The following is a 112,549-nucleotide window of genomic DNA, read 5'->3' on the forward strand; positions in this document are numbered from 1 at the left end:
CAGTCAGGGTAGTTTTACCGTGGTCAACGTGGCCGATAGTACCAACGTTAACGTGCGGTTTAGTACGTTCAAATTTTTCTTTAGACACGGCTATATTCCTTACTATTGTGCTCTCCCCTGAGGAGAGAGCACGGGACTTAGGTTTAAACCTGGGTTTTAATCCTGTGGATTACTTACCACGGGCTTCAATAACGGCCTGAGCAACGTTGTTTGGCGCATCATCATACTTCAGGAATTCCATAGTGTATGATGCACGACCTTTGGTCAGAGAACGCAGCTGAGTTGCATAGCCGAACATTTCAGACAATGGAACTTCAGCATGGATCTTAACGCCAGTTACGTCGGATTCCTGACCACGCAGCAAACCGCGACGACGGCTCAAGTCACCGATAACGTCACCGGTGTTCTCTTCCGGAGTTTCTACTTCAACCTTCATGATTGGTTCAAGCAGAACTGGGTTTGCTTTCTTAAAGCCTTCTTTAAAGGCAAGAGACGCAGCCAGTTTAAACGCCAGTTCAGAGGAGTCAACGTCGTGGTAAGAACCGAAGTGCAGACGAACACCCATGTCAACAACTGGATAGCCAGCCAGAGGGCCAGACTTCAGCTGTTCCTGGATGCCTTTATCAACGGCAGGGATGTATTCGCCAGGAATTACACCACCCTTGATGTCGTTGATGAACTCGTAACCTTTCGGGTTAGAGCCCGGCTCCAGTGGGTACATGTCGATCACAACGTGACCGTACTGACCGCGACCACCAGACTGCTTAGCGTGTTTACCTTCAACATCGGTAACTTTCGCACGAATCGCTTCGCGGTAAGCAACCTGAGGTTTACCCACGTTCGCTTCAACGTTGAATTCACGCTTCATACGGTCAACGATGATGTCCAGGTGCAATTCACCCATACCGGCGATGATAGTCTGGCCAGACTCTTCGTCAGTCCATACGCGGAAAGACGGGTCTTCTTTCGCCAGACGGCCCAGAGCCAGACCCATTTTTTCTTGGTCAGCTTTGGTTTTTGGTTCAACTGCGATGGAGATTACCGGCTCAGGGAATTCCATACGCTCCAGAATGATTGGGTGATCTGGGTCACACAGGGTGTCACCAGTGGTCACGTCTTTCAGACCGATAGCTGCAGCGATGTCGCCCGCACGAACTTCTTTGATCTCTTCACGCTTGTTAGCGTGCATCTGTACGATACGACCAAAACGCTCACGCGCTGACTTCACGGAGTTCAGGATGGTGTCACCGGAGTTAACCACACCAGAGTAAACGCGGAAGAAAGTCAGGTTACCCACGAATGGGTCGGTAGCGATTTTGAACGCCAGTGCAGCGAACGGCTCTTTGTCACTTGCGTGACGCTCAGCCGGAGTATCTTTACCGTCGTCCAGGATGCCGTTGATCGCAGGAACGTCAACTGGGGATGGCAGGTAGTCAACTACCGCATCCAGCATCGCCTGAACACCTTTGTTCTTGAACGCAGAACCACAGGTTACCAGGATGATTTCGTTGTTCAGAACGCGCTGACGCAGAGCATTTTTGATCTCTTCTTCAGTCAGTTCTTCACCACCCAGGTATTTCTCCATCAGCTCTTCAGAAGCTTCGGCAGCGGATTCGATCAGGTTCTGGTGCCATTCGTCAGCCAGATCCTGCATGTCAGCTGGGATCTCTTCGTATTCGAAGGTCACGCCTTGGTCTGCATCGTTCCAGTTGATGGCTTTCATTTTCACCAGGTCGATAACACCGGTGAAGCCTTCTTCAGCACCAATTGCCAGCTGCAGCGGAACAGGGTTCGCGCCCAGACGGGTTTTGATCTGACCAACAACTTTCAGGAAGTTAGCACCCATACGGTCCATTTTGTTAACGAACGCGATACGAGGTACTTTGTATTTGTTAGCCTGACGCCATACGGTCTCAGACTGTGGCTGAACGCCACCTACCGCACAGTAAACCATTACTGCACCGTCCAGTACACGCATAGAACGTTCTACTTCGATGGTGAAGTCAACGTGTCCTGGGGTGTCGATGATGTTTACGCGATGCGGTTCATACTGCTTAGCCATACCTGACCAGAATGCAGTAGTCGCAGCGGAGGTGATGGTAATACCACGCTCTTGTTCCTGTTCCATCCAGTCCATGGTGGCTGCGCCGTCATGAACTTCACCGATTTTGTGGTTTACACCGGTGTAGAACAGAATACGTTCGGTAGTAGTAGTTTTACCGGCGTCAATGTGAGCACTAATACCGATATTACGGTAGCGCTCGATAGGAGTAGTACGAGCCACGATGTCTTCCTCTATGAACTAAGGGCGTTCTTCTGTCGGAAAATAGGAAGTGCAGACTCCCAACAGAGTCTGCACTTTTCGGTATTACCAGCGATAGTGAGCGAACGCCTTGTTGGCTTCAGCCATGCGGTGAACGTCTTCACGTTTCTTAACTGCAGTACCTTTGTTGTCTGCAGCATCAGACAGTTCGTTCGCCAGACGCTGAGCCATGGATTTTTCACCGCGCTTACGAGCAGCTTCAACCAGCCAACGCATGCCCAGCGCGTTACGACGTACTGGACGTACTTCTACAGGCACCTGGTAAGTAGAACCACCTACACGGCGTGCTTTAACTTCTACTGCTGGACGAATGTTTTCCAGAGCAGTTTCGAAAGCTACCAGGTGATCTTTGCCAGAGCGCTGAGCCAGGATGTCCAGTGCAGTGTATACGATTGATTCAGCAGTAGACTTCTTACCGTCTACCATCACAACGTTGATGAATTTAGCCAACAGCTCAGATCCGAACTTTGGATCCGGCAGAATTTTACGTTGACCAATCACGCGACGACGTGGCATAGGAATTCTCCGTTTAAAACTTCAGGTTATCCAAAACTCAAAGAGTTTTTGATTTGTAAATGGGTGTTTGGCCTTACTTAACGGAGAACCATTAAGACTTAGGACGTTTTACACCGTACTTGGAACGAGATTGCTTACGGTCTTTAACGCCAGCGCAGTCCAGAGCGCCGCGAACGGTGTGATAACGCACACCTGGCAGGTCTTTAACACGACCACCGCGGATCAGAACTACGGAGTGCTCTTGCAGGTTGTGACCTTCACCGCCGATGTAGGAGGTAACTTCAAAACCGTTAGTCAGACGAACACGGCAAACTTTACGCAGAGCGGAGTTTGGTTTTTTTGGAGTGGTGGTATATACGCGAGTACATACGCCACGCTTTTGCGGACACGCTTGCAGCGCTGGAACGTTGCTCTTTTCAACGTTCTGGGTGCGCGGTTTGCGTACCAGCTGGTTAATAGTTGCCATTAAATATAGCTCCTGGTTTTACTTCGTAAACACGTGAAAAATCCTCCCCAGAGTATGGGGACGCAGCATTCTAGGATCGTGCCTTAAAGGTGTCAAGAAATATACAACATATGCATTTAAGGCAAGCTTCAAGTGTACTGCAGTTTGGCTATTCAGGGTACCGCAAACGCTGATTTTATCACCAACGCCGCTGGCAATTCAGTACGCCAGTTGTTGTGGATATTGCTCGGTGAGCGCAACCCAACCTGAATAATCAATAACTTGTATCTGCGACAATAGTCGTTCTGCGATACCACGCGCCTGCGCATCAGCCTGCAGAACATAGACTTTGACCGGACTGGCGGCCAGAGGTTCCGCAAACTCGCAGCCGGCAAGTGCGGCGAGGACGCCATCACTCCACAGTAACAGGGCGTCTTGCTCAGTGGCCAGACGCAGGATGTCAGTCAACGCTTGGCTAGCAAACGGTGAACTCGACAGGGTGTACAGCATAACGGCACTCCTTGAATCCGGATCAAGGTGGAGACAGAGATGGACACAATAACAGTCATGATGGGCGCCAGCACGGTGCCGGACCTCGCCGCCACCGTGGCGCGATGGCCATCAAAAGGTCAGTATGGTGTCAAAACCTTGCAGGGTCTGCAGCAACTCATCTTGCTCTAGCCGCTGTGGGTTGAGCAGCAGTGGGCATTGCGCGTCCAAGCCACGGCGACGCAGATCCGGCAGATTGACGTAACACAGGGTGATGTCATACAGCGGCAATAAACCGAAGGTAGCGATATAGTCGCGACTTAGGATCAGCTGCGGTTGCTGCTCGGGTAGCAGTTGCAGTACGCCGTCGCCGATAAAAAAGACGCCCAGATCTTCGCTAAACGCTGAGGTGGCCAGTAAGGCGTCCAGCCCTTCCCGTCCGGCAGCGCTGCCGTGTGGAGCATGGGTAAAGACAAATGCGATGCGCTTCATCGGTAAGCACTCTCTTGGGATCTTAAAACTGCACGACGCGATCACAGGTCAAGGCGGCCTGTGCCAGTTCCCCCAACCCAGCCAAGGTAAAAGCTGGGTGTAAGTTAGCCGCGCTCAGTTGCTCTTGTTCGGCTTGCGCGGCATCCACCACGCCACGGCGCAAAGCCGCCGCGACACAGACGTTCAACGCAATATCATGCGCGGCCGCAAGATCACGCCATGCGTTGACCAGATGAAATTCATCACTGGCCGGCGCGGTCAGGGCGTTGGCATTGAGTACCCCATCGCGGTAGAAAAAAACCTGACTGATGCGATGGCCGCGCGCGAGCAAGGCACCGGCAAATTGGTAAGCACTGAGCGCCGCTTGTTGGCCATACACCGGGCCGGTCACCAACAAGGCGTAATTGAGCGGTTGAGGATTAGTCGCTTCCACTACTGAGGTCATCATTTTTGAACTGACGGATATATAAGTATACGGTGTGTTTGGAAATATTGAGGCGATCGGCCACTTGGTTGATGGCATCTTTGATGTCAAAAATCCCTTTCTCATACAGCGCCAACACAATCTGACGGTTCTTCAGGTTGTTGGAGACACTGCGATCGTTGTTCACTTCCTCAATGGTAAATTCCAGCGTTTGTGCCACCAGTTCATCAACTGAGCTGGCGAAGTTAACGTTAGACGGCGTTTCCCGCGCTTCTTCAGGCATAAAGGCTTTCAGCACTTGCGAGAACGGCGCATCTAAGTTGATGTTGATACACAACAAACCAATCACCCGATTTTCACGGTTGCGGATCGCGATGGTGATGGATTTCATCAGCGCCCCCCCGCCTTTGGCGCGGGTGAAATAGGCGCGAGATACGCTGGCATCTTCCATGTCATGCAGCATACGCAAAGCCAAATCGGTGATGGGTGAGCCGATGGTGCGGCCGGTGATTTCGCCGTTGGCGATCCGTACCGCGGAGTGCTTTAAATCTTCGAGCGAATGCAAGACGATTTCGCAATGTGAGCCAATCAGCGCAGCCAGACCATCAACCACGGCATGGTAGGAGTTCAGGATCTCATGGTCCTGCTCACTGAAAGGCCGGTGATCGAGTAAATCGTGCTCTGACAGCACATCATTTAAGATAAGCTCATTCGACATTTCCATCTCGCATAGATTTCAGCAGGTTAACTTTTCATGGATTGTAACAGAAAGGTCAATTCTGGCGCGGAAAAATAAAAGCCGACACTCAGGCCGGCTTTTGTCTGCTCGTGAAAATGTGATGCGTGCGCTTATTTAGCCGCAGCTGGCGCTTCCACTTTCAGCAGTTCCACTTCGAACACCAGTGTGGAGTTAGGTGGAATGCCTGGGGTACCGTCAGCACCGTAAGCCAGCTCTGGCGGGATCACCAGCTTGATTTTACCGCCAGCTTTGATTTGCTGTAGACCTTCGGTCCAGCCTGGGATCACACGGTTCAGAGGGAACGTGACCGGCTCTTTACGATCGTAAGAGCTGTCGAATTTCTTACCGTCAATCAGGGTGCCGACGTAGTTAACCACTACGGTATCGGTCGCTTTCGGTGTTGCTCCGGTACCTTCTTTCTCTACCAGATACAGCAGACCGCTCTTGAGGCTCTTCACGCCTTTTTCTTTGGCGAATTTAGCGCGGAAAGCATCACCGGCTGCGGCGTTTGCTTTGGCTTGCTCTGCCATTTTGGCTTGGGCCAGCTTGCTGATCTTCATATCCAGCGCCTGCAGGGTTTGCTGGATTTCGGTATCGTTCATTTTGGATTTGCCGTTAAAGGCTTCTTGCATCCCTTTCAGAACTTCTTCGCGGCTCAGGTTCATGCCGATGTTTTTCTGCGCATCTAAGTTGGCAGAAACATAACGCGCCATGGAAGCCCCGATTGCGTAGGCTGCCTGCTGATCTTCATTCGCAAAACCGGCCACTTTTGGCGCAGTCACATTCGCTGGCTCTGCCGCCGGTGCTCCGGCTGCCATCACAGCGCCGCTGCCTAAAGACAGTGCGAGTGTCATCGCGATCAGCGATGATTTAAATGCTGGTTTCATTCTTCCTCCATGGGCGGGCAACGTGCCCGCACGATACCTTACGCGTAAAAGATGTGCGTAGTAATCAATATACTCGCGATTGGCGAAACTGCACAGGGCGTCCGAAAGCAATCTGTATAAATTCATTGCGACGACAATTATTTAGTGTAGATGATCTTTGTCTGTCAGCACTGTACCGGCAGATTTGACCGCACAGCGGTTGGATAATTCCCTCAAATAGGGTTTAATCGCGTTTTTGTGGCCGCCGGTGCCTAAGTACCGGCCATCAACGGGTGTGAGGCACGTGAATGAGCGAGTTAGCAGCATTACAGGCACGGCTGGATCATCTGGAAAGCCGTCAGGCATTTCAGGAAGTGACCATCGAAGAGCTGAATAAGGTCATTATCCAGCAACAAATTGAGCTGGAAAAATTGCGTACCCAAGTACGCTTTGCGGTCACCAAGTTACGGGAAGTGCAAGCCTCGCCAGTGGCTTCGCAGGCGGAAGAGACGCCTCCGCCGCATTACTGATCTCGGCATAATTTCGAGTAAATAGTCTCGGGAAAGTCGCGTGGAGTGAAAATCGCATTACGTGCAAGCCGCGCCATAAAAAAGGGCACCCTAGGGTGCCCTTTTGCTATCTTTTCGATGTTGCTCAGTGAGTGTGAGGATGCTCGCGCACCACCACTCGACCGGCTATCAGTGCTTGCACCCGCAACCACCGTGGTTACCACAACCACCTTCGTGGTCATGATCGTGGTCATGGTCATGACCGTGACCACCGCAGCAGCCTTCGCCTTCACCGTGGCCGTGACCGCCGCAGCAGCCGCCTTCGTGTGAGTGCGCGCCGTGCACGTGACCGTGCTCCAGCTCTTCGGCAGTCGCTTCACGTACTGCAACCACTTCCACCGCAAAGTGCAGTGCTTGGCCAGCCAGCATGTGGTTACCGTCAACAACAACGTAGTCGTCGCCCACTTCGGTTACTTCTACTGGTACTGGACCTTGATCGGTATCCGCCAGGAAGCGCATGCCAACTTCGATTTCGTCCACACCCAGGAACACGTCTTTTGGTACGCGCTGAACCAGGTTGTCGTCGTAGTTACCGTAAGCTTCTTCAGCTGGAATGGTAATTTCGAAGCTGGCGCCAGCTTCACGGCCTTCCAGGGCATTTTCCAGGCCGGTGATCAGGTTGCCGTTACCATGCAGGTAATCCAGCGGCGCGCTGACCGGAGATTCGTCCACCAGCACACCATCTTCTGTACGTACTTGGTAGGCCAGGCTGACCACCACGTCTTTAGCAATTTTCATGGCAACTCCTGCCGTCGGTAGAAAAAGGATTATCTTTCGCGCGCCGATTGTAGCGGAAATCGGCAGTGCGCGGAAACCTCACAATGTTAATCCGGGCGAAAAACCCCGATTATTTGCTCGTCTGGGCGTTTGTGCTGTTCGATATGCGCGGCGGCTTGCGTCTGGCGATGACCGCATTGCACGCACTCGACCACTTCGGTTTCCAGCTCCCGGTACAAAGCTAAGGTGTCCTGCTGCTGACAGTGTGGACACACGGCTCCGGCGATAAAACGCCGACGTTTATTCATCTTCAACATCCCATCCTTGATGACGCAGACTTTCATTTTGCATCTCGCGCTCGAAAATATCATCCAGTTCGCGCCGCGCTTCTTTAACCCGCGAGATCTCGGTCACGCCGGCTTGATGCTGTGGCATCAGGTCACGCAGCATCTGCATGTCTAAGCGTTTGAAATACTGCTGCGCGCGGTAGGCGCGGTGCGGATGCATGCCGGTGGTCACCAACGCTTTTTTCCCTAACTCTAAGGCGCTGGAGAAGGTTTCGCGGCTAAATAAGGTAACGCCAGCACTCAGCAGTGCGTGAGCCTCCACCCGCCCACGAGCACGGGCCAAAATCTGCAACTGTGGGAAGTGCTCTTGGCACAGGTGCACAATCTGCATGTTGGCTTCGTGATCGTCAGCGGCGATCACGATGGAATCGGCCTGCGCGGCACCGGCGGCGCGTAGCAGCTCCAATTGCGTGGCATCGCCGTAATACACTTTGTAGCCGTAGCGGCGCAAGAACGACACTTGGTTCGGGTCGCGCTCCAATACCGTGATGCGCACTTTGTTAGCACTCAACAGTCGGCCGACAATTTGGCCAAAGCGACCGAAACCGACGATGATTACCTGCGGCTCATCATCCTCCACATGCGGTTGCTCTTCGCTGACCGTTTGGGTGTTGAGGGCCTTGGCCAACCAGCGGTCGAGCAGCTTCATCAGCAGCGGCGTAGTCATCATCGACAAGCTCACGCTCACCAGCAGCAACGCCAGTTGCTGGGAGTCAATCACTCGGCTGGCGGCGGCGGCCGAGAACAGCACGAAAGCAAATTCCCCGCCCTGACTGAGCACCACCGACAACTGTAAGCGACTGGTCCGGCGCAAGCGGAACAAGATACTGACCAAAAACAGCACTGCCGCTTTCACGCTGACCAAGACCAGCACCATCAAGGCCACCCACAGTGGATCGGTGAGCAAAATACCTAAGTTGACCGCCATACCTACCGAGATGAAAAACAGCCCCAGCAGCAGCCCTTTAAACGGCTCGATGGCAATTTCCAGCTCGTGACGAAACTCGCTCTCGGCCAACAACACGCCGGCGAGGAAGGTACCCAACGCCATCGACAGGCCAATGGCCTGCATTAAGAAGGCGGTGCCCAGCACCACCAGCAGCGCCGCAGCGGTAAAGACTTCACGCACGCCGGTATTGGCAATCATGCGGAACAATGGGCGCAGCAGATAGCGGCCGCCCAGCAGCAACGCGGCCACGCCACCAACCCGGATCGCAATCATCGACCAGTCCGTGGTGTCACTGGCGCCCACCGCCAACATGGGGATCAAGGCCAATACCGGCACCACCGCCATGTCCTGAAACAGCAAAATGGCAAAGCCCGACTGCCCGCCATCGTTACGGGTCATGCCGTACTCGCGCATTAACTGCAAGCCCATGGCGGTGGAGGACATCGCCAGCCCCAAACCACTGATCAAGGCACTTTGCCAGCTAAAGCCAAGTAACAGCAGCAGCCCCATCAATAAGCCGGCGGTTAATAACACCTGCAACGCGCCAAGGCCGAAAATGGGTCGCCGCATCTGCCACAGTTTGCCGGGATTTAACTCCAAGCCGATGATAAACAGCAGCAACACCACCCCAAGTTCGGAGAAATGCAGTACCGCTTCCACATCATTAATCAGACGTAAGCCCCAAGGGCCAATGGCCATACCGGCCAGCAAATAGCCGAGAACCGCACCGATCCCCGCTTTACGTGCCAACGGCACGGCAATCACCGCCGCGCTCAAAAATAAAATTACATCATGCATGGAGCCGGTTTCAGACATCAGACTCGATCTCCAACTCAGATTCAGATTCGATCGCCAGCGGGGCGGTGAGCCACTGCTGGAAATTATGGACATGGGTTTGCATCACATGCGGTTGCAAGTGGCGCGCCCAATAGATCACTTGCGGGGCTATCCACTGCATTCGGCATAAGGCCGCCGTCAACTCAAACGGGCGCAGAATCTCTTCAATCGGATAGCGGTTATAGCCGGTACGGCTATAAGCACGCGCCGGCCCGCCAATGGTGATCACCGAGTGCCAGTGCTTGCCCATTAAGGCATCGCCCTGTTTACCGTGGGCAAAATCTTTGACCAGCACCCGATCCATCCACTCTTTGAGGAGCGCCGGACAGCTGTACAGATACAGCGGATGCAAAAACACAATCACATCGAAATCACGCAGCAGCGTCTGCTCACGCTGCACATCGATAAAGAAGTCCGGATACTGGGCGTACAAATCGTGTACGGTGACATTATCCAAGGCCGCCGCACCGTCCAGCAGTGCACGGTTCGCCACCGATTCTTGCAGATCCGGGTGGGCGACAATCAATAAAACGTTGGGTGGCGTCGGGGAAAGGCTCCGTTCGCGCATTCATTACTCCTGCTTTGCGTCACCTGAAGGTCGTCAGTGACCTGAATTTCCGTTACCATGCAGGCCTGTTTTTTTGGCATTTCTCGCATCAGCTCTCGCTCGCAAAGGCAACCTGCAATGATCGTATTTTCTAATATCCAGTTAATCCGCGGCAATCAGATGTTGCTGGATAACGCCAGCGCTACCATCAATCCCGGCCAGAAAGTCGGCCTGGTGGGAAAAAACGGCTGTGGTAAATCTACCCTGATTGCCTTGATTAAAGGCGAGCTTACTACCGATGCCGGTTCTATCTCCGTACCCGCCCACTGGGCGATGGCCTGGGTGAATCAAGAAACGCCGGCACTGGATATGCCTGCTATTGAGTATGTCATAGATGGCGACCGAGAGTACCGACAACTTGAACAGGCGTTAGACTGCGCCAACCACGACAATGACGGTCACAAGATTGCCGAACTGCACGGCAAACTCGATGCTATTGGCGCGTGGTCGATTCGCTCCCGCGCTGCCAGCTTACTGCATGGCTTAGGTTTTTCGTCTGAACAGCATGTGCAACCGGTGAAAAGTTTCTCCGGTGGTTGGCGGATGCGCCTGAACTTGGCGCAAGCCCTGCTGTGCCGCTCTGACTTATTGCTGCTGGATGAACCGACCAACCACTTGGATCTGGACGCCGTAATTTGGCTGGAAAAATGGCTCAACAGCTATCGCGGCACCTTAGTGCTGATTTCCCACGACCGCGATTTCCTCGATCCGATTGTCGATAAGATTTTGCACATCGAGCAGCAACGCATCGATGAGTACACCGGTAACTACAGCTCCTTTGAAGTGCAGCGGGTAACTAAACTGTCGCAGCAGCAATCGCTGTATGAAAGCCAGCAAGCCAAAGTAGCCCATCTGCAATCGTTTATCGATCGCTTTAAAGCCAAGGCGTCCAAGGCGAAACAAGCCCAAAGCCGAGTGAAAGCCTTGGAGCGTATGGAGTTGATTGCCCCTGCGCACGTGGATAACCCATTTCGCTTTAGCTTCCGTGCGCCGGAGAGTCTGCCGAATCCTATTTTGAGCATGGAAAAAGTCAGCGCGGGCTACGGCGAGAAGATTATCCTCAACTCCGTGAAGCTCAACTTGGTGCCCGGCTCGCGTATTGGTCTATTGGGGCGCAACGGCGCGGGTAAATCGACCCTGATTAAACTGCTGGCCGGAGAGCTGGCGCCGCTACACGGGGTGGTTGAGCTGTCGCGCGGCATCAAGCTCGGCTACTTTGCCCAGCATCAGCTGGAAACCCTGCATCCAGAAGAGAGCCCGCTGGTACATCTGGCACGTTTAGCACCGCGAGAAACCGAACAACAGCTGCGTGATTATCTCGGCGGCTTCGGTTTTCGCGGCGATAAGGTCACCGATCCGGTGGCTCCGTTCTCCGGTGGTGAGAAAGCCCGTCTGGTGCTGGCGCTGATCGTGTGGCAACGCCCGAACCTGCTGCTGCTGGATGAACCGACCAACCACTTGGATTTGGACATGCGCCAAGCGCTGACCGAAGCGCTTATCGACTTCGACGGCGCGATGGTGGTGGTTTCGCACGACCGTCACCTGCTGCGCTCGACCACCGACGATCTCTATCTGGTGCATGACGGTCAGGTCGTGCTGTTCCGCGGCGATCTGGATGATTACCAGCGTTGGCTGAGCGAAGAGCAAAAGCGTGAGCAACAAGACAGCCCTGCGACCAGCAACGCTGGCGACAAAGACAACACCAACAGCGCACAAGCCCGTAAAGAGCAAAAGCGCCGCGAAGCGGAATTTCGTCAGCAAACCCAGCCACTGCGCCGTCAGCTGACCAAACTGGAAAAAGAGTTAGAAACCTTAACCAGCAAGCTGCAAGAGGTGGAAACCCAGCTGGCAGATCCGGCGCTGTACGATGCCAGTCAGAAAGTGCGCATGACGGAGCTGTTGTCATTGCAAGTCAGCACCAAAAACGCGCTGGAAGAAACCGAGATGGCGTGGCTGGATGCCCAAAGTGAACTGGAAAACCTGCAGCAGGCTTTTGACGCGTTAAGTTAAGCTCGCGCAAGCGAGTTCACCAAGAAACCTAGTCCGTCACTGAATCGCCCCCTGCGATGCCGCACTGCCGGTATCGCAGGGGGTGCATCGTTTTTACCCCTTCCCCATAGCGCAGTGATAGATTTCAGGGATAAACGCGCCCCCATTTCCTTTTGCCGCAAAATCCGGTATCAACGTAGATTACGTTCTTATTGGATTGCTGATGTGACACCTATGTCTGCCAGGATCTGCGCGGCACATGAGCCGGCCGCCTTCATGCCTTTTCATCCCTTACGCGGTGCGCACAACCCGCACCTGCAAACGCTGTTGCCGCGCCTGCTGCGCCGCCAGCCACAATTTACCCCGATAACGCAAACACTGGAGACGCCGGACGGCGATTTTCTCGAGCTGGCGTGGACCGAAAGCCCGCTGACTGCCAAGCACAAACCTCGCGTGGTGCTGTTTCACGGTCTGGAGGGCAATTTCCACAGCCCGTATGCCCACGGACTGCTGCAAGCGATCCGCGATGCGGGCTGGTTGGGGCTTTTGATGCATTTTCGCGGTTGTGGCAGTGAGCCCAACCGTTTAGCGCGCGCCTATCACTCTGGCGATACCGCCGATGCCCGCTTCGTGTTGCAGTGGCTACCATTCAATTTTGGTGAGCAGAACACAGCGGCCATCGGTATTTCCCTCGGCGGCAATATGCTGGCGCGCTATCTGGCCGAATATGGCACGGACAGCCTGTTGCAAGCCGCGGTCACGGTTTCGGCGCCGTTTGCCCTCGAACCGTGCTCGCGTCGCCTCGAACAGGGCTTTTCGCGTATCTATCATCAGTACCTGCTGGGCAAAATGAAAAGCAACCTGCTGCGCAAAATGACGCTGCGGCGGGTGGATTTACCACTGAACCAAGCGGAGATCCGCCAACTGCGTCGCTTGCGCGATTTTGACCATCTGCTGACCGCCCCGCTACACGGCTTTGACAGCGCCGAAGATTACTACCAGCGCTGTAGCGCCCTGCCGGTACTGGCACACATCACCGTACCGACCTTGATGCTACATGCCAAAGACGATCCCTTTATGACCGAGGCGGTGATCCCGCCACGAGATAGTCTTCCGGCCAATATTGAGTATCAGCTGACCGAGCATGGTGGCCATGTCGGGTTTGTCGGTGGCACTTGGCAGCAGCCACAGATGTGGTTAGAGCAGCGTATTCCCCAATGGCTGCGCCCTCATTTAGAATAAGGCTAATCCTCTGCGCGACAGCCGATCTATCTTGGAGCCCATTGAACCGATGATCATTCCTTGGCAACAACTTGAACCGGAAACCCTGAACAATTTGCTGGAATCGTTTGTCCTGCGTGAAGGCACCGATTATGGCCAGCAAGAGATGAGTTTTGCCGAAAAGACCGAACAGCTACGCCGCCAGCTGCAAAGCGGTGAAGCGGTGCTGGTGTGGTCGGAATTGCATGAGAGCCTGAACATCATGCGTCGCGACGAATTTAACGGTTAAGCGCGGTTTTATGCCGCTGCGTACCTGAGCAAGGAGTGCTTATGTCTGCGTTACATCCGATTATTGCGGTCACCGGCTCCAGTGGTGCGGGGACGACCACCACCAGCCGCGTGTTCCGCAAGATGTTCAAAAAGATGCAGCTCAATGCCGCCTTCATCGAAGGGGACAGTTTTCACCGCTACACCCGCACCGAAATGGATACCGCGGTGCGCCGCGCCCGCGAGCAAGGACGGCATATCAGCTATTTTGGCCCGGAAGCCAACGATTTTGGCCGCTTAGAGGCCTGCCTAGCCCGCTATGCGCAATCCGGCGATGGCGAAGTGCGCAAATACTTACACACCTTCGACGAAGCCGTGCCTTACAACCAGCTACCTGGCACCTTTACCGATTGGCAGCCGTTGCCGGAAAACTCTGACCTGCTGTTTTATGAAGGCTTGCACGGTGCGGTAGTCACCGAGCAGCACAATGTGGCGCAGCATGTGGATTTGTTGATTGGCATGGTGCCGATCGTCAATCTGGAGTGGATCCAAAAACTGGTGCGCGATATTCATGAACGCGGCCACTCGCGCGAAGCGGTCATGCACTCAATCGTGCGCTCGATGGATGACTACATCAACTTCATCACCCCACAGTTTTCGCGTACCCACATCAACTTCCAACGCGTGCCGACGGTGGATACCTCAAACCCGTTCGCGGCCACCAGCATTCCCAGCATGGATGAGAGCTTTGTGGTGATCCACTTTCGCGAAGATTTTCAGGTCGATTTTCCCTACCTGCTGGCGATGATTCAGGGGGCATTTATTTCACGCATGAACACGCTGGTAGTACCGGGGGGCAAAATGGAATTGGCGATGGATCTGATTTTGACACCGGCTGTGGCCAAATTATTGCGAACACAATCTGTGCAATCGCAAAAATCGTGAAATAACCTGCACATTTGACAGACAATTTCGCCTAATTTGTCACAAGAGTTGGCTTTTTCGCGCTCAGCTAGTGGGATTTAATGATAAAAAACGTGCGGTGTGCCACAGGCTGGATCAAAATCAGAGCATCATTAAATTAGGCCGCTAGAATGCTACCCAATGAGAGGTAGCCTTGCAGCAGAACCCACGAGTCAATATGCTAAGGTCACAATACGTGTACAAAACGTAGAGATTGTCGGGCTGCGTTACACAGGGAAATATTGCTAGTCCTGTCGTATCAAGCGACTATGTAGAGGAAATATAAATGGTTCTTGGTAAACCGCAAACAGACCCTACCCTTGAGTGGTTTTTGTCTCATTGTCACATTCATAAATACCCATCCAAGAGCACGCTGATCCATGCAGGCGAAAAGGCAGAAACGCTGTACTACATCGTCAAAGGTTCCGTCGCTGTTCTGATTAAAGATGAAGAAGGTAAGGAGATGATCCTGTCCTATCTGAATCAGGGTGATTTTATTGGTGAACTGGGACTGTTCGAGGAAGGTCAGGAGCGTACTGCTTGGGTACGTGCCAAGAGTGCCTGCGAAGTGGCCGAGATCTCTTACAAGAAATTCCGTCAGCTGATCCAGGTTAACCCGGATATCCTGATGCGTCTTTCTGCCCAGATGGCTTCCCGTCTGCAGACCACCTCGCAGAAAGTGGGCAACTTGGCCTTCTTGGACGTAACTGGTCGTATCGCACAGACACTGCTGAATCTGGCCAAACAGCCAGACGCGATGACCCACCCAGACGGTATGCAAATCAAGATCACCCGTCAAGAGATCGGCCAGATTGTTGGCTGCTCCCGTGAAACGGTAGGTCGTATCCTGAAGATGCTGGAAGATCAGAACCTGATCTCCGCCCACGGTAAAACCATCGTGGTGTACGGCACGCGTTAATCTCCGGTTACTTTTCCGGTTTCAGGTAAAAGGCGCTTTTTAGCGCCTTTTGTGCTTTGATCTCAGAAACAGCCTGTTTTTTATGTCAGCCAAGAGCGGCTCATGAGATCGTTAAAACACCTGCTTCTGCATCCTGAATTCAACTTCGGCCTCCGACAGACCCTGATTGTCGCCATTCCGGTGCTTACCGCGCTGGCGCTCGGCAATGTCATGTATGGCCTGCTGCTATTTTTATCCGTCCCTTGTTGTACGGTCGCTGGTTTAGACGCACCGCAACAGCACTATCTGCGCCGCGTAGTCACCGTCGCCGCCATCTTTGCCTCCGCCAGTTTGTTTGTCGGTGGTTTGCTGCAATTGGGGCTACCGGAGCCGCTGATTTTACTGTTATTGGCGCTGGTGTATGGCGTTGTGCGGGAAATCAGCAGCCAAAATACCAAGCTGATGCCCGCGTGCTTAGCGGCCGGTATTTTGACCTTAGCACTGCTGAAAATCTTCCCCTTCTGGCAAGCCGCTGGGGTGTTTTTAATTGGCGTGGCTTGGTTTGGTCTGTTTACTTTTTGCTGGATTCATCTGTGGAAATTCGTGCCGCTACGCGACACGCTCAACAAGTCTTACCGCGCCTTGGCCGATTATCTGGACAGCAAATATCAGGTATTAGTGAATGCCACTGACCCAGAGCAAGCCAGCTTAGTGTTACTGCAAAAACAGCAAAACCTGATGGAGTTGCTGTCGCAAAGCAGCCAATTATTGAATCAGTTAGATGCGCAAAGCTGGCCTGGTGGCCAGAAAATGCTACGTCTGTACCAAACTGCGCTGGATCTGCAAGAGCACATTACCAGCAGCCTGAATCAACCGCAGCGGGTACACGATGAGATTTGTGCCTGTCAGGCACAAGCGGTGATCTTGGGTAACGTCAGCATGATGGTGCAGCGCCTGCGCGCCATTGCCGACAGCATCCTATACGCAGACCGACTCGCCGACTTTGATATGCAGGCGGGCCTGAATGACTTACAGCGGTTACAAACACAGCACCCTGACAGCGAAGTCCTGCACTTTTGTGCCTATCACTTCGGCCAAGTGGCGCGCTTGCTGCAAACCCTGCGTCCGACCTACGAGCGCGAGCTGTGCCCACGCATCCCCGATCCGCCGCTGCTGACTGCACTCAAAAATTACTTAAATTGGAATGCCTCTTCGCTGCGCATGGCGGCACGCAGTGGCGTGACCTTAGCCATTGGCGCGCAAATCGGTGCCTTGCTCTCGCTACCGCGCTCGTATTGGGTCTTGCTGACCATCGTGCTGGTGATGCAAAGCGGCTATAACGCAACCAAGGTGCGCATTCAGCACCGGGCGTACGGTACATTACTGGGCTTGGTGCTCGGCACTGGCGTGCTGCTACTAAACCTGCCGCAAGCATGGCTGCTCGGGTTTATGTTTATCGGCACCTTGATTGGTTTTTCGCTGGTGCACAATCACTATGGTTGGGCAGTAGTGCTACTCACCGTGATGGTGGTCTGCCTGCTGCAATTGCTGACGCACAACAGCGCGGCATTTTTGGTGGCGCGGATGGAAGATACCCTGCTCGGCTGCGTACTGGCGTTTCTCAGTACCACCTTGCTGTGGCCACAGTGGCAAAGTACCCGTCTGCTGCAGTATGCCAATGCGCTGTTAGACAGCGTCGGCGAACACATGCGCCGCTTAATCCATATGCTGGAGCGCCAAAGCATCAGTGCTGCTGAATTAAGTTTGTCGCGCATCAAGGTCAACCAAGCACAGATGGATTTACACAACTCTTACGCACAAGCGCTGCAAGAGCCAGGCTATAACAGTTTGTACCTTAAAGAGATCCTGCTGTGGCAAGCACATAGCCAGCAGCTCATCGAGCATATCAACAGCATGACGGTGGAGATTCGTGAGGGCGCAACCGAAGCCGAGGGCAATCTGCAGGCCTACCGTGAAGCGTTAGAGTTTGCGATCCAAGCTTGCCAGCAGCAGCTGGCTAACCGCACACCGCTGGCGGATAACAGCCTACAAAGCTTGCCACTGCCGAGTTTACCGCCCGAAGACAGCGCGCTCGATCATCACTTCTATCGCATCTTATCGCACTTAAGTGAGATGTATGCCTTGTCGGGGATGGCGGTCGCATCGCGTCATCTGTGACCTCTCACGCTCTCACGCTCTCACGCGAGCCTGCCGATGATGGCATCGCGTGAGAGCGTGCTAGTGTGGTAGCGAGTGTTATTGCTGGCGGGTATCGGTACTGCTAAAGATGCTGATTGCCGAACTTTCGACAAAGCCTTGGAACAAGGTGCCATCTTCTTGCGGATAACGCAGGGCAAATTCATAAAAGCAGCCCGGAATGGCGCAGGGTTGGTCACTAAAATGCACCAGTACCGGATCGGCGAGCGTGGCGGACTGCTCCAGCTTCTGCGCTGGTGAGCCTTTGATCACCCCGCCTTGCTGATTCAGCGCAATCGCATGCTGCTCCAGTAAGGTATTAAACTGCGGCAAGGTATGAAAATCTTGCAGGTCATTGACCGATAAGGTGAAGTGATTAGCACGAAAACCGAATGCCGCCAGCCACGCGGCATACTCGCTCTCCGCCAGCAGCAACTGATAATCCGCCAGCGACAATTGCCAGAGCCGACCGGCCGCCAAGCCAAGGGGGCTATCGAACATATTCTCCGGTAATTGCGCCACCAGCGCCGCAATCAACTGCTGCGCCAACGGTGAGAGTTGGTCAACTTCCAACTGGGAGATGAAAATCTTCGGTTGACGCGGATCGAGGTGTTCCAGATGCACAGCGGTGAGCTTGCGTTCGACAAACTGATAGTGCCCTTCCACGCTGTAACCGAGCGCATCGAGCAACGGCAATAACCGTGATAAACCGGTCGCCGGTAGATTGAAGGTGCGCAGCGCCAGATGGTCATTAATCAGCGCCGCATCCTCGCCCAATAAGCGATTGATCTCACTCACCACCGGTGTGATGGCTATATAGTCTTGCCACCAGCGCTGTAACAAGCCATCTAGGTCACTGCCCGCGGTGCTGGGGTTATCCAGAATGAAGTTTCCCATGCTAATCCTCCTCTGTCTGTCAGAGTGTTAACCCGGGGCTAAGTTGAGCCGGCAAGGTGGCATGCTCCAATTCCAACGAGGCAACCGGATAGGCGCAGTAATCGGCGGCATACAGTGCCGAGGGCCGATAGTTACCGGACGCACCACAGCCACCAAAAGGCGCAGCACTCGACGCACCGGTCAGTGGACGATTCCAGTTGACGATCCCGGCGCGGATCTGAGTACGAAACTGCTGATACAGCGCCGGATCATCACTGAACAAGCCCGCCGCTAGCCCGTAACGGGTCTGATTAGCCCACTCTAGCGCTTGCGCAAAGCTCTGATAACGCTGCACTTGTAACAAAGGCCCAAAATACTCTTCATCCGGTAACGCGCTCACTGCGCTAACATCCAAAATCCCTGGTCGTAAAAAAGCTGGCCCTAATGCAAGCGGCTGCAGCGGTAACAGTGCCTTAGCACCCAATGCCAGTAGCTGCTCTTGCGCCTGTAACATCTGCGCGGCCGCGGCATTGCTGATCAGCGGCCCACAAAATGGCTCCGGGCGTTGCTCTGGCGCGCCGATCAGTAACTGCTGAGTGGCCTGCACTAAGCGCTGTAGTAGCGCATCGCCCTCATCACCTACCGGTAAAAGCAAGCGGCGAGCACAGGTACAGCGCTGGCCGGCGGTCAGAAAGGCCGATAGCAGGATGTCGTGCACCACTGCTTTATGATCGCTCACCTGCTGCACGATCAGCGGGTTATTCCCCCCAAGCTCCATCGCCACAATGCGCTGCGGGAACGCCAGCGATTGCTGCGCCAACAGCCGTCCGGTACGTGCGCTGCCGGTAAACAGCAGACCATCAAGCTCCGGCGATGCCGCCAGCGCAGCGCCAACCGACACGCCACCTTGCACCAGATTCACTACGCCATCCGGTAGACCGCTTTGTTGCCACAGCAATGCCAGCGCCTCGCCAGTCGCCGGCGTCAGCTCGGAGGGCTTAAACACCACCGTATTTCCGGCCAGCAGCGCTGGCATGATATGCCCATTAGGCAGATGGCCGGGGAAATTGTACGGGCCAAACACCGCCATCACCCCGTGCGCGCGGTGGCGCACATGTGACACCCCCTGCGCCATCGGCTGCTGCCACTCACCACTTCGACTTTGGTAAGCACGCCAAGAGATCTCGGCTTTGCCCAACATGGCGGCCAGCTCATTACGACTTTCCCACAGCGGTTTACCGGTTTCGGCGCAGATCAAGCCGGCTAACCAGCTTTCTTGCTGGCGCACCTGCTCATTAAAATTCTGTAGATAGACAAAACGCTCATCAGGGCTAAGTTGCTGCCACGCCGGCCATGCGGCGCGTGCCGCCTTGAGCGCGGCCTGCACTTGCGCCTCAGTGGCGGCAGCACCTTGCCACAGCAACGCACCACTGGCCGGATTGTACGAATGCAGGACGCCCCCTTCCCCCGGTAACCAGCGGCCATCAATCAATAAACCGGACATGACGCCTCCTTGAATGCGCTGTGGTGCGCGTTATAACGGCAAAATCCGCACGCGGTCGCCGTCACTGATCTGCAAAAGCTGCGCGCTTTCGTGGCTGATATGCGCCTCGTGCAGCTCTTCATCCACCGAAACCATCCCCAAACAGGCGCGAAAACGCTGGAAACGGGTCGAACTGATTAAGTGCAAACTGCCGCGGGTGGTATCTTCCATCACGCACGCTTTCATGCGCCGACTGTGCCGTACAGCGCGGATGTCATTGCGCGCACACTCCACGGTCGGGCCGGCATCGAAGATGTCGACATAGCCACGATGGTGAAAGCCCTCTTCCAGCAGTAACTGCAGCGCCGGTCGAGTTTGTGGATGCACTTGCCCAATCACCGCCTGCGCTTCAGGGCTGAGCAAGTTGATATAAATCGGGTGGCGCGGCATCAGTTCGGCGATAAAGCGCTTGTTACCCGTGCCGGTGAGTCGATCGGCAGTACTGAAATCGATGTCAAAAAAGTGGGTGCGTAACCACTGGAAAAACGGCGAATCGCCGTGTTCATCCGAAATCCCACGCATCTCGGCAATCACGGTTTCGGCAAAACAGGCGGCAAACTCGGCGATAAACAACAAACGGCATTTCGACAGCAATTTGCCATGCTGACCGTGGCGATAAGCCGGCAGCAAAAACAGCGTGCACAGCTCAGTGACGCCGGTGTAATCGTTACACAGGGTTAAGGTTTCTACGGTTTTGTAGACATTCAGCTCGCGCGAGACATGCACCGCCTTGGCGCGGTGATAGCTGTAAAAGGGGTGCGCCAAACCGACGCAAGACTCAATCGCCGTAGTACCCACTACTTGGCCGGTTTCAGTATCTTGGGAGACAAACAGAAAATCATACTCCCCCGGCGCAGTGGGGTGAGCCGCAAATGCCAACTCGGCCTGTGTAATACGCTCGAGCAGGCGCGCCTCATCAGCCGGCAATGAGGTAAAGCCAAAGCCAGAGGCCTGTGCACACTGCATCAACGCCGCCAAATCGGCGCGGGTAACCGGACGGACGACCAGCATAGCGCCTCCTCACCCAGCACTGAGGCCAGATTGGCTACTCGCGGATGGAGGCATACAAACGCGGCGAATCGCCGCCCGCAAGCGTGCCATCCCCAACGCAATATCCTGCTCCTCAATCACCAATGACGGCGCAAAGCGCAGGACATCGGGTCCGGCCATCAGCAGCATCAGCCCTTCTTCGGCGGCCGCATTTAAAAAGGCCTTCGCTTGCCCGATATAGGGCGCTTGTAGCTCGGCGCCAATCAGCAGCCCTAAACCGCGGATCTCGCGAAACAGACCGAACTCCTGATTGATGGCCTGCAGCTGCTGATGAAACTGTCGCGCCCGTAGCAACACGCCCTCTTGCACACTCGGCGTATTGACGGTGCGCAGCACGGTATGCGCCACCGCACAGGCTAACGGATTACCGCCATAGGTCGAACCATGGGTGCCGACCGTCAAACTGGAGGCAAACTCACTGGTGGTCAGCATAGCGCCGATCGGAAAGCCGCCGCCTAATGCTTTGGCGGTGGTGAGAATATCCGGCGTCACCCCGTATTGCATGTAGGCATACAAACTGCCGGAGCGGCCAACGCCGGTCTGCACTTCATCGAAAATCAGTAAGGCGTCATGCTGATCGCACAGCTCACGCAGCCCACTTAAAAACGATTCCGTGGCCGGAATGACTCCGCCTTCCCCTTGCACCGGCTCAACAATCACCGCACAGGTGTGATCGCCGATCACGGCACGCACCGCAGCCAGATCGTTATAGGGCACATGGATGATGTCCGCCGGTTTGGGGCCAAAACCATCGGAATATTTCGGCTGCCCGCCGGTACTGACGGTAAAAAAGGTGCGGCCATGAAAGGCCTGCCGAAAGGCGATAATCTGGGTTTTATACGGCGAGTGATGGTCGATGGCGTAACGACGCGCCAGTTTGAGCGCCGCCTCATTGGCTTCTGCGCCCGAATTGGCCAAAAAGACTTTACCGGCAAAAGTGTGCGTTACCAGATACTGCGCCAGCTGCAGTGCTGGCTCGTTGGTGTAGACATTGCTCAGGTGCCACAGGGTTTGCCCTTGCTGCAACAAGGTTTCCACCAACGCCGGATGGCAATGTCCGAGCGCATTCACGGCAATGCCACCGGTAAAATCGATGTACTCTTTGCCCTGCTGATCCCACACCCGTGAGCCTTGGCCACGTACCGGAATAAAGGCCGCGGGCGCATAACACGGCACCATCAGCTGATCAAAACAGGCGCGCTTAACAGCACTCGCGCGGGGCGATAATGCTGTTAGAGGGGATAACAACGGGGAATCTGAAACTGCCGGGTCTTCACGCATACGCCGCTCCTCGCCAGACTGTCCGGCGCCGACGCGCCTCGCATTAACATTAAGTTAACACGAGTTTTTCGCTTTTGCCTATGTGCCGGCTCGCATTTCCTCTCTACCGCAACGAACCACCGCTGACCGATGCCCACGCGTCATCCAGACACGGAAAATCGAGGCAAAGCACAACAGAACGGCCGATAAAATGCGGCTAACGTCAGTAAAAATGAGAGGAAAAGAGGGAAAACGCTGGACAATTAGCCAGCGATAAAATTGGCCAGCAAGCTATGCCCTTGCTCGCTCAAGATGCTCTCAGGATGGAACTGCACCCCTTGCAGCGGTAAATGACGGTGTCGGATCCCCATGATTTCATCAAAGCGACCATCACGCTCACTCCAAGCCGTAATATCAAAGCAATCTGGCAGTGAGTCAGCCTCCACCACCAGTGAGTGATAACGCGTGACCGACAGCGGATCGGGCAAGCCCTCAAAGACACCCAAACCGGTATGCCGGATGGCCGAGACTTTGCCGTGCATCACCTGCCGTGCCCGTACCACCTTGCCGCCAAACACCTGCGCCAGCGCCTGATGACCTAGGCAAACACCGAGGATCGGCAAACGCTCCGCAAAATGGCGGATAGCCGCCAGCGACACCCCAGCCTGATCGGGTGTGCAAGGCCCAGGGGAAATCACCAAATGCGATGGCGCAAGCTGCTCGATATCAGCCAGCGTTAGGCTATCGTTGCGGCGTACCATGACCTCACAGCCCAGCTCGCAAAAGTACTGGTACAAGTTATAGGTAAAAGAGTCATAGTTATCGATAAGCAGCAGCATAAAACACCTAAACAATTGATTTATAAAGGCATCAAAAGTGACAAATCAGAATGATACCCGCAACGATACCCGCTTTTTTCATTGATACCCGAGAGCTTTTGTATCAATGGGATAACCATCAAAAGCAGGCGCTTATGATAACTGCCGTTTACCTATTTCTCGATACCCACAACGCATACCTAAGATAGACCGAAAACCTGCCTCACAAATGCTCTACCGCCGCGCTCATCTTCGTGCCTAAAACCAGTCCGGCTTAGCAACATGATCACCGTATCATTTCCGACGTGATCACTACGCTTTTTCTATCATGTGATCATGATTCAGTGGTAAAACGCCCGTGCTACAAAGTCTCAGCCGCTGAACGAGCTTACACCAACGAGAACACAACAAACCCAAAACGCTCTAGGCGTACTCCTTGCGCCGCTTCAGACTCAAAAGCAAAAAGTGAAAAAGCAGAAAGCGGTGATCATCACGGGTAAAAACTCGCATTTTTCGGTGTCGATGACATCGAATCACGGCACTCTCACCAACAACCAGACGTTGACTCCACGTAACGCAAAATAAAATTAGCGCCTATTATGTTTATCCCTCTGCAAGAAATTGAACGCTGGCATCATGAGCTTGAACTCACACTCATGCATGAGCATTTTGAACAAAAATGGCATTTAGCGAATATGACTCCTCCGCCAAATGAACTCGATGCCGTGTTAAGCAATCCACTACTTTGTGGATCTGGTTTGCTTGAGCTACTACAAAGACGAACGCAAATCTTGGGGGAAAAATTACTTTCTCGGCATTTTCCCGATAAGGACAAGCAATACCTTAATGATATGCGGATCGAGAACCTCCTGACGGTCAATCAAAGCGCACGAAAAGCCTATCTCCTCATGGGAGAGGTAAAGGCCGAGATTGATCAGATAGAGCTATCGCTCTTGCATAACACATTAGGTGGAGAGGCGGCATTAGAAGAAAAAGCAGCCCACTTTGCTCAATCAAGGCTGCAATTACAGGCATTACTCAATCAAATCATCGCTTATGTTTTTGAGGCCGCGTCCCATGCTACGGCTTACGATTTCAACATCCAGAATTCATTTCATGTTGAACAAAGCTTCAATGTTCACGCCACTCGCCCCAAAAAAGCGGGAGAAGCAAAATCTCAGAAATACCAACCAGTACGCACAATTGTACAAAGCATGGGCCTGCATCTTATCACGCACTTTTCACATGGAACGCTGAAGAAAAAAGACATTGAAGAGGCCATTGCTAAGCACCTCGAAGTCTATGTAAAAAAACATTCAGATCGTAAAGATCCCGCATTTATTTACTTTGCAGCACGTTGCCCATCCCTTAAAACCATCAAAAACTGGCTAGTGGAGATTAAAACTCCGACCGCCACAGATGACGCGCCGGAGATCAATATTCAGCAACTACTCCAACAACTGAAGACCGCCTACCCCGCGAAAGCGATTCGCGAACAACTAAAATAACACTTTATAATCAAACGCTTAACCTAATAACCTTAGGCCCTCATCACATGATGCGGGCTTTTTTTTCGATATCGGATACGCACAATAGCTCTCGAACCAAGGGGAACAACCCTGACATATCAATCAGATAAAACATGGGAGTTATATATGCAAGAAAACACAGCTAGCTACACTGATGGGTTCATCCGCGAAAAAGAACGTCGTGAAATCACGCAAATTTCTCGCACCACCGCATGGGATTTAGAGCGTAAAGGTCAGTTTCCTAAACGTCGTAAGCTGACACCGCATGGTAAAAGCGTCGCTTGGTTGCGATCCGAAGTGTTGGCATGGGTTGCCAGCCGTCAAGTGGTCGGAGGCCAGTAAGCTCATGATGTCAGCACATACACCAATCTATGACGATAACGAATCTATGTACCGTAAAGGTCTTCTTCGTACTCGTGACGTTGCCGAGTTACTCGATATCAGCGTGAGCTACCTGCGCAAATTGATCAAACAAGGGAAAGTGCCAGCACCGGATTTCTCTGATGGGCGCGTGTACCGCTGGCAGCGTTATACGATTCTGAACTTTTTAGGCACCCCTTACCCGCCATGCCAACCTTAAAGCAAGATTGATTAGTCTCAATCATCGTATGAAAGAGCACTCAGGCACACTCCTCTTTAGGGGTTTTCGGCAACGGTAATACCTTGCTAACCCTTGCAGAGCAAGGGCTGGCTTCATCTTTCTTCCTGTAATGAGGGCGGTTACTTAAAGAATATAACCGCCCTTCTTTTCTGTTCGCTTATACGCAGATCTTTGGCATGGCATTTAGAGTCGAAGAGCAAAACTCCCGCCCCTATGCAGGTTACGGACAACATATCTGGCCTATCGTGAACGAGCCCATCGATAAGCTCATGCTAAATAGCTTTATACGGCAGCTGGAAAAGATCCTGTCACACTACAGCAAGGTACTGCTCGTCAGAATTGATTTACACCCACTGATCTACAGCCCTGATAACCGCTCAGTACAGCACGTGTTACGCGAGTTTAGCAAAATGGTACGCAATAGCCCTTACAGCAAACAGCTGGGCATTATTTGTGTGCGAGAAAAAGTGAACTCACACAAAGAACACTACCATCTCGTACTCATGCTCAACGGCAACAAGATACAAAAGCCAGATTACGTTCTGCACATACTAAAAGAGCTGTGGCAGCGCCGCGTTAACGGTAGCGTTCATCTTGTGGAAAACAGCTATTACCGCATTGAGCGCGGCCAGTCACAAACCATTTTTGAGGCCATTTACCGCTTAAGCTATCTGGCCAAACAGCGCAGTAAAGAGCGCGATAACCCGAAAGCCAGCAAACCTTACCTCAACACACTGCCATGGAAAGGCAATAGCAAACCCAAAGATGATCGCTTGCTGGTGGCACTAAGGTCGCGATGAGATCAATGGCGTGCGCTGCATCGGCTTTGATGAATACAAACGAGCGAAATTTAAAAACGCTGACCGCACTCTACCCTATGATGATCACTTTCCTTGCAGGTGCGGTAAACAGGGTGTTCATTAGGTTCTACCCTGTTTTAATCTGCGTCATTGGCTCATGATTTTTCACGCAACCGAGCTTAAGCGCACAAGCAGTGATCGGTCATTTTGAAATCACGAAATGCTGTAATACACATGATCACACCGGTGCGGTCATCGGTGTACAGGTTAACCTCCCAAATATGCCTGCATGCTCTCAAGAGCTCACGAGTTTTACGGTACAATCCCTGCCACTACGCGTAACTTTCGCTAAATCGACTATAAAAACGAATATGACTAACAATAATTTTTCTCAAATTGCTGCCTTTATCTGGTCTGTTGCCGATCTGCTGCGCGGTGATTTCAAACAATCACAATACGGTCGGGTGATTTTGCCATTTACCTTGCTACGCCGCCTTGAGTGTGTGCTTGCCCCAAGTAAAGACGCGGTTGTTGCCGAGTACCATCGCATCACGCCGATGAACCTGCAGGAAGAAGTACAAGAAAAATTCCTGCTGCGAGCCACCCGAACAGAAGCCAATCCAGAAGGGCTCGCATTCTTCAATATCTCACCCATGGATTTAAGCACCATGGGGCAAAAAGACATCAAAGCCAACTTAGCAAAGTATGTGCAGTCATTCTCCAATGATGCGCGTGAAATCTTCGAGCATTTTAATTTTGATGAGTTTGTCGGGCTGCTGGCTGACGCCGATTTGCTGTACAAAGTGGTGAAAATGTTCTCCACCACTGACCTGAGCCCGAAAAGTATCTCTAACTATGAAATGGGCTTGGTATTTGAAGAACTGATCCGCCGCTTTGCTGAAAGCTCGAACGAAACCGCAGGGGAGCACTTTACCCCGCGTGATATCGTGCGCCTCACCACCTCATTGGTCTTTATGGAAGATGATGATGTACTCAACAAAGAGGGCATTATCCGCACCATCTATGACCCGACTTGCGGTACAGGCGGCTTTTTATCCTCCGGTATGGAATATGTGCACGAGCTTAACCCTCATGCGGTAATGCGAGCCTTTGGTCAAGAGCTCAACCCTGAGTCTTACGCTATCTGTAAAGCCGATATGCTGATCAAAGGGCAAGATGTTAGTCGCATCAAGTTGGGTAATACCCTGTCAAATGACCAACTGCCTACCGATAAGTTTGATTACATGCTCTCTAACCCACCGTTCGGGGTAGATTGGAAAAAGATTGAAAGCGACATTAAAGACGAACACGAACAAAAAGGCTTTAATGGCCGCTTTGGTGCCGGTTTGCCGCGTGTATCGGATGGCTCACTGCTGTTTTTGCTGCACTTGATCAGTAAATTACGTGATACACGTAATACAGATAATACCGTCAGTGACGGTGGTCGGATTGGCATTATCCTCAATGGCTCACCGCTGTTTACCGGCAGTGCGGGAAGCGGTGAAAGTGAGATCCGCCGTTATATTCTGGAAGCTGACCTGCTCGAAGCCATTGTTGCGCTGCCGACAGACATGTTCTACAACACCGGCATTGCCACCTATGTGTGGATCTTGACCAACAAGAAAGCCGCCGAGCGTAAAGGTAAGGTTCTGTTGATCAATGGTGCCGATTTGAGCTGTAAGATGCGCAAATCACTCGGCTCGAAGCGTAACTACTTAGACGAAGAAGAAATTCGCGCCATTACCAAAAGCTTCGGGGCCTTTGAAGCCAAAGAAGAACAAACCGAAAGCGGCAAGCCTCTGAGCGCCAAGCTGTTCGATACTCATGCCTTTGGCTATCGCCGACTGACCATTGAGCGCCCACTGCGTCTGTCAGCGCAAATCACCGATGCCGCCATTGAGTCTTTACGCTTTGCCGCTAAACCGCTCAATGCCGTGATGCAAGCGGTGTATATCCAATTTGGCGCAACGTGGACAGACTCCACCTATGGCCAATTGGCGGATGTAGAAGCGGAAGTCCGCGCCCTGATTAAAGCTGACTTCCCTGAGCTGAAAGAAAAACAAATCAAAGACGTATTAGATAGCAAACTCTGGCTTGGCCAGCGCATGCTGGTGGATGCAGCCCAAACGCTACAAGCCGCTGTAGGCGACAAGCTAGGCGGCAAAGCGCAACCGTCGCATGACTTCAATCAGTTTGAACTCACCCTCAAAGGGGCGCTGAAAGCCACAGACATCAAGTTAGATGCCAAGCAGAGAAAACAGTTTATCGACGCCATTACATGGAAAAACCCAGACGCCGAACCGGTTATCAAAAAAGTACTGAAAGAAGATGCTCAGCCTCTGTATGGTGCATTCAGCTATAAAGGTAAAGTGGTTGAATTTGAGCAAGATGGCGACCTGCGTGATAACGAAAACGTACCATTAGACCCGAGCGTAAGCACATTAAGCCTGATTGAAAGCTATGTGAAGCGTGAAGTGCTGCCCCATGTACCCGATGCGTGGATTAACGCCGATAAGCGCGATGAACAAGATAACGAAATTGGCATTGTGGGTTATGAAATCCCGTTTAATCGCCATTTCTACGTTTATCACCCGCCTCGGGAATTAGAAGCCATTGATGCCGATCTGGATGCAGTAAGCCGTGACATTATGCAGTTGCTGCAAGAGGTGCATTCATAATGGGCAAGTATCAGGCGTATCCAGAGTACACAAAAATAACCTCTGAATGGTTAACTGAAATCCCCGCGGGCTGGAGTACAACACCACTTAAACATGTCGCCAATATTAATATGGGGCAATCTCCAAACTCTGAGGATTGCAATATCGATGGCATAGGTATTCCTTTTTTACAAGGCAATGCCGAATTTGGCACTAAATCGCCAACTGAAAAACAATTCTGCCCTGTACCTAAAAAAGTAGCTAAGAAAGGAGACTTACTTTTTTCTGTTCGAGCTCCTGTTGGTGCGCTTAATTTTGCCGACAAAGATTTTGGTATAGGCCGAGGTCTTTGTAGTATTCGAGGACGTAACTCTATATCACAGTCTTTTCTGTGGTGGGTTCTACCTTCTTATAGATATCAATTCGATGCGATAGCTACAGGAAGTACATTTGAGGCAGTCTCCGCGGAAGAAGTCGGCAACCTTCTATTAGCTCTGCCTACGCACCAAGAACAAACCCAAATAGCCAACTTCCTCGATCACGAAACGGCCAAAATCGACGCGCTGATCGAAAAACAGCAGCAACTGATTTCACTGCTACAAGAAAAGCGCCAAGCAGTCATTAGCCACGCCGTCACCAAAGGGCTAAACCCAGACGTACCTATGAAAGATTCGGGTGTGGAGTGGTTGGGGCAAGTGCCAGAACATTGGGTTGTATCAAGATTCAAATACTGTACGACACGAGTAATTGTTGGTATTGCTGAAGCAGCAACACATGCATATGACGACTCCGGAACAATTTTGATTCGCTCCACAAACATAAAGGAAGAAGGGATAACCACTCACAACCTTTTGTATTTAAAAAAACATTTCGCTGAACAAAACGCATCAAAATACATAAACTCCGGCGATATTGTTACTGTTCGCACTGGCTACCCAGGCATAAGTGCTGTTGTTCCAGACAGTATGAATAAATGTCACTGTTTTACTAATTTAATTTCAACACCAAGAAATTACTTTTCAGCAGAGTTCTTAACGGAATATTTAAATTCCGACATGGGGAAAGCGTATTTCGACTTAAATGCTTGGGGAAGTGCACAAAAAAACATTAGCGTCCCAATATTACAAGAGTTCCCAATATCTCATCCAGACATAAATGAACAAAGAATAATTGCTGACTTTGTAAAGCATGAGAGAACTAAATTTGATAGATTACTGAATCATGCTCGTAAATCTATCCAGTTAATGCAAGAGCGCCGCACAGCCCTTATTTCCGCCGCCGTAACCGGAAAAATCGACGTGCGCAACTGGCAAGCTCCCAGCCAATCATCCACCACCAGCACTGAAGAGCAGGCGCTATGACAACACCGAGCACCTTTATTGCGCAAGAGATCATTACGCTAATCCAGCAAGCCAAACAGCGTGCTGCCATGGCGGTAAACAGTGAGCTAACCTTGCTGTATTGGCACATTGGCCAGCGCATTAACCAAGCGGTGCTCGGCGGCGAACGGGCCGATTATGGCAAACAAATCGTCACTAATTTGGCCAAACAACTGACTGCCCAATTTGGCCGCGGATGGAGCGCACAACAACTGCGCCACTGCATGAAGTTTGCCGAGTGTTATACCGATGAGCCGATTGTCTCCGCGCTGCGGAGACAATTAAGCTGGACACACATTAAGACGCTGATTTATATCGATGATCCGCTAAAGCGAGACTTCTACAGCCAAATGGCCATCTGTGAGCATTGGTCTACCCGTACGCTGGATGAGCGTATTGGTGCCATGCTGTTTGAGCGTACCGCCATTTCAAAGCAGCCCGATGAAACCATTCGCGCAGAACTGGCGGCATTACGTGAACAAGGGCAATTTAATGAACAACTGCTGCTTAAAGACCCTTACCTACTCGATTTCCTTGACCTGAATGACCGCTATTTAGAAAAAGACCTCGAAGATGCCATCTTAAGAGATATTGAGCAGTTTCTGTTAGAGATGGGTGCAGGCTTTACCTTTATTGCACGGCAAAAGCGCATTCAAATTGATGAAGACGATTTTTATATCGATTTGCTGTTTTACAACCGCAAGTTAAAACGCTTAGTCGCCATTGATTTGAAAACGGAAAAATTTAAACACGCCCATAAAAGCCAGATGGAACTGTATTTACGCTGGTTGGCGAAGTATGAACAAGAAGCGGACGAACAGCCGCCGATTGGCATTATTTTGTGCAGCAGTAAGAAACAAGAGCAAATTGAGCTGCTTGAGTTAGATAAATCAGGCATTCATGTTGCCGAGTATCTCACGGTATTACCGGCGATTGATGTGTTAAAAGAGAAACTTCACCATGCCACAAAAGCCGCTAAATTACGTTTGGCACAAGACAAAGAATAAAAAGACAATACGATGAAAGACACAACAAGCGAACGGATATTTCAGGACGATATCATCCACCAGCTGGTGGCCAACGGTTGGGTGCAAGGCAGTGGCGAAGGCTATAACCGTGAATCTGCGCTGTATGAAGCCGATGTTCTGCGCTTTATCCAGACCACGCAGCCAAAAGAGTGGCAGAAATTCTGCACCATTTTCCCTACCGACTCTGAGCGCCATTTTCTGGATGCGTTAGTCACCCAGCTCAAGAAAGCCGATGAGAATGCAACCGATCGCGCCTCACGCACGTTCGGCACCTTAGGCGTATTGCGTCACGGCCTGAAAATTCGCAGCGCCCGTTTTACCTTGTGTCAGTTCAAACCTGAACATAATCTCAACCCTGAAACGCTGGCTCGTTATCAGAACAATATCTGCCGAGTCGTGCCTGAGCTGGTTTACAGCCCGTATGCCACACAAGAGCACGAACAAGAAAGTGGCAAAAAAGCCAAGAGATTGCGCATTGATTTAGTGCTGTTCGTTAATGGTCTGCCGGTGGCCACGCTAGAGCTCAAATCTGAGTTCAAACAAGCCGTAGAAAACGCCATTGCCCAGTACAAGCTAACCCGCTTGCCCAAAGATCCCGCCACCAAAAACCCAGAGCCTCTGCTCACCTTCAAACGAGGGGCGCTGGTGCATTTTGCAGTGAGTCAGTATGAAGTGTATATGGCCACCAAGCTGGCCGGAGAAGAGACCTTCTTCCTGCCCTTTAACAAAGGCACCCACGATGGCGGTAAAGGCAATGACATTCCCGATGATGCCAACCGCTACGCGACAGATTACCTGTGGAATGAGGTATTAACACCGGCTAACCTGCTTAATATCATCGGGCGTTTTATCCACCTGCAAATCGAAGAAAAAGAGGACTGGGAAGGGCGTAAGTATAAAAAAGAGACCCTGATTTTCCCGCGTTATCACCAATGGGATGTCGTCACCAAGCTAATCAATGCCGCCATTGAGGAAGGTACAGGGAATAAGTATCTGATCCAACACAGCGCAGGCTCTGGTAAATCAAACTCGATTGCATGGACAGCCCACCAGCTTTCCACTCTCTACGATGAGCAAGGAAACAAACAGTTCGACTCGGTGATTGTGGTCACTGACCGAACCGTGCTCGATGACCAGTTACAAGACACCATCTATCAGTTTGAACATGCCGATGGCGTTGTGGGCCGCATCAACCGTAAAGAAGGCGATGGCTCAAAATCAGAAAAGTTAGCCAGTGCATTGGAAACGTCACAGCCCATTATTATTGTCACCATTCAAACGTTCCCGTTTGTACTCAAAGCTATCGAGAACTCAACCGCACTTAAAGAGCGCCGTTACGCCATCATTGCCGATGAAGCGCACTCATCACAAACAGGGGCAACCGCTCGCCAGCTCAAAGAAGTGTTGATGACGGAAGAAGCCGATGATGACGTTGAGCTTTCTTCAGAAGACATTCTGGATGCCACCATTGCCGCTCGCCGTGGTAGCGCCAATCTTAGCTACTACGCGTTTACCGCTACCCCTAAAGCTAAAACCCTTGAGCTATTTGGCCGTAGACCTGATCCGTCGCAGCCAGCCTCTAAGCGTAACTTACCGGTCGCCTACCATGTGTATTCCATGCGACAAGCCATTGAAGAAGGCTTCATTCTGGATGTGCTGAAGAACTACACAAACTATAAGGTGATCTACCAGCTTAAGCAGAAGTTAGACGCCGAAGATAAAGAAGTGGATGCCGGTAAAGCCAAGGTGAAACTCACCAATTGGGTACGCCTGCACGATCACAACATCTCACAGAAAGTGAAAGTGATTGTCGAACACTTTAAAAAGAACGTGATGGGCTTACTGGGTGGCCAAGCCAAAGCCATGGTAGTTACCAGCTCACGTAAAGAGGCGGTACGCTACAAACTCGCGTTTGATAAATACGTTGCTGAGCATAGTTATGCCGGAATTCGGGCCATGGTCGCCTTCTCAGGAGAGGTTGAGTTTAACGCCGCAGACCCTGATAGCAGCGCATTTATGGATCAGAAGTTCACCGAGCTTAATATGAACCCTGATCTGAAAGGGCGCGAAATGCGTAAAGCCTTTAACACCGATGATTATCAAGTGATGCTGGTGGCTAACAAGTTTCAAACCGGATTTGACCAGCCAAAGCTGTGCGCCATGTATGTGGATAAAAAGCTCGCCGGTGTGGAGTGTGTGCAGACGCTTTCCCGTTTGAATCGCACCTATCCAAGCAAAGCAGAGTCCGGCACCTTTGTGCTCGATTTCTATAACGATCCGCAAGATATTCTCGATGCTTTCCAGCCGTATTACCAAGTCGCCGAGCTCGAAGATGTGTCAGATACCGATAAGATTTTCGACTTGTTCGAGAAGTTACGGACAAGCGGAATTTTCTTGTGGTCAGAAGTAGAACAATTTGTTGATGCGTTTTTCACCAAAAACAAATCAAACGCCGCTATCAGCAATATCTGTAAGCCCGCGGTTGATCGCTGGCGCAAGCGTTATAGCTCGGCAATAGAAGCCTATCTGCATGCGAAAAATGTCTTTGAACGCACCAAGAAAACCGGCGATGCCGTATTGATGGCGAATGCAGAAAACAGCTTCAAAGAGTGCAAACAGGAAAAAGACCGTCTAGAGATCTTCAAAAAAGACTTGGGCAGTTATGTGCGCTTCTATGAGTTTATGTCACAGATTGTGGATTACGACGACAAAGAGCTCGAAAAACTGAGTCTGTACGCTCGCCATTTACGCCCACTGCTACGTGAAAAAGTCATAGAAGAAGATGAGCTGGATTTGAACAATGTGGTGATGACACATTACCGCTTATCCAAAATCCGCCAGCAAGACATACAACTGCAAGAAAATACCCCCGAGTACTCGCTCAAACCGAGTAATGATGTCGGCACCGCTAAACCCAAAGACAAGAAAGAAGAGTTCTTATCACACATCATCGAGCGCCTGAACGAAGTTTTTGTGACTGATAATCTGACCGATAAAGACATGCTCAATTATGCCTTTACCGTGCGCGATAAACTCACTGAAAACGAGACAGTTATGAGCCAGATTGCCAACAACACACGGGAACAAGCCATGCTGGGCGATTTCCCTCGGGCAATTGATGACGCCATACTGAGCAGCAGTGCCGCCCACCAAGAGCAGATGATGCAGTTGTTATCTGATCCAAACAAAACCAAGCAATTTGCTCGGGTCGTGTTTGATATGTTGAGTGGGTATCAGGGATAACCTGCTCATTAACGATACTCCTCATTGCTTAATCTGGCACTGAACATTTAAAATCAGTGCCAGACATTAATTAAACAAACAAAGCAGAGGAGTATATTTAAAAACAAAAACAACTTAATCACTAATCAAAATATCTTCATCAAGAAGATCTTTTATTGCATCACAATTTAACACCGTATCACTTTTTGTGTGAGGCTGTTGCAAATCATCACCTACCTGATAATGTTCGACTGACATCCCGCCACACAATTTATTTTCAAAGAAAGAACATACATCACGATAGCTAATATAGCTATTACCATCAATTCTGCGCAACTTCTCCGCAACCCCCCTAACCTTATCTTCATAATGAATATTAAATGGCGCAAATAAAAATCTCACCCTCGGGTAATAAGTTAACCATCTAATATTCATTTGTGCATGAATAAGTTTTACTAAAGGTGATTTTGTACCAGACCCTCTAGAACGCTTAGAGTATCCCTTCACCGCCTCGTAAGATTGTTTTATCGTAGTCGGCGAGCCCAATAAACAACCCTCACCTTTTTTTTCAGTCTTATACTTATTAGTTAAGTCCAGAACAGACCGCTTTCCAAACTCCTTTACTTGCTTTTCTCTCCAGATAGAAAACTCTAACCCTCTACGCAGTACATTATAATTAATGCGTAAAGCATCGTCTGCTTGACCTAACAGTTGAACCGAACTAGATAAATACGCATAACGCTCATACACATCGAACAACTCGAGTTTATTTATAATGTCATTTCCAAATCTCGACTTGTATTTATCTGGATAAACTTCATGAGCCATAGAATACATGATTTTTTTTGAAATTAAGTAAAGCTCGTTTTTTCAATCGCAGCCTTTATTTCACTTTCTAACACATCGATAGTTAATACAGACTGTTCAGCATCACGCCCTCCCCAAGGCCCCCCCATTTCTTTTGTTTTCTTTTCAATTTTGTGATTAGCAAAATAACTCCCCTCGTCAAATGACCAACTTAACACCCTATTTATGTCATCGATAATAAATGATATTTTCTCAGCAAACCATTCAGTAGCCCTAGAGTTAATATGCTGCTCTAGTATTAACTCCTTAACCTCTTTATCCACTCCGGAGCCAAAAGCATTTGAATACTCATTGATAACCCTATCACTAGCTGTATTTATACTTTCTTTAAAATCAAGCTGCTTTAATTGGTTGACTTTCTTTATTAATTCCTCTCCATGTAAATAAGCTAGTACAATCTGTTGATGAGGGTAGTGGAGTCTCCACGGACTCAGATTTTCAAACCCATACTGCTCAGAATCAATGATTTTTGATAAGTTTTTATGCCAAGAGTCAATATGTGGATCATCTTTACTCAGTTCTCTATTCTCACTCCTGCGGTATGGAGGTTGAGACTCCACAAAATCAATTATCTTTATCAAAAAAAAGGTTGCTTTAAGCCCCTGATCAAGAACATCGCAAAGTAATACTTGCGCACTATTTGCCTTATTCTCATAAAGAAAATACTGTGGGTAAGGCTCACTCAACTCATTGAATTTTTCATATAAAGACACAAGGGATCTAAGCCTCCTAATCGCCTCTTCATCAGCCTTAATTCGCTCAACTATAAGCAGTAATTGCAGTATCTCAGAGATAATGCATTGCACTGTGTTTGCATATGGGTTTTTAAAGTCATTTCTCAAACGCATAAAAAATATCCATTTATTTAAAAAAAACACATCACACTGAAAACCAAAACACTTGAACAGAGAAATACAAAAAATCTATTCATATCAATAAAATTAGCAAAATATGAATATCAAGACAATCAAAATAGTATTCATTCTTAATGAATTCATAAAAATCGAATATTATAAAACGATTTATTGGTATGCATTAAACGATGGAAGACTATCTATTGTTTTGTCAAAAAACCAAATATCGAATAATCTAACTCTCGCAATACGCTTAAAGCGCAACCATGCAAATCTGATAGTTCAACTTTTTAAAGTGAGCAAAACTCATGACCATAAATTTTATTGATATCATTAGAAACCTGTCTGACAACGCTTCGGATTCTGCCAAATTCGCAAAAGATAGCCTAGGTGCAGCAAATGAAGCCTACCATCTACAAAAAGCTATTAAAGAACACGGAGAAGATAAAGTTCATCAGGTCGCAACCTCGCGACTACAAAAGGCAAACAAGGAAAGGAATATGACGTATTCAGAAGCCTCAATTGAAATATCAGGACGAATCAGAGGAATGCTAGAGGCAACGCAAGGAGTTAAATTATTTAAAGAAACAAGGGATGAGCTCAATGGGGGAGAGAACCCAGCACCTAGCTCACTACACTTAGAAAATGCACTATAAATTTAAAAGGGTTGGCAAGAGCCAACCCTTTTTTTATCTGTGATGCCAAACGGCCTAGGCAACAACGCTAAGAAAAGTCGGCGTGAGCGTGCTGATATTCCCTTGTTCAATAATATCCGCCCAATCCTGCATCATACGTTTTCTTTCGATAAGGTATTCGGCTTGGTTATAGCTTGCCCTCACCTGATTACGCTCTTTATGCGCAAGTTGCCGTTCGATGATATCAGGGCGATACCCTGCCTCATTGAGTATGGTGGACGCGGTGGCACGAAAACCATGGGCAGAAAAATCAATCGTGTCTTCCCCGTTGAACCCAAGCCGCTCTAATGCCCGATTCAGTGTGGTGGGTGATATCGGCTTATGTGGATCACGTACATTAGGAAACAGCAACTCATGGTTTCCTGTAAAGTGGCGTAGTTCTTGTAACAGCGCCATTGCTTGCGTTGATAGCGGTACAATATGCGCCATACCCGCTTTCATCTTTTCAGCCGGAATACGCCATTCCGAACGCTCAAAATCAAACTCATGCCAACAGGCTTTACGCAGCTCTGCCGTTCTCACGAACAGCAACATCAGTAACTTCAGAGCAATGGCAATTGGGCGCGTACCTGAATAGGTATCTATCGCCTGATTTAACCCTATCAGCTGATTGAGCAATAACGGTTTGTGGTGAACAGCTTTCTTTCGTGGAACCGCCCTCTTGAGAGCGGCGGCAGGATCAGCGTCTGCTCTCAATGTCGCTACCGCATAGCAAAAAATAGCCGATGACCATTGCCTAATCAGGTTTGCTACAGAAGACGCGCCTCTAGCATGCGCTCGGTTCATAAGTTCTAAGATATGCGCAGCCGTAACATGCTTAATCGGCAAATGGCCAATGAAGGGAAACACATCCGAAGCTAGAAAGCGATTAACCTGACGTAGATAGTATGGAGACCAACCACCTTCTTTCTTCTCAATCCATTCACGAGCAATCGCTTCAAAAGTATTCGCATTTGCATGGGTAAGCACAAGGCGTTCGGTCTGACGCTGGTGGGCAGGGTGAATGCCTTTCCTAACCAAATCCCTTGCCCTATCACGAGCTTTTCTCGCCTCCGCCAAGCTCATCTCGGGGTATTCCCCCAGCGCAAACACATTCTCTTTACCTGCTATGCGGTATCGGTAACGCCAGAACCTATTACCGTTCGGGCGTATTTCTAAATACAAGCCACCAGCGTCCGTCAGTTTGATAGGTTTATCGGAAGGTTTGGTATTTCTGATCTTCGCGTCTGTCAGTGCCATAAGTCGGATATCCTGATTTTGATACCCGCAATGATACCCGCTTTTTCATTTAATGACAGTGAACAACGTCGAACAACGAAAAACACAAGGCAATGTAAAGTAAGGAATTTTTATGAATTGGCGAACTACTACAAACGGTAAAAAACAAGAGTGTTAGTTATCGATAAGCAGCAACATAAACACTCGCGCCTGAGGCAAAAAAACAGCGAAAGAAAACCGCGCAATGCGGCGTGTCGCTGCGGTTATACCCAGATTGCGGATGAAAATCAATCTGATAACCCAGTCGCTAAACTTCAGGTAAGGGGGCGGTCACGCCATGCTCCACTACGCCGCTACCGGTATCGATACCCACCGCAATACCCGCATCTATACCCAGATATACCGGCAATCGCACGCGCAACGCGAACCATCACTGCGCAGTGGGCGTAAACCCCAGATAACAAAACGGGAAGCCACTGGCCTCCCGTTTTTCTCTCCCGGCCGACCAAAATCAGTCGGCAAGCACACACGCAGTGATTACAGTTTTTCGCCTGCCAGCTGACGCATGGCGTTATCCATCGCGGTGATCAGCAGCATTTGTGGATCTTTGGCGCAGAACGCGTTCAGGTTCTCGATCACTTTCTTGTCAGTGTCGGCAGATTTGGCAATCTTCAGGTTACGAGTTTCAACGCTCGCGTTACCCATCATCGCCACCAGATCAGCAACATCTTGGCTGTGCTCTTTTGCCATCGCACCGGCTTCAGCACAAGTGATGTACACATCGGCTGGCAAACCTGCATCGGCATTCGCCCATACGGCTGGAGCTGCGGTAACGGCCAGAGCAAACAATACTGCCTTTTTCATCTTTTTTATCCTGTAATCTGTTTACAACTAAAATCAGTTAATGCGGCCCAGAATCGCGCCACCAGCACCACCAACGGCAGCACCTTTCAGCGCACCTTCAATACCGTTGCCAGACAGCAGACCTGCTGCGGCACCCGCAATCGCACCCACTTTGGCGCCTTTACGGGCTTTCTTACCTTTTTTACCGTCTTCGGTCATGGCACCAACACCAGCACCAAATGCTGCGCCTTTCAGCACGCCATTCACGCCCTGACCAGAAACCAGACCTACTGCAGCGCCAACCATTGCGCCTTTGGTCAGGCGGTTAGCCGCCAGTGCCGCTGGAGCAGACAGCAGGGAAGCTGACGTCAGCAGAACAATCATTAAACGCGAAACACCAGTACGGGATAACATGTGTATCTCTCCTGTTCACCGAAATGGGATCCTTACTCTTGTGCTAGTCACACTGACTACCCAGAGCAGGTTTTCTTATGCTCGGCACGATACTCTGTGGCAGACCGCTTGTTTTGTCATTTCGTGGCATTAGCCCCCCATAGGGGATAAAAAAACAGGTCGCATACCTCCAGATCACAGTTTCCTGCGCTTTTGTCTGACTTAATATGCTATTTTAGTGATCCAGAACACAAAATCGCGCAATCGTTTCACATAGACTTCGCGCTTTTCATTTTTCCTTCTTTTCAATTACGGTAATTTGCGATGAGCACAATGAACCGCCTCCGGTTAACCTGGATCAGTTTTCTGTCATTCGGTTTAACCGGTGCCTTAATCGTTGTCACCGGTATCGTGATGAATTCGGTTGCCGACTTCTTTCATATTCCGCTGGCGAGCATGGGGAATACCTTTACCTTCCTCAATACCGGTATTCTGGTAGCCATTTTCCTCAATGCCTGGCTAGTCCACATCATTTCGCTGAAACGCCAACTGAGTATCGGTTTCGTGCTGATGCTGTTTAGCGTGGTCGGCCTGATGTTCAGCAAAGGGCTGATGCTGTTCTCCCTGTGTATGTTTATTCTCGGGGTCGTGAGCGGTATTACCATGTCGATTGGTACTTTCCTGATCACCCAGCTGTACCATGGCCGTCGCCGTGGTTCGATGCTGCTGATCACCGACTCATTCTTCAGCATGGCGGGGATGATTTTCCCGGTGGCGGCCGGTTATATTCTGGCGAGTCACGCTGCGTGGTACTGGGTATATGCGCTAATTGGCGTGGTGTATCTGGCGATTTACCTGTTGACCATGACCTCCGAATTCCCACCGCTGCATAAAAACGACAGCGATGGCAACGCGGTCATTAGCAGCGAACGCTGGGGCACTGGGGTGTTTGTGATTGCCGCCGCTGCGCTGTGCTACATCCTCGGTCAGATGATTTTCATCTCTTGGCTGCCAGATTATGTCAGCACCCAATTTAGTATGAGCGTGGAAAAAGCTGGCGCACTGGTCGGTAGTTTCTGGATGGCCTACATGATTGGGATGTGGATTTTCAGTGTGATCGTGCGCTTTTTTGACCTGTACCGTCTGGTGCTCGGTCTGACGCTGCTGGCTGCGCTCGCCATGTATGTGTTCATTGGCGATAACAGCGGTCACTACCTGCATATCAGCATTATTGCTCTGGGCTTTGTGTCGAGCGCCATTTATACCTCGCTGATCACCCTGGGTTCGCAGCAGACCAAGGTGTCTTCACCGCGTCTAGTGAACTTCATCCTGACCAGCGGCACCGTCGGTACTATGCTGACGTTCGTCGTCAGTAGCCCGATTATCCATCACTATGGGCCGAAAGTGGCGCTGTGGAGTGCCAACGGTCTGTATGCGGCGGTATTTGTCCTGACCGCACTGCTGGCGCTGTTCACTCAGCACCGCAACCACGGTCACGTCTAACTGCTAGACGATATACCGCTCGGCAGAAAAGTCTGCCCATAAAAAAACCGGCCTTGGCCGGTTTTTTTGTTTCTGCATGGCGAATACGCTTAGGCATCACACCTTAAATCGCGCGTTCAAATTGCAGCATCAAACGGCGCATCGCTTCCAGCTGCGCGACCAACTGACGCGTGCTATCTACCGATTGATCACTGCTGCCAGCGGTGGCCACCGTCAGCTGATTGATATTCTCGATGTTGTGCGAGATCTGATCATTCATCTTAGCCTGCTCTTCTACCGCATCAGCAATCTGTCGGCTGCTGTCAGTCACTTGGTTGAGCACTTCGTTAATTTGCACCAAGCGATGACCGGTTTCCGCCGCTTGCTGATTGCACTGCTCCGACAACGACGTCCCGCGCTCGACCGCTTCCACCGCCTGCGCCGCAATCGCCTGCAAGCGGGTGATCATCTGCTGAATTTCGCCGGTCGATGACTGGGTTTTCTGCGCTAAAGAGCGCACCTCATCGGCAACCACCGCAAAACCACGCCCTGCTTCTCCGGCGCGCGCCGCTTCAATCGCCGCATTCAGCGCCAGCAAGTTGGTTTGATCGGCAATCGCGCCAATCACATCCAAAATCCCTTCAATTTGGGTACTGCTTTGCGACAAATCGTGGATCACTTGCTTGGAGTTATCCAACTCCTCATGCAAGGCATGCACCGAATTGATGGTGGTTTCGACACTCTGCTGGCCTTCGCGCGAAATCTGCTGTGCTTGGGTGGTGATGCTCGACGCCAGCGCCGCGCTTTCCGCCACTTCATGAATCGAGGACGACATCTGATCCATCGCCACGCTCACATGCTCAGTCGCCAGCATTTGCTGACGCAAATTAGACTCAATCTGCTGACTGTTTTGCAGCTCTTGCTCGGCGGCCGTTAAAATGCGGCCAGAGGTTTCGGTCGCCCGCCCAACAATCGCCCGTAACTCAGCCTGACGCATCTTCAAGGCCAGTTCAATCACCGAAAAATCATCAAAGCGGCCGGTGTACACTTTTTCCATCAATGGGTTGTCATAGGTCTTCTGCGCCAGTTGCTGCAAAGTGCGCAGCCGCCCCACCAGATACACACTCACCGCGCCGGCCAAGCCACAGCCCAGCAAGCCCAATCCACCGGTCAGGGATAGCCCCTGCTGCCACAGCGCGATACCTTGTAACAGCACGCTGCCAAGTGTTAAGACCGGCAACCCTGCCATCAACGCCAGACGGCGTAAGCGCGGCGTTTTATTGCGCCGCAAATCGGCATACAGGGCTTCTGCGCGCGCCACACTTTCGCGATCGGGCTTACTGCGCACCGATTGATACTCGATGACCTCGCCGCGCGCATTGAGGATCGGGGTAACAAAAGCCGATACCCAGTAAAAGCCGCCATCCTGACAACGGTTCTTGACCAGCCCCATCCAGCTCTTACCGGCACGAATATACTGCCAGAGCTGAGCAAACGCCGGTTTCGGCATATCCGGATGACGTACGATATTATGCGGCTGGCCCTCGAGCTCCTCAGGCTGATAACCGGCTACCTGACAAAAATTCTGGTTAGCATAGGTGATCCGGCTATCCGGCGTGGTGGTCGAAATCAGATTCAGTCGGGCATCATAATCGACTTCCGTCGCCGCTCCGGCGCTAAAGCCTTGTGGTATCGTCATAAAAGATCCGCTGTAGTCCCATTTTGTGATGTATGCCGCTGCACCCGCGCGCGCATAGAAGTAATATAAAATGGGATATTGTTAATACTTGATTAAATGAGTGACACAAAAAAGTGCCCCCCCAAAATGCATTGCGATAACACCGCATGGAACGTTGTTCTGTTCCGGCGTTTTGCTCCGGCGTTTTGCTCCGGCGGCGGATCGCATCCACAAAGCAAATGGATGCGCATAAAACCACAAGCATAACAAAGGGCGAGAGATGAGCCTACGCGATTAGCTCACCTTTCTTAGGCTAGCGGTAGCATCCACCCACTTATCAGACATATCTATAGCGGCCACCACCGTGTAAAACTTGAGTAACGCCCCAGCTGCGCGCGGTTTGCATGCATGACGTGGGTTTTACAGCAGCAGTAAACGACCGGCCACCACCAGCAGTACGACGCCCATCGCGCGATCCAGCCACTTACCGGCTCGCACCAACTGACGGAAAATCAGCGGCTGCGAGATCAGTAACACCACCAGCGCATACCAACCGCCATCAATCACCCCCGCCGTGGTGGTGATCAGCAGTTTATCGCTCACCGAAAACCCCTCTTGCAAAAACGGGCTAAACAGCGCGACAAAAAACAGCATCAATTTAGGGTTGGTAAACGAGAATAAAAAGCCATCCAGCAAACCATTCCGCCGCGGCCCACTCGCATTGCTTTCCAAACCGCTGATCCCTTGGCTGCGCAGCGCGCCCCAAGCAAAATACAGCAAACACACAATACCGATGCCTTTGATGACCAAGAGCATTTGCGGATGAGTGTGTAGCAACGCGCCGAGGAAAAAAGCAGTCGCCAGCGCATACAGCGCCACACCGGTGCCATGTCCGATCGCGGTGAGTAAACCGGTAACCGGCCCACTACGTGAAGTATTGCGGATCACCAGCACCAAACTCGGCCCTGGGCTGACCGCGCCCAACATCAAAATACAGGCCAGTGAAAACCATTCGGTGAGGGTCATTGCATCATCCCTGAATGTGCTGCCATCGTGGGCAGGCAAAAGAATCCAAAACAAAACGACAGACTCGCCGGTCTGCCGCTTGTTAACACCCGATTACCTTACCGCAAAATCAGCGTCACGGCATCCTGCCGTGCTCCGTGCACCCTGTACCGGGTGTGGGGTGATAGAAGTGCGGCTATCATGCACACATTTATCATGCACGTCAGCGCGAACAGCAGGCGTTAACTCAGGTTCGACGTTACGCGCCTGACGGTATCTCTGTGATGCCTTTTCGACACCCCATTTACCTGCTCCAGCGACTCATTTATCCACAACCGTCAGATCGCGAATGTCGGTGCTGACGCCATTTTTCATCACCGAGTGGATCCCGTTTTGTGCCGAGACATCGGAAGAGTAGAGCTGACTTTGCCCGATCACCTGATGATTACGTGCTTTGAGGACAAAATAGGGTTTATTGGAGCTGGCGACTTTCAGTTCAAAATGCGCCTCGTCCGTGGCATTTTTCTGCACCGACTCGATACCATTTAGCGCCGCCGCCTTCGTGGTATAGCGTTCGCTGGTCAGAATAATTTCGCCATTACTGGCTTTCAGATTAAACATAAACTGACCATCGCTGGCTTTTTTCAGTTCGAAATGTCCAATCATAATCGTGCCTCGCTGTGATACCTGCCCCGCCTGTGTGCGGCGCACACAAATGCCTGTCTCATTAAAAATAGACCGCGCAGCTCAAAGCGGACAATTTTATTTTATCTGTCATTGCTGGCAGGCTACGCCGCCAGAAAAAACTCAGCGCTGGCGGCGTAACAAACGCCCATAGACCCCACCGCTGCGCTGCCACACCGAGTCAAATAACGCCAGTAACGACGGGTTACCTTGCGCCGACAAGGCCACCGCATGCAGCCGATTACCCGCCGCTGCCAATTGCGGTAATTGCTGCTGGATCTCCAGCCCACAACGTGGCGCGATAAAATCAGAAATCACCACGATATCGGCATTGTGGTAGGCCTGCTGCTGCAAACGCGCGATGGCTTGTGACAGACAGCGGTTTAAATCCGTCCCACCAAGGAAACGATAGGATAGAAACGCCTTCGCCTGACTGAGCCCCTCAGCACCGCACAGCTCGAAGCCCACCACTTGGGTTGAGAAGATCAACACGTGACAATGCCGATTTTGCGCTACCGCCTGCTGCATTAAGGCCAGCGTCAGCGCCTTGGCGCAGCGCTCGGGAAAACCGGCCATCGAGCCCGACGTATCCACACACACCACAAAGGGGCCACCGGCCACCAAATCTTGCGGCGCGCGCGCTGCCGGCGTGGCCTGTGGCGCGGGCGTTTTCTGCCACTGCAAGCCTTCTAGCTGATAACTCAGCAGCTGCCCTTCAGCCAGTTGTTTATAAAATAGGTATTCCAGCTCATCCACCGACAACATCACTGCCGAGGTGGTCAGCAGGCGCTCTAAATCGCGTCCAAAGCGGATCCCGGCCACCTCTTCTGGCGCTGGATCGGGCTGAGGCCGTGGACTGCTTCCCTGCTGCAATAATTTGCGCCGCCGCTCCTCATCAGCGCGTCGGCCAAGCTCCGCGGCAATTTGCTGCAACTCGGGCTGACGCGCCAACCAGCGCGCGAGAGCGTCCAGCTCATGCATCTCTTGCTGACTCAAGCTGGCATCGGCCATATCCCATAAGCGTCCAGCCTGCTCCGCATCCCCCGGAGGTACCAGCTGCGACAGCTGCTCGGTGGCCTGCATGCGCCGGTACAATTGCTGTAACTGCTCTTCACGCGCCTGATCCAGCCACTGTAGCTGCTCGGCCAGCACATCTTCATCCAGATAGTGTTGCCAGCGCTGCATAAAATCGTGACGTAACGACTCCAGCTCCGTCGGCGACGGCGCGCTGTTCATCGCCTGCACTAAAGGTTTCACTGCCTGCTCTAGCGGCGCGATGCCCTTAATTTGTAAACGCAGCGCTTCTAGATGGGTCAGAAACTCCCCCATCTCCATGGTCTCGTAACTGTGAAACAGCCCCAGCGTATGCAGCGCGGTTTGCGACAACTGCTGATGCACGATCACCAGACTCATCCGCTGCTTCCAGCGCTCGACCTCACGCTGCATCAATCCGCCCAGCCAGCCACCTTGACCACTGCTTTGCCCACGCGTGGCGCGCGCCACGCCTTGCTCAAGTTGCTCCGCCGCGCCGGAAACCCGCTTGGCGACCTGAGCTAGCGCCCCTTGCTGTAGCTCGTCGTCACGCAGAGGCATGCTCTTTCACTCGTCGATAGCAGGTCTCCAACGCCGCCAGCTCCTGCGCCAACTGAGTCAGCTCCTGCAAGAGCTGATCGAGACTGGCCTGAATTTGGTCGATAAAAATCTGATCGGCAAAGTGATGCGGTAAGGTGTGGGTAAACTGGCTGCGAGCCAGCATCAGTTGCTGATACAGTTTTTGCTGCATGCTGGCTAGCTCATCCAGCTCTTGTTGCCACGCCTGCTCAGTATGAGTACTGACCGGCCAAATTCCACTGATACCCAGTGGAATATCTTGATTGCGGGTATCGCGCACCACCAGCTGCTGTCGACTGTCGAGAGCAAAGCTCAAGTGCTGCACGCTGGTCTGGGTATTCACAAAGGCCGCAATGGTGCCGCTGCCGCGCAGCAGCTGCTTTTGTAACTCCTGCGGGTCGACCAGAATCTGGTACGCCGCCTCGGCCGGTTGCGTGGAGAGCTGCGCCTGAGGCAATAGCGGGATCAACCGCAGCAAGCCTTTATGCGCCATGTGCCGATACTGCCCCGCATGGGTCAGATCCAGCTGATAACGCTCCCCCCGCAGACCGCTGCTTTTTTTCAGCGCCGGACGCACCGCTAAGCGCCGCGCCTCTTGCTGACGCGCCACTTGCTCTTGCAGATGGCTAATTTGCAATGCCAGTTCGCGCTGCTCGTAGGCTTCCTCACGGGCATATTCACCGATTAAGGCGCGGATAAAATCGCGGGTCGGCAAATCACGCCACAGGCAATTCACCAAAATCAATAAATCCGGCGGCGTGATCTGACTACGGCCATTAAAAAAGGCACAGGCACGCAGCAAGTAAATGGCCTTTTTCCAGCGTCGATCGGAAATGTACAGATCCAGCTCCGGCGCTAACGCCTGCTTTTCCTCCAACCGCGTTTTGATGAAATAAATTTTCTCAAAACACGGATCCGGTAACTGCACCTGTGGGATCTGTTGCTGCCACTCCTGATACTCCTGCTCCGAGATTTTCAGCTCCGGTGGTACCGGATCGCGATACACATCGTCGGCCGCCACCACCATCGAGCGAAAATTGTCTTTCTGCTCCACCTTACCGACATACACCCGCAGCAACATGCGATCGTAAAACGGGTCTAACCCACCTTGAGGATCGGGCAATTCATTGGAGGCGGTGAGCAACAAACGCATCGGCAAACGCAGGGTTTGGGTACCGTTACGAAACAAGCGCTCGTTCAGCACGGTCAGCAGGGTATTCAAAATCGCGGGGCTGGCTTTCCAGATCTCATCCAGAAACACAATATGGGAAGACGGCAGATAGCCCTCGGTCAGACGCACATACTGCCCTTGCTCTTTGAGCGCCTGAATCGACAATGGCCCAAACACCTCTTCCGGGGTGGAAAAGCGGGTCATCAGGTATTCAAAGGTGCTGGCCTCTTTAAAGGCGCACATCAAACGGCGGGCGATCAGACTTTTACCGATCCCGGGTGGCCCGAGCAGGAAAATACTCTCCCCGGATAACGCGGCCAGCAGGCTGAGTTTGAAGGCATTTTGGCGCTCGTACACGCCCTCACACAGATGGTGGTTTAAACGGCTGACTCGGCTGTTCAGACGTTCACCTTGTTGCGCTGAAAACATCACGTACTGTTCCTTCTGCGCCCACCGCTAACGGAGAATTCTCCACTCGGCGGGATCCGCACGATGCCGGTGCTAACTCTGCGCACCGACATACCCCTGTTACAAAGTGAAAAGTTACACAGTGAAAAATGACCGCGCGAAAAGCGGCAAAACAACAATCGCCGCAAAGCACGGTCTTATCAGTTATGGGCATCCCCATAACTGATAATGAATAAATATGTAATCGTATCGTTACAGTAGTACTGCTCTGTTCGGTGCACCGTAAGATACGCCGTACAGGGCGACGCCCCATGGTAGGGTTATTATTCGTGAGGTTATGCCTAAACCTAGTGACTTGACCAAATCTTGTCAATCAATCTGATGACAGCCGATTGCAACTCATTTTCACCAAAGATAAAAGACCAACACAATCAGCGACATTTATTAACAGCACTGAGCTAGCCGTCGCGAGAAAATCACGTTTTATTCCGGCAGCTTTGCTGTCGCACGTTAATGAAATGTAGTCCCTAGAGTGATATTTATGCACATCATCGCATATTGTTATTTTGTGTAACGTCGCGCTCAAACGTTGAAAAAATATGCAGGGATTATGCAAAAACGAGGCGAAAAAAGAGCTAGGGAGTGACCCAAACGAAGTGTGCGCAATCCGCAGAAGGCACATTAGCCGAGCACAAAACATACTCGACGAGGAGATAAGGAAGGATAAAAAAACCGGCCAGACGCGAAACGCGCCGGCCGGCTTACATCATGGATTCATTATGCGAATGATTGCTCCGCCATTACGGACGCGCGACAAAACCCACGGCATCGTATACTTTCGCCAACGTCTCGGCGGCGCGCGCAGAGGCTTTCTTCGCCCCCTCACGCATCACCTGCTCCAGATACGCTTCGTCAGCACGATAGGCGTGGAAGCGCTCTTGCAGCTCGGTCAGCATGCCGGATACCGCCTCGGCTACTGCGCCTTTCAAGTGACCGTACATTTTGCCTTCGAATTCCTGCTCCAGCTCAGCAATGGTTTTGCCGGTTACGCCAGACAGAATATCCAGTAGGTTCGATACCCCTGGTTTTTGCGCCACGTCGTAACGCACCACTGGCGGCTCTTCCGAGTCGGTCATCGCACGTTTGATTTTCTTGGTGACTGACTTTGGATCTTCCAGCAGGCCAACCACGTTATTGCGGTTGTCATCGGATTTAGACATCTTCTTGGTTGGCTCGAGCAGTGACATCACGCGCGCGCCCACTTTCGGAATAAATGGCTCAGGAATGCGGAAAATCTCACCGTACAGCGCATTAAAGCGCTGCGCCACATCACGGCTCAGCTCCAAATGCTGCTTCTGATCTTCACCAACCGGCACTTGTGCGGCTTGATACAGCAGGATATCGGCCGCCATCAGCACCGGATAGTCAAACAGACCGGCGGTGATGTTCTCAGCATAACGGCTGGATTTGTCTTTGAACTGGGTCATGCGGCTCAGCTCACCAAAATAGGTGTAGCAGTTCAGCACCCAACCTAACTGCGCATGCTCTGGCACATGTGACTGAACAAAGATGGTGCTCTTTTCTGGGTCGATACCACAGGCCAAATACAGGGCCAGCGTATCTAAAGTTGCTTTGCGCAGGGTGGCCGGATCTTGACGAACAGTGATGGCGTGCAAGTCCACGATACAGAACAGGCACTCATACTCATCCTGCATCTTCACCCACTGACGCAGTGCACCCATATAGTTACCGATGGTCAGTTCGCCGGAAGGCTGCACGCCGCTTAATACAACCGGTTTTTTGCTTACAGTGGGTTCACTCATCACTACTCTTCCTAAAATTCAATGCTCTAACCTGATCCGCGTCGGCGATAGCCGGTGACTCTCAGCGGTCAATGCCTAGCGCCGGTAATAAACCGGTAAACTGATGTAATACCAAATCCGGCTCACTCAATGCAATGGATTCGCCGTAATTGTATCCATAACTGAGGCCAACGCTCAGACAACCGGCCGCTTTGGCCGCTTTAATGTCATTTTCTGAGTCGCCGACAAACAGTAATTCTTGAGGGCGCAGCCCCAGTGTGCCGAGAACCAGATACAGTGCCGCCGGATGCGGTTTACGTACCACCACATCATCGCCGCCCAGCACCACACTGAAGTAATCGCTCAAGCCGAATTTTTCCAGCAGCGGGCGCACAAAGGCACTCGGTTTATTGGTCACGATCCCCAGCGGCAGCCCTTGCTGACGCAAGCGTGCTAAGGTGTCCAGCACCCCGGCATACAAGCGGCTACCGACAGTCAAATTGGCGGCGTAATGCTTATCGAACAAGGCGCGCGCTTCACGCAGTTGCTGACGCTCAGGGACAAACCCCTCTTGCGCCCACGTCAACGCCCGCTTTACCAGTATATCGGCCCCGTTACCAATCCATTCCCGCACCCGATTTTCACCGGCTTTCGGATACTGCAGCTCTTCGAGCATCAGATCCACCGCCAGCGCCAAATCCGGTACGCTGTCAATCAGAGTGCCGTCGAGGTCAAAGACCACGCTGCGCACCCCGGAAAAACGCATCATACCGCCAACTCCAGCTCCGCGCGCATCTGAGCAATCACCGCCGCGTAATCTGGCTGGCTAAAAATCGCCGAGCCGGCCACAAACATGTCCGCGCCAGCCGCTGCTATGTCACGGATATTGTCGACTTTCACCCCGCCATCGATCTCCAAGCGGATATCGCGGCCACTGGCATCAATGCGACGACGCACTTCACGCAGCTTATCCAGCGTGGCTGGAATAAACGACTGACCGCCAAAGCCTGGGTTCACCGACATCAGCAAAATCACATCCAGCTTATCCATCACGTAATCCAGATAGCTTAGCGAGGTGGCTGGGTTGAGCACCAGACCGGCTTTACAGCCGCAATCTTTAATCAGTTGCAAGGTGCGATCGACATGCTCAGAGGCTTCCGGATGGAAGGTGATGTAGGTGGCGCCCGCTTTGGCAAAATCTGGGATGATGCGATCAACCGGTTTTACCATCAGGTGCACATCAATCGGCGCAGTAATGCCGTAGTTGCGCAGAGCCTGACACACCATCGGGCCAATCGTCAGATTCGGCACATAATGGTTATCCATGACATCAAAGTGCACTACATCAGCACCGGCCGCCAATACCTTGGCTACGTCTTCCCCCAAACGGGCGAAGTCCGCCGATAAAATTGATGGCGCAATGAGGAAATCCTTCATCTTCCAGCTCTCCAGCAAATCAATCGTAAAAGGTCACCACCACCATGAGCGCGATTTGCGCCCACCGTCACCCCGCTTTACATCCGCCGGACGTAAACAGCGCCAACAGCTCGCCGACTTTATTGCGGCTACCGCCATTACGGCTAATGGTGCGCTTAACCTGTACCACATTCAATTGCGCCCCTTGATACAGGCGGCGCGTCAACGGCGTGTCGTGATTGGAGATCAGAACCGGCACCCGCTGATGGGCTGCAATCTGATCGGCCAGCTCGGCCAAGGTGGCCTGATCATCGAGCGAAAAGCCGTTGCTGTGGTACGTGGTAAAGTTCGCGGTGGTCGAAAGCGGAGCATACGGCGGATCGCAGTACACCACGCAGTGTTTATCTACCCGCGCCAAAGTCTGGGCATAACTTTCACACACAAAGGTCGCGCGCTGCGCCTTGTGCGCAAAAAAGCGCAGCTCTTGCTCTGGGAAATAGGGTTTCTTGTACGACCCGAACGGCACATTAAAACCGCCTTTCAGGTTGTAACGACACAGGCCATTAAAGCCATGCCGGTTCATATACAGAAAAATCACCGCGCGACGATAAGGATCAACCGTCTGATTAAACTCATCGCGCAGGCGGTAATAGGCTTCCGCGCAGTTATGCTCGGGGGTAAACAACTGACGGGCATCGGCGATAAAGCTGTCTACATCCTGCTTGACCAGATTGTAGAGATTGATCAGATCGCTGTTGATGTCCGCCAGCACATACTCTTCAAAATCGGTATTCAAAAATACCGAGCCAGCGCCGACAAACGGCTCAATCAGACACTGCCCCGACGGTAAGTGGCGGCGGATTTCATCAACCAGGCTGTACTTGCCCCCGGCCCATTTGAGAAACGCGCGGTACTTCTTCATGCTGTGTGTTCTGCCACTTCTAGACTGCATTAAAGCGGCTAATTGTACTCAGTTTAATTAGCCGCTGCAGTGGGTTATTGCGCCCGCTTCAGTTCAGTTTGCACCTGACGGTATGACTTCACCCACGGTTGATCCGCTTTCATTGCCGTTGGCAGGGTGTTAATCGCCTGCTTGGCTTGGGCTACCGTTGGATAATTGCCCATGATCACCACGTACCAAGCCCGTCCATTACGGCGTGTTTCATACACCCGTAATTTGGAGGCCAAGCCACTTTTCTCAACAAAATGCCACGCATCTTTGAGCGAATGGGAGCCTGACAACTGCACGGTATAGTGCTTCGGTGACGCTTTTTCCAGCTCAGTATCACCGCTCAGACGGCTGCTGTGACGACGCTTGCTGCTGGCTGGCTTGGCAGCCGTTTCTTTTGCGGCCGTCGCTTTGGCGTTGTCCGCTTTCGCTGACTCGGCACGCTTGGCCGCCGCCGCTTGCTCTGGGCTGATCGCCGTCGAGGTCGCCGTAGCGCTATCACTTGTGCTGGTCGCAGCCGGTTTGGCTTCCTCAGCGGCATTTGCGTTAGTCGCTGGCGCAGTCGGGGTGGCCGCTTGCTGGACTTGCTGCTCAGCCGCCACCAGGGCATCCACTACGTTGCCCGGTAACACCACGCGCTTGCCAGTTTGCGGCAGGATCTGGGCCTGTGTAGTTTCACCCGGCTCTGCTGGCGCAGTGATTTGCGCCACCGGACTTTGCTCGGTCAAACGCACTTGTTCGTTTTGCTGAATCGGCTCGACCTCACCGCTATTGAGACGGCCTTTAACGTCTGGGACCGGATCCAATGGCGCCCCATCGACCTTCGGCAATACTTTTTCCGCGCTTGACGCATCGCTTTGACCACCTAACGGCTGGCTGGAGACGGATGCGGCGCGATCGCCTGGGGTAAAGGTGGATTTGGCTGGCGCGGAGTGCTCAGACAGCCACACCCACGTACCGGCGCCCAGAGCCAGCAGTACCAAGACGGCTAAGCTGATCAGGCCAACCCGTGAGCGAGACTCTTTGGCGCGCTGTGCCCGCGGTTTAGGCAATAAATCGGGCTCAGGCTCTGGTAACAGCGGCTTTTCCGCTGCCGCCAGCACCGCGCCGGGGCGCAATGCTGTACCCAGCAACGCTTCTGCATCCTGCGCCGGACGCTGCGCACGGACTAAAGCAGCCTTCATCAAGGTCAAGGCTTCGGCGCGGGTCAGCTGCGGCACATCGATGGTCATTTGCGCCACACCCTGCTGCGCCGGCAGTGCTTTGATACGCTCAGCCAACCCCTCGGCCGGACCAAACAGCACCACGGCACAACGACGATTACCAGCCTGACGGCTGGTGCCCGCCAGTTGCCATAACTCCATCAACATGGCGTCAGACAACAGCTGCGCATCATCGACAATAATCAGCAGATCGCGACGCCCTTCACGGGCAAGCTCTGGCAAAAATTCGGCCAGTGGCGTGGCATCATCGTAAGCGGCTTGATCCACCAGTTGGTGCACCAGTAATGAGCGCACCAAGGTATCTGCCTGATCTTTACGACCGGCAAGCAGCGCACAACGTACCCGCTCGGGATCTTGCTCATCCAGCAGATGTTGGGCCAAAAAGCTCTTTCCGGCCCCTTCCGGTCCGCTGATATGAATAAACGGTGAGCCAAAGCGGCTCAGAAAACGGACGCGTGAGAGTACTTGAGTCTGCGAGTCCAGCTCAACCCACAGACGAGAGGGTGTGTTTTCCATCGAATTCTACTTAACCCCGGCATTCGGCAATCGCTGCCAGAACAACCTGTTGATCGGTTCCGCTGACGACGCTGGCCTGTCCGATCCCGTGTGGTAAAACCAGACGCAGCGTGCCCGCCAGCACTTTCTTATCCCGCAACATATGCGGCAGATAAGCGTCTGCCGCCATGGCAGCGGGGCCTTGCACAGGAAGACCGGCGCGCTGTAACAAGGCGCGTAGCCGTGCTACATCGGCGTCAGTGGCCAGCCCCAGGTGACGCGACGTGACCATCGCCATCATCATTCCAGCAGCGACCGCTTCGCCATGCAGCCAAACGCCGTAGCCCATCTCCGCTTCAATAGCGTGACCAAAGGTGTGTCCCAGGTTCAGCAACGCGCGCTGCCCCTGTTCGGTTTCATCTGCCGCCACCACCTGCGCTTTCAGCTCACAGCAGCGACGCAGACAATAGGTCACCGCCTGCGGCTCCAGTGCCAGCACCTGCTCCAGATGCTGCTCTAACCAAGCAAAAAATGCGCCATCAATGATGACACCATACTTGATCACTTCCGCCAAACCGGCCGCAAACTCCCGCGCCGGTAAGGTACGCAGGGTATCGGTATCCATCACCACCGACACCGGCTGGTGAAACGCCCCGATCATGTTTTTACCCAGCGGATGATTAACCGCCGTTTTTCCGCCAACAGAAGAGTCTACCTGCGCCAACAGCGTAGTCGGGATCTGGATAAACCGTACCCCGCGCTGATAACAGGCCGCCGCAAAACCAGTCAGATCGCCAATCACACCACCGCCAAGCGCCACCAACGTGGTATCTCGGCCATGATTGCCGGCCAGCAAGGCAGAGAAAACCTGATCCAAAATGGTCAAGGTTTTGTACTGCTCACCATCGGGCAACACCAGCGTCTCGACCTGACAGCCCAGCGTGCGCAAGCTGTGGCACACGGTCTGCAGATACAAAGGCTCTAGCGTGGTATTGGTCACCACCATCACTTTGTCACCCGCGCGCAGCGGATGAAAAGAAGCCGGGTGCGAAAGCAGCCCGGCTTGAATCGTGATAGGGTAGCTACGTTCCGCCAATTCTACGGTGATCCTTTCCATGGCATAACTTTCCTAACGTTAGTTACTGCTGTTCCAGCATCTCGATGATCTGTGTGGCCACCACTTTGGCACCCTGATCATCCGTACGAATAGTGATGTCGGCAATTTCTTCATACTGCGGGTTACGCGTGGCCGCCAGTGCTTCCAGCACTTCGCGTGGCTCCACATCGCCCTGCAGCAATGGCCGCTTCTTATCACGCTGGGTACGAGCCAGCTGTTTTTCGATGGTTGTTTCCAGATAAACCACGATTCCGCGCGCGGACAGACGGTTGCGCGTTTCGCGGGATTGAATGGAACCACCACCGGTGGCCAATACGATCCCCTGCTTTTCCGTCAGGTCATTGATTACTTTTTCTTCGCGAACACGAAAACCTTCTTCGCCTTCAACGTCAAATACCCAGCTGATATCGGCGCCAGTGCGGCGTTCGATTTCCTGATCGGAATCGAAAAATTCCATATTCAGCATCTGCGCCAGATATCTGCCGATAGTACTTTTACCGGCGCCCATAGGCCCGATTAGGAAAATATTACGTTTCTCTGCCATGTTTTTCGGTTTTTGCTTAAAACAACGTTTAAATACACCTCGCCCCGTCAAAAAATGCGATGACGAGACATGACCTGAATCCTCATAAGAACGTAGTGCGAGATCAGACTAAAAATTATCTCAAGAGTCGTGCCGGTTTGGCAACTGCATAAAGGCAATGCTTTCGAAAACCGCTGCTGCAGTTTTCGAAAGCCATCATCAAGGAGAGAGGGTTAACCACTGATAGGATCAGTGCTCACCGGGCGGTTCATGTTCTGCTGAACCACGCGCGGGGTAACAAAAATCACAAGCTCACGTTTTCCGGCTTTATCCATATCACGACGGAATAACCGTCCCATGACAGGAATATCCCCCAGTACCGGCACCTTATCTACACCTTTGATAGTAGTGTGCTGGAATACGCCGCCGAGTACAACTGTTTCCCCGTCATCGACCAAAACTTGCGTTTCGACTTCTTGCTTATCAACCGACACCGCTTCGCCGCGCCCAATCTTGTATACCTTGCCTGGCGAGTTCTGGCTGACCTTCAGATCCAGAATGATTTGTCCGTTCGGGGTAATTTGCGGGGTAACGTCTAAACCGAGCACCGCATCTTTAAATTCGATAGTGGACGCGCCGCTAGAGCTGGCCACTTCATACGGCAACTCCGTACCCTGTTTGATACTGGCTTGTTTCTTGTTCGCCGTCAGCAAACGTGGGCTCGCCACAATCTCCACGTTGTTTTCTCGCTCCAGCGCCGACAGCTCCAGATCCAGCAACTTGCCGTTGATTTTGGCAATCTGGAACGCAATCGAGGCCGCGCCAGATGAGGCTGGCATGTTGACGTTCAAGAAATCATCCACGGTCGGTTTTTGATCCAAAGCGCCAATCGCGCCTAAGTTACCCTCCACCGAGCCGCCAATCATGCCGCCATTACCGGTATCCATCAGCATGCCCCAGCGAACGCCCAGCTCATCCAAGCTTTCGTCGTTGATGGTCACGATACGCGCTTCAATCTGGATTTGGCTCACCGGACGGTCGAGCGAAGCCACCATCTGCCGCACGGTATCCAGCACGGTATCAATATCGCGGACCAGCAAGGTGTTGGTGCGCTCATCCACCGAGACCGAGCCGCGCGAAGAGAGCATGCGACCATTAGGTGCCGTCAGCATGGCAGCAATTTCAGAGGCTTTGGCAAAGTTGATATCGATGTATTCAGTTTGCAGCGGTTTTAATTCGCTCACCTGCGCGTCCGCTTCCATCTCCCGGCGCTCGCGCTCAATCAGCACTTCACTCGGCGCGACTAACAGCACATTGCCGTCGATCCGCTTATCCAAGCCTTTGGCACGCAGAATAATGTCCAGTGCTTGCTGCCACGGCACATTATCCAGACGCAAGGTGATCTCCCCTTGCACGCTGTCAGTGGTGACCAAGTTGAACTGGTTATAGTCCGCAATCACCTGCAGCACAGTACGGATAGGAACATTTTGGAAATTCAAAGAGATAGGTTTGCTGTACTGGGCCGGATTATTCACCTGCGCCCGCGCCGAGTTAGCGCGGCGAATTTGCACTTTCACCTGCGAACCGATGCGCTGCTGGTCATAATCCACCGGACCTTTGAGATCCAGTAACAAGCGGGTGTTCTGTCCGGTGGCTTCGCTGCGAATGGTTTTCACCGGTGTACCACGGCGGCTAACATCCATCTTATAGGCATCACCGGCCACGGTGGTGCGCGGTAAATCCAGCACCAAACGGCCACTGCTTTGCCGAATTGCCAAATCAGCCGGCGGCTGGACAAAGTTTAAGGTCAGCTCGGCCTGCCCGTCACCGCGGGGCACAAAATCCACCGATAGCAGGCTGCTGCCGGTGGGTTTGAGGATCGGGTTATTTTGCTGTACTTGCTCCGTCGAGCGGGTTTGCCCCAGCAGCAAGATGTAGCTTTTGCCTTCAGCGCGCAGCTCAAACGGCTCCTGACGCACCAGATCAAAACCAATCTTGGTACCTTTGGAGGAGGGCTTGATGTTAATGCCACGCAACATCGGGTTATTCACCCGAATGGTATTACCCAGTTTGCTTTTATCCACTTGCGAAAACGTCAGGGCCAGCGTGTTTGCCAGCGTATCACGCTGCTGCGCAGGGGTAGCCACCGGCTGATCGAAGATCATGCTGACCGCTAAACGATCGCCTTCTTGCCGTAATTTGACGTCTTCCAGTGTGGCGGCCCAGGCCGGGGACATCAACCCGAACCAGACTCCGGCTACCATCCAGTAGCGTAAACTGCGCACTGCTCCCTTCATCATCTTCTTATCCTGTCTTCACACTCTGCTTATCAGGCGCCAAAAGGCGAAGTATCCAGCGTCATAGCCACTTGCCGCTGCTGCCAGCAACCCCGTCCGTCACTGACCATCTCACGCAGCTCAATCTTATTCGGCGATACGGTTTCTAGGGTTCCCCAGTTCAAACCGAGAAAATCCCCCGGACCGATACGCACCAATTCAGAATCGGGCGTTTCCACCAATGCCCACAGCTGACTTTTATCGCCAATCACGCCTCGGAATTTCAGTTTCTCCAGTCCGTACTGCTCCAGGGCGGTTTTCTTGCGCTCGGTATTCGGCTGCGCGCAATCAAAGCCGCGATCACCGGCCACTTCCATCTGTGGCGTCATAAAAGGATTGCGTAGCGGCGCAGCCACAAACAGCAAACGCCCAGTCCGCTCCAGCGCTTTCGGTGCACTGATCCGCTCTTGCGGCACTTCTTGGTAAATGTCTTGCAGTACCGTTTCTAAATCTTGCTGCTCGCCCGAGTCACAGCCCGCCAGCAGTAACAGTGAGCCCAGCAAAGCGCCGGCTCTCAGCGGCCGACGTGGGGTAGTCCGTCTCATTTTTTCGCCTCCGCTTGCTGGGCCTTCAGCTCATCGGCGCTGAGCAGGCGGAAGGTGGTTGCGCGCACCGAGAAACCCAACTGCTCACCTTGCTTACGCTCCAAGGTCAGATCGCTCAAGGTGATGATGCGCGGCAGCAAGGCGATATCACTGGAAAATTGCCCCAGCTCGCCAAACGAGCCTTTCAGCTCCAGCTGCAACGGCAAGGCTTGCAACAGCCCTTGCGGCTGCGGATTCATCCAGTTAATGCGGTCAAACTGCATGCCGTTACGCGTCCCCACCATGGTGATGGAGTCCAGCAACGAGGCCAGTTCGTCTTGCGAAGGCAGCTGACGGCTCAAGGTCGCCAGTTGATTGCTAAGCTGACGGTAACGCTCACGGGCCGCCGGTAACTGAGCGGCCAGATTGGCTTTACTGCGAATTTGCGTCAGCAGCTCTTGCTCTTTAGCCTGCGCATCCTCATAGGCTTGCCAACCCGGCAGCAAGACAAACCAACCGGCCAGTGCGAAGATCACCAAGGTCGCGATACTGACGAAGGCCCACTGCATCTTGCGCGGCCAGTAGGCAATCTGGTCTAAATCCAGTTCACTCCATTGGCTCATCCTTTGATCTCCCCGAGCTTCTGCTTCATGTCGGCCAGCAACTGGAAGCGCATCTTGAACTCATCGAATTGGGTACCGTTTTTGTTGGCCACGATGGCGTCAATGGACACCCCATCCAGCCAATATGACGACTCCACCTGCCGCACCATCGACGACAAACGCACGTTCGATTCACTGCGCCCAGCAATTTCGACCCGCTCGCCATTGAGGGTAATTTTGTCGATGTACACCCCGGTCGGCACCACCAACGGCAGCAGGTTAAACAGTCGGGTAACCTGATCGCGCTGCTTTTGCAGTGCCGATACGGCGGTGATCCGCTTGTTCACCAGCTCTTCTTTGGCTTTGATGTCGCGCAGCTCCGCCAATTTGGCATCCAACAACTGGATTTCCGATTGCAAGCGGCTCAAGCGCGACTGTTGATGGGTATTCAGCTGATCAATGCCAAACCAGACCCCGGCCAAAATCAAAAACCAAAAACCGCCCCACACGGCGACCTGACGGACAAAGCGCTGCTGTTGCTGTTGCCGCTCCAACTCACGCCAAGGTAACAGGTTGATTCCTTTCATCAGTTACCCTCCCAGACCGCCAGACCACAAGCCAAGGTAAACGGCCACGCATCCTCTTGCTGCGGTACGCTGACCGCCAGCGATAAACCGGCAAACGGCGACCAGCCCTGTACTGGCACTGACAGTTGCGTGCTCAACACGCGGGTATCGCTTTCGCGCAGTTGGCCGCTGACCAGCAGGCCACTGGATTGTCGGCCGGTGGAGTGATACATCTGGCGGATCAGCCCCAGTTGACGGGTCACTTCGCTCAACCATTGCTCTTGCAGCAGTGCCGGCGGCACCGAATTGCCTTCGCTTTGCGGGATGTTCAGCGGCTGATCGCGGAAAAACAGCGGACTGCCGGGGACCGAGGTCACAAGCAGATTACGCGCCGACAAGTGCACCAGCAGTTGCTGCTCCAGCTCCAGTGCCGGCGGTAGCGCCGCCTGTGCTTGCTCCAACGCACGGCGCAGCGCCAGCGGCGTGATATCGACGATATCGGCTTGTAAACCCGCGCCTTGCAACACCGCCAGATAATCATTCATCAACTCACGGCGTGCCGCGGTGACCACCAGTTTCAAGCGGCCATTGGCGGTTTCCGCCCCTTCAGCGCGAAAATCGAAAGCCAGCTCATGCGGCGGTAGCGGGAATAATGAGGGTAATTCAGCCTCGACCCGAAACAGGCGCTCCTGCTCGGTTAAAAAGGCATCCACCATTAAGGTTTTTTGCATCACCGCCGCCCCCGGCAGCGCAATGCATAAACGCGCCAGACGGCGCGGCAGAATTTTGTCAATTTGACTTAATACGTCACGTAACGCGTCAGGGGAGATCAAACGATCGCCCTGAAACGTACCGGCTGGCACATTAATACTGTGCCAGCCCAGTAACTCCCAGCCCTGCCGGCGCGAACGGCACCACACCACGCGCACCGCATCGCTGGCAATGTCTAACCCTACACTGACAGAGCGTGCAAACATGTCTCTCCCTGCATCCTTGCGATGCCTGCTAACGGCGCCCTGTAAAGCCCGGCTTTAAAGACACCATGTCAAAGATGTAACTTCAAAATTCAAAAAAATCAGTCAATTCGCCAAAGTGCGAAGAAAAAATCAGCAAAGGGGTTACCCTTTCATTGCTTGCCTTTATACTACGCACTTAGTGTTTATAAACCGTTCGGTGCTTTAGTCGCGGGAATTCTCAGGTGAAGCTCATAAAGTATTTTTTGGTCGTTACACTGGCTTGCATCCTCTTGGGAGCAGCTTCGGTGTACGGCTTATATGTCTATGTCAAACCGCAATTGCCGGATGTAACAACCCTGCGCGATGTGCGTTTGCAAACCCCGATGCAGGTTTACAGTGCCGATGGCAAACTGATTTCTCAGTTTGGTGAAAAGCGCCGGATCCCGCTGACCTTACAACAGATCCCACCGCTGATGGTGGATGCTTTCATTGCAACAGAAGACAGCCGTTTTTATCAACACGACGGTATTGATCCGATTGGAATTTTGCGAGCTGCCTTTGTTTCTTTGACCGCCGGTCATGCAAAACAGGGCGCCAGCACCATTACGCAACAGTTAGCGCGTAACTTCTTCTTAAGTCCGGAAAAAACTTTGATGCGTAAAGTCAAAGAGGTTTTCTTGGCCTTGCGAATCGAGCAGCTGCTGACTAAAGATGAAATTCTGGATTTGTACCTGAATAAGATTTATCTCGGCTACCGCTCGTACGGGGTGGGGGCTGCGGCACAAGTCTATTTTGGTAAAGATGTCAGCCAGTTGAGCTTAGGTGAGATGGCAGTGATTGCCGGTCTGCCGAAAGCGCCATCAACTCTCAACCCACTGTACTCGTTAAGCCGCGCCGAACAGCGCCGTAACGTGGTGCTGTCGCGGATGCTGGAAGAGCGTTACATCACACAACAGCAGTACCAAGAAGCGATCAGCCAGCCGATTGTAGCCAGTTACCATGGCGCTGAAATCGAGCTGCACGCGCCGTATCTGGCCGAAATGGTGCGCCAAGAGATGGTCAACCGCTATGGTGAAGAGGCCTACACCGAAGGCTTCAAAGTCTTTACCACGGTAGACTCCACCACTCAATTGGCGGCTGAGCAGGCACTGCAAAACAACGTGATTGATTACGATCTGCGCCACGGCTATCGCGGGGCGGCCAATCAATTGTGGAACAGCAGTGAGCCAGCGTGGGATCTGAGCAAGATTGTCAGCAGTCTCAAGGCGCTGCCGACCTATGGCCCGTTCCAAGCCGCTGCCGTGACTGCGGTACAGGACAAGTCCGCCAATGTGGTACTGGCCGATGGCCAAAACATTACCTTAAGTTGGGATGGCATCAAGTGGGCACGTCCGTTTATCAGTGATACCCGCCAAGGTGCATCACCGAAAAATGCGCGCGATGTGCTGAAAACCGGCCAACAAATCTGGGTACGCAAAGTCAACGACCAGTGGTGGCTGGGCCAAATTCCGGATGTGAACTCGGCGCTGATCTCCCTCAATCCAGAAAATGGTGCGGTGAAAGCGATTGTCGGCGGCTTTAGCTTCAACCAGAGCAAGTTCAATCTGGTTACACAAGCGACCCGTCAGATTGGTTCTAACATCAAGCCATTTATCTATGCCGCGGCGCTGGATAAAGGGCTGTCCTTGGCGACCATCCTCAACGATGCGCCGATTACCCGGTGGGATTCTGGCTCGGGCAGTGACTGGCGGCCGAAAAACTCCCCTGCGGTGTATGACGGTCCATTGCGTTTACGCGTGGGTCTGGGGATGTCGAAGAACGTGATGATGGTGCGGGCACTGCGCGCAATTGGCGTTAACTTTGCCGCCGATTTCTTAGAGCGTTTTGGCTTTAACCCCGCCAACATCTCGCGCTATGAATCACTGGCACTGGGTGCGGCCGAGTTTACCCCGCTGGAAGTGGCGCGCGGTTACTCGGTATTTGCCAACGGCGGTTATCTGATCACGCCATACTTCATCAGCAAGATTGAAGACTCTAACGGCAAACTGCTGGAAGAAGCCAAACCGCTGGTCGCCTGCACCGGTACCTGCAACATTCCGGTAGTGTATGGCGAAACGCCAAAAGCGGCGGTATTGGGCAATGCGCTGACCGAAGATCTGCCAACCCAAGATGGCGTAGTGCCAACACCACAAATCGAGCACGTGGATACCCCACTGCTGGAGAAGAAAGAGGAAAGCGAAGGCTATGCGCCACACGTGATCAGCACCCAACTGGCGTTCCTGATCCGCGATGCGCTGGAATCGGCGATTTGGGGTGAACCGGGTGGTGGCTGGCAAGGCACCGGCTGGCGTGCCGCGCGTCTGCTCAAGCGTCATGATATCGGCGGAAAAACCGGTACCACCAACAGCTCGAAAGATGCGTGGTATTCCGGTTATGGTCCGCAGACCGTGACTTCTGTCTGGATTGGCTTTGACGATCACCGTCGGACGCTGGGTCGCACCACCCAGAACCCGAACCTGAAAGGCCAGCAGATCTCCGGCTACGAAGGGGGCGCTAAATCAGCGCAGCCAGCATGGGATAGCTTCATGCAGTCAACCTTAGCAGGCGTGCCTGAGCAGCCGAAGCAGATTCCGGACGGCATTTTGAGTATTCCTATCGATATGCAAACCGGTAAGCTGGCCGATGGTACCGGACGCAGCCGCGTCGAATACTTCATCCCAGGCACTGAACCGACTGAAAAAGCCACCCATGAAGTGGGAACCACTATCTTTGATAGCAGTTCAGGCTCACAGCAAGAGCTGTTCTAAGTGTGCGCGCCACCTTAATCGGTGGCGCGTTTAGAACACATGTCTCGGATACAGCACTAAAAAAGGGCAGCGTAAGCTGCCCTTTTTTATTGTCCCCAGTTGGCAGTGTTAGCGCTGACTGAGGTCAGATGCGTGCAACTTAAGCATGCTTTAGCCAAGGCGCGACCGCAGACAGGAAGTAACGGCCACAATGACGGCCAATCCAATAGTCGTGATCCAGCTCGGTCTGGTTGCTACCTAAGGTTTTACTGGCCAAGGTATGGGGCGGGAAAATCTCGATAATGCGCAGCTTATCGGGCGGATTTAATAAAAAATGCTGAGTCTGCTTATAGCAGTGCTCGTGGTGCTCAACCATCTGCGCCATATGATGGAATTTGCTGTGCGACAACCACTTGCTAAAGCGGCTCAACCACTCCGAGGTATAGTAGGGCTCAGAAGGCACAGTGCGGATCACCACAATCAGATCGGCGCCGCGCCGATAAGCTTCTTCAACCGGAATCGCCGCGCTGACTCCACCATCCCAATAGCGCACACCACCCACATCCACACCGTTACGGTATAAACCGGGGATCGCCGACGACGCTTTCATCGCATCGTGCCAATTATCGGCACTGGCTGACATGTACACCGGCTGGAAGTCATCGTAGCGCGAGGCGCACATCAGAAATTCGCGATCTTGCAAACGCGCTTGGGCGCGATCCAACGCCAGTGGGTAAATTTGCGCGACCGAATCCATCAACCAATCCAGATTCAGCATATGGCCGCCGGTGGCGAACGACACTGGGCTAAAAAAGCGCTTCTGAGTGGTAAAACGGGTGATCACATTACGGGCATAACCGGCTTGATTGAGAACATAGGCCGAGGCGTTCTGCGCACCGGCAGAGGTGCCCAAGATCAGATCAAACGGGTAATAGTTATCGCCGAGAAACTCATCCAACACCCCGGCAGTAAAAATTCCACGCTGACCGCCCCCTTCGCACACCAACGCCAATTTTTCATAGCGAACCGGCCGTGCAATAGACAGCGGTTCAATACACCCGATACTCAGCGGCAGACGCTTTCCCATAATGCAAACACGATCACCCAGTTAATCAAGACTGAGTTTTAGTGTAACGTTGAACCCGCTTAGCGGCTATGCCACTTCTGATTCACTTATCAGCAATTGGTAAGAATGGTTTTCCACGGCAATGCGGGATTACCAAAACTGATGAAATCGGGGTTTTCCAGCGTGTCACGCCGATTATAAGTCAGCGCCTCAAGATGCAAATCGCGCAGGTCACCGCCCGCTTCATGCAAAATGCACTGCGCTGCCGCGGTATCCCACTCGCCAGTCGGGCCTAAACGCAAATAACAGTCCACCAGCCCTTCCGCCACCATACAGCTTTTCAGCGAGCTCGAACCGTACGGAACAAATTGATAATTCCACTGTGGATTTAACTGCTGCTGCAACCGTGGTAACGATTGTCGGCGGCTCACCGCGACGCGCAAACTGTGGCTATCCGGTGCGGTGGCGCGGATCTGCAGCCGAGTCTCTTGGCCGTGCTGATCGCGTTTATACGCTCCCTGACCTTGTACCGCGTAATACCACATTTGGGTCATCGGCGCATAAATCACCCCCATCACCGGTTGATGGTTGTCCATCAAGGCAATCATGGTGGAGAACTCACCGCTTCCGTAGATGAACTCTTGGGTGCCATCTAATGGGTCAATCAGCCAGTAACGCGGCCAGGCAGCGCGCTCGGCCAGCGCAATCTGGCAATCTTCTTCGGAGAGCACTGGGATCTCCGGTGTCAGGGCTTGCAAGCGTTCACACAGCAACCGATGGGCTGCCAAATCGGCGTTAGTCACTGGGGTGTGATCAGCTTTGAGCTGCGGATTGATGTTGCCCTGTTGGTAGATAGCGGCAATATGTCGCCCCGCTTCTTCGGCTATCGCCAATAGCGGCGATAACAGCGCCTGTGGAGTCATGCTGGGATCCTCACGCGTTAAAGTGTTTACGGCTGGCCGTCAGACTGCGCTTCGGCGCGCAACCAGTCACGCACCATAAACAGCGCGGTCATCGCCCGGGCCTCATTAAATTCAGGATGAGCCAATAAGCGGTCAATCTCGCTCAGCGGCCAGTAAATCAGATCCAAGGGCTCCGGCTCATCGCCTTCTAAGCGCTGTGGATAAAGATCGCGCGCCAGCACCAAGGTCATGTGGCTGGAAAAATAAGCCGGTGCCATACGCACCGATTTTAAGACCGTCAGCTCACGCGCACCAAAACCGGCCTCTTCCATCAGCTCACGGTTAGCGGCATCCAGCACGCTTTCACCGGGGTCGACCAAACCTTTGGGGAAGCCCAACTCATAGCCTTCCACACCCACCGCGTATTCGCTGATCAGCAGCAATTGATCGCCAACCACCGGGACAATCATCACCGACTCGCGCTGATTCGGGCGCATCCGCTCGTATACTCGCTCAACGCCATTGGTAAAACGCAAGGCGACCGATTCCACATGGAACAAGCGCGAGCGCGCTACCGACTCCACCGCCAAAATTGCCGGTTTTTGTTTGCGTTCATCCTGAATGCACATGTACTTTATACCGCCTGATTGGTTATGCGTGGCCATGTCGCTGTGATGTTAACCTGCTGCTGCGATTATTGTGTCGCATGCAGGGCAACCACGGCAAGCCGTGATTACAAGGAAATTCTGATGTCTCCTGCTCTTCCCTGGTCCCAAATTGAAACGGTACTGCTGGATATGGACGGTACGTTGCTAGACCTGAAATTCGACAGCGAATTTTGGCTGCAACAAGTGCCGCAAGCACTGGCTGCTGCGCGCGCAATTCCGTTGGAGCAAGCCCGTGCGCTGATCCGCGCCGAATACCATGCGGTGCGCCATACCATGAACTGGTACTGCTTTGATTATTGGAGTGACCGGCTGCAGCTGGATATTTACGCCATGACCACCGCACACGGGCCAACCGCGCGCCTGCGTGAAGATACACTGCCATTTTTACAGGCGCTGCGCCAAAGTGGTCGCCGTACTATTTTGCTGACTAACGCGCATCCCTACAGTTTGGCGGTTAAAGTCGAGCATACGGCGCTGGATGAATACCTCGATGGCATGATCTCAACCCACCACTATGGGGTACCGAAAGAAGATCAGCGCTTATGGCAGCAGGTACAACAAGACGTGCAATTTGATCCGGCACAAACCTTGTTTGTTGATGATGCGGAAGTGATATTGGATGCCGCGCGCCAATTTGGCATTGGCTATTGCTTGGGAGTGGAAAATCCAGACTCAGCAGCAGATGTCATCCGCTTTGCCCGTCATCCGGGGATCCGCGATTACCGCACGTTGCTACCGGGCATTTTGGGGCAAAACGCTTAACCGGCGAGCCAAGTGCTTGATCATCGCGCTGCGTAATCAACACGGCGGTTACGGCAAGGCCAGCTGTAACCGGTCGACCCGCACCACGCCGCCTTGTCCCGCCAACGACAAATCCAGCGCCGCCACCTCAATGCCGTATTGCAAGCGTAAGCGCAGCAGCCAGCTCAATAGTTGGTTAAACGGCAAGTCGGCTAACCACAGTTGCACTTGGCGATCTTGCGCCTGCATGCGCGTCACGCTAATCGAATAGCTGGCGGCGCTGCGGCTGACCTGCTCGGTCAAACTGCCGCCTGCAACCGGCGTTTGTGGCGCAGCCTGCTGCTGTTGCCACTGCCGGATCGCCGCTTCGGAGACCTGCAATTGCCGTAACAGCTGCTGATGCTGCTGCAAACGGGTCTCTTGCCGGCTAATCGCCTGCTGCAACGGCTGCCAAATCCCCCAGTACAATCCGCCAACCAGCAGCGACACCGCCGCCAACATCAGCAAACGTTGCTCACGGGCAGAATATTGCTGCCAGCGCTGCTGAGCTTGTGACCACCGGCTACGCCATCCCTTCATATGCTCCCGCTCTCCTGCTGTTTATGCCACGCGATACGCTGCGCCAAAGCTATTGTGCCGTTGAGATTCGCGGCTCAGCCCGCGTTTGCCGCTCCACGGCCGCCGATTGATTTTGTACCGCGCGATCGCGCAGCACTAAACGGCCGGCCACTCCCGCACCATCACGACTCAGCGCGCCTTGCTCCACCTGAAAATAGCGCCCCAAGACGCTGCGCAGCTGCTCCAACTCCGCAAACCCGGCCGCTTGCACCTGCAAACGCAAACTTTGCTGATCGCGTTGATATTGCAAACTTTTCACCTGTAACGGCTGGCGACTCAGCGCCGGGTCTTGCAGTGCCAACGCCACTTTGCGCAAATAGGGCACCAGCCCTTGCAACGGCGGCTGACCGCGCATCTGGCGTAGCACGGCATTGAGCTGAGCGCGCATATTGACCCGCCGCGTTTGCTGCGGGAATAACGTGCGGTATGCCTGCTCGGCTTGCGTGGCGGCCTGATCGGCGGCTTGGGTTAGCTGCCACCAGCGCACGCCTTGCTCACCGACTAGCAAGAGCGCCAACACCACCACTGCCGCCGCGATACTGCGCCATTGCCGCCACTGGCGCGCCTGCGCGCTGCGCGGAGCAAACTCACCGCCCAATATTCCATGACGCTGCAGCTGATGTAATGCGCTCGCCCCTCGTAACAGCAATGCGCCTTCATCGTTATTTACTTGCTTTGGCAATGGCCCACGCAACCCTAATGCCGATAGCTGCTCAGCGCTCGCCGCTAAGCCATACCAGACAACCTGCGGCGCCACATCGGGTTTTGTCTCGGGCGCTTTAGCTCGCGCGATAACATGTTCTGGCAGCTGCGCAGAGGCGGCCTCTACATCCTCCACATCCTTGGCCACGTCTAAAACAGTAGAGGCTGATGAAGATGACGTAGACAGCGCGCTAAGCGCGGTTAAAAAAGGCGCTGCCAGCAGGGGTTCAGCACTGCATCCTTGCCAATCGTGGGGATGCTGCGGATCATAACGGCGCGCCAATAACCCATGGGAACTACTCAAAACCGTAAGAGTCACGGGAGTAGAGGCATGTTGGAGCGTTGCGCTGCTTGATGCCGACGTTGCAGCCAACGTTACTGCCAAATTGGGCTCGGACAAGGAAGACGGGCTCGGCAACGCCAGCCAATCAGGCCACAGCGCTTGCAGATTAAAGCCATTCGTTATCGCGGCCTCATACCACTGACGCAGCACGTTGCGTTCAATAACCGCCACATGCCCACTGTCGTGCTGACGCGGCAATAAAGAAAAATGCAGCGTCTCAATATCCTGCGCCAACTCATCTTCTAGCAACGCCGGTAACAAACGCGCTAATTGCCGACCACGCGCGGGCGGCAAACGACAAGCGCAGACACTAAACCACTGCCCCGGCAGCAATAGCCACAGCGGCAAGGCCAGCAAACTCGGCTGCGCCTCCGCTAACGCGGCAAAAGACACACTTTCGCCACGCGCGCGGATCTCGCCCACGGCCGGTTGTACTTGCCACCAACACAAGCGTGGCGATGCGCCGGGGATCACGCGCAGCAGCAATACCTCACTCATTGCATCTCTCCGAACTGATGGCGTTGAACATAAAATTGTCCGGACGCCGGATCTTGCTGCAGCAGGCTACGAACCCGCAGCGCGATCCGCCCCACGGTGACTTGCCCGTCTAACAGAAAATAACGACTGGTCAGCGCGAGCTGTGGCGCCAATTTACCCCGCGCCGTATCATCCAGCGCCGCCAACTCCGGCTCAGCCCAAAAAGAGGCAGCATCACGCCAGCCATCCACCGGTCGACGGGCCAGCAGCGCTTGCGCCTGCTCGGCACTCAGATACGGTGTCAGTAACGCCTGCAGCAGCGGCGCTTGCTCGGGCATGACGGTATTCACATTCAGTTGCCAGCGCGTTTGTGGCAATGCGCAGATCCACGGCTGCAAACGCTGGTACAACGACGCATCGACGCCTTGCACCGTGCGCAGTTCACTGTCATCCGCCAGTAGGCTATTGGGGGTCAGTGACGGGATCGCGCGTGCTAAATATTCACTGTCTTCGGCGCCATAACGGCTAGTCAGCTGACTGTCGCTATCCACATATTCCCAGAGGCTGTCGACCACCTGTTCAGCCTGATAACCATCAATCGGCTGCTCAGCGGTATTAAGGGCGCTTAGGAGGGCTAACAATTGCTGAGCAATACGAGGACGTTCCTGAGTGCTACTTTGCGCTTTGATACCGGCCAGCGCATTGAGATTAAAACAGGCCTGCTGATCGCGAATGGCGATGCGGATCTCGCCGCCGCTAACCGGATACACCCGCTCACCCACCGCCCAACTTTGGCTCAAATTAGCCCGAGGATCATCGGCCAGTGCCGCTTGCAACTCCGCGCTGGCCTGCTCTTCGGCGCTCAAGGCGTACCAGTAGGCTTGGGTAGCCTGTTGCCGACTGTCGCTATAGCGGATCTGCTGCTGCAAGCGCAAGGTGAAGCCGGTGGCTAACACGCTCAGCACCGCCAGCATCAGCAACACTAAAATCAGCGCCATGCCGGTAGTCGGCGAGCCTCGGCGCAAGAGCGGCGTTGTCACACTCATCCACTGCCCCCACTCTCGCTACCGCCATTGGTGTCGCCCTCTGGCGCACCATTATCACTCGGCAGAATAGGTGCCGCGGGCAATAGCCACACGCGCTCCAACTCTCCCCAGCCGCGAACCGTTAAACGCAGGCGCACCGCATTGGGCAGCGCATCCGGATTTTGCCACTGCCGCTGCCATTGGCCGTCGTGATAGACCATCAGCTGCAGTCCTTCGACCTCACTGAGCAAAGTGCGGATCTGTGGCTCGCTGTCTGCGGGCATGTCGGCAAAGGGCCAGCTTAAACGTTGCAATTGCCCGTCCAGCAAGCGATAAGCCACGCGCTGAAGATGTCCACGTGGCAGTTGCATCTGCGGGTTGGCAACGCCTGTGCGGATCAGCAACCAGCCATCGCCTTGCGATTGTAAAAGCCCGTCGCCGACGCTCAGTAACGGCGTACGACTTAGCCCATCACTGCGCTGACGGCGCGCCACCGCTTGAGTAAAGTCGTTATGCAGCAATTGCATCGCGCGCTGCATGCTGTTCATCCGCTCGGTCAGCGCTGCGCTCGTCTGATCGGCGCGGCGGACCCCATCAACCACCTGATAAATCCCTAAACTCAGTAACGCAAACACCGCGATGGCGACCAGCAACTCCAGCAAAGTAAAACCCAGCTGACTGGCTCGGCGTAGAGGTGGCCGCCCGCGGCTGGAGCGAGCATACTGCTGGCTGGCCGTCATAGCGCTGACTCCGTGCGCGGACGGGCAAAATAGCGGCGTAACACCGCCTCGGCACTGCCTTGAGGCTGACGACTCACCTGAATCTCAATCGCCGTCAGTGACGAGCCACTGGTCGGCACCGACTTACTGCGCCAATACCAAGTGCGATTCGCCATTTGCGTTTCGCCGCGCTGACTACGCTGACGCTCGGCGGGCGGGAGTAATGACAAGAGTGCCAACTGGTTTTCCGCGACCCAACCGGCCAGCATTTTGTCTTGCAAGATAGCCAGATTGCGTAAACTGCTGCTGCCCGCTTGCATCACCGCCAACGCTGCGCCAGCAAATACGGCCAGCGCCACCAGCACTTCCAGTAAAGTAAACCCATGCGAGGGTTTGGATTGAGCTGGATGATTGTGCCTAGCATGAGAGATACCCGAATGACTCTTCGCTTGCATCATGCCCCCTCATGGCCCGCTTGCAGCCGCCACTGGCCGCTGTCATCGCGCTCCAGCAACCAACGCGCAGTACGCGACGCGCCTTGCAACACCAGCTGTAACGGCACCACATCGGCGCTACTGTCGAGCCACACTTGTGGCTGCAAGGCTTTATCGGCGTCCTCTTGCAACACCTGCATCTGATGCAAACTGAGGCGGTTTTGGTACAGCGCCATCTCTTGTTGCTGCATCTGCTGCCAACGATCGCTCCCCAACTGCCACTGCAGTTGCACCCCAGCAGGCAGGGCTTGTCGACCAGCTAATGCCGCCGGCTCCCTGAGTGGTTGCCAGCGGTCGGCCTGTCGGCGTAAAAACTGATAACCATCGGGAGCAAGGTATAAGCCATATAACTGGCCACTCATTAGTGCGTCATCTTGCACCTGCTGGATTTGGCGCAATAGCTGCTCGGCGGCCTCTTTCTCCGGCTGTGCCGATACTGATGGCGGTAAGGTCATCAACACGCCTCCGGCGGTCAAGCCGAGTAAAAACACCACCAGCATCAGCTCCAGCAGGGTAAAACCGCGCGCCGGCATTTACTTTTGATACTCACCCAGATTCCAGTTACCGATATCGGCAGCGGTTCCTTCACCGCCTTCCTGACCATCGGCGCCTAACGAGTAAATATCAATTTCGCCTTGCTCGCCGGGGCTCAAATACTGGTACTCATTGCCCCACGGATCTTGTGGCAAGCGTTTGATATAACCGCCATTGCGATAATTGCGTGGCTCTGGAGTTCCGGCTGGTTTACTGACCAACGCCTGCAGCCCTTGCTCGGTGCTCGGGTACACGCTGTTATCTAGCTTGTACATATCCAGACTGTTTTCCAGCGCCACCAAATCAGTGACCACTTTTTGTTGGTCGGCTTTTTCTTTATTGCCGAGTAAATTGGGCACCACTAAGCTGGCCAAGATCCCTAAGATCACGATCACCACCATCACTTCCAGCAAGGTAAAACCACGTGCTAGCGACTGACCACCGCGTACTCGTTGCATGCTTGACACTCCTTGTTCATCACTCGACTCGCCACTGACAGCCACGCTCTTTACAGCCCGACCATGTTGTTGAGCTGCAGCATCGGCTGCAAAATTGCCACCACAATAAACAGCACCACCCCCGCCATACTGACAATCAGCAGCGGCTCAAAAATACCGAGCGCCAACGTGACCAGCGCTTCGAATTCCCGATCCTGATTATCTGCCGCACGCAGCAGCATCGGCTCTAGCTCACCACTGCGCTCCCCTGAGGCAATCATGTGCAACATCATGGGGGGAAACAGGCCACTACTGCCGAGGGCCGCACGTAGACTGCTGCCCTCCCGCACCCGTTCTGCGGCGGTTAAAATCTGGCTGCGAACATAGCGATTAGACGCCACACTGGCAGCAATCTGCATTCCTTCCAGCAGCGGCACACTGCTGGACGACAAAATACTCAAGGTGCGGGCAAAACGGGCGGTATTCAGGCCGCGACTGACTTTGCCCAGCAGCGGTAAACGCAGCCAAAACCTATCCCATCGCAAACGCAGCGCCGGTTGGCGTAACAACCGCTGCACCAGCACGCCCAGCACTAACAGCGCCCCGACCAGCCACAGCCCGTAATCGCGTACCCCGTCACTCAGGGCAATCAACAGTTGGGTACTGTGTGGCAAGGCTTGCCCGAGATGATCAAACTGCGCCACCACTTTAGGCACCACCGAGGCCAACAAAATGGCAATCACGCCAATGGCCACCACCGTCAACACCAGTGGGTAGATCATCGCCTGCAGCAATTTGCCTTTCATGTACTGGCGCTGCTCGGTGTAATCGGCCAGCCGACTCAACACCGCATCCAAGTGACCAGCTTTTTCACCGGCCGCCACCATGGCGCAAAACAGCTCATCAAAGACAAGTGGATAGGCGCGCAAACTATCAGCTAAGGTATGCCCTTCCAGCACTTGGGTGCGCACCGCCAACATCAGGCTTTTTAGGCGGTTTTTCTCACACTGCTCGGCTACGGCGCGCAAACACTCTTCCAGTGGCATCGCCGCTTGCACCAAGGTGGCCAATTGACGTGTCAGCAGTGCCAACTCAGATGCGCTGATCCCACGCTGCCAACGCAGGGTATGTGCGCTAGCCGGATTGTCGGCAGCAGAGCGCGTTTCATGTACGCTTTCGGCCAGCAAGCCTTGCTCGCGCAGCAGTTGCCGGGCTTGGCGCGCCGAGTCGGCCTCAATCAATCCTTTGTGGCGTTTACCCTGTAAGTTCACCGCTTGATATTGAAAGACGCTCATCCGCCCTCCCGCGTCACCCGCAGCACTTCGTCCAGGGTGGTGATCCCCGCCAGCACTTTTTGCAAGCCATCATCACGGATCCCGTGGCTGAAACGGCGCACATATTTTTCCAGCTCTTGCTCTCCGCAATCGCGGTGGATCATGTCGCGCACCGTTTCATCGGCTTCCAGCAATTCGTGAATACCGGTCCGTCCGCGAAAGCCTTTGTGATTACACTGCTCGCAGCCCACCGCTTGGTATAACACCAGCTCAGCCGGCATTTGTTCGCCGAGTAAAGGGGCAAACAACGCACGCTCCGTGGCAGTGGCCATATGCGGTGCGCGGCACGCCGGACACAAGGTGCGCACTAAGCGCTGCGCCAATACGCCGAGCAAACTGGAGGCAATCAAAAAAGGTTCGATGCCCATATCGCGCAGACGAGTCACCGCACCGACGGCGGTATTGGTGTGCAATGTCGAGAGCACCAAGTGACCGGTCAGCGAGGCCTGCACCGCAATCTGCGCGGTTTCCAGATCGCGAATTTCGCCCACCATCACCACATCCGGGTCTTGGCGCAAAATGGCGCGCAGGCCACGGGCAAAGGTCATCTCAACTTTCGGATTCACTTGGGTCTGACCGATCCCCTCGATGGCATATTCAATCGGGTCTTCCACGGTCAGGATATTGCGCTCTTCGCAGTTGAGCTCCTGCAAACCGGCGTACAGCGTGGTGCTCTTACCTGAGCCGGTCGGACCGGTGACCAGCAAGATGCCGTGGGGACGGAAAATCAGGCGGCGAAAGCGCGTTTGAATTGCGCTATCCATCCCCAAACTGCTTAAGGTCAGCCGCGCTTGGTTTTTATCCAGCAAACGCAGCACCACCCGCTCACCATGATTCGACGGCATGGTCGACACCCGCACATCCACCGCTCGCCCGCCAAGCAATAGGGCAATGCGGCCATCTTGCGGCACCCGCTTTTCGGCAATATCCAGCTTGGCCATCACTTTAATCCGCGATACCAGTAAAGCGGCCAGTTTGCGACTCGGGCGCAGCACTTCACGCAGCACGCCATCAATCCGAAAACGGATCAGCAAAGCTTTCTCGAAGGTTTCGATATGGATATCCGATGCCCCTTCTTTGATGGCTTCCCCGAGCATGGCGTTGATGAGCTTGATGATGGGCGCATCATCTTCGCTGGCCAGCAAATCTTCGGTCTGCGGCAACTCTTCGGCCAAGGTATAAAAATCCCCCTCAGCGCTGATATCCTCCATCAGCTGGCGCGCTTCACTGGAATCACGTTGATAGGCGCTAGTGAGTAAGGCTTCAAACTGTGAAGCGGCCACCTTTTCCGTCAAAAAGGGCTCACCCAGCACGCGGCGTAACTCTTGTAGCACCGCTAAGGTCAGTGGCTGGCTGTGACAGACCCACAGTGCGCCCTCGCGCTGTTCGGCCAGCACTTGGAAGCGACGGGCAAAGGCAAACGGCAGCCGGCGTGCTCCGCTGCCGAGCGGCTCAGCGAGTGCTGATGCCGCATCGCTCTTCGCTTCACCGATACCCGTTAGGGCTCGACGCGCACTGTCTGGCTGACTCACAACGGGATCCCCCGCGCCAGTAAGAAGGCGCGCACTTCAGGCGGAAACTGTGGATCTTTACCGTACTCCGGCAGCACCGGTAACGGAGTTTGCGGCATCAGGCTCATCCCCTGATCGGCGCGGTACAATTGCTCGGCGCGAATGTAGTTATATTTGCGCTGCGAAACCCCATCGGCGGCCATTCCATCACGTAAAATGGTTGGCCGGATAAAAATCATTAGGTTGCGTTTTTCTTTCTTGTTGGCGGTGGATTTAAACAGGTGCCCCAGCACTGGAATATCGCCCAGCAATGGCACTTTGGCGATACTCTCTCCGCCTTGATCGTCAATCAGGCCACCAAGCACAATCAGATCGCCATCATCGGCCAGCACCGTGGTTTTCAATTTGCGCTCGGCAAACACCACATCCAAATTGGTCTGCCCTTCAACTTTCGATACCTCCTGCTCAATGGTCAGCTGCACCGCATTACCTTCGTTAATTTGCGGTGTGACTTTTAGCATGGTGCCGACTTTTTTACGCTCCACGGTATTAAAGGGATTGGTGTTATTGGAGCCGGTGGTGGAGCCGGTCAGCACCGGCACATCTTGCCCAACCATGAACGAGGCTTCTTGGTTATCCAGCGTGGTAATGCTTGGCGTGGACAGCACATTGGAGTTGGAGTCCGTTTTGACCGCCTGCACCAAGGCCGCCCAGTCACCTTTGACGATCCCAATTGCTGCGCCACTGTAGCTGGCCAGCAGGTCAGTTAAGGCGCTGATATCGCCTTTTTTATCTGGGTTTACGGTGGTGGAGCCGTTATCGCTCACCACAGTGGAGCCTTTTTCTGGCTTAGCTTGATACAACGCACCGGCTAACGGCCCGATAGGGATCTGGTTGCCGTTGGCAAATTGCACTAAACCGGCATCTTTGGAGCCCCACTGCACGCCGAAATTGATGTTGTTCCCTTCCGCCACTTCGACAATCAGCGCCTCGACATGCACCTGCGCACGGCGCACATCCAGCTGAGCAATCACGCTTTGCAGCGACTGCATGATATCTGGCGGCGCGGTCACCACCAGCGCATTGGTATTTTTATTGGCGGCAATCGATACCAGCGTATTACCACGGGCAGCAGCGGCCTGCCCTTGCTGGGCTTCTTTGGCTGATTTGAGGTTGCCACTGACCTGATTGAGCACTTCCACCAGATCGTCGGCTTTGCTGTATTTGAGGTAAAACACTCGGCTGTTGCCGGTGTTTTGGATTTCCGAATCCAACTGGTTAATCAGGCGGCGCAAGTTCGCTCGCACCGCAGGATCGCCGCTGATCACTACACTGTTGGTGCGCTCATCGGCCACCACTTGTGATTTGAGGGTGCTGGGCTGGTTTTGATCGTTGATTTTGTTGAGGCTGTCGATAACGCGCACCATCTCGGGTGCCGAAGCGTTTTGTAGCGTCACCACTTCATTGCTTTTATTGCCGGTCAGATCCACCCGATGGATCACGTCGGCCAGCCGATTCACTACCGAGGCTCGGCCCGTTAGCATGATCACATTAGACGGATCATAGTTGACCACGTTGCCGGAGCCGGCGTTATCAATCAATTGGCGTAGCAAGGGGGCCAACTCGCGCACCGACACATTACGCACCGGCACCACCCGCGTGATCATCTCATCGCCAGCAAAGCGGTTACTGTTGTCGGTCACCACCGGCAAGGGTTCGGTTTTGGCGTCACGGGATTTGACCACCTTGATCACCCCGTTATCCATCGCCACCGCTGAAAACCCGTTGGCCTGCAGCACATTGAGAAACAGCTGATAGTACTGCCGTTCGTTCAACAGCTCCGTGCTGCGCACGTTGACCTGCCCTTGCACACTGGGGTCGGTGATCACGGTTTTATTCAGGTTACGCGCCACGGTATCGATAAAGGTGGCCAAGTCGGTATTTTTGAAGTTGGCGGAAAACTCGTTGTCACCCTCAATGGCGCTGGCGGGTAACCACCACAATGCCGCCAGCAACACCAGTGCTGGGCGCATGACTGCCGACCATCGGCTTCCCACAACCTTGTGTTTCATGCCTCATCCTTGTCTGCCTGCCGCAGTGACACTACGGGCTAATCAGAATGTCGTAGCGGATTTGATCGCGAACCACCGTCAGGGTCAGGCTGGTCAAATCCGGTAATTCACGCAGCGCCTGCTGGGCCTGTTGATCGTCGGTCAGATCCAGTCCATTCAGGGCTACGGCAATGTCTTTATCTTTTAATCCGGTATGCTCAAACAGCAGTCGATTGACCCCCGGGGACACCCGGTAGCCGACCAGCACGTTATCCTTGCGTACCGGGCTGAGCCGGATATAGCTAAATATCTTTTGCGGCTCTCGGGCTATTTCGTCCCGTAGCGCTGCCAACTCACTGGTATCCGTCGCCGTGGGGGCGGCGGGCTTGCTCACTGCTACTCCGGCGCTCTTGGTTGACGCCGCTGGGCTGCTGGGCTCACCGGGCAAGACCAGTAGCTCCGTCACCCCGCCGTTATCCAGCCATACTTGCGTGGTCTCGACTTTCAGCAGACGCACGGCTGAACCAGCAATCGCCTCGCCCGGCATATAACTGGCCTGGCGACCTTGCGCTTCAATCACCGCCACACTGCGCGCCGGATCGCTGGCCGGTGCCACGCCGCGTAAAATAAAGCTCAGTTTTGTCACCGCCGCCGGGGCTGCAACCACTGGCGGCGCGACCGGTTTGTTCGCTAGCGCGCCGAACCACTGCTGCTGGAAAATGACGCCCAAATCAGCTTCCGTCAGCGCGGCTGCGGGCGCACTTTTGGTCGCCGAGGCGGCAAACGGGGCACTCTGGGGCGTCGCCGTCGGCAGTGGCTGGCCGATACGCCACAGCAACACCGCAGCATAGCCGAGCCCCCCAAGCCAACACAGACGACTCGCTAACGTGAGCTTATCGGCGCCAAACCCGCGGCGCATCCAATGCCCAGCGGTACTAGCCGCACGGGTTTGCGGCAACCCTAAGGGCTGCTTAGATAGTCGCCTGCGCGCTTGTAGCCTGCGAACCCAGGTTGTCAGCTGCTGCACCGCTGCGCTCCTTGCTGCTTGTGCGTGAATCGGGTACTGCGCACACCTTGTTGACGCACGCTCACGCACGCACGATCTTTGCCCGATTTACGTCATGGTGTGACGCGGTCTATCCTTAAAGTTTATCTTACTCACGTCATTAAACATGAGTAACTAAAAATTAACATCTGACGTTGTGGTTTTTACTGTGATCCGGCGCGAAATCCCCATCAATTTTCGCTGCGCGCTTGATCCTGACCAAAGCGCCTCCACATTAACTAACAGAGCGCCAGTCTAACCACACAGAATTGGGTTTACGCCGCAAGACGTGTGATAATTCCAACGTTGTTTTCAGCTGCTGCAGGATAACGCATGAGCGGAAAATCAGCCCCCTGTGAGGGCAATAAGTCGATCCGGCTCGACAAATGGCTGTGGGCCGCGCGGTTTTACAAAACCCGTGCGATGGCTCGCGAAATGATCGATGGCGGAAAAGTGCACTACAACGGTCAACGCAGTAAACCCAGCAAACTGGTGGAACTGGGTGCCACCCTCACCCTGCGTCAGGGACTGGATGAAAGGACGGTGGTGATACGGCAATTGAGCGAACAGCGCCGCGGCGCGCCTGACGCCCAATTGATGTATCAGGAAACGGCGGAAAGTGTGCAAAAGCGTGAGCAGCAAACGCTGGCTCGTAAGCTCAATGCCCTGACGATGCCGCATCCGGATCGCCGGCCGGATAAAAAAGAACGGCGCGATCTGATCCGATTCAAATACCGTGAGTCCGACTAATCCCGGCTCACTATCACTGAGAGAGCCTTATGCATAATCACGATCAACTGCATCGTTATCTGTTTGATAAAGTATCCGTCCGCGGTGAGCTGGTACGGGTGTCTGAAACCTACCGCCGGATGCTGGATAACCACACTTACCCGCAGCCGGTGCAAAAGCTGCTGGGCGAGATGCTGGTCGCGACCAGCCTGCTGACCGCGACGTTGAAGTTTGAAGGCACCATTACCGTGCAACTGCAAGGTGACGGTCCGCTAAAACTGGCGGTGATCAACGGTGATAACAACCAACAACTGCGTGGCGTAGCGCGTCTGCAAGGCGAGATCAGCGATGACATGAGCCTGCACCAGATGATTGGCCAAGGTCACTTGGTGATCACCATTACGCCAGAGCAAGGTGAGCGTTATCAGGGCATCGTGGCACTGGAGGGTGAAACGCTGGCCGAATGTCTGGAAGCGTACTTCGCCCAATCAGAACAGCTGCCAACCCGTCTGTTCCTGCTGACCGGTGAGTATCAGTCACAGCCAGTGGCTGGTGGTATGTTGTTGCAGGTATTGCCTGACGACAAAGGCCAAGCGGAAGAGTTCGAGCACTTAAGCCAACTGACGTCAACGGTCAAAGCCGAAGAGCTGTTTGGACTGGATGCCGAAGAAGTACTGTATCGTCTGTATCACCAAGAAGAAGTAACGGTTTATCCGGCACAAGACGTAGTTTTCAAGTGTACCTGTTCAGCTGAACGTTCTGCAGCAGCCATTTTGACTGTTGATCCTGCAGAAATTGAGCAGATCCTCGCAGAAAACGGCGAAATCGATATGCATTGTGACTACTGCGGCGCACATTATCGGTTTGATGCGATGGATATTCAGGCACTACGAAACGGATCACACATAAATTCATCTAATCAGCTACACTGATCACAAGGCGGGAACATTCCCGCCTTTTCTTTGGTTTTTCCCCAGAAATAATAACAAAAATTTGAAGAGGCTCGCTGTCTCGATTAAGCACAACACTAATATGGTTATTAGTTGATGAGGATTTATCCAATTACAAAGGAGCTGAAAGATGAGCGTATTAGAGGTAGAAAGCCCAATCGCCTTAGATCTGGCCGCTTACGGCATCAAGGATGTCAGTGAGATCGTCTACAACCCGTCCTACGAACTGCTATTCCAAGAAGAAACCCGTTCCGATCTGTCCGGCTATGAGCGTGGCGTCGTCACCGATATGGGGGCTGTTGCCGTTGATACCGGGATCTTTACCGGTCGCTCACCGAAAGATAAATTCATTGTCCGTGATGACACCACCCGCGACACCATCTGGTGGGCGGATCAGGGCAAAGGCAAAAACGACAACAAAGCGATTTCCCCGGAAGTGTGGCATGACCTGAAAGGTCTGGTCACCAAGCAGCTGTCCGGCAAGCGCCTGTTCGTGGTCGATGCCTTCTGCGGTGCCAACCCGGATACTCGTTTGAAAGTCCGCATCATCACCGAAGTAGCCTGGCAGGCGCACTTTGTGAAAAACATGTTCATTCGCCCCAGCGCGGAAGAGCTGCAAGATTTCACACCGGACTTCATCGTGATGAACGGTGCCAAGTGCACCAACCCACATTGGAAAGAGCAAGGCCTGAACTCAGAAAACTTCGTGGCGTTTAACCTGACCGAACGTATCCAGCTGATTGGCGGTACTTGGTACGGTGGCGAGATGAAGAAAGGCATGTTCTCGGTCATGAACTACCTGCTGCCGCTGCAAGGCATTGCTTCTATGCACTGCTCAGCCAACGTGGGTGAGAAAGGCGATGTTGCGGTCTTCTTCGGCCTGTCCGGTACCGGTAAAACCACACTGTCGACCGATCCGAAGCGTCGCCTGATTGGGGATGACGAGCACGGCTGGGACAACGATGGGGTATTCAACTTCGAAGGGGGTTGCTACGCTAAGACCATCAAGCTGTCGGAAGAAGCTGAGCCGGACATTTTCCACGCCATCAAGCGCGATGCGCTGCTGGAAAACGTCACCGTGCGTGCCGATGGCTCGATCGACTTTGATGATGGTTCGAAGACCGAAAACACCCGTGTTTCCTACCCGATTTACCACATCCAAAATATCGTGAAGCCGGTTTCCAAGGCCGGACACGCTAACAAGGTGATCTTCCTGACGGCGGATGCGTTCGGCGTGCTGCCACCGGTGTCTAAGCTGACCCCAGAGCAAACCAAGTACCACTTCCTGTCTGGCTTTACCGCCAAGCTGGCCGGTACTGAGCGGGGTATCACCGAGCCAACCCCAACCTTCTCTGCCTGCTTCGGCGCGGCCTTCCTGACACTGCACCCAACGCAGTATGCCGAAGTGCTGGTGAAGCGTATGGAAGCGGCGGGCGCGCAAGCCTATCTGGTCAACACCGGCTGGAACGGTACTGGTAAGCGGATCTCCATCAAAGATACCCGCGCCATTATCGATGCCATTTTGGATGGTTCAATTGAAGCGATGCCAACACAGCATCTGCCAATTTTCGATCTGGAGATGCCAACCGAGCTGCCAGGTGCCGACAGCAACATTCTCGACCCGCGTGATACCTACGCAGACGTGAATGAGTGGGAGCACAAGGCCAAAGATCTGGCACAGCGCTTTATCACCAACTTTGATAAGTACACCGATACCAAAGAAGGTGCTGCACTGGTGGCGGCCGGTCCTCAACTCTAATGTTCTGACTCCTCCTCACCAACGGGCCTACGGGCCCGTTTTTTTTCGCTGCAGCAACTTCATTCATTTTTAATGAACGTTAAGTTAACTTTATTCAAATATCATCAACGAAAGTTCTGGCTTATGCTCTTTAGCACTGAACGTTGAAGGTTAAAAGGAGTCAGCTTATGCAAGATTTTATTATCGGAATTATGCTGGCCGTGCCCTGGGCACTTCTGTTTATCGTCGCCTTCTGGTGCTTCGCTCGCATCGATAAACACGATATCCAAGACCGGTAAGCTTTCAGTAATACCATTCAGTTCTATTGGCTAGTTCATTTTGTATGTTGGACAACACCGCTCGGCTTGAGCGGTTTTTTTTTGCCGATCACCCATCCTCTCCGCTCGACCTTGCGGGTGAACGGCAACCACATACCGCGCGACACCGCGCACCAGCCGCCCTATAACGCACAACAGGGAGCCGCAGCTCCCTGTTGTTTTTTCTGGCCTTCACGCCAATTTTGGCGTCAGTCATAACACATGACAGTGCATGGCAAACTTAGCGTTTTTTCCCTAACGCGGCCGCCAACGCATCACTCATGGCACTATTACCGGCACTGTTCCCCGCGCCACCACGACCGTTATGCGCGCGATGGTTGCCCTGATTCACGCCGCGATTACCGCCACGGGCATTGCGCTCCGCTGGCTGGCCGTTACCGGCCGAAGCCGGAGCGCCGCGACGGTTGCTCTCACCGGGTTGCTCATCTAAACGCATGGTCAGGGCAATACGGCGACGCTCAAGGTCGACTTCCAACACTTTGACCTTCACGATATCGCCAGCTTTAACCACCGTATGCGGGTCTTCCACAAATTTGTTCGACAGCGATGAGATGTGCACTAAGCCATCTTGGTGCACCCCGATATCGACAAACGCACCGAAGTTGGTGACATTGGTGACGGTGCCTTCCAGTACCAAACCGGCCGACAGGTCTTCCAGCGTTTCAATGCCCTCGGCAAAGACGGCGGTTTTAAACTCCGGACGCGGATCGCGACCCGGCTTTTCCAGCTCACGCAGGATATCGGTCACCGTCGGTAGACCAAATTGCGCATCGGTAAACTGCGACGCTTGCACGCCGCGCAGCGTCTCGCCATTACCCATCAACTCACGGATGGTCAAGCCGGTAGCGGCTAAGATACGCTCCACCAGCGGGTAGGACTCAGGGTGCACCGTAGAGGCATCCAGTGGGTTTTCCCCGTCATTGATGCGCAAAAAGCCGGCGCACTGCTCAAAGGCTTTCGGCCCTAAGCGCGGGACATCCAACAGCTGAGCGCGGCGAGCAAAGCGGCCATGTTGGTCACGATACGCCACCACATTTTGCGCCAGCGTTTTGCTCAAACCAGCCACTCGGGTCAGCAGTGCCACTGAGGCGGTGTTCAAGTCCACGCCCACAGCGTTCACACAGTCTTCCACCACCGCATCCAAACGGCGCGCCAGCTGACTTTGCGAAACATCGTGCTGATATTGGCCAACACCAATGGCTTTCGGCTCGATTTTCACCAGCTCGGCCAATGGATCTTGCAGACGACGCGCAATCGACACCGCGCCGCGCAGTGACACATCCAGATCCGGAAACTCCAAAGCCGCCAGCTCGGAGGCGGAATACACCGACGCACCGGCTTCACTGACAGTGACTTTCTGCGCATGGATCGCAGGGTAACGCGCCAGCATCTCGGCGGTAAACCGATCGGTTTCCCGCGACGCCGTGCCATTACCGATAGCAATCAAGGCCACCTGATGTTTCAGGCACAGTGCCGCGACTACTTGCAGCGCTTTTTCCTGCTGACCGGTGTGCGGATACACGGTTGCGGTATCCACCAGCTTACCGGTGGCATCCACCACCGCCACTTTCACCCCGGTACGCAAACCCGGATCCAGACCCATCGTGGCTTTGGCACCGGCTGGCGCAGCCATTAACAAATCATTGAGGTTACGGGCGAACACGTTGATGGCTTCCGCTTCCGCCTGCTCACGCACGCTGGCCATCAACTCGGTCTCCATATGTAACAGAATTTTGATCCGCCACGCCCAGTTGATGACCCCTTGACGCCAGCTGTCGGCCGGCGCCATGCCTAAACGCACCTGATAGTGCTCTGCAATCAGGGTTTCACAATAGCTTTGACGAATGCCTTCGTCTTGCTGCGGATCAGCATTCAAGCTCAGTTGCAAAATGCCTTCGTTACGACCACGGAACATCGCCAGCGCACGGTGTGACGGCACCTTAGCAATCGGCTCATGGTGGGCAAAGTAATCACGAAACTTGGCGCCTTCCTCTTCTTTGCCGCTCACCACTTGCGCCACCAGATCGGCGTTCTGCCACAGATACGTGCGGATCTTGTGCAGCAAGGCAGCATCTTCAGCAAAGCGCTCCATCAGGATATAACGGGCACCATCGAGCGCCGCTTTGCTATCAGCAACGCCTTTTTCAGCATCGATATACGCCTGCGCCGCTTGCTCTGGATCTTGTTGTGGGTCTTGCCACAACAGATCGGCCAAAGGCTCCAGCCCCGCTTCGATAGCAATCTGGCCACGGGTACGGCGTTTAGGTTTGTACGGCAGGTACAGGTCTTCCAGCTCGGTTTTATTGTCGGCAGCCAAAATAGACTGCTCCAGCGCCTCACTGAGTTTGCCCTGCTCACGAATTGATTTCAGAATGCTCTGACGGCGATCATCCAGTTCACGCAGGTACAACAGGCGGGTTTCCAGATTACGCAGTTGGGTATCGTCCAGACCGCCGGTCACTTCCTTACGGTAACGGGCGATAAAAGGAACCGTATTCCCTTCATCCAGCAGCCGGATCGCTGCCGTCACCTGCTCCGGGCGGGCATTCAGCTCGCCGGCAATCACATGGCTCATCGGTGTATTCATAGGCAGACTCAGATTCATCCTATTATTTTGAGTGACAGCCGACTTTTATACGTTTGTGCGTGGCAAAATACCAGCTGTCCGTATGCAGAAACCGGCCCAGATCAGGGTTGCGCGCCTGTACAGTTCACGAATCCGGAATAAGACCACCATCGCAATGGCAAAAGCACACTATATTACCCGTGAGGGCTGGATGGCTCTCGATCAAGAACTCAAATACCTGTGGAAAGTCGAACGACCGCAAGTGACCCAAGCGGTTTCCGAAGCGGCGGCCATGGGCGACCGTTCGGAAAACGCCGAATACATCTATGGCAAAAAGCGGTTACGGGAAATTGACCGCCGGGTACGCTTTCTGAGTAAACGCCTCGATGAGCTGAAAATCGTCGATCCAAGTCCACAACAAGAGGGCAAAGTGTTCTTTGGCGCTTGGGTGCGACTGGAAAATGATGCCGGAGAAGAGAAGGTGTACCGCATTGTCGGCGCGGATGAGTTTAACCCAGCCAAAAACTGGATCTCGATTAACTCACCGGTGGCGCGCGCCTTAATCGGCAAAACGCTGGATGATGAAATTGAAGTGATGACCCCGTCCGGCGTGGCCAGTTATCTGGTGCTGGAAATCAGTTATCAGCCGCTGGTTTAACCTGCTTTCTCGACATAAGGAGTTAGATGGAATTTGTAACAATTTCCGGTACGGGAATTTGGCGAACTTGCATACAATAACGGAAGTGATTGTTTTATGACGACGCACACCCTGCTTTCCCGCATTCCCGTGTGATCAACTAGCCTTTTGGAGTATGACTATGCAAGAAAACCACAAGATCCTCGTGGTCGATGATGACATGCGCTTACGTGCCCTGCTGGAACGTTACCTGACTGAACAAGGTTTCGTGGTTCGCAGCGTGGCTAACGCTGAGCAAATGGATCGCTTACTGGTGCGGGAAAGTTTCCATCTGATGGTACTGGATCTGATGCTGCCAGGTGAAGATGGTCTGTCAATTTGCCGTCGTCTGCGTAGTCAGGATAACAATATCCCGATCATCATGCTGACCGCCAAAGGCGATGAAATTGACCGCATCGTGGGTCTGGAAGTGGGCGCGGATGACTATCTGCCAAAACCATTTAACCCGCGTGAGCTGCTGGCACGTCTGCGTGCTATTTTGCGCCGTCATACCACCGAGCTGCCAGGCGCGCCGTCACAAGAAGAAGCAGTGATCGAATTCGGGCCATTCCGCCTGAATCTGGGTACCCGTGAAATGTTCCGCGGCGACGAAGCGATGCTGCTGACCAGCGGCGAGTTCGCGGTATTGAAAGCGCTGGTGACTCACCCACGTGAACCGCTGTCCCGTGACAAGCTGATGAATCTGGCCCGTGGCCGTGAATACAGCGCCATGGAGCGTGCCATCGACGTACAAATCTCCCGCCTGCGTCGCATGCTGGAAGAAGATCCGGCTCGTCCTCGCTACATCCAGACCGTATGGGGCCTGGGTTATGTGTTCGTACCGGACGACCATAAAGCATAATGTTCAGACTGTTGCCGCGAAGCACCTTCGCTCGCACGCTGCTGATGATGGTGGTGTTGCTGCTTATTTGCATGCTCACCACCTACATGGCAGTGATGAACTTTGCCATTCGTCCCACCGTCTCGCAGTTTAACCGGATGGTGGCTTATGAAATCAAATTGGCTGCCAAAATCGATAAACAGGCCTCGCCGCATGTGCGACAGATCCTGCGTAACGAGCTGGCGGCCGATCTGGATATTCAGCTGTACACCGAACAAGAAGCGATGAAGATGGGACTGGCAAATGCCGGTCATTATCCGTTTTTAGATCGCGAGTTCAGCCGTCTGTTTAATAAGCAGGTGGATGTGCGGCTGGAAACCGGCTCCGAGTTCTTCGTACTCTGGCTGCATGACCCAACCGATGCCGACAGCGATCTGTGGTCGCGTATTCCGCTGATTGAGCTGCGCCAAGAAGCCTTTGCACCGCTGTTCCGTTACATCTTTGCCATTTTCCTGCTGATCTTGGCCGGTGCCTGGGTGTTCATTCGCCTGCAAAACCGTCCGTTAGTGGAGCTGGAAAAAGCCGCGCTGCGCGTGGGTCGGGGTGAATACCCGGATGAGCTGCCGGAGCAAGGGGCCTCGGAAGTGCGCTCGGTGATCCACTCATTCAACGTGATGAGCCGCGGGATTAAAGCGCTGGCGCAAGACCGTAACCTGATCCTGGCGGGGATTAGCCATGACTTGCGTACCCCGCTGACTCGGATTCGTCTGGCGACCGAGATGATGAGTCCGGAGGATGATTATCTGTCGGAGTCCATCAATAAAGATATTGATGAGTCGAACGAAATCATCGGCCAGTTTATCGACTTTTTGCGCGCGCAAAATGGTGATATGCCGACCGAGCCGTTTGATCTGAACCATTTGGTCAGCGAAGTGGCCACCGCCGAAAGCACCGAAGATCACATGATTAATGTCGATCTGTCGCACGAGGTGTTGCTGTGCAACATCCATCCGCTTTCGATTAAGCGCGCGATTGCCAATATCGTGACCAACGCCATCCGCTATGGTAACGGCATGATCAGCATGAGCAGTGGTGTGGATGACAAAGGGTGGGTCTGGGTTCAGGTGGAAGATAACGGCCCGGGGATTGCCGAAGCCGATCAGGAAAAACTGTTCCAGCCTTTCGTGCGCGGCGACGAAGCGCGCGGTAGCAGCGAAGGCTCCGGACTGGGTTTATCCATCCTAAAACGGATCATCGATGCCCACCACGGCAGCATTACGCTCGGTCGCAGTGCTACGTTGGGTGGCTTGTCGATGCGTATTTCTCTGCCCCGCGTGCATGAGCAAGATGCGATGACCAAATCGGTGCAATCCGCCAAGAAAACCAGTTAAACCGGCTAACTGCAGTAAGCCGATCGCTGGCACAACACGCTCTCTCGCCTCCCTCCCTGATTGTTAGGTTGGGAGGTTTTTTTTGCTGTTTATCGCTGTAGATGCGCCAAGATAGGGAGTGAATTAGGTTTTGGTACGAAAGGTGGCTTTCGGGCGCGGATGCACCGAATACCAGTAACGGCACACAATCACTTTGCCGTGCAGCGCCATTTGACGATTCACCGCGGTCAGGGCGTTGGGAAACGGTGGATAGAACAACGGACACTCCTCTTTGGTCTCCCACTGCCCTTCAATCAACGCTTCGCCTTCCGACTCCAGCAATACTGGCTCGGGCTCTGTGGCATGCTCTTCCCCGTCGTGGCCATCGGGATCATAGGGCAGTAACTCGCCCTGTTCATCATGCTGGTCAATACCACGCTGATGCGGTGCCGCTTCGGTGGGTGCCGTCTGCGGGATACGCTCACGGACCTGATTGTCATGCCCTGCCTGTTCAGTCGGCGGGTTCACCGAGGTGGGCAGAACCGAAACGGCCTGATGGGTCGGGCTGACATTCATCACCTGCGTATGCTTCCGTGGTTATAAAACAGTTATCCGAGCTGGCTGGACGAGCAAAACGCCTCGATCAGAGCAGCACAGTCGCGCGGCTGCGCAATAAAAGGTGCGTGAGCCGATTCAGTCAGGATCTGCGCCTGAGACTGCGGCCAATAGCGACTGACACTGTCCACCACCTGCTGTGGAACCAATGCGTCAAGCCGCCCATAAATGCGCAGCGCCGGCATACTCAAGCCAGCCAGTAGCGGCCTATGATCTGTGTCGGCCAGCAGATCCAGACCTTTAGCCAGAACCTCGGTTGACGGTGCAGGAAGTGCCAATACCGCCTCTTTTAACCAACGGGTGTCTTGGCGTGCACTGCGCGTACCGAGCGTTTGCAGCGCCATAAAACCACTCACCGTCTTGGCGTAATCGGTGGCCAGTTGCTGGCGAAAATCAGCCAGTACCGCCGGTTTGATACCACGCCACCCTTGCTCAGCCACAAAACGGGGGGATGACGCTAAAGTGATTAAACCGCTAACCCGATGCGGTGCTTGCAGCGCCACTTGCGTGGCCACCAAGCCGCCGAGTGACCAACCGAGCCAAATCGCCTGTTCTGGGGCATGCGCCAGCAAAGTCTCAGCCATCTGCGCCAGACTCAAGGCTAGGAAATCCTGACTACGGCCATAGCCGGGCAAGTCCACCAAATGCAGGCGAAATTGCGAACCTAATTCCGCCACCAGCGGCTGCCAAACAGCGCTATTCAGTCCCCAACCGTGCAACAGCACAAGATCGCGCGCTCCCGTACCTTGTGTCTGCCAGAATAGTCCTTGCATGCTCTACACTCGTTCGATGATGAGATAATCTGCGCCCATGCGATGAATGCTATGGACGCACCTGACCGGAGCGCGGTGATGCGCCAGCCTGTGTTTACCTGGCCAACCTTGCGCTGGCCGCGCTTGAGCTTGCCGCTGCAGCTCAATGCACCCTGTTTGTTATGCCAACAGCCGCTGTTTCGTGCCGCGGATGCGATTTGTTATCACTGTCACCACGATCTGCCCAGCACGCGCTGGCCTTGTCCACAATGTGGTTTGCAGCGCAGCGCCGCCAATGGGCCCTGTTACCGTTGTCAAAACGCAACCCCACCGTGGCATTCGCTCGTGGCCGTCAGCGATTATTGTGCCCCGCTCGATAAGCTACTGCACCGCTTTAAATACCGCGGCCAATTCTGGCTGGCAACCCCACTGGCGCGATTATTGTTGTTGGCCTTACTGGCCGAGCGCCGCACACGCCCCAGTCCATGGCCCGATTTGCTACTGCCAGTACCGCTGCATCGCCAGCGTCAATGGCGGCGAGGTTTCAACCAAACAGCACTTCTGGCCCAGCCGCTGTCACACTGGCTGCAAATCCCGCTCGATTCAGACGTACTGATACGCTATAAGGAAAGTCAGGCCCAGCATACGTTGGGACACACCGAGCGCCAGACCAATGCCCAGCACAGTTATGCCGTGACGCGTCCTCTAACCGGACTGCGGGTAGCCTTGCTGGATGATGTGGTGACCACCGGTGCGACCATTCAGGTACTGAGCCAAATGCTGCTGGCACAGGGCGCGGCCGAGGTGCAAATTTGGTGTCTGTGTCGGACACAGTAAGCCTCTACTCAGTGCCGATGAAAAGGTGTATGATGATTAACCAAGTAAATGAGTCAACTATTGGGACCCGCCATGATCCGCATTACTGATGCTGCACAAGCGCATTTCAGCAAGTTGCTAGCGCAACAAGCTGAAGGCACGAATATCCGTGTTTTTGTTGTTAATCCGGGCACGCCGAATGCAGAGTGCGGCGTTTCCTACTGTCCGGCAGATGCCGTGGAGATCAATGATACCGAGCTGAAGTTTGACGGTTTTTCCGCTTACGTCGATATCATGAGCGCCCCGTATCTGGAAGACGCCGAAATTGACTTCACCACTGACCAATTAGGCTCGCAGCTGACCTTGAAGGCACCGAATGCCAAGATGCGCAAAGTGGCCGACGATGCGCCACTGGCTGAGCGAGTCGAATATGTGCTGCAGTCGCAAGTCAACCCGCAGCTGGCGGCGCACGGTGGCCGAGTGTCACTGGTGGAAATTACTGCTGACGGCTTTGCTATTGTCCAGTTTGGTGGCGGTTGCAATGGCTGCTCGATGATTGATGTCACCTTGAAAGAAGGCATCGAAAAAGAGCTGCTAGCCCAGTTTAACGGCGAGCTCAAAGGCGTGAAAGACATCACCGAGCACCAGCGCGGCGATCACTCGTTCTACTGATCCCGTTAAGCCTATCGAGTGCGCCAACAGGGCGCACTCGTCTTATCTAGCTATTATCTGGCCGTTTTATCAGGCCGACATGCCTAACGCTGGCAGTAACACCCGCCGACGGTAGTACTCCAAACTCACGCCACGCAATAGCAAAAACACCAACAGCGCCAGCCACAAACCGTGATTGCCCCACAGCGGCAACGCCAGCCAAACTGTCAGTAGATAACCACTTCCGGCAATTAGCATGCTGTTACGCATCTCGCGTCCACGCGTCGCGCCGATAAAAAGGCCATCCAGCAGATAGCAACCCATGCCCACTAGCGGTAACAGCCACAGCCAAGGTAAAAACACCCGCGCTTGCGCGCGCAGTGCCGGCAAGCTGGTCAGCATATCGATCAACCACGTGCCACACAGCAGGTAAGCGCTGCTAAACAGCAAAGCGACCGCCAACGCCTGCCGACAGGCGGCGCGCCACATCAGTTGCAGCTCGCGGGTATTGCGCGCCCCAATGGCGTGTCCAGCTAAGGCTTCCACTGCATAGGCAAAACCGTCCAGCGCAAACGCAGTGAAAGTCAGGAAGTTCAACAGCAGTGCATTGACTGCCACCACCTCGGCGCCCAAACGGGTGCCCAGCACCGTAAACGCAGCAAAGCACAGTTGCAGCACCAACGAGCGCAAAAAGATATCGCGGTTTAAGCCCAGTAAGCGGCGAAGTCCTGCTGACCAACACTGCCAACCGGCACGCAAACTCACGCCGCCTCGGCGCAAGTAATAGTGCACTAACCCTAATCCCAGCAGCAAAGTCAGGTACTCGGCGCACACACTCGCCCAGGCCGCGCCGCGCACTTGCCAACCGGCATACCACACCAGATAGATATCCAGCACAATGTTGAGCAGATTGCCCCACACCAACAGCAAGACCGGTGCTTTCATGTGCTGCATGCCGAGCAACCAGCCCAGCAGCACCAAATTGGCTAAGGTCGCTGGCGCCGCCCAAAAGCGGATCGCAAGATAACTGTGCGCCTGCTGCGCCAACTCACCTTGCGCGCCGCTTAGCTGCAAACCCCACGCGGTGAGCGGAGTACGCAATAGCCATAAACCGAGACCAATCAGTAACCCCAACAGCAACGGTTGCAGCAACGCACGCGCGATCGCCGTTTGGTTATCGGCCCCATAGGCCTGCGCGGTCATGCCGGTGGTGCTCATACGTAGAAAATTGAACATCATGGTGATAAAGGTGATCACCATGCTGCCAACCGCCACCGCCGACAGATATACCGCATTATCCAGATGCCCCATAACGGCGGTATCCACCAACCCCAGTAAAGGTACGGTGATATTAGACAAGATCATCGGCAGCGCTAATTGCCATAAGCGCCGATCGACCGCAGAAAACCAAGAAAACGTCACCACTGGTACCTATTAACCATCCATACATCATCAATCAAGGCGCGACTCGGGATGCCGCAAAATTTTATGCACCAACTTTAATCCCCACAGGCAGAGCCATTACGCCCAACCCCAAAAACGCAGTATCCAAGTTCTTGGACGCATAAAAAAACCCGCCGTAGCGGGTTTTTAGCATATCACTGTTATGCACGCGATTATCGCTTCGCCTGTAAGTGGCGCTATCACATCCAATCGCTATTGCGGATCACGCCCACCGCCAGACCTTCAATGGTCAATGACTGGGTGCGCAAGTCCACGACAATCGGAGCGAACTCTTCATTCTCGGCATGCAGCAGCACTTCATTGCCACGTCGCTCTAAGCGCTTCACGGTGACATCATCTTCCACCCGCGCGACCACGACTTGACCATTACGCACATCTTGCGTTTTATGCACGGCCAGCAAATCGCCATCGAGGATGCCGATATTTTTCATCGACATGCCATTAACGCGCAGCAGGAAATCAGCACTGGGCTTGAACATGGCCGGATCGACCTGATAATGGCCTTCCACATGTTGCTGCGCCAAAATCGGCTCACCGGCAGCCACACGGCCAATCAGTGGCAAGCCATCATTGGCGGCCTCTTCTTCTGCCAGTTCCGCTAACAGACGGATCCCGCGCGATGCGCCCGCCACTATTTCAATGGCACCCTTACGCGCCAGCGCTTTCAGGTGTTCTTCTGCCGCGTTCGGCGAGCGAAAACCCAGATCACGGGCAATTTCAGCCCGAGTCGGCGGCATGCCCGTTTGCTCGATATGATCACGGATCAGATCGTAAACCTGTTGCTGTCGTTCGGTCAGTGGCTTCATCGTCTTATCCTGTCTGTTTATACAGTCATACTGGCAGTATATACAGGACTCGGGCGGTTGAAAACCCCGCAATCACCAAGGCCAAAGAATAATTCCCCACACCAGCGGTACCAGCACTAACGCCACGAAAACCGCCGCCGAACCCATATCTTTAGCGCGCCCGGCCAGCTCATGGTATTCATCACCAATCCGATCCACCACCGCTTCCACCGCGCTATTGAGCAACTCGGCGATCAGCACCAACGCCACCACCATGATCATCAACACCCGCTCGATGGCGGTTACCGGCAGAAAGAAGGTCACCGGAATGAGGATCAGCGCCAAAAACACCTCTTGCCGAAACGCCGCCTCGTACTGAAACGCCTGCCGAAATCCCTGCCAAGAATAAATGGCGGCCTTATACACGCGTTTGAAGCCAGTATTTTTCTGCATCTTGGTTTTCATCCTATGCTTGTACAAGCTACGTTGACCACCATCCGGTGGGGCATATTGTTATCGGGAATAATCCTAGCGAAAAGCGCCGATCACGTGGCTATCCTGTCGCCAATTGCGCCGCCAGAGACGGACATCACGCGTGCAAACAGATCTTACCAGTGATTTCTGGTATCCTTGCTCGGTTGTATTGACGTTGAGGCCCCACCATGTCCGGTTGGAAGCGTATTTATCACAAATTTCTCGATCTGCCGCTGTCATTGCTGGTTAAAAGCAAGCTGATCCCGGCCGATCCGATCCAAGAGCTGCACATCGATCCGGCACGGCCGATCCTGTATGTGCTGCCGTACAAATCTGATACTGATTTACTGACCCTGCGCCGCTACTGTCTGGCTCAGCATCTGCCTGATCCTTTGGCACCGCAAACCTTAAACGGCAAGACGCTGCCAAGCTACGTGTTTATCGACGAACGGCCACGGGTGTTCAAAAGCCGCGCGCCAAAGCAAGAGTCGATCACCTTATTCCACGACTACCTGAACCTGCACCGCCAAGATCCTGAACTGGATGTGCAGATGGTGCCGGTTACCGTGTTGTGGGGCCGTGCGCCAGGCCATGAAGGCCGTATGGAATTACCGCAACTGCGCCTGCTCAACGGGATTCAAAAACTGTTCGCCGTGCTGTGGCTCGGTCGCGACAGCTTCGTGCGTTTTTCTAACTGCGTTTCGCTACGCTACATGGCCGACCAACACGGTACTGACCAAACCATCGCCCAGAAACTGGCGCGGGTGGCGCGGATCCACTTCTCGCGTCAGCGCTTAGCGGCCGCAGGCCCACGTTTACCGGATCGCAAAGCGCTGTTTAATCAACTGCTGCACTCCAAGGCCATCGAAAAAGCGGTGGCTGACGAAGTCAGCAATAGCAATATCTCGCCAGAGAAAGCTAAGCAAAAAGCCATCGGCATGATGGAAGAGATCGCCGCCAACTTCTCGTATGAGCTGGTGCGTATTGGCGATCGTTTCCTCGGCTGGCTGTGGAACCGCCTGTATCAGGGCATCAATGTTGAACATGCCGAGCGAGTCCGTAAGCTGGCGCAAGACGGACACGAAATAGTGTACGTACCGTGCCACCGCAGCCACATGGACTACCTGCTGCTCTCGTACGTGCTTTATCACCAAGGTTTGGTTCCACCGCACATTGCCGCTGGGATCAACTTGAACTTCTTCCCTGCTGGACCAATTTTCCGCCGTGGCGGTGCCTTTTTCATTCGCCGCAGTTTCAAAGGCAACAGACTGTATTCTACGGTATTTCGTGAATATATGGCGGAGCTTTTTGCGCGCGGTTATTCGGTGGAATACTTTATTGAAGGTGGCCGTTCGCGCACCGGTCGTCTGCTGGAGCCGAAGACCGGCACCTTGAGTATGACCCTGCAAGCCATGCTACGCGGTTTGCAGCGCCCCATCTCGATCGTACCGGTGTATATCGGTTACGAGCACGTGATGGAAGTCGGCACCTATGCCAACGAACTGCGCGGGGCGGCCAAGGAAAAAGAGAACCTGCTGCAGGTAATTCGCACCCTGCGCAAACTGCGCAATTTGGGTCAAGGTTATGTGAACTTCGGTGAGCCAATCCCGTTGGTGCCGTACCTGAACCAGAACGTGCCGCAGTGGCGCGATGCAATCGATCCGATTGAACCACAACGGCCTCAATGGCTGGCCCCAACGGTGAATGATATCGCCCACCAGATCATGGTGCATATCAACAACGCTGCCGCCGCCAATGCCCTGAACCTGACCGCCACCGCGCTGCTGGCGTCGCGTCAGCGTGCATTGACGCGGGCGCAGCTGTTAGAGCAGCTGGAGTGCTACCAGCAACTGCTGAAAAACGTGCCGTACTCCAGCGAATGTACCGTACCGAACCAAACGCCAGAAGAGATGCTGGCACATGTGATGACGCTGGATAAGCTGCAAGTTGAGCACGACAGCTTAGGCGACATCATGCTGCTGGATCGCAAACAAGCGGTGCTGATGACCTATTATCGCAACAACATCCAGCACATGCTGATGTTGCCAGCCTTGGTCGCCAGTGTGGTGATTTGCCAGCAGCGCGTGACGCGTGAGCGCATTCACAACACTGTCAGCGGCTTGTATCCGCTGATCCAAGCGGAGCTGTTCATGCGCTATGACGCCGCCGAGCTACCAGCACTGACCGAGCAGATCATTGCCGAGCTGCTGCGCCAGCAACTGATTTGTGCCGATGGCGATGAATTGCTGCTTAACAACGCGCGCATCCGTCCACTGCAACTGCTGGCTGCAGGAGTGCGTGAAGCACTGCAACGCTACGCCATCACGCTGGCACTGCTAAACACTGACCACAACATCAGTCGCGAAGCGCTGGAAAGCGAAAGCCAGCTGATTGCACAGCGTCTGTCAGTACTGCACGGCATCAATGCGCCGGAGTTCTTTGACAAGGCGGTGTTTGCGGCGCTGGTCAACACGCTGCAAACCTTGGGCTGCATCGATAACGAGCAGCAGGTGGTGACCGATAAAGTCGCCGCATTGCATGCGCTGCTCAGTCCACAGTTATCGCCAGAAGTGCGCCTGACAATCGACAGCGCCGTCAGTGTGCGTCTGAGTACGCCAGCAGCGGAATAAGCGCGCAGGGTGTTGTGGCCTAGTATGGAGTGACCTAGTGGCCTAACGAGGCCATGACTCGGCCATCTCGCCGCCACAAAAAAGGACGTCCCAAGGGACGTCCTTTTTTATATCGCTCACCGAGCACTTGCTCTGTTTTTTTAGCTCAAGGCACTCGGCGAAAAAGCAAAGATGACCGACTCAATGCAGCAGATAACTTGAGGCGATGCCGCAAAACAGCACCATCCCCACATAGTTATTATTCAAAAAGGCCTGAAAACAGGCATCGCGCTCGCGCTCTTTAAGCAACTGCTGCTGATAAACAAACAGCGCCGCACAGGCCAACAGTGACCAGTAATACAAGCTGCCCAGCTGACTTAAAACGCCAACCAAGACCAGCAATAACAAGGTCGCCAGCTGCAACAAGCCGATAATCAACTTATCAAAACGGCCAAACAAGATAGCGGTGGATTTGATACCAATGCGCAAATCATCATCCCGATCGACCATCGCATATTGGGTGTCGTACGCCACAGTCCAGCAGATGTTCGCCAGCAGCAGCAACCAGCAACTCAAGGGCAGCAGATTCATCTGCGCGGCAAACGCCATCGGAATTGACCAGCCAAATGCTACCCCCAGCACCAGTTGTGGCAGGTGGGTAAACCGCTTCATAAACGGATAGACCGCCGCCAATGCCAGCGCCACCAACGAGAGCACGATGGTCAGGCTGTTCAGAGTTAAGACCAAAACAAACGCCAGAGCGACCAGCGCCACAAACAGCCAGCGCGCTTCAGACGGACGCACATCGCCACTCGGTAACGGACGGTTCGCGGTGCGTTTCACATGACCATCAAAGTGGCGATCGGCATAATCATTGATGACACAACCGGCGGCACGCATCACCACCACGCCCAGCACAAACACCAGCAAGACTGGCCAGTTCGGCTGTCCTTGCGCGGCCAGCCATAAGGCCCACAAGGTCGGCCACAGCAGCAATAAGGTGCCGATCGGCCGGTCCATTCGCATCAGACGCCAGTAAGCGCTCAGTTTCTCCCTCAGCATGAGCTTCTCTCCCTTTGATAAACCGGTGCCGACGGTAAGAAAACCTCCGTCACCGATAAATACTGCGGCCCGTGGCACAACGAGGAACGGCGCGCCAACAACGGCGAGCGCGCAGATAACGATAACGCTTGAGCCACCGCCAAAGGCAAGCAGACCCAACTGTGCTGTAATTCCCGGCGCTCAATCCCTGGCGCCCGAAACAGCAACTCGCCAATCGGTGTTTCACCGATCGCCCGCAAATCAATTCCCTGATGCTCAAGCATCGATAATGGGATCAAGGTGCGCGCATAAATCCACGGCTCGCCATCGCCACACAAAATCACTTCCCGCAACCAGAGCGAGCACTCGCCGGGCGGTAAAGGAATCTGCTCGGCGGCCGCTAACTGATCCAGAGTGACGATGCCCTGAAAGCCGATTTTAACCTGCAATTGTTGGCAATGACGGCGTAAATGCTGCGTCATCGATCCGTTATGCAGCACCCAATCCGCCTGCTGCGGTGTGAGGGCCTGCGGATCGGCAGACTGCCATGTTGCCTCTAGCGCATTACCCCGCGCCCAAGGGGAAAAGGTGGTGGCCAGCAAACTCATGATTATCGTCGTGCGTGATTAAGCGGCCTGCCACAAAGACGGCCGTTTTATTTTTCATTATTCTATCAGCTAACGGTACGATTTCCGTTAACAGATGTACACAGATAGGTTACGCCATGTTCAAATCCGCTCAGATTATCCGCGCGTTATGCTTTGCTTTGTTGCTCGGTCCGGCTCTGGTACAAGCCGCTGAAGAGTCGGCGGTGGCGCAGGCCTCTCCCTATCAATATCTGCCGCTCGGCGATGATATTGTGACCAACTACCAGACCAACGGTAGCCAACTGGGCTTTTTACGGGTCAGCGTCAGTCTGATGGTGGCCAATCAAGCGGCCAAAGACAAGGTAGCACTGCACGAGCCGCAAATCCGTGATGCGCTGATCTGGATTTTGAGTGCACAGGATGAAAATCAGGTTAAATCGCTGAATCTGCGGGAAGCGACACGCAAAGCCTGTCTGGAGAAGGTCAATGCGTTGCTGCAAAAAGAGCTGGGCGAAAAGCCGGTACTCGATGTGCTGTTTACCACCTATATCTATCAGTAAGACGTGCTGCGTACCGGTTAGCACTAATAAGATCCGCACTCAGTAAAGCGCTGACATAAAAACGGGCGATTGCGCACAACGCCATCGCCCGTTGGTATACCCTGTTTGCGCAGTCTTATCGCATGGCACAGGCGGTCTTTTGGACTTCGCCAACGCCTAAGAACAGATAAGAAGCTATGCTTAGAAACTTATGTTTAGAAGCTTATGCTTAGAAGCTTATGCTTAGGCGCTTATGCTCAGGCCACCGCAGACAGTTTGCCCTGCTTATCCAGCCACTCGGCCAGATGCGCTTGCTCTTCACCGGTCAGGAACATGCCCAGCTTGGTACGGCGCCACAACATATCTTCCGCCGTCTGCGCCCACTCTTGCGTTTGCAGGTAACGGATCTCAGCCTGATACAGATCATGGCCAAAATGCTGCCCCAACTCTTCCAGTGACTCCGCGCCGCGCAAAATCTGGCGGCTACGCGCCCCATAGGTGCAAGCATAGCGATACGCCATGTCAGCCGGTAACCACGGATAATCGCGACACAAGGCTTCGCTATACTGGCGGCGATCCATGCCCATCTCACCGCCTGGCAACACGCTCTGCGCCGTCCAATCTGGCCCCATCTCTGGGAAGTACGGCTGTAACCGGTGCATCGCCGCTTGTGCCAGCTTGCGATAAGTGGTCAGCTTGCCGCCAAACACAGACAGCAACGGCGCTTTGCCCGACCAATCGGCCAATTCCAGCGTGTAATCTCGGGTCACCGCTTGCGGAGAGTCGGATTCATCATCACACAACGGACGTACACCGGCATAATGCCAGCGCACATCTTCACGGCGCAGTGGCGCGCTGAAATGGCGATTATAGACCCCGAGCAGATAGTCGATTTCGCTTTCATCAATCTGCACGGCGCGTGGATCGCCGTGGTATTCCACATCGGTGGTACCGATGATCGAGAATTTATCCAGCCACGGGATCACAAACACAATCCGGTGGTCTTCGTTTTGCAGGATATAAGCCTGTGGGCCGCTATTCACCCGTGGCACCACGATGTGGCTGCCTTTAATCAACCGAATATTGCGCGGGGAAGCCGCCTGCAAGCTATCATCAAAGAACTGTTTTACCCACGGGCCGGTAGCATTCACCAGCGCACGCGCCCACCACACGCGGCGCTCACCACTGGCGTGCGGACCGCGTTGCTCGGTCTCCACCCGCCACAAGCCATTCTCACGCTTCGCGCTCACAACCGCGGTGCGGGTCAGCACCTGACCGCCTTTTTCCACCACCTGACGGGCATTAGCCACCACCAGACGCGCATCATCCACCCAGCAGTCGGAATATTCAAAACCGCGCCGTAAATCGGGCTGCAAACCATCTTGCGGCGCAAAACGAATACCGCAGCTACCCGGCAGCGTGGTGCGCTTGCCCAGATGGTCATATAAAAACAGGCCCGCGCGGATCATCCACGCCGGACGCAAATGAGGCTGGTGCGGCAGACGAAAACGCATCGGAAATGCCAGATGCGGGGCCATTTTCAGCAGCACTTCGCGCTCGGCCAGCGCTTCGCCCACCAAACGAAACTCGTAGTGCTCCAGATAGCGCAGGCCGCCATGGATCAACTTAGAGCTGGCTGACGACGTGGCACCGGCCAGATCTGCCGCCTCGCATAACACCACCGATAAGCCGCGTCCTGCTGCATCCGCCGCAATACCGGCGCCATTAATCCCACCGCCGACTACCATCAGATCGTTGATTTCCATTGCACTCATACCACAGCCTCAAATGTTCGTTATCACGCAAAATGAGTGTATGCGAAAATATCGCACGCAGCAATACGATAACAAAAACAAAACAACCGTATAAAGATAAGGGTTTTTCACTTACGGAATTAAACCGCAACTATGCCGCTATCCTCTGCTATGCAGTAACGTCAGGCGGGGCACGATTCAGCAGCGCGGTGCCTAGTTATGGCGTGTAATTTCGTGACCACCTATCCAATAAGTGTAATCTGAACAGCGAGATAGCGCGCAGCGCGTACAGGAAAATTTATTCTCCAACTTAGCCGCCGAGTTTGGCCGTTGGCCATGTGCTTAAGCAATGAACCTAAACGTAGGGAGACCGCGAGTCGCGCAGAAATAAAAAATCCGGCCCGAAGGAGCCGGATTGAGAGAACAGATTAAAAATGTTCGTAAAGGAAAGTGTGCGTTAGCAAAGCACCAGATTCACATCACTGTCATCGAGCACTTTTTTCAGCTGCGGAGGCGGCACTTGATCGGTAAATAGGTAATCGACTTTATCAATTCCGCCCAGATTGACCATCGCACTGCGGCCAAATTTGGAGTGGTCAGTCACCAAGATCACACAGCGCGAGTTGGCAATAATGGCATTTTTGGTGCGCACTTCGTGATAGTCGAACTCCAACAGCGAGCCATCCAGATCAATGCCGGAGATCCCCAGAATGCCAAAATCCAAACGGAACTGAGAGATAAAATCGAGCGTGGCTTCGCCGACAATCCCGCCATCACGGTTACGCACTTCACCACCGGCCAAAATCACTTTGAAATCTTCTTTGCCGGTCAACAACGTCGCGACATTCAGGTTATTGGTGACGATACGCAGATCGCGGTGATTTAGCAGCGCATGCGCCACTGCTTCAGGGGTGGTACCGATATCGATAAATAAGGTCGCCCCATCGGGGATCAGCTCTGCCACCGCTTGCGCAATACGAGATTTTTCCTCTGAACACATCCCTTTGCGGTCATGATAAGCGGTATTCACCGAGCTGGACGGCAACGCCGCACCACCGTGATGGCGGCGGATCACGTTGCTGGCCGCCAAATCATTTAAATCGCGACGGATAGTCTGGGGGCTGACAGAAAAGTGCGCCACCAGATCTTCGGTGCTCACATAGCCGTGTTCGCGCACCAACTCCACGATCGCTTCGTGTCTTTGCGTCTGTTTCACCTGCTCTCCTACGCGTTTGTTTGCGTTTATCTTTTTATAAGAAACCGTGCGGTTCTGATTTTAATGTGCACGGCGGTATGCATGGCAATCCCAGAATGCCAGCGCGCAGCCGCTCAGTAATCCGATGATATGCGCCGTATTGGCCACGGATAAGCCGAACAGATTAAACCATCCCAATACCAGCCAGACCAGCATAAAGGCCACCAGCGGACGCGGAATACTGACGCCGCGCTCCGGCGCGCGCTCGCCACTGACCCACAGGTAACCGACCAGCGCATACACCACACCAGACAGGCCACCAAAGTACACACCACTGACCCACGCTTGCCCCACACCCGACAGCAAGGCCGAAAACATGAATAGCTGCACCAACTTACCGGAGCCCAGTTTTTTCTCTAACGGGCCGCCCAGATCCCACCACCACAGCAAGTTAAAGCTGATATGCAGCAAGGAAAAATGTAAAAAAGCGTGAGTGAACAAACGCCATAATTGCCAGTATTGCTCCGGTGTGCGGGCAAAGCCGAGCCAGCTAAACACGGTCGGCTCACCTACCAGCCAACCGGCCACGTACACCAACACGCACACCAGCATGATGGCCAGCGTAAAAGGCCCCGCTCCCACTTTGAGCGCCTGCAGATAAGAGAACGCCGGATAGTGAAAGCGGCTAGCGGTGGCGGTATCAGCACGCTGCCAGCTGGCATCTTGATACTGCGGAGCATCCGGATTGTGCAAGAAAGCCGCCAGCTCCTGCTGCGCCAGACTTTCCTGCGCCGGATCGAGCACATACAGGGCATACCCTTCCGGCTCTGGACGCAGCTCAATGCGCACGCCACGCGTGGCCATATAATCAATGTAAGCCTGCGCCAGACGCGGGTTAGGCAGATGAATTAAAAACAGCATAAAGACGTTCCCGTAACAAACCGGAACGACGTCCGGTTATTCTGGCTGAAGCGGATCGCTCACCACTGGCGCCACTTTACGCCAGGCTTCAAAGCCGCCATTGAGACTGTATACCTCATCAAAGCCCTGATTAACAAGATATTGTGCTGCGCCCTGACTGCTGTTGCCGTGATAACACATCACAATCACCGGCATCGCAAAATCAGTCTGTTGCATAAAAGGTAGCAAGGATTGATTGGTCAGGTGAAATGCCTGCGGCGCATGGGCAGCAGCAAAGCTTTGCGGATCGCGAATATCGACCAAAACCGCCTGCTCAGCCTGCAACTTTTGTAGCGCCTGTTCGACCGAAATAAACTGAAATTGCGTCATGCTCACCTCTGTAAACCACCACCGACGGCCAACGTTTGGCCGGAGCAAATAGGATTATCCGCTATCGCCGCATTGTACCGGATTCGGGCTTAGCACCAACCCGACGAACTGTGTGGACTCTCAAGAATGATTACAAGTTTTAACCCTTGTACATGTGAAAAACGCTAATGTAATCACAGCGCTATTGGGTCACTCCCGCTAGCCTGAACACTACACATTACCCTCGCTACGTAAAGTTACTGTGTAAAACTACTGTTCGTATAATCACAGGCGGCACAGTTCAAGCAGCTTCACGTAGAGCGGGTACCACAGTGGTTTGTTAATCCCAATTATTGGTGACGACCGCGTTGTCGGTCATGTCATCCCTTGCATACGGAGTATCGAGGTGCTTCTATGGAATTCCCCCGTAAGGAACCCTTCCTGCTAGAGCCCGTGCTGTTGTCGTGGATTGCCGGTTATATCGATACCGTCGGTTTTATCGGCTTAAGCGGTCTGTTCACATCCAGTATTATCCAGAGCTTGATCGTCGCCAGCGCCCCATTGGCAACCACCTTGTGGCTGGCCGTCAGCGCGGTAGTCTGCTTTATGCTGGCGATGGCGGTGGTGACCTACAGTTTCACCCGCCAAAATCAGCACAGTATTTTTTATAAAGCGCGCTGGTATATGGCGGAAACCGTATTGCTGTTTTTATTTATGATTTGCGGCCACACTCTCAAGGCCGAGCCGGACAGCGATAATTTCTGGCTCTTGCTGACCAGCTTGCTGGGGGTGACTGCCATGGGGATCCACTGTGCGATTTCGCGTTTGATGCTGCGTCACCGCATTGGTACCGCGACCGCGACCGGGAATTTGATCCAGCTGACCATCCGTCTGACCGAGTTTTTTGCCACCAGCGAGCCTTATTGCGGCCAAAGCCGGCGCGAAGAGCAAGCCTTGCTGTGGAGTCTATTCTGGTCAGTGGTCAGTTTCATTTTGGGGATTACCGTGGCCGCCTACGGCTTTGCCCAAGACCGTTTCTTGTGCCTGATTTTGCCGTGTGCCTTGATGCTGTTTTTAAGCTACAAGGAATACACCTTCGCCCACATCAACCGTCACCGTTCAGATACCGATGTGGCGCAGCGTGATTTACCTTAACTGGGATACGGCGCCGAGACATAAAAGCAGATAAAAAACAGACAAAAAAGCCGTCGCACTGCGACGGCTTTTTTTCTTTCTAAATACGCGATATCTCTTCGAACCGATAGATATCTCTTCGCGCCGATGGCCTCACGCCCCCAAATAAGCCTCACACACGGCCGGATTCGCCAACAATTCCGCGCCAGTACCGCTGAGTACCACATGCCCATTTTCCAGCACATAACCGCGGTCGGATAACTTGAGCGCCTGATTGGCATTTTGCTCTACCAAGAAGATGGTCATCCCTTCGCGGCGCAGCTGCTCGATAATGCTGAAAATCTGCTGGATGATAATCGGTGCCAGACCTAACGAGGGCTCATCGAGCAATAACAGCCGCGGTTTAGCCATCAGCGCACGCCCAATCGCCAGCATTTGCTGCTCACCGCCGGACATGGTGCCCGCACGTTGTTCGCGCCGCTCATACAAACGCGGGAACAGCTCGTATACGTGAGCCAAAATCCGCCGGTAATCCTCTTTGGCCGTATAAAAGCCGCCCATCGCCAGATTCTCTTCCACCGTAAGCCGCGCAAACACTCGCCGCCCTTCCGGCACAATCGCCAAGGACGAGCGCATGATTTGCGCGGTCGGCCAGCCACTGATATCAGTGCCTTCCAGCAAAATTTGGCCACCACTGGCCGCAGGCTCGCCGCAAATTGCGCCCAACAGCGTGGTTTTCCCCGCGCCATTGGCACCAATCAGGCTCACAATCTCGCCCTGATTGATGTGCATACTGATATCGTGCAGGGCTTGGATCTTTCCATAATGGGCACAGACATTACGCAGCTCCAGCATACATCCTCCTTGTGGGGCTTTTTGTTCTTCTTAGCATTCTTCTCGGCGCACCTCTTGGATCACGGGTTAACCGTGCGCACTGCGCGAGGCGCGGTTTTTGCTCTCCTCGCCGCATCATGCTTCCCCCAGATAGGCGCGGATCACATCCGGATGATGCCGGATCTGCGCAGGGGTGCCGCTCGCCAGCGGGGTGCCCTGATTGACCACATAGATGCGATCGGAGATCCCCATCACCAGCTTCATGTCGTGTTCAATCAACAAAATCGCCACATCATGGTTCGCGCGCAAATCGAGGATCAAGGCATCCAGCGCTTCGGTCTCTTTCGGGTTTAAACCGGCCGCCGGCTCATCCAGCATCAACACTTTTGGCCGCGTCACCATACAGCGGGCAATCTCCAGCAAACGCTGCTGGCCATAAGCCAGATTACCGGCCATGCGGTTAGCATGCTCCGTCAGGCCGATTTTTTGCAGCCAATATTCAGCGGTGGCTAGCGCCTGCGCTTCCGCCGCGCGAAAGGCGCGGGTTTTAAACAGGCCGCCGAATAAACCGGTGTGCAGATGACGATGCTGCGCCACCAGCAGGTTTTCCACCGCGGTCATCTCTTTAAACAGCCGCACGTGCTGGAAAGTGCGCACCACGCCCAAGCGGGCAATTTGGTGCCCCGGCAAGTGTTGAATCGGCTTTCCTTGCAGCAAAATTTGCCCGCCAGAGGGGCGATAAAAGCCGGTCAAACAGTTAAAGATGGTGGTCTTACCGGCCCCGTTTGGGCCGATGACCGAGATAATCTCACCGGGATGCAGCTCCAAGGCCACGCCGTTCACCGCCAGCAGGCCACCAAAGCGCATGCTCAAATCCGTGACTTGTAATAATGTACTCATGCTTGCTCTCCTACTGCGCGCGACGCCGCCTGCGGCTCTTCGGGAGAATCGGGCAGTGACAGATGCGGACGCTGCATCGGCAATAAACCTTGTGGACGCCACACCATCATCAGCACCATCATCAATCCAAACAGCAACATCCGGTACTCATCAAACTGACGCGCTAATTCTGGCAATACGGTCATCACCACGGCAGCCAAAATCACCCCCACTTGAGAGCCCATGCCGCCTAACACCACAATCGCCAAAATGATGGCCGACTCGATAAAGGTGAAGGACTCCGGGCTGATAAAGCCTTGCCGCGCGGCAAAAAAACTGCCCGCAAAACCGGCAAAAGTGGCTCCAATGGTAAAGGCGGTCAGTTTGATAATGGTGGGATTCAACCCCAAAGAACGGCAAGCAATCTCATCTTCGCGCAGCGCTTCCCACGCCCGCCCCAACGGCATACGCAGTAAGCGATACACCACCAGCAACGTCAGCAACACCAGCAACAGCGCCATCAGATACAAGAAGATCACTTTGCTGTCACCGCTGTAAGGCAAGCCAAAAAACTGATGAAACGTCTCCCAGCCGCCATCTTTTACCGTGCGGTTAAACTCCAAACCGAACAAGGTAGGTTTCGGGATCTGGCCGATCCCATTCGGGCCGCCGGTGATCTCGGTTAAGTTCAGCAGCAAAATTCGGATGATCTCGCCAAAGCCGAGCGTCACAATCGCCAGATAATCACCGCGTAACCGCAGCACCGGAAATCCCAGTAAAAAGCCAAACAGTGCCGCCAGCAAACCGGCGATCGGCAAGGCTTCCCAGAAGCTAAAACCTAGATAGCTGTTCAGCAAGGCGTAGCTATAGGCACCCACCGCGTAAAAACCGACATACCCCAGATCGAGTAAGCCTGCCAACCCCACCACCACGTTCAGCCCTAAGCCCAGCATCACGTAAATCAAGGTTAAGGTGGCGATATCCACGGCGCTACGTGACACCAAAAATGGGAACAGCAGCGCCAGCCCCAACACCAGCAGCAACCAAAAGCGTGATCGCTGCGGATGCCGGCTCAGATCCAGCGCCGGTAACTCCACCACCGGCAGGCGCTGCTTGGCTCGCTGCCAATAGCCGCTCAACCACGGGCGCAGTAACTGCACCACAAACACCAGCGCCGCACCGAGAAAAATCCAGCGCACTTGCGCCGGCTCCGCGCCACTGACGATCACTTGCCCACCTTCGTTGGTCAGGCGCAGGCCCATCAGCATAAAAGTCAGCACCACTAACATGCCGGCCGATAACAGTGCATGCATGAACGTCCGTTTCATTACACCTTCTCCACTTCAGGCCGCCCTAAAATGCCGCTCGGCATAAACAGCAACACGCTGATCAGTAACGCAAACGCCATCACATCTTTGTATTCGGTGCTGATATAACCGGCGGTCAACGCTTCCACCACGCCGAGCAACAAACCACCCAGCATGGCGCCCGGAATGCTGCCAATGCCGCCCAGCACCGCCGCAGTAAAGGCTTTCAGCCCAGCCATAAAGCCGACATACGGGTTAACGACCCCGTAGTAGGTGCCCAGCAGCACACCGGCCACCGCCGCCATCGCCGCACCAATCACAAAGGTCAGCGCAATCACCTGATTGGTATCGATACCGAGCAAGTTGGTCATCTTGATGTCTTCCGCGCAAGCGCGGCAAGCACGCCCCATGCGCGAGTGACGGATAAACTGACTGAGGGCCAACATACTGACCAAGGTGACGACCCAGATCAGCACTTGCATGTAACTGAGGGTCATCTGGCCGCTACCGCCCAGCTCCCAGTTGCCCGGCAGCAGATGCGGGATAGTCAGGCTACGCGAGCCTTGCGCCAGACGGACATAGTTTTGCAGGAAAATCGACATCCCGATGGCCGAGATCAGCGCGATCAAACGTTTGGAATGGCGCACCGGCCGGTAGGCGACCCGCTCGATACTCCAGCCGTAGGCGCTGGTGATCACGATCGCCACCAAAAAGGCGGCGCCAATCAGCAGCACACTGGAGTCAATCCCTAACATCATCAGCAAGCCAATCACCAAAAAAGCGATATAGCTGCCAATCATGTACACCTCACCATGGGCAAAGTTGATCATGCCGATGATGCCATACACCATGGTGTAACCGATGGCGATCAAGGCATAGGTACTGCCGATGGTCAGGCCGTTCAGCAGCTGTTGTACAAAATAGAAAAATTGCTCGGACATACGACGTTCCTTATCTTTCCGCTCAGTAGATGGCCACTCGCCATGCTAAACACCGATCGGTATTGTCGTTTTGCGGAACTTGTTCCCTGTTCGCCGCCGCCCGCCGATACGGGCCGCCGCCACGGGCAGTCACCCGCCGGGGTGACTGCCAACGGATATCACCCTTTATTTCGCACTAGAGGTGCCGTCTGCGTGCCACTCAAACACCCCGAACTCGAAACCTTTCAGGTCGCCTTTTTCATCCCACGTCAGCGGGCCCATTACGGTATTCACTGGCGCACTGCGCAGTGCTTTAGCCACCGCTTCTGGCTCAGTGCTACCGGCACGTTTGATGCCTTCACTGATCGCTTGCATCGCGGCATAGGTCGTCCACACGAACGGGCCGGTGCTATCCCACTTCTTGGCTTTCAGCGCTTCAACAATCGGTTGGTTCGCTGGGTCTTGGTCGTATTTCTTCGGCAACGTTACCAGCAACCCTTCGGAAGCCGGGCCGGCAATACTGGAGATCTCTTTGTTACCCACCCCTTCTGGGCCCATAAAGCGCGCTTTCAGACCTGCCGCTTGCGCTTGGCGCAGTAACAGCCCCAGCTCTGGGTGGTAACCGCCGTAGTAAACAAAATCGACATTTTGCTGCTTGAGTTTGGCCAGCAAGGCAGAGAAATCTTTGTCGCCAGAGGTCACCCCTTCAAAGGCCACAACCGGGATCCCCGCACCTTCCAGCCCTTTTTTCACGCTGGTGGCAATGCCTTCGCCATACTGCTGTTTGTCGTGGATCACCGCCACGCGCTGCGGTTTAACCTGGTTGATGATGTATTTGGCAGCGGTTGGGCCTTGGTCAGAATCCAGACCAATGGTGCGCAGCACCAGATCATAGCCTTGCGCCGTGATCTCTGGGCTAGTAGAGGCCGGCGTGACCATCAGCACCCCTTCATCCTGATACACATCAGACGCCGGTTGGGTCGAGGCCGAGCACAGGTGTCCGATGACAAACTTCACGCCGTCATTCACCACTTTGTTGGCTACCGCGACCGCTTGCTTAGGATCACAGGCATCGTCATATTCCACCGCGACAATCTTGTCGCCGTTGATCCCACCGGCCTGATTGAGCAATTCGGCGGCGATCCGGCCTCCGGTAAATTGCATATCACCGTACTGGGCTACGGGACCGGAAATCGGACCGGCAATCCCGATTTTGACTTCTCCGGCCATGCTGGCAGCTGAGTACAGGGCCAGGGCACTGCTGAGCGCGATAAACCCAGCGGTTTTATTCCATTTATTTATTACCATGATGATTCCTGCCTGCAATTATTCTAAGGACTTCCTGTTCTTCTGTGATGACAGGCTGATAACGCACCGCATACGTAAAATCACAGCCTGACACACAACCTTTTAACATCACTGTGAGTTGCGATACAAGCGCATTTATTCGCCACTTAACCCTAGAACCAGCAGCATAAGATTTCGTTTTGTCTGTTGCGTAAGCCAAAATCCAGATGTTTTCTCCACGCTCAAAAAACAAACACTCGTTTCATTTCAGGAAAATCCAACCAATCAGGACATTTATCGGCATAGAAAAAGTGTCGACAACCGAGGTTTATTTTTTCCCTGATCACGCGGGGAACCGAATTGCATAGCCAGCTGACGCGAGCCAGTCACATATTTCAGACTTTTTGTGGCACGCGGCATAAGCCGCAGCAATAAGTAACCTTTTATTTACAATGTGTGGCATATTTTTTACAGCTGATCCCCCAGCCGCTCTGGAGTACACTGGCGCACGATAACTGCCCAGTAGGCAACGGCTCAGTCACTGACAGGATGTAAGAGATGAAACTGACAATTGAACGGCTGGCGCAGCCGAGCGCCGCAGAGATGGCCGATTTACTGAAAATTTGGCCACAACAAAGTGCCACCCAGCTGCAGCAGCGCTTGGCCAATGCCGAGATTTTGCTGGTGGCGCGTTTTAACGATCATCTACTGGCCGGATTGTGGGTCACTCGCGATGGTCATCGCGGTCAGATCCAGCAATTACAGGTGCGCCCAGTCACCCGCCGCCGTGGCGTGGGACGCTATCTGCTGGAGCAAACGCCGCTGTTAGTGCCGGAAATCAGCGTGTGGGAAATGGATGTGCGTACCGCCGAAGCCCCTACCGAGCTGACGGCGTTTTTGCATGCCTGCGGCTGGCAAGCCCGTGATGCCAACAGCTGGTGTCCGATGACGGCTTAACTAGCCATCGTGATGATGGGATTGGCGCGATAAAACAGCACGCTCGCGATTAACTTAACCCGCCCAACCGACAGCAAAAAGCCGGCAATCTGCCGGCTTTTTCTATTCAGGTCGCGCAGTGACTCTACGCACGATCGCGATATTAAACGCGGGCTATTAAACTTCGATCGCCCCTTTGAGTTTTTTCAGGGCGTTTTTTTCCAGTTGGCGCACGCGCTCGGCAGACACTTGATAGTGATCCGCCAGCTCCTGCAAGGTCGCTTTCGGTTCATCTAACCAACGTGCCCGAATAATGTGCTGGCTACGCTCATCCAGCAGACTCATCGCATCGGCCAGTTTGTCGGCGGCGTGAGATTCCCAGTTATCTTCTTCGATCCCGTTGGCAAAATCTGACGATTTATCTTCCAAATAGAGTACCGGTGCCTGCGGTGTCTCGCGGCTTTCGTCTTCCGGCCCTAAATCGAACGCCATATCCTGCGCCGCCATGCGCGATTCCATTTCACGCACATCTTCCGCCGTAACCCCTAGTTCACGGGCTACCATGTCGACTTCATCAAAATTGAACCAGCCGAGACGTTGCTTGGTTTTACGCAGGTTAAAGAACAGCTTACGCTGTGCTTTGGTGGTGGCGACTTTCACGATGCGCCAGTTACGCAGCACATATTCGTGAATTTCAGCTTTGATCCAGTGCACAGCAAAGGAGACCAACCGAACCCCGACCTCAGGGTTAAAGCGGCGCACGGCTTTCATCAGGCCGATGTTGCCTTCCTGAATCAAATCCGCCTGCGGCAGACCGTAACCGGCATAATTGCGGGCTACGTGAATAACGAAGCGCAGGTGCGACAGGATCAACTTTTTCGCGGCCTGAATATCACCATGATAATGCAGCCGCTCGGCCAGCTCCTTCTCTTCCTCTGCACTCAGCATTGGAAAAGCGTTGGCGTTCCGGATGTAACTTTCCAGACTGCCTTGCGGAACCAGGGTCATGGATTGCATATCTTGTGTCATTAAGTCCTCTCGTTGAGATCGGTATTACAGGTATTGCTAGGCGGACTGCCGCTAAGGGCAAAGTCCTCAAACAGTCGGATATGAACCTAAACGTACGGCAATCAGACTGCCTAAAAACGCGGCCGATAGGACAGACATGCTGTGGCTATCGACCGTCAGTAATGTAGCGCACTTTACCCAGAGGGCAAAGGGTGAATCTTAACCAAGTGTATCTGTCACCGATACGCTTTTGTTGCGCTGCCAGCGTGATGCTGGCCGCAAAACAGACCTTTTATTGGACTGCGCAATCGCTTACGAGTTCCCAAAGGAGAAACAGTTTTTTTACTTAGGCGCAAACTCGCGTAAATGGCGCACGGTCGCTAACCATGCGGCGCACCAGCCAATCATGCCCGAGACAATCAACAGCAACAGCACCTCTTCCAGCCCCGGCCCGCGCAGGGTAAAGCTGGTGCCAAACACCTGCATCACTTTGTCGACCTGCAACTGCAAGCGCCAGATGATGATACTGTCCAGCAGCCACGCCAGCAGACCACCGGCCAACCCGAGCAGTGCGCCACCGTATAAAAACGGACGCAGAATAAAGCCATCGGTCGCCCCAATCAGCTTCATCACTTCAATACTGTCGCGGCGATTGAAAATATTCAGACGCACACTGTTACCGATGATTAAAAATACCGCGCACAGCATCAACGTGGCCATCCACAGCGCCGCTTGCGCCACCAGCTCGGTCAAAGCAGTCAAGCGATCCAGCCAGGTGTTATCCAATTTGGCTTCACTGACCCCTTGTTGCGCCGCCAGCTTATCGCGCAAGGTGCTCAAGCCCGGCTCGCTGGCAAACTCGCCTTGTGGCCGAATAATAGCAACGGCCGGTAGCGGGTTGTCATTGAGCATATCCAGTGCGTCACTAAAGCCAGACCACTGGCGAAACTCATTGAGGCTATCGGCGCGTGATAAATAGGTCAGCTTGCTGGCACCCGGCAATTGACGCAGCTGATCGGCCACCGCTTGCGCTTGTGGGTCGGTCAGTGTCTTTTGCAGGTACACGGTAATTTCCGGCTCCGGATACCACTGGTCAGCGGCTAACGAGGCATTTTTCCAGCCCAGGTAACACACTCCGGGTAAGGTCAGCGCAATGGCGATCACCAGAACCGTCAGAAACGTCGCCACCGGCTGCAGCAGTAAATCTTGCAGACAGTTGTGCCAGGCATGTCGCCACTGTTCGCGCAAACTGCCACGGCTGCGGGTTGGACGCGGATCTGAGCTTTTCTTCAGTGCTGCTTTAGCCACGAGGTGTCTCCTTCAGTCGTCCCTGTTCCAAGGTCAGCAGGCGATACGGCTTGCTGGCAATCAGCTGGGTATCGTGAGTAGCCATCAACACCGTCACGCCGACCCGATTGAACTCTTCAAACAGCCGCAAAATGCTGGCCGACAAGGCGTCATCCAAATTACCGGTCGGTTCGTCGGCCAGCAGCAGCGCTGGCTTGTTCACCACGGCGCGGGCAATCCCCACCCGCTGCTGCTCACCGCCCGAGAGCTGGATCGGCAGGCAGCGCGCTTTATCCAGCAGCCCGACTTTATCCAGCGCCGCAGACACGCGACGCTTAATCTCATCGGCACTGTTGCCGGTGATCACCAGTGGTAAAGCGACGTTTTCGTAGATGGTACGATCCATCAGCAGACGGTGATCTTGGAAGATCATGCCGATATGACGGCGCAAGAACGGCACCTCACGGTGTTTGAGGTGCGAAATTTCATGGCCGTCAAACCAGATCTGGCCGTCGCTTGGCCGTTCGATCCCGCAGATCAGCTTGAGCAGGGTACTTTTCCCCGCCCCGGAATGTCCGGTTAAAAATGCCATCTCGCCGGGTTGCAGGTGGAACGAGACCCCCTGCAATGCCTGACGGCCGCCAAGATAGGCTTTACTGACCTGCTGGAAACGGATCATCCTTTACTCCTCCCGGGCAAACAGTGCCTCGATAAAGTCTTTGGCATGGAACGGACGCAAATCTTCGATGCCTTCACCCACCCCGATATAACGGATTGGGATGCCAAACTGATCGGCAATCGCAAAGATCACGCCGCCTTTGGCGGTGCCATCCAGTTTGGTCAGGGTGATACCGGTTAAGCCAACCGCTTCTTGGAACAACTTGGCTTGGCTAATCGCGTTCTGACCGGTACCGGCATCCAGCGTCAGCATGATTTCATGCGGCGCATTCTCATCAATCTTCTTCATCACCCGGACGATCTTCTTCAGCTCTTCCATCAGGTGACTCTTATTCTGCAAACGGCCGGCAGTATCAGCGATCAGCACATCCACGCCGCGCGCTTTGGCCGCCTGAATAGCGTCATAGATAACCGAAGCAGAATCAGCACCGGTATGCTGGGCAATCACCGGGATCTTGTTACGCTGGCCCCACACTTGCAGCTGCTCAACTGCCGCGGCACGGAAGGTATCCCCCGCCGCCAACATCACCGATTTGCCTTCCGACTGGAACTGACGCGCCAACTTACCGATGGTGGTGGTTTTACCCACACCGTTCACGCCCACCATCAGGATCACGTACGGCGTATGGCCTTCCACCTGCAACGGCGCTTCGACCGGCGTCAGGATGTCGGACATCTCTTCTTTCAGCAGCCCGTACAGAGCTTCGGCGTCACGCAGCTGTTTGCGACTGGCATGCTGGGTCAAATTACCGATAATTTTCGAAGTGGTGCTCACCCCAACATCGGCAATCAGCAGTTGCTCTTCCAGCTCTTCAAACAGGTCATCATCAATTTTCTTGCCACGGAACAGGCCAAAGAAGCCGGTACCGATATTCTGTTTGGTTTTCAGCAGGCTACGCTTCAAGCGCGCAAAGAAGCCCTCTTTGGTTGGCTTTTCTTGCTCTTGCGGCTGCTCGTCTGCTTCTGCTTCTGCTTCTGCTTCTGCTTCTGCTTCTGCTTCTGCTTCTGCTTCTGCTTCTGCTTCTGCTTCTG

General features: G+C 53.8%; 106 protein-coding genes. 31 read left to right on the forward strand and 75 right to left on the reverse strand.

From position 1 onward, the window contains the following. From L975_RS02855 to fkpA, 9 genes are all read right to left on the reverse strand, one after another. On the reverse strand, positions 1–88 hold an 88-nt coding region (locus L975_RS02855), incomplete at its 3' end, for a GTP-binding protein (protein ID WP_002436303.1). An 81-nt stretch (positions 89–169) separates the two neighbouring features. Beyond that, the gene (fusA, locus tag L975_RS02860) at positions 170–2,284 is read right to left on the reverse strand and encodes an elongation factor G (protein WP_010862735.1); all 2,115 of its coding nucleotides are present in this window, start codon (positions 2,282–2,284) and stop codon (positions 170–172) included. Positions 2,285–2,368: 84 nt separating this feature from the next. After that, positions 2,369–2,839 (reverse strand): 30S ribosomal protein S7, encoded by a 471-nt coding sequence (gene rpsG / locus L975_RS02865; protein WP_010862736.1) that lies wholly within the window; start codon positions 2,837–2,839, stop codon positions 2,369–2,371. 91 nt (positions 2,840–2,930) lie between these two features. Further along, complete coding sequence (rpsL, locus tag L975_RS02870) at positions 2,931–3,305, reverse strand: 30S ribosomal protein S12 (protein WP_010862737.1); 375 nt, start codon at positions 3,303–3,305, stop codon at positions 2,931–2,933. Positions 3,306–3,503: 198 nt separating this feature from the next. Beyond that, positions 3,504–3,794, reverse strand: a complete 291-nt coding sequence (gene tusB, locus L975_RS02875; protein WP_047707092.1) for a sulfurtransferase complex subunit TusB — start codon at positions 3,792–3,794, stop codon at positions 3,504–3,506. Positions 3,795–3,905: 111 nt separating this feature from the next. Further along, positions 3,906–4,265, reverse strand: coding sequence for a sulfurtransferase complex subunit TusC (gene tusC / locus L975_RS02880; RefSeq protein WP_047707093.1), 360 nt, complete (start codon positions 4,263–4,265; stop codon positions 3,906–3,908). A 22-nt stretch (positions 4,266–4,287) separates the two neighbouring features. Continuing rightward, complete coding sequence (gene tusD / locus L975_RS02885) at positions 4,288–4,710, reverse strand: sulfurtransferase complex subunit TusD (protein ID WP_052181245.1); 423 nt, start codon at positions 4,708–4,710, stop codon at positions 4,288–4,290. Next, complete coding sequence (locus L975_RS02890; protein WP_010862742.1) at positions 4,685–5,407, reverse strand: transcriptional regulator; 723 nt, start codon at positions 5,405–5,407, stop codon at positions 4,685–4,687. Before L975_RS02890 ends, tusD begins: the two co-directional genes overlap by 26 nt. A 131-nt stretch (positions 5,408–5,538) precedes the next feature. Further along, positions 5,539–6,315 (reverse strand): FKBP-type peptidyl-prolyl cis-trans isomerase, encoded by a 777-nt coding sequence (gene fkpA / locus L975_RS02895; protein ID WP_010862743.1) that lies wholly within the window; start codon positions 6,313–6,315, stop codon positions 5,539–5,541. A gap of 287 nt (positions 6,316–6,602) precedes the next feature. On the opposite strand from fkpA, the gene L975_RS02900 reads away from it, so the two are divergent. Then, a complete protein-coding gene (locus L975_RS02900; RefSeq protein WP_010862744.1) occupies positions 6,603–6,824 on the forward strand; it encodes a SlyX family protein in 222 nt (73 codons plus the stop codon). 168 nt (positions 6,825–6,992) lie between these two features. Here L975_RS02900 and slyD read toward each other — a convergent pair whose 3' ends face one another. From slyD to kefG, 4 genes are all read right to left on the reverse strand, one after another. Next, the gene (slyD, locus tag L975_RS02905; protein ID WP_010862745.1) at positions 6,993–7,601 is read right to left on the reverse strand and encodes a peptidylprolyl isomerase; all 609 of its coding nucleotides are present in this window, start codon (positions 7,599–7,601) and stop codon (positions 6,993–6,995) included. 86 nt (positions 7,602–7,687) lie between these two features. Next, positions 7,688–7,888, reverse strand: coding sequence for a YheV family putative zinc ribbon protein (locus L975_RS02910; RefSeq protein ID WP_010862746.1), 201 nt, complete (start codon positions 7,886–7,888; stop codon positions 7,688–7,690). Beyond that, on the reverse strand, positions 7,881–9,692 hold the full coding sequence (kefB, locus tag L975_RS02915; RefSeq protein WP_010862747.1) for a glutathione-regulated potassium-efflux system protein KefB: 1,812 nt from the start codon (positions 9,690–9,692) through the stop codon (positions 7,881–7,883). The genes L975_RS02910 and kefB overlap by 8 nt, the downstream gene beginning before the upstream one ends. Then, positions 9,685–10,281, reverse strand: a complete 597-nt coding sequence (kefG, locus tag L975_RS02920; RefSeq protein ID WP_010862748.1) for a glutathione-regulated potassium-efflux system ancillary protein KefG — start codon at positions 10,279–10,281, stop codon at positions 9,685–9,687. Before kefG ends, kefB begins: the two co-directional genes overlap by 8 nt. Positions 10,282–10,398: 117 nt before the next feature. Here kefG and L975_RS02925 point away from each other — a divergent pair, with 117 nt between their 5' ends. The 6 genes from L975_RS02925 to L975_RS02950 all read left to right on the forward strand — a co-directional run bounded on the left by L975_RS02925 (position 10,399) and on the right by L975_RS02950 (position 17,836). After that, positions 10,399–12,330 carry an ABC transporter ATP-binding protein gene (locus L975_RS02925; protein ID WP_047707096.1) on the forward strand — a complete coding sequence of 644 codons (1,932 nt, stop codon included), beginning with the start codon at positions 10,399–10,401 and terminating at the stop codon, positions 12,328–12,330. A 255-nt stretch (positions 12,331–12,585) separates the two neighbouring features. Beyond that, positions 12,586–13,551, forward strand: a complete 966-nt coding sequence (locus L975_RS02930) for a hydrolase (protein WP_047707097.1) — start codon at positions 12,586–12,588, stop codon at positions 13,549–13,551. Positions 13,552–13,600: 49 nt separating this feature from the next. Next, on the forward strand, positions 13,601–13,819 hold the full coding sequence (locus tag L975_RS02935) for a YheU family protein (protein WP_010862751.1): 219 nt from the start codon (positions 13,601–13,603) through the stop codon (positions 13,817–13,819). Between the two features lie 41 nt (positions 13,820–13,860). Further along, complete coding sequence (locus L975_RS02940; RefSeq protein ID WP_010862752.1) at positions 13,861–14,742, forward strand: phosphoribulokinase; 882 nt, start codon at positions 13,861–13,863, stop codon at positions 14,740–14,742. A 304-nt stretch (positions 14,743–15,046) separates the two neighbouring features. Then, on the forward strand, positions 15,047–15,679 hold the full coding sequence (gene crp, locus L975_RS02945) for a cAMP-activated global transcriptional regulator CRP (protein WP_010862753.1): 633 nt from the start codon (positions 15,047–15,049) through the stop codon (positions 15,677–15,679). Positions 15,680–15,781: 102 nt separating this feature from the next. Beyond that, positions 15,782–17,836 carry an FUSC family membrane protein gene (locus L975_RS02950; RefSeq protein ID WP_047707099.1) on the forward strand — a complete coding sequence of 685 codons (2,055 nt, stop codon included), beginning with the start codon at positions 15,782–15,784 and terminating at the stop codon, positions 17,834–17,836. A 78-nt stretch (positions 17,837–17,914) separates the two neighbouring features. On the opposite strand, the gene L975_RS02955 is transcribed toward L975_RS02950, so the two are convergent. The 5 genes from L975_RS02955 to L975_RS02975 form a co-directional block, all read right to left on the reverse strand. Then, positions 17,915–18,751: a DUF1338 domain-containing protein gene (locus L975_RS02955; protein WP_052181232.1), complete on the reverse strand. Its 837-nt coding sequence runs from the start codon at positions 18,749–18,751 to the stop codon at positions 17,915–17,917. A gap of 19 nt (positions 18,752–18,770) precedes the next feature. Continuing rightward, positions 18,771–20,234, reverse strand: a complete 1,464-nt coding sequence (gene astD / locus L975_RS02960; RefSeq protein WP_047707101.1) for a succinylglutamate-semialdehyde dehydrogenase — start codon at positions 20,232–20,234, stop codon at positions 18,771–18,773. Positions 20,235–20,264: 30 nt separating this feature from the next. Beyond that, entirely contained in the window at positions 20,265–21,284 is a 1,020-nt protein-coding gene (gene astA / locus L975_RS02965) for an arginine N-succinyltransferase (protein WP_047707103.1), read from the reverse strand. Between the two features lie 9 nt (positions 21,285–21,293). Further along, positions 21,294–22,604 (reverse strand): aspartate aminotransferase family protein, encoded by a 1,311-nt coding sequence (locus L975_RS02970; protein WP_072033009.1) that lies wholly within the window; start codon positions 22,602–22,604, stop codon positions 21,294–21,296. Positions 22,605–22,846: 242 nt separating this feature from the next. Beyond that, positions 22,847–23,422 carry an aminodeoxychorismate synthase component II gene (locus L975_RS02975; protein ID WP_047707105.1) on the reverse strand — a complete coding sequence of 192 codons (576 nt, stop codon included), beginning with the start codon at positions 23,420–23,422 and terminating at the stop codon, positions 22,847–22,849. A gap of 578 nt (positions 23,423–24,000) precedes the next feature. Here L975_RS02975 and L975_RS02980 point away from each other — a divergent pair. From L975_RS02980 to L975_RS03015, 8 genes are all read left to right on the forward strand, one after another. After that, positions 24,001–24,909, forward strand: a complete 909-nt coding sequence (locus L975_RS02980) for a hypothetical protein (protein ID WP_047707107.1) — start codon at positions 24,001–24,003, stop codon at positions 24,907–24,909. Between the two features lie 147 nt (positions 24,910–25,056). Beyond that, positions 25,057–25,272, forward strand: a complete 216-nt coding sequence (locus L975_RS02985) for an AlpA family transcriptional regulator (protein WP_047707109.1) — start codon at positions 25,057–25,059, stop codon at positions 25,270–25,272. Between the two features lie 4 nt (positions 25,273–25,276). Next, a complete protein-coding gene (locus L975_RS02990; RefSeq protein ID WP_047707111.1) occupies positions 25,277–25,510 on the forward strand; it encodes an AlpA family transcriptional regulator in 234 nt (77 codons plus the stop codon). 197 nt (positions 25,511–25,707) lie between these two features. Then, positions 25,708–26,331: an inovirus-type Gp2 protein gene (locus L975_RS02995; RefSeq protein ID WP_052181233.1), complete on the forward strand. Its 624-nt coding sequence runs from the start codon at positions 25,708–25,710 to the stop codon at positions 26,329–26,331. Between the two features lie 371 nt (positions 26,332–26,702). Beyond that, positions 26,703–29,009 carry a class I SAM-dependent DNA methyltransferase gene (locus L975_RS03000; RefSeq protein WP_047707112.1) on the forward strand — a complete coding sequence of 769 codons (2,307 nt, stop codon included), beginning with the start codon at positions 26,703–26,705 and terminating at the stop codon, positions 29,007–29,009. Further along, on the forward strand, positions 29,009–30,349 hold the full coding sequence (locus L975_RS03005) for a restriction endonuclease subunit S (protein ID WP_047707114.1): 1,341 nt from the start codon (positions 29,009–29,011) through the stop codon (positions 30,347–30,349). The genes L975_RS03000 and L975_RS03005 overlap by 1 nt, the downstream gene beginning before the upstream one ends. Beyond that, on the forward strand, positions 30,346–31,374 hold the full coding sequence (locus L975_RS03010; RefSeq protein ID WP_047707115.1) for a YhcG family protein: 1,029 nt from the start codon (positions 30,346–30,348) through the stop codon (positions 31,372–31,374). The genes L975_RS03005 and L975_RS03010 overlap by 4 nt, the downstream gene beginning before the upstream one ends. A gap of 12 nt (positions 31,375–31,386) precedes the next feature. Next, positions 31,387–34,638: a type I restriction endonuclease subunit R gene (locus L975_RS03015; RefSeq protein ID WP_047707116.1), complete on the forward strand. Its 3,252-nt coding sequence runs from the start codon at positions 31,387–31,389 to the stop codon at positions 34,636–34,638. A 114-nt stretch (positions 34,639–34,752) separates the two neighbouring features. Here the strand turns inward: L975_RS03015 and L975_RS03020 are convergent, their stop codons facing one another. Continuing rightward, the gene (locus L975_RS03020) at positions 34,753–35,445 is read right to left on the reverse strand and encodes a hypothetical protein (RefSeq protein ID WP_047707117.1); all 693 of its coding nucleotides are present in this window, start codon (positions 35,443–35,445) and stop codon (positions 34,753–34,755) included. Positions 35,446–35,468: 23 nt separating this feature from the next. Next, on the reverse strand, positions 35,469–36,332 hold the full coding sequence (locus L975_RS03025) for a hypothetical protein (RefSeq protein WP_047707119.1): 864 nt from the start codon (positions 36,330–36,332) through the stop codon (positions 35,469–35,471). Between the two features lie 314 nt (positions 36,333–36,646). On the opposite strand from L975_RS03025, the gene L975_RS03030 reads away from it, so the two are divergent. Then, complete coding sequence (locus L975_RS03030) at positions 36,647–36,994, forward strand: hypothetical protein (protein ID WP_047707121.1); 348 nt, start codon at positions 36,647–36,649, stop codon at positions 36,992–36,994. A 54-nt stretch (positions 36,995–37,048) separates the two neighbouring features. Here the strand turns inward: L975_RS03030 and L975_RS03035 are convergent, their stop codons facing one another. From L975_RS03035 to L975_RS03045, 3 genes are all read right to left on the reverse strand, one after another. Then, positions 37,049–38,272 (reverse strand): integrase arm-type DNA-binding domain-containing protein, encoded by a 1,224-nt coding sequence (locus L975_RS03035; RefSeq protein ID WP_052181234.1) that lies wholly within the window; start codon positions 38,270–38,272, stop codon positions 37,049–37,051. Positions 38,273–38,788: 516 nt separating this feature from the next. Further along, the gene (locus L975_RS03040; protein ID WP_010862760.1) at positions 38,789–39,115 is read right to left on the reverse strand and encodes a YmgD family protein; all 327 of its coding nucleotides are present in this window, start codon (positions 39,113–39,115) and stop codon (positions 38,789–38,791) included. A 33-nt stretch (positions 39,116–39,148) separates the two neighbouring features. After that, positions 39,149–39,478, reverse strand: coding sequence for a glycine zipper family protein (locus tag L975_RS03045; RefSeq protein WP_081632834.1), 330 nt, complete (start codon positions 39,476–39,478; stop codon positions 39,149–39,151). Between the two features lie 333 nt (positions 39,479–39,811). Here L975_RS03045 and tsgA point away from each other — a divergent pair, with 333 nt between their 5' ends. Next, complete coding sequence (gene tsgA, locus L975_RS03050) at positions 39,812–40,990, forward strand: MFS transporter TsgA (RefSeq protein ID WP_036768678.1); 1,179 nt, start codon at positions 39,812–39,814, stop codon at positions 40,988–40,990. Between the two features lie 103 nt (positions 40,991–41,093). Here tsgA and L975_RS03055 read toward each other — a convergent pair whose 3' ends face one another. The 17 genes from L975_RS03055 to pilM form a co-directional block, all read right to left on the reverse strand. Then, a complete protein-coding gene (locus L975_RS03055) occupies positions 41,094–42,668 on the reverse strand; it encodes a PAS domain-containing methyl-accepting chemotaxis protein (protein WP_010862763.1) in 1,575 nt (524 codons plus the stop codon). A 399-nt stretch (positions 42,669–43,067) separates the two neighbouring features. Beyond that, the gene (locus L975_RS03060) at positions 43,068–43,673 is read right to left on the reverse strand and encodes a LysE family translocator (RefSeq protein ID WP_047707124.1); all 606 of its coding nucleotides are present in this window, start codon (positions 43,671–43,673) and stop codon (positions 43,068–43,070) included. 300 nt (positions 43,674–43,973) lie between these two features. Further along, positions 43,974–44,321, reverse strand: coding sequence for a YegP family protein (locus L975_RS03065; protein WP_036769217.1), 348 nt, complete (start codon positions 44,319–44,321; stop codon positions 43,974–43,976). A gap of 138 nt (positions 44,322–44,459) precedes the next feature. Further along, complete coding sequence (locus tag L975_RS03070; protein WP_052181235.1) at positions 44,460–45,929, reverse strand: VWA domain-containing protein; 1,470 nt, start codon at positions 45,927–45,929, stop codon at positions 44,460–44,462. Continuing rightward, entirely contained in the window at positions 45,916–47,547 is a 1,632-nt protein-coding gene (locus tag L975_RS03075; RefSeq protein WP_052181236.1) for an AAA family ATPase, read from the reverse strand. Before L975_RS03075 ends, L975_RS03070 begins: the two co-directional genes overlap by 14 nt. Positions 47,548–48,326: 779 nt before the next feature. Continuing rightward, positions 48,327–49,349 (reverse strand): tryptophan--tRNA ligase, encoded by a 1,023-nt coding sequence (gene trpS, locus L975_RS03080; RefSeq protein ID WP_010862768.1) that lies wholly within the window; start codon positions 49,347–49,349, stop codon positions 48,327–48,329. A 61-nt stretch (positions 49,350–49,410) separates the two neighbouring features. Beyond that, positions 49,411–50,097 (reverse strand): phosphoglycolate phosphatase, encoded by a 687-nt coding sequence (locus L975_RS03085; RefSeq protein WP_010862769.1) that lies wholly within the window; start codon positions 50,095–50,097, stop codon positions 49,411–49,413. After that, the gene (rpe, locus tag L975_RS03090; protein WP_010862770.1) at positions 50,094–50,765 is read right to left on the reverse strand and encodes a ribulose-phosphate 3-epimerase; all 672 of its coding nucleotides are present in this window, start codon (positions 50,763–50,765) and stop codon (positions 50,094–50,096) included. The genes L975_RS03085 and rpe overlap by 4 nt, the downstream gene beginning before the upstream one ends. 67 nt (positions 50,766–50,832) lie before the next feature. Further along, positions 50,833–51,666, reverse strand: a complete 834-nt coding sequence (dam, locus tag L975_RS03095) for an adenine-specific DNA-methyltransferase (protein ID WP_047707126.1) — start codon at positions 51,664–51,666, stop codon at positions 50,833–50,835. Positions 51,667–51,740: 74 nt separating this feature from the next. Continuing rightward, positions 51,741–53,432: an SPOR domain-containing protein gene (locus tag L975_RS03100; protein WP_047707127.1), complete on the reverse strand. Its 1,692-nt coding sequence runs from the start codon at positions 53,430–53,432 to the stop codon at positions 51,741–51,743. 10 nt (positions 53,433–53,442) lie between these two features. After that, the gene (aroB, locus tag L975_RS03105) at positions 53,443–54,528 is read right to left on the reverse strand and encodes a 3-dehydroquinate synthase (protein ID WP_010862775.1); all 1,086 of its coding nucleotides are present in this window, start codon (positions 54,526–54,528) and stop codon (positions 53,443–53,445) included. 22 nt (positions 54,529–54,550) lie between these two features. Continuing rightward, a complete protein-coding gene (gene aroK, locus L975_RS03110; RefSeq protein ID WP_010862776.1) occupies positions 54,551–55,072 on the reverse strand; it encodes a shikimate kinase AroK in 522 nt (173 codons plus the stop codon). Positions 55,073–55,284: 212 nt separating this feature from the next. Next, positions 55,285–57,351 (reverse strand): type IV pilus secretin PilQ, encoded by a 2,067-nt coding sequence (locus tag L975_RS03115; protein ID WP_010862777.1) that lies wholly within the window; start codon positions 57,349–57,351, stop codon positions 55,285–55,287. A gap of 29 nt (positions 57,352–57,380) precedes the next feature. Next, a complete protein-coding gene (locus tag L975_RS03120; protein WP_052181237.1) occupies positions 57,381–57,932 on the reverse strand; it encodes a pilus assembly protein PilP in 552 nt (183 codons plus the stop codon). Then, positions 57,929–58,534: a type 4a pilus biogenesis protein PilO gene (locus L975_RS03125; RefSeq protein ID WP_052181238.1), complete on the reverse strand. Its 606-nt coding sequence runs from the start codon at positions 58,532–58,534 to the stop codon at positions 57,929–57,931. Before L975_RS03125 ends, L975_RS03120 begins: the two co-directional genes overlap by 4 nt. Further along, entirely contained in the window at positions 58,531–59,100 is a 570-nt protein-coding gene (locus L975_RS03130; RefSeq protein WP_010862780.1) for a PilN domain-containing protein, read from the reverse strand. Before L975_RS03130 ends, L975_RS03125 begins: the two co-directional genes overlap by 4 nt. Continuing rightward, positions 59,100–60,056, reverse strand: coding sequence for a type IV pilus biogenesis protein PilM (gene pilM / locus L975_RS17165; RefSeq protein ID WP_052181239.1), 957 nt, complete (start codon positions 60,054–60,056; stop codon positions 59,100–59,102). The genes L975_RS03130 and pilM overlap by 1 nt, the downstream gene beginning before the upstream one ends. A gap of 221 nt (positions 60,057–60,277) precedes the next feature. On the opposite strand from pilM, the gene mrcA reads away from it, so the two are divergent. Further along, positions 60,278–62,842, forward strand: a complete 2,565-nt coding sequence (mrcA, locus tag L975_RS03140) for a peptidoglycan glycosyltransferase/peptidoglycan DD-transpeptidase MrcA (RefSeq protein ID WP_047707129.1) — start codon at positions 60,278–60,280, stop codon at positions 62,840–62,842. A 139-nt stretch (positions 62,843–62,981) separates the two neighbouring features. Here the strand turns inward: mrcA and L975_RS03145 are convergent, their stop codons facing one another. From L975_RS03145 to nudE, 3 genes are all read right to left on the reverse strand, one after another. Beyond that, positions 62,982–63,908 carry a patatin family protein gene (locus L975_RS03145; protein ID WP_010862783.1) on the reverse strand — a complete coding sequence of 309 codons (927 nt, stop codon included), beginning with the start codon at positions 63,906–63,908 and terminating at the stop codon, positions 62,982–62,984. 89 nt (positions 63,909–63,997) lie between these two features. After that, entirely contained in the window at positions 63,998–64,810 is an 813-nt protein-coding gene (cysQ, locus tag L975_RS03150) for a 3'(2'),5'-bisphosphate nucleotidase CysQ (RefSeq protein WP_039045975.1), read from the reverse strand. Positions 64,811–64,836: 26 nt separating this feature from the next. Further along, on the reverse strand, positions 64,837–65,418 hold the full coding sequence (gene nudE, locus L975_RS03155; protein WP_039045974.1) for an ADP compounds hydrolase NudE: 582 nt from the start codon (positions 65,416–65,418) through the stop codon (positions 64,837–64,839). A 120-nt stretch (positions 65,419–65,538) separates the two neighbouring features. Here nudE and yrfG point away from each other — a divergent pair, with 120 nt between their 5' ends. After that, positions 65,539–66,219, forward strand: a complete 681-nt coding sequence (gene yrfG, locus L975_RS03160; RefSeq protein ID WP_047707130.1) for a GMP/IMP nucleotidase — start codon at positions 65,539–65,541, stop codon at positions 66,217–66,219. Between the two features lie 48 nt (positions 66,220–66,267). On the opposite strand, the gene gspM is transcribed toward yrfG, so the two are convergent. Genes gspM through gspC form a run of 11 tightly spaced genes read right to left on the reverse strand, consistent with a single transcriptional unit; the run spans position 66,268 to position 77,470 of the window. Next, positions 66,268–66,777: a type II secretion system protein GspM gene (gene gspM, locus L975_RS03165; RefSeq protein WP_047707132.1), complete on the reverse strand. Its 510-nt coding sequence runs from the start codon at positions 66,775–66,777 to the stop codon at positions 66,268–66,270. A gap of 49 nt (positions 66,778–66,826) precedes the next feature. After that, on the reverse strand, positions 66,827–68,359 hold the full coding sequence (gspL, locus tag L975_RS03170) for a type II secretion system protein GspL (protein WP_047707134.1): 1,533 nt from the start codon (positions 68,357–68,359) through the stop codon (positions 66,827–66,829). Further along, complete coding sequence (gene gspK / locus L975_RS03175; RefSeq protein WP_052181240.1) at positions 68,356–69,384, reverse strand: type II secretion system minor pseudopilin GspK; 1,029 nt, start codon at positions 69,382–69,384, stop codon at positions 68,356–68,358. Before gspK ends, gspL begins: the two co-directional genes overlap by 4 nt. After that, a complete protein-coding gene (gspJ, locus tag L975_RS03180; RefSeq protein ID WP_052181241.1) occupies positions 69,381–70,103 on the reverse strand; it encodes a type II secretion system minor pseudopilin GspJ in 723 nt (240 codons plus the stop codon). Before gspJ ends, gspK begins: the two co-directional genes overlap by 4 nt. Continuing rightward, positions 70,100–70,540, reverse strand: coding sequence for a type II secretion system minor pseudopilin GspI (gene gspI, locus L975_RS03185; RefSeq protein WP_052181242.1), 441 nt, complete (start codon positions 70,538–70,540; stop codon positions 70,100–70,102). Before gspI ends, gspJ begins: the two co-directional genes overlap by 4 nt. Next, positions 70,537–71,109 (reverse strand): type II secretion system minor pseudopilin GspH, encoded by a 573-nt coding sequence (gene gspH, locus L975_RS03190; RefSeq protein ID WP_052181243.1) that lies wholly within the window; start codon positions 71,107–71,109, stop codon positions 70,537–70,539. Before gspH ends, gspI begins: the two co-directional genes overlap by 4 nt. Next, complete coding sequence (gspG, locus tag L975_RS03195) at positions 71,110–71,568, reverse strand: type II secretion system major pseudopilin GspG (RefSeq protein ID WP_010862794.1); 459 nt, start codon at positions 71,566–71,568, stop codon at positions 71,110–71,112. It lies immediately after the preceding gene. Positions 71,569–71,618: 50 nt separating this feature from the next. After that, the gene (gene gspF / locus L975_RS03200) at positions 71,619–72,842 is read right to left on the reverse strand and encodes a type II secretion system inner membrane protein GspF (RefSeq protein WP_047707136.1); all 1,224 of its coding nucleotides are present in this window, start codon (positions 72,840–72,842) and stop codon (positions 71,619–71,621) included. Further along, complete coding sequence (gene gspE / locus L975_RS03205; protein ID WP_081995588.1) at positions 72,839–74,374, reverse strand: type II secretion system ATPase GspE; 1,536 nt, start codon at positions 74,372–74,374, stop codon at positions 72,839–72,841. Before gspE ends, gspF begins: the two co-directional genes overlap by 4 nt. 35 nt (positions 74,375–74,409) lie before the next feature. Continuing rightward, on the reverse strand, positions 74,410–76,464 hold the full coding sequence (gspD, locus tag L975_RS03210) for a type II secretion system secretin GspD (RefSeq protein ID WP_047707138.1): 2,055 nt from the start codon (positions 76,462–76,464) through the stop codon (positions 74,410–74,412). 31 nt (positions 76,465–76,495) lie between these two features. Then, entirely contained in the window at positions 76,496–77,470 is a 975-nt protein-coding gene (gene gspC, locus L975_RS03215) for a type II secretion system protein GspC (protein WP_156121083.1), read from the reverse strand. Between the two features lie 351 nt (positions 77,471–77,821). Between gspC and hslR the strand changes: the two genes are divergently transcribed. The 3 genes from hslR to pckA all read left to right on the forward strand — a co-directional run bounded on the left by hslR (position 77,822) and on the right by pckA (position 80,926). Next, a complete protein-coding gene (hslR, locus tag L975_RS03220) occupies positions 77,822–78,238 on the forward strand; it encodes a ribosome-associated heat shock protein Hsp15 (protein WP_010862799.1) in 417 nt (138 codons plus the stop codon). A 29-nt stretch (positions 78,239–78,267) separates the two neighbouring features. Then, positions 78,268–79,149: an Hsp33 family molecular chaperone HslO gene (hslO, locus tag L975_RS03225; RefSeq protein ID WP_039045969.1), complete on the forward strand. Its 882-nt coding sequence runs from the start codon at positions 78,268–78,270 to the stop codon at positions 79,147–79,149. A 148-nt stretch (positions 79,150–79,297) separates the two neighbouring features. After that, positions 79,298–80,926, forward strand: a complete 1,629-nt coding sequence (pckA, locus tag L975_RS03230; protein WP_010862801.1) for a phosphoenolpyruvate carboxykinase (ATP) — start codon at positions 79,298–79,300, stop codon at positions 80,924–80,926. 537 nt (positions 80,927–81,463) lie between these two features. Here pckA and L975_RS03235 read toward each other — a convergent pair. Continuing rightward, positions 81,464–83,830 carry a Tex family protein gene (locus L975_RS03235; RefSeq protein ID WP_047707140.1) on the reverse strand — a complete coding sequence of 789 codons (2,367 nt, stop codon included), beginning with the start codon at positions 83,828–83,830 and terminating at the stop codon, positions 81,464–81,466. A 154-nt stretch (positions 83,831–83,984) separates the two neighbouring features. On the opposite strand from L975_RS03235, the gene greB reads away from it, so the two are divergent. The 3 genes from greB to envZ all read left to right on the forward strand — a co-directional run bounded on the left by greB (position 83,985) and on the right by envZ (position 86,717). Then, positions 83,985–84,467 (forward strand): transcription elongation factor GreB, encoded by a 483-nt coding sequence (gene greB, locus L975_RS03240; protein WP_010862804.1) that lies wholly within the window; start codon positions 83,985–83,987, stop codon positions 84,465–84,467. 160 nt (positions 84,468–84,627) lie between these two features. Next, positions 84,628–85,347, forward strand: coding sequence for a two-component system response regulator OmpR (gene ompR / locus L975_RS03245; protein WP_010862805.1), 720 nt, complete (start codon positions 84,628–84,630; stop codon positions 85,345–85,347). Beyond that, positions 85,347–86,717, forward strand: coding sequence for a two-component system sensor histidine kinase EnvZ (gene envZ / locus L975_RS03250; RefSeq protein ID WP_010862806.1), 1,371 nt, complete (start codon positions 85,347–85,349; stop codon positions 86,715–86,717). Before ompR ends, envZ begins: the two co-directional genes overlap by 1 nt. Positions 86,718–86,840: 123 nt before the next feature. Here envZ and L975_RS03255 read toward each other — a convergent pair whose 3' ends face one another. Further along, complete coding sequence (locus L975_RS03255; RefSeq protein ID WP_139800018.1) at positions 86,841–87,275, reverse strand: hypothetical protein; 435 nt, start codon at positions 87,273–87,275, stop codon at positions 86,841–86,843. Between the two features lie 29 nt (positions 87,276–87,304). After that, positions 87,305–88,084, reverse strand: coding sequence for a pimeloyl-ACP methyl ester esterase BioH (gene bioH / locus L975_RS03260; protein WP_047707141.1), 780 nt, complete (start codon positions 88,082–88,084; stop codon positions 87,305–87,307). 78 nt (positions 88,085–88,162) lie between these two features. Here bioH and L975_RS03265 point away from each other — a divergent pair, with 78 nt between their 5' ends. Both L975_RS03265 and nfuA read left to right on the forward strand, forming a co-directional pair. Further along, the gene (locus L975_RS03265; RefSeq protein ID WP_072033010.1) at positions 88,163–88,900 is read left to right on the forward strand and encodes a hypothetical protein; all 738 of its coding nucleotides are present in this window, start codon (positions 88,163–88,165) and stop codon (positions 88,898–88,900) included. A 72-nt stretch (positions 88,901–88,972) separates the two neighbouring features. After that, on the forward strand, positions 88,973–89,551 hold the full coding sequence (nfuA, locus tag L975_RS03270; protein ID WP_010862810.1) for a Fe-S biogenesis protein NfuA: 579 nt from the start codon (positions 88,973–88,975) through the stop codon (positions 89,549–89,551). Positions 89,552–89,620: 69 nt separating this feature from the next. Here nfuA and dinF read toward each other — a convergent pair whose 3' ends face one another. The 3 genes from dinF to L975_RS03285 form a co-directional block, all read right to left on the reverse strand. After that, on the reverse strand, positions 89,621–90,952 hold the full coding sequence (gene dinF, locus L975_RS03275) for an MATE family efflux transporter DinF (protein ID WP_047707172.1): 1,332 nt from the start codon (positions 90,950–90,952) through the stop codon (positions 89,621–89,623). Between the two features lie 221 nt (positions 90,953–91,173). Then, positions 91,174–91,800: a transcriptional repressor LexA gene (gene lexA / locus L975_RS03280; RefSeq protein WP_010862812.1), complete on the reverse strand. Its 627-nt coding sequence runs from the start codon at positions 91,798–91,800 to the stop codon at positions 91,174–91,176. 72 nt (positions 91,801–91,872) lie between these two features. Next, positions 91,873–92,232 (reverse strand): diacylglycerol kinase, encoded by a 360-nt coding sequence (locus L975_RS03285; RefSeq protein ID WP_010862813.1) that lies wholly within the window; start codon positions 92,230–92,232, stop codon positions 91,873–91,875. Positions 92,233–92,441: 209 nt separating this feature from the next. On the opposite strand from L975_RS03285, the gene plsB reads away from it, so the two are divergent. Further along, positions 92,442–94,883: a glycerol-3-phosphate 1-O-acyltransferase PlsB gene (gene plsB / locus L975_RS03290; RefSeq protein WP_039045964.1), complete on the forward strand. Its 2,442-nt coding sequence runs from the start codon at positions 92,442–92,444 to the stop codon at positions 94,881–94,883. A 180-nt stretch (positions 94,884–95,063) separates the two neighbouring features. Here plsB and ubiA read toward each other — a convergent pair whose 3' ends face one another. Next, positions 95,064–95,924, reverse strand: a complete 861-nt coding sequence (gene ubiA / locus L975_RS03295) for a 4-hydroxybenzoate octaprenyltransferase (RefSeq protein ID WP_010862815.1) — start codon at positions 95,922–95,924, stop codon at positions 95,064–95,066. Beyond that, positions 95,918–96,511: a chorismate lyase gene (locus L975_RS03300; RefSeq protein ID WP_010862816.1), complete on the reverse strand. Its 594-nt coding sequence runs from the start codon at positions 96,509–96,511 to the stop codon at positions 95,918–95,920. Before L975_RS03300 ends, ubiA begins: the two co-directional genes overlap by 7 nt. A 116-nt stretch (positions 96,512–96,627) precedes the next feature. On the opposite strand from L975_RS03300, the gene L975_RS03305 reads away from it, so the two are divergent. Then, positions 96,628–97,050 (forward strand): flagellar basal body-associated FliL family protein, encoded by a 423-nt coding sequence (locus L975_RS03305; protein WP_010862817.1) that lies wholly within the window; start codon positions 96,628–96,630, stop codon positions 97,048–97,050. 236 nt (positions 97,051–97,286) lie between these two features. On the opposite strand, the gene glpD is transcribed toward L975_RS03305, so the two are convergent. The 4 genes from glpD to glpE form a co-directional block, all read right to left on the reverse strand. Continuing rightward, on the reverse strand, positions 97,287–98,795 hold the full coding sequence (gene glpD / locus L975_RS03310) for a glycerol-3-phosphate dehydrogenase (RefSeq protein WP_047707143.1): 1,509 nt from the start codon (positions 98,793–98,795) through the stop codon (positions 97,287–97,289). Positions 98,796–99,240: 445 nt separating this feature from the next. Continuing rightward, the gene (locus tag L975_RS03315) at positions 99,241–99,999 is read right to left on the reverse strand and encodes a DeoR/GlpR family transcriptional regulator (protein ID WP_010862819.1); all 759 of its coding nucleotides are present in this window, start codon (positions 99,997–99,999) and stop codon (positions 99,241–99,243) included. A gap of 60 nt (positions 100,000–100,059) precedes the next feature. Continuing rightward, positions 100,060–100,899 carry a rhomboid family intramembrane serine protease GlpG gene (gene glpG, locus L975_RS03320; protein ID WP_039045962.1) on the reverse strand — a complete coding sequence of 280 codons (840 nt, stop codon included), beginning with the start codon at positions 100,897–100,899 and terminating at the stop codon, positions 100,060–100,062. Positions 100,900–100,935: 36 nt separating this feature from the next. Then, entirely contained in the window at positions 100,936–101,268 is a 333-nt protein-coding gene (gene glpE / locus L975_RS03325; RefSeq protein ID WP_010862821.1) for a thiosulfate sulfurtransferase GlpE, read from the reverse strand. Positions 101,269–101,661: 393 nt separating this feature from the next. On the opposite strand from glpE, the gene L975_RS03330 reads away from it, so the two are divergent. After that, positions 101,662–102,402 (forward strand): YoaK family protein, encoded by a 741-nt coding sequence (locus L975_RS03330; RefSeq protein WP_039045961.1) that lies wholly within the window; start codon positions 101,662–101,664, stop codon positions 102,400–102,402. 132 nt (positions 102,403–102,534) lie between these two features. Here the strand turns inward: L975_RS03330 and L975_RS03335 are convergent, their stop codons facing one another. From L975_RS03335 to L975_RS03355, 5 genes are all read right to left on the reverse strand, one after another. Beyond that, a complete protein-coding gene (locus L975_RS03335; protein ID WP_039045960.1) occupies positions 102,535–103,236 on the reverse strand; it encodes an ATP-binding cassette domain-containing protein in 702 nt (233 codons plus the stop codon). Positions 103,237–103,350: 114 nt separating this feature from the next. Further along, entirely contained in the window at positions 103,351–104,115 is a 765-nt protein-coding gene (livG, locus tag L975_RS03340) for a high-affinity branched-chain amino acid ABC transporter ATP-binding protein LivG (protein ID WP_047707145.1), read from the reverse strand. After that, a complete protein-coding gene (locus L975_RS03345; RefSeq protein ID WP_047707147.1) occupies positions 104,112–105,422 on the reverse strand; it encodes a high-affinity branched-chain amino acid ABC transporter permease LivM in 1,311 nt (436 codons plus the stop codon). Before L975_RS03345 ends, livG begins: the two co-directional genes overlap by 4 nt. After that, entirely contained in the window at positions 105,422–106,342 is a 921-nt protein-coding gene (gene livH, locus L975_RS03350; protein ID WP_039045958.1) for a high-affinity branched-chain amino acid ABC transporter permease LivH, read from the reverse strand. Before livH ends, L975_RS03345 begins: the two co-directional genes overlap by 1 nt. A 165-nt stretch (positions 106,343–106,507) precedes the next feature. Beyond that, on the reverse strand, positions 106,508–107,629 hold the full coding sequence (locus L975_RS03355) for a branched-chain amino acid ABC transporter substrate-binding protein (RefSeq protein WP_116546591.1): 1,122 nt from the start codon (positions 107,627–107,629) through the stop codon (positions 106,508–106,510). A gap of 537 nt (positions 107,630–108,166) precedes the next feature. Between L975_RS03355 and panM the strand changes: the two genes are divergently transcribed. Then, entirely contained in the window at positions 108,167–108,565 is a 399-nt protein-coding gene (gene panM / locus L975_RS03360) for an aspartate 1-decarboxylase autocleavage activator PanM (RefSeq protein ID WP_039045957.1), read from the forward strand. A 156-nt stretch (positions 108,566–108,721) separates the two neighbouring features. Here the strand turns inward: panM and rpoH are convergent, their stop codons facing one another. The 4 genes from rpoH to ftsY form a co-directional block, all read right to left on the reverse strand. After that, the gene (rpoH, locus tag L975_RS03365) at positions 108,722–109,573 is read right to left on the reverse strand and encodes an RNA polymerase sigma factor RpoH (protein ID WP_039045956.1); all 852 of its coding nucleotides are present in this window, start codon (positions 109,571–109,573) and stop codon (positions 108,722–108,724) included. Between the two features lie 321 nt (positions 109,574–109,894). Beyond that, positions 109,895–110,860, reverse strand: coding sequence for a permease-like cell division protein FtsX (gene ftsX / locus L975_RS03370; RefSeq protein WP_225624445.1), 966 nt, complete (start codon positions 110,858–110,860; stop codon positions 109,895–109,897). After that, positions 110,853–111,518, reverse strand: a complete 666-nt coding sequence (ftsE, locus tag L975_RS03375; RefSeq protein ID WP_010862831.1) for a cell division ATP-binding protein FtsE — start codon at positions 111,516–111,518, stop codon at positions 110,853–110,855. The genes ftsX and ftsE overlap by 8 nt, the downstream gene beginning before the upstream one ends. Before the next feature lie 3 nt (positions 111,519–111,521). Beyond that, a partial coding sequence (gene ftsY / locus L975_RS03380; protein ID WP_047707149.1) for a signal recognition particle-docking protein FtsY occupies positions 111,522–112,549 on the reverse strand: 1,028 nt, incomplete at its 5' end.

Origin of the sequence: Plesiomonas sp. ZOR0011 (assembly GCF_000800945.1) — a bacterium.
Taxonomy (GTDB): Bacteria; Pseudomonadota; Gammaproteobacteria; order Enterobacterales; family CAMTGL01; genus Plesiomonas; species Plesiomonas shigelloides.

Bases quoted from the DNA above. Each gene is read 5' to 3' on its own strand.
- gspF (WP_047707136.1), bottom strand. From the start codon at position 72,842: ATGAGCGTCTTTCAATATCAAGCGGTGAACTTACAGGGTAAACGCCAC.
- L975_RS03085 (WP_010862769.1), bottom strand. From the start codon at position 50,097: ATGATGCGTTTTTCCGGGGTGCGCAGCGTGGTCTTTGACCTCGACGGC.
- nudE (WP_039045974.1), bottom strand. From the start codon at position 65,418: ATGTGCATTCAGGATGAACGCAAACAAAAACCGGCAATTTTGGCGGTG.
- hslO (WP_039045969.1), top strand. From the start codon at position 78,268: ATGCATAATCACGATCAACTGCATCGTTATCTGTTTGATAAAGTATCC.
- L975_RS02930 (WP_047707097.1), top strand. From the start codon at position 12,586: ATGCCTTTTCATCCCTTACGCGGTGCGCACAACCCGCACCTGCAAACG.
- L975_RS02985 (WP_047707109.1), top strand. From the start codon at position 25,057: ATGCAAGAAAACACAGCTAGCTACACTGATGGGTTCATCCGCGAAAAA.
- L975_RS02910 (WP_010862746.1), bottom strand. From the start codon at position 7,888: ATGAATAAACGTCGGCGTTTTATCGCCGGAGCCGTGTGTCCACACTGT.
- greB (WP_010862804.1), top strand. From the start codon at position 83,985: ATGGCAAAAGCACACTATATTACCCGTGAGGGCTGGATGGCTCTCGAT.
- L975_RS03115 (WP_010862777.1), bottom strand. From the start codon at position 57,351: ATGATGAAGGGAGCAGTGCGCAGTTTACGCTACTGGATGGTAGCCGGA.
- L975_RS02940 (WP_010862752.1), top strand. From the start codon at position 13,861: ATGTCTGCGTTACATCCGATTATTGCGGTCACCGGCTCCAGTGGTGCG.
- kefG (WP_010862748.1), bottom strand. From the start codon at position 10,281: ATGCGCGAACGGAGCCTTTCCCCGACGCCACCCAACGTTTTATTGATT.
- L975_RS03335 (WP_039045960.1), bottom strand. From the start codon at position 103,236: ATGCTGGAGCTGCGTAATGTCTGTGCCCATTATGGAAAGATCCAAGCC.
- gspD (WP_047707138.1), bottom strand. From the start codon at position 76,464: ATGAAACACAAGGTTGTGGGAAGCCGATGGTCGGCAGTCATGCGCCCA.
- cysQ (WP_039045975.1), bottom strand. From the start codon at position 64,810: ATGACTCCACAGGCGCTGTTATCGCCGCTATTGGCGATAGCCGAAGAA.
- L975_RS03055 (WP_010862763.1), bottom strand. From the start codon at position 42,668: ATGACGATACCACAAGGCTTTAGCGCCGGAGCGGCGACGGAAGTCGAT.
- L975_RS02955 (WP_052181232.1), bottom strand. From the start codon at position 18,751: ATGGGAAACTTCATTCTGGATAACCCCAGCACCGCGGGCAGTGACCTA.
- ftsE (WP_010862831.1), bottom strand. From the start codon at position 111,518: ATGATCCGTTTCCAGCAGGTCAGTAAAGCCTATCTTGGCGGCCGTCAG.
- L975_RS02950 (WP_047707099.1), top strand. From the start codon at position 15,782: ATGAGATCGTTAAAACACCTGCTTCTGCATCCTGAATTCAACTTCGGC.
- astD (WP_047707101.1), bottom strand. From the start codon at position 20,234: ATGTCCGGTTTATTGATTGATGGCCGCTGGTTACCGGGGGAAGGGGGC.
- panM (WP_039045957.1), top strand. From the start codon at position 108,167: ATGAAACTGACAATTGAACGGCTGGCGCAGCCGAGCGCCGCAGAGATG.
- tusC (WP_047707093.1), bottom strand. From the start codon at position 4,265: ATGAAGCGCATCGCATTTGTCTTTACCCATGCTCCACACGGCAGCGCT.
- livG (WP_047707145.1), bottom strand. From the start codon at position 104,115: ATGAGTACATTATTACAAGTCACGGATTTGAGCATGCGCTTTGGTGGC.
- rpoH (WP_039045956.1), bottom strand. From the start codon at position 109,573: ATGACACAAGATATGCAATCCATGACCCTGGTTCCGCAAGGCAGTCTG.
- aroK (WP_010862776.1), bottom strand. From the start codon at position 55,072: ATGGCAGAGAAACGTAATATTTTCCTAATCGGGCCTATGGGCGCCGGT.
- gspL (WP_047707134.1), bottom strand. From the start codon at position 68,359: ATGAGTGAGGTATTGCTGCTGCGCGTGATCCCCGGCGCATCGCCACGC.
- astA (WP_047707103.1), bottom strand. From the start codon at position 21,284: ATGCTGGTCGTCCGTCCGGTTACCCGCGCCGATTTGGCGGCGTTGATG.
- L975_RS03015 (WP_047707116.1), top strand. From the start codon at position 31,387: ATGAAAGACACAACAAGCGAACGGATATTTCAGGACGATATCATCCAC.
- L975_RS02990 (WP_047707111.1), top strand. From the start codon at position 25,277: ATGATGTCAGCACATACACCAATCTATGACGATAACGAATCTATGTAC.
- L975_RS03040 (WP_010862760.1), bottom strand. From the start codon at position 39,115: ATGAAAAAGGCAGTATTGTTTGCTCTGGCCGTTACCGCAGCTCCAGCC.
- L975_RS03035 (WP_052181234.1), bottom strand. From the start codon at position 38,272: ATGGCACTGACAGACGCGAAGATCAGAAATACCAAACCTTCCGATAAA.
- lexA (WP_010862812.1), bottom strand. From the start codon at position 91,800: ATGAAGCCACTGACCGAACGACAGCAACAGGTTTACGATCTGATCCGT.
- glpG (WP_039045962.1), bottom strand. From the start codon at position 100,899: ATGCTGTTTTTAATTCATCTGCCTAACCCGCGTCTGGCGCAGGCTTAC.
- gspI (WP_052181242.1), bottom strand. From the start codon at position 70,540: ATGATGCAAGCGAAGAGTCATTCGGGTATCTCTCATGCTAGGCACAAT.
- bioH (WP_047707141.1), bottom strand. From the start codon at position 88,084: ATGCAAGGACTATTCTGGCAGACACAAGGTACGGGAGCGCGCGATCTT.
- gspK (WP_052181240.1), bottom strand. From the start codon at position 69,384: ATGAGTGTGACAACGCCGCTCTTGCGCCGAGGCTCGCCGACTACCGGC.
- L975_RS03235 (WP_047707140.1), bottom strand. From the start codon at position 83,830: ATGAATACACCGATGAGCCATGTGATTGCCGGCGAGCTGAATGCCCGC.
- trpS (WP_010862768.1), bottom strand. From the start codon at position 49,349: ATGAGTGAACCCACTGTAAGCAAAAAACCGGTTGTATTAAGCGGCGTG.
- L975_RS02900 (WP_010862744.1), top strand. From the start codon at position 6,603: ATGAGCGAGTTAGCAGCATTACAGGCACGGCTGGATCATCTGGAAAGC.
- livH (WP_039045958.1), bottom strand. From the start codon at position 106,342: ATGTCCGAGCAATTTTTCTATTTTGTACAACAGCTGCTGAACGGCCTG.
- L975_RS03020 (WP_047707117.1), bottom strand. From the start codon at position 35,445: ATGGCTCATGAAGTTTATCCAGATAAATACAAGTCGAGATTTGGAAAT.
- L975_RS02890 (WP_010862742.1), bottom strand. From the start codon at position 5,407: ATGTCGAATGAGCTTATCTTAAATGATGTGCTGTCAGAGCACGATTTA.
- L975_RS03145 (WP_010862783.1), bottom strand. From the start codon at position 63,908: ATGGGAAAGCGTCTGCCGCTGAGTATCGGGTGTATTGAACCGCTGTCT.
- plsB (WP_039045964.1), top strand. From the start codon at position 92,442: ATGTCCGGTTGGAAGCGTATTTATCACAAATTTCTCGATCTGCCGCTG.
- nfuA (WP_010862810.1), top strand. From the start codon at position 88,973: ATGATCCGCATTACTGATGCTGCACAAGCGCATTTCAGCAAGTTGCTA.
- tusB (WP_047707092.1), bottom strand. From the start codon at position 3,794: ATGCTGTACACCCTGTCGAGTTCACCGTTTGCTAGCCAAGCGTTGACT.
- L975_RS03075 (WP_052181236.1), bottom strand. From the start codon at position 47,547: ATGTTTTCAGCGCAACAAGGTGAACGTCTGAACAGCCGAGTCAGCCGT.
- L975_RS03330 (WP_039045961.1), top strand. From the start codon at position 101,662: ATGGAATTCCCCCGTAAGGAACCCTTCCTGCTAGAGCCCGTGCTGTTG.
- L975_RS03285 (WP_010862813.1), bottom strand. From the start codon at position 92,232: ATGCAGAAAAATACTGGCTTCAAACGCGTGTATAAGGCCGCCATTTAT.
- L975_RS03130 (WP_010862780.1), bottom strand. From the start codon at position 59,100: ATGAAAGGAATCAACCTGTTACCTTGGCGTGAGTTGGAGCGGCAACAG.
- L975_RS03100 (WP_047707127.1), bottom strand. From the start codon at position 53,432: ATGGAAAACACACCCTCTCGTCTGTGGGTTGAGCTGGACTCGCAGACT.
- gspH (WP_052181243.1), bottom strand. From the start codon at position 71,109: ATGCCGGCGCGCGGTTTTACCCTGCTGGAGCTGATGCTGGTGGTGTTT.
- L975_RS03345 (WP_047707147.1), bottom strand. From the start codon at position 105,422: ATGAAACGGACGTTCATGCATGCACTGTTATCGGCCGGCATGTTAGTG.
- L975_RS03265 (WP_072033010.1), top strand. From the start codon at position 88,163: ATGCGCCAGCCTGTGTTTACCTGGCCAACCTTGCGCTGGCCGCGCTTG.
- dam (WP_047707126.1), bottom strand. From the start codon at position 51,666: ATGAAGAAGTACCGCGCGTTTCTCAAATGGGCCGGGGGCAAGTACAGC.
- L975_RS03300 (WP_010862816.1), bottom strand. From the start codon at position 96,511: ATGAGTTTGCTGGCCACCACCTTTTCCCCTTGGGCGCGGGGTAATGCG.
- yrfG (WP_047707130.1), top strand. From the start codon at position 65,539: ATGTCTCCTGCTCTTCCCTGGTCCCAAATTGAAACGGTACTGCTGGAT.
- gspJ (WP_052181241.1), bottom strand. From the start codon at position 70,103: ATGACGGCCAGCCAGCAGTATGCTCGCTCCAGCCGCGGGCGGCCACCT.
- pilM (WP_052181239.1), bottom strand. From the start codon at position 60,056: ATGTTTGCACGCTCTGTCAGTGTAGGGTTAGACATTGCCAGCGATGCG.
- L975_RS02980 (WP_047707107.1), top strand. From the start codon at position 24,001: ATGTTTATCCCTCTGCAAGAAATTGAACGCTGGCATCATGAGCTTGAA.
- envZ (WP_010862806.1), top strand. From the start codon at position 85,347: ATGTTCAGACTGTTGCCGCGAAGCACCTTCGCTCGCACGCTGCTGATG.
- rpe (WP_010862770.1), bottom strand. From the start codon at position 50,765: ATGAAGGATTTCCTCATTGCGCCATCAATTTTATCGGCGGACTTCGCC.
- L975_RS03000 (WP_047707112.1), top strand. From the start codon at position 26,703: ATGACTAACAATAATTTTTCTCAAATTGCTGCCTTTATCTGGTCTGTT.
- L975_RS02995 (WP_052181233.1), top strand. From the start codon at position 25,708: ATGGCATTTAGAGTCGAAGAGCAAAACTCCCGCCCCTATGCAGGTTAC.
- L975_RS02970 (WP_072033009.1), bottom strand. From the start codon at position 22,604: ATGCGTGAAGACCCGGCAGTTTCAGATTCCCCGTTGTTATCCCCTCTA.
- gspM (WP_047707132.1), bottom strand. From the start codon at position 66,777: ATGAAGGGATGGCGTAGCCGGTGGTCACAAGCTCAGCAGCGCTGGCAG.
- L975_RS02975 (WP_047707105.1), bottom strand. From the start codon at position 23,422: ATGCTGCTGCTTATCGATAACTATGACTCTTTTACCTATAACTTGTAC.
- glpE (WP_010862821.1), bottom strand. From the start codon at position 101,268: ATGACGCAATTTCAGTTTATTTCGGTCGAACAGGCGCTACAAAAGTTG.
- ubiA (WP_010862815.1), bottom strand. From the start codon at position 95,924: ATGCTGAGGGAGAAACTGAGCGCTTACTGGCGTCTGATGCGAATGGAC.
- aroB (WP_010862775.1), bottom strand. From the start codon at position 54,528: ATGGAAAGGATCACCGTAGAATTGGCGGAACGTAGCTACCCTATCACG.
- pckA (WP_010862801.1), top strand. From the start codon at position 79,298: ATGAGCGTATTAGAGGTAGAAAGCCCAATCGCCTTAGATCTGGCCGCT.
- rpsG (WP_010862736.1), bottom strand. From the start codon at position 2,839: ATGCCACGTCGTCGCGTGATTGGTCAACGTAAAATTCTGCCGGATCCA.
- L975_RS03010 (WP_047707115.1), top strand. From the start codon at position 30,346: ATGACAACACCGAGCACCTTTATTGCGCAAGAGATCATTACGCTAATC.
- glpD (WP_047707143.1), bottom strand. From the start codon at position 98,795: ATGGAAATCAACGATCTGATGGTAGTCGGCGGTGGGATTAATGGCGCC.
- L975_RS02935 (WP_010862751.1), top strand. From the start codon at position 13,601: ATGATCATTCCTTGGCAACAACTTGAACCGGAAACCCTGAACAATTTG.
- L975_RS03125 (WP_052181238.1), bottom strand. From the start codon at position 58,534: ATGAGCCAATGGAGTGAACTGGATTTAGACCAGATTGCCTACTGGCCG.
- L975_RS03005 (WP_047707114.1), top strand. From the start codon at position 29,009: ATGGGCAAGTATCAGGCGTATCCAGAGTACACAAAAATAACCTCTGAA.
- L975_RS03120 (WP_052181237.1), bottom strand. From the start codon at position 57,932: ATGAGACGGACTACCCCACGTCGGCCGCTGAGAGCCGGCGCTTTGCTG.
- L975_RS03070 (WP_052181235.1), bottom strand. From the start codon at position 45,929: ATGCCTCTGCGTGACGACGAGCTACAGCAAGGGGCGCTAGCTCAGGTC.
- tusD (WP_052181245.1), bottom strand. From the start codon at position 4,710: ATGACCTCAGTAGTGGAAGCGACTAATCCTCAACCGCTCAATTACGCC.
- L975_RS03305 (WP_010862817.1), top strand. From the start codon at position 96,628: ATGTTCAAATCCGCTCAGATTATCCGCGCGTTATGCTTTGCTTTGTTG.
- tsgA (WP_036768678.1), top strand. From the start codon at position 39,812: ATGAGCACAATGAACCGCCTCCGGTTAACCTGGATCAGTTTTCTGTCA.
- L975_RS03025 (WP_047707119.1), bottom strand. From the start codon at position 36,332: ATGCGTTTGAGAAATGACTTTAAAAACCCATATGCAAACACAGTGCAA.
- hslR (WP_010862799.1), top strand. From the start codon at position 77,822: ATGAGCGGAAAATCAGCCCCCTGTGAGGGCAATAAGTCGATCCGGCTC.
- ompR (WP_010862805.1), top strand. From the start codon at position 84,628: ATGCAAGAAAACCACAAGATCCTCGTGGTCGATGATGACATGCGCTTA.
- gspG (WP_010862794.1), bottom strand. From the start codon at position 71,568: ATGCAACGAGTACGCGGTGGTCAGTCGCTAGCACGTGGTTTTACCTTG.
- crp (WP_010862753.1), top strand. From the start codon at position 15,047: ATGGTTCTTGGTAAACCGCAAACAGACCCTACCCTTGAGTGGTTTTTG.
- L975_RS03045 (WP_081632834.1), bottom strand. From the start codon at position 39,478: ATGATTGTTCTGCTGACGTCAGCTTCCCTGCTGTCTGCTCCAGCGGCA.
- rpsL (WP_010862737.1), bottom strand. From the start codon at position 3,305: ATGGCAACTATTAACCAGCTGGTACGCAAACCGCGCACCCAGAACGTT.
- L975_RS03060 (WP_047707124.1), bottom strand. From the start codon at position 43,673: ATGACCCTCACCGAATGGTTTTCACTGGCCTGTATTTTGATGTTGGGC.
- kefB (WP_010862747.1), bottom strand. From the start codon at position 9,692: ATGTCTGAAACCGGCTCCATGCATGATGTAATTTTATTTTTGAGCGCG.
- L975_RS02925 (WP_047707096.1), top strand. From the start codon at position 10,399: ATGATCGTATTTTCTAATATCCAGTTAATCCGCGGCAATCAGATGTTG.
- slyD (WP_010862745.1), bottom strand. From the start codon at position 7,601: ATGAAAATTGCTAAAGACGTGGTGGTCAGCCTGGCCTACCAAGTACGT.
- L975_RS03355 (WP_116546591.1), bottom strand. From the start codon at position 107,629: ATGGTAATAAATAAATGGAATAAAACCGCTGGGTTTATCGCGCTCAGC.
- fkpA (WP_010862743.1), bottom strand. From the start codon at position 6,315: ATGAAACCAGCATTTAAATCATCGCTGATCGCGATGACACTCGCACTG.
- L975_RS03030 (WP_047707121.1), top strand. From the start codon at position 36,647: ATGACCATAAATTTTATTGATATCATTAGAAACCTGTCTGACAACGCT.